Genomic DNA, 113,391 nt, shown 5'->3' with positions numbered 1-113,391 from the left:
GGCCTGGCCGACGACGTGCACCTGCAGCGCCTGCAGCAGCTCGCGCGGCGCGTCCAGCAGCGAGGGCGAGTCGTGGTTGCCGGCGATGACCACGGCATGGCGGCAGCGCGCGGCGGCCACGCGGTGCAAAAAGCGGTAGTACAGCGCCTGGGTGGCGTTGCTGGGCGTGCCGGTGTCGAACACGTCGCCGGCCACCAGCAGCACGTCGATGGCTTCGCGCTCGACGGTGCCGGCCAGCCAGTCCAGCCAGGCGGCAAATTCCTCGTGGCGCCGCCGCCCGAACAGGTTGCGGCCCAGGTGCCAGTCCGAGGTGTGCAGCAGCTTCATGGCCGCGGGCCGAAGGCGCTGGGGCAGGGCGGCTCAGCCCTGGGCATGGGGGGCGGCAGAGGCGGGCGCGCGCAGGCGCTCGAACTCGCGGTGCTCGTAGGCGATGTAGGCCTCCATCATGCTGCGGTAGATGGCTTCGATCAGATCGGGCTGGCCGCCTTCGGCCAGTGCGCGTTCGCGCACACGCGCGACGATGAAGGCGATGCGATCTTCATCGCGCACCTGCTCCTGCGTGGCCTTGATGCGCGCGGCCTGGGTCATGTAGCCGCCGCGCTCGACCAGCAGCGGCACGAGGATGTCGTCCAGCGCGTCGATGCGCGCGCGCACCTGGGCCATGTCGGTGCAGTGGGCGGTGCGCTCGATGGCCGGGCGCGCGTCGGCGGCTGCGGGGCCGGGGGCCGGGCAGGGGCTGTTCATGTGTCAAATCCTTCTTCTACCAGTTCGGCCGCGCGCAGCAGGGCGCGGGCCTTGTGTTCGGTTTCGCGCCATTCCATCTCGGGCACGGAGTCGGCCACGACCCCGGCGGCGGCCTGCACATACAGGGTCTGGTTCTTGACCAGGCCGGTGCGGATGGCGATGGCCACATCCATGTCGCCAGCGTAGCTGAGGTAGCCGCAGGCGCCGCCGTACAGGCCGCGCTTGACGGGCTCGAGCTGGTCGATCAACTCCATGGCATGCACCTTGGGCGCGCCAGTGAGGGTGCCGGCCGGAAAGCAGGCCTTGAGCACGTCGATCGGCCCCAGGCCGGGCCGCAGCCGCCCCTCGACATTGCTGACGATGTGCATGACGTGGCTGTAGCGTTCGACCACGAAGGCCTCGGTCACCTGCACGCTGCCGACTTCGGCAATGCGGCCGATGTCGTTGCGCGCCAGGTCGATGAGCATGACGTGTTCGGCGCGCTCCTTGGGGTCGGCCACCAGCTCTTGCTCGGCGGCCTTGTCCAGCTCTGGCGTGGCGCCGCGCGGGCGCGTGCCCGCCAGCGGACGGATGGTGATTTTCTGCCCGTCCTCGCAGCGCTCCTTGCGCACCAGGATCTCCGGGCTGGCGCCCACCACGTGCAGGCCATCGTCGGCCTGGCCCGGCGGCGCATCCGTGGCGGCGCTGCCGAAGTGGTAGTAGTACATGTAGGGGCTGGGGTTGAGCGAGCGCAGCGCGCGGTACAGCGCCAGCGGGCTTTGCGTGTAGGGCTGCTCGATGCGCTGGCCGATCTGCACCTGCATGAACTCGCCTGCGGCGATCATCTCCTTGGCGCGCGCCACGGCGGCCAAATAATCGTCCTTGGCAAAGCGCCGCAGCGGCGCATGGCTGGCGCAGGGCGCCAAGGGCGGTGCGGTCACGCTGCACGCCAGCAGCTCGCGCAGCTGGCGCAGGCGACGCTTGGCGCGGCTGTAGGCCTCGGGCTGGGCTGGGTCGGCCCAGACCAGCAGATACAGCCGGCCCGAGAGGTTGTCGATCACCGCCACCTCCTCGGTGTGCAGCAGCAGGATGTCTGGCAGTTGCAGGTCATCGGGCGGGCAGCTGGCTTGCAGCTTGCGCTCGATGTGGCGCACCGTGTCATAACCGAAATAACCGGCCAGGCCGCCGGAAAAGCGCGGCATGCCCGGGCGCAGCGCCACTTTGAAGCGCGCCTGGTAGCGGGCGATGAAATCCAGCGGGTTGCCGTGGTCGGTCTCGACCACCTGGCCATCGGTGATGACCTCGGTGCGCGCCTGCGCGCCAAAGCCGCTGGCGCGCAACACCGTGCGCGCGGGCAGGCCAATGAAGCTGTAGCGGCCAAAGCGCTCGCCGCCGACCACCGATTCGAGCAAGAAGCTGTTGCGCCCGCCATCTTGCGCGTGGGCCAGCTTCAGATACAGCGACAGCGGCGTTTCCAGGTCGGCAAAGGCCTGCGCCATCAGCGGGATGCGGTTGTAGCCCTCGCGGGCCAGGCTTTGGAATTCCAGTTCGGTGATCACGGACGCGGGCTCCTTGTGGGCGGGCGGCGGGCGATGGGGGTATCAGGGGGCGAAGTAGTGTAGTGGCAAAGCGCGGCTCCAGGCTGGCGCAGTCCTGGCTGCGCCGTTTGGCGTGATTTGGGTAATCCCTTAAGACTAAAGTCGTCTGGCGGCCCCAGGGGGTAGGCCGCTAAATTGGTGCTTGCCCGAATGCTGCGCCGGCACTGTGTGTCTGGGATCCAGGGCGGCGCTGTTTGGCGGCATTCGGTCTGACAACGATGAGATTGGAGACTGCCATGAGTGCCTTGCACAGCCACGCTGCGGACCCGATGGTCCAACGCATCGAGAACAACCCCAACTACCAGCTGCTGCGCCGCAAGCGCAATGGCTTTGGCTGGACGCTGACGATTCTGATGTTGCTGGTCTATTACGGCTACATCGGCCTGATTGCGTTCGACAAGTCTTTCCTGGCCAAGCCCCTGGGCACGGGGGTGACGACGGTGGGCATTCCCATCGGCCTGGGGGTGATCGTGTTCACGATTGTGATCACGGGCATTTACGTGTACCGCGCCAATACAGAGTTCGATGCGCTCACCCGCAAGGTTCTGGAGGAGGCGCGCCAATGAATGCACTGGGTTTTAGCTTGACAGCTGCGCAGGCCCGCCAGGCCGCGCTGGGTGTGGTGCTGGCTGCGGCCTCTGCAGCGGCCTGGGCCGCTGGCGGCGATCTGGGCGAGCTGCAAAAGCAGTCCACCAACTGGACGGCGATCGTCATGTTCGGCTTGTTTGTTGCAGGCACGCTGTGGATCACCAAGTGGGCGGCGGCGCGCACCAAATCGGCGGCCGATTTCTACACCGCAGGCGGCGGCATCACGGGCTTTCAGAATGGCCTGGCGATTGCGGGCGATTACATGTCGGCCGCTTCCTTTCTGGGCATTTCGGCGGCGGTGATGGCCAATGGCTATGACGGGCTGATTTACTCCATCGGCTTTTTGGTGGGCTGGCCGGTCATTACCTTTTTGATGGCCGAGAAGCTGCGCAACCTGGGCAAGTTCACCTTTGCCGATGTGGCGGGCTATCGCTTCCAGCAGGGGCCGATCCGCGCCTTTGCCGCCAGCGGCACGCTGGTGGTGGTGGCCTTCTACCTGATTGCGCAAATGGTGGGCGCGGGCCAGCTCATCAAGCTGCTGTTCGGGCTGGATTACATCTACGCCGTCATCATCGTGGGCATTTTGATGATGGTGTACGTGCTGTTTGGCGGCATGACGGCCACGACCTGGGTGCAAATCATCAAGGCCTGCCTGCTGCTGGCGGGCGCGAGCTTCATGGCCTTCATGGTGATGCAGGCTTATGGCTTCAGCTTTGAAAACCTGTTCAAGGCCTCGGTCGAGGTCAAGGGCTCGAACTCCATCATGGGGCCGGGCAATTTCATCAAGGATCCGATCTCGGCCATCAGCTTCGGCATGGCACTGATGTTCGGCACCGCGGGCCTGCCGCACGTGCTGATGCGCTTTTTCACCGTGCCCAACGCCAAGGAGGCGCGCAAGAGCGTGTTCTGGGCCACAACCTGGATTGGCTACTTCTACATCCTGACCTTCATCATCGGCTTTGGCGCCATCGTGCTGGTCAGTGCCAATCCGCAGTTCCTCGATGCCAAGGGCGGCCTGATCGGCGGCAGCAACATGGCGGCGGTGCACCTGGCCAATGCCGTGGGCGGCAACGTGTTCCTGGGCTTTATCTCGGCCGTGGCCTTTGCCACCATCCTGGCCGTGGTGGCGGGGTTGACGCTCTCGGGCGCTTCGGCGGTCTCGCACGATTTGTATGCCACGGTGTTCAAGCAGGGCAAGGCCGACAGCGCGGCGGAACTCAAGGTCTCGCGCATCACCACCTTGGTGCTGGGCGTGGTGGCGGTGCTGCTGGGCATCGTGTTCGAGAAGCAAAACATCGCCTTCATGGTTTCGCTGGCCTTTGCGGTGGCGGCCTCGGCCAATTTCCCGGTGCTGTTTCTCTCCATCCTGTGGAAGGACATGACCACGCGCGGCGCGGTGCTCGGCGGCTTCTTGGGGCTGATCTCCTCGGTGGTGTTGACGGTGCTCTCCCCCTCGGTGTGGGAGGCTGTGCTGGGTAACGCCAAAGGCTCCGCGCCCTTCCCCTATGCTTCACCTGCGTTGTTCTCGATGACGCTGGCCTTCATCGGCATCTGGCTGTTCTCCATCACGGACAAGAGCCGCAATGCCCAGGCTGAGCGCGCCGCCTTCCCGGCGCAGCAGGTGCGCTCGGAAACGGGTCTGGGGGCTGCCAAGGCTGCCTCGCACTGAGGCCGCAATGAGATGAAAAGCGCTGGGCCTTGCCAGCGCACGCAGTCCGGCGTGGGCCAGCAGCCCCGCCGGACTGTGGCATGTGATTTTTTAATGATGTCAACGATTGAGAGAGGTATTGCCATGAGTCCACAAGACCTGTACCCCGTCAACCCGGCCCTGGCGGGCCCGGGCACCATCACCGCTGAGAAATACCAGCAGATGTATGACGAATCCGTCAACGACCCTGCGGCTTTTTGGGGCAGGATGGCCAAGCGCCTGACCTGGTTCAAGGAGCCCACCGTCATCAAGGACACCAGCTTCGACCCGAATCACTTCCACACCCGCTGGTTTGCCGATGGCGAGCTCAACGTCAGCGTCAACTGCCTGGACCGCCACCTGGCCGAGCGCGGCGACAAGGTCGCCATCATCTGGGAGCCTGACAGCCCCGACACCCCAGCGCAGAAAATCACCTACCGCCAGCTCTACGAGCGCGTGTGCAAGCTGGGCAACGCGCTGCGCAAGCTGGGCGTGCAAAAGGGCGACCGCGTCACCATCTACCTGCCCATGGTGCCCGATGCCGCCGTGGCCCTGCTGGCCTGTGCGCGCATTGGCGCCATCCACAACGTGGTGTTCGGCGGCTTCTCGCCCGGCTCCGTGGCCGACCGCGTGCGCGACAGCAGCGCCAAAGTCATCATTACCGCCGATGAGGGCCTGCGCGCCGGGCGCAAGGTGCCGCTCAAGGCCAACGTGGATGCCGCCTTGCAGCAAGAAGGCACGGATACGGTGGAAAAAGTCATCGTGCTCCAGCACACCGGCGGCGACGTGACCATGCAGGCCGGACGCGACCTCTGGCTGCACGAGATCACCGCCAGCGAGAGCGCCGAGTGCGAGCCCGAGCGCATGAACGCCGAAGACCCGCTGTTCATCCTCTACACCTCCGGCTCCACCGGCAAGCCCAAGGGCGTGGTGCACTCCACCGGCGGCTACCTGGTGCATGCCAGCCTCAGCCACGAGGCCGTCTTCGACCTGCGCGAGGACGACATCTACTGGTGCACCGCCGATGTGGGCTGGGTCACCGGCCACAGCTACATCGTCTATGGCCCGCTGGCCAACGGCGCCACCTCGCTGATTTTCGAGGGCGTGCCCAGCTACCCGGACGGCTCGCGCTTCTGGCAAGTGGTGGACAAGCACCAGGTCACCATCTTCTACACCGCGCCCACGGCCATCCGCGCCCTGATGCGCGACGGCGACGAGCTGGTGAAGAAAACCTCGCGCCAAAGCCTGCGCCTGCTGGGCTCCGTGGGCGAGCCGATCAACCCCGAAGCCTGGCGCTGGTACCACGACGTGGTCGGCAACGGCAAGCTGCCCATCGTCGATACCTGGTGGCAGACCGAGACCGGCGGCTTCATGATCGCGCCGCTGCCCGGCGCCACCGCCCTCAAGCCTGGCTCGGCCACCAAGCCCTTCTTTGGCGTGCAGCCCGCGTTGGTCGATGCCGAAGGCCAGTTCATCGAAGGCGAGGGCGAGGGCAACCTGGTCATCCTCGACTCCTGGCCCGGCCAGGCGCGCACCGTGTTCGGCGACCACCAGCGCTTCATCGACACCTACTTCAAGGCCTACCCCGGCATGTACTTCACCGGCGACGGCTGCCGCCGCGATGCCGATGGCTACTACTGGATCACCGGCCGGGTGGACGACGTCATCAACGTCAGCGGCCACCGCATCGGCACCGCCGAGCTGGAAAGCGCCCTGGTGCTGCACGACAAGGTGGCCGAAGCCGCCGCCGTGGGCTACCCGCACGACCTCAAGGGCCAGGGCATTTACGTCTACGTCACCCTGGTGGCGGGTGTGGAGGGCACGGACGAGCTGAAAAAAGAGCTCATCGCCCACGTGCGCAAGGTCATCGGCCCCATCGCCACGCCCGACCACCTGCAATGGGCGCCTGCCCTGCCCAAGACGCGCTCGGGCAAGATCATGCGCCGCATCCTGCGCAAGATCGCCGAAAACGCGCCCGAGCAACTGGGCGACACCAGCACGTTGGCCGATCCGTCGGTGGTCGATTCCCTGGTCAGCCAGCGCCTCAATACCTGATGGGCCATCGCTGCTGCGCCAGGGCGCGGGCAAGTGACTACAATTTCACCGCTTGTGCGGCAGGCGGCCTGCCTGCCGCAGCCTTCCATTGCTGAGGAAAGGAGAGTCCACCATGCCCAGCACGATGCAAAAAGTCCGCGCCGCGACATTGGCCGCTCTGACGGTGGCCGCAGGCGCTGCTGCGGCCGAAACCATGAAGGGCCGCGTCGATGCCATTGATCCGGGTGCGCAAACCATCCAGCTCAATGGCATTACCTTTCAAACCACTCAGGCTACGCAGTACCAGGGCGTGGCGGGGCTGGGTCAGCTCAAGCCAGGCGATCGGATCACGATCGAGTTCTCGCGCGATGGGGCCCAGTACGTGGTGCAGGCCGTCTCCAAGTGAAGCACGCAGCGCGCCGGGTATGGCGTGCGCAGCAGTACCCAATCCAAAAAGGGGGTGACATGAAATCCATCTTGAACAAAACCCATCTGGCCGTACTGGCCAGCGTCGCGCTGGCGGCCTGCGCCACCAGCTCGTTTGCGGAAACGCTCAAAGGGCGCATTGACGTGGCCAACCAGAGCAACAAGACATTGGTGGTGGCAGGCATCACCTTCCAAACCAATGCCGAGACCGATTACAGCGAAGAGCTGCAGGCCTTCGCCAATCTGAAGCAGGGCCAAAAAGTCAGCGTCGAGTTCGACCGCTCGGGCAGCAACGTCTATACCGCCAAGCGCATCACGCTGGAGGAATGAGCCCTGCTTCTTCTTCGGGCTGGGCTGAGCCGTGCGCCGTGCGGCTTGGCGCCTTGAAACCGCCATCTGGCATGTGCCTGGTGGCGGTTTTTTTCATGTCCTGAGAATGGCCTGCTCCAGGGGCTTTGGCGCGGGCACAGTCAAACCTCTGTAGAATCTTGCGGTTTTACCGCGAGCAAGGCGGGCCTTGCCTTGGGGGCTTTTCCCTGGGCGGCGGCGAAACACCGTGCGCGGGTGGCGAAATTGGTAGACGCACCAGGTTTAGGTCCTGACGCCAGTTGATGGTGTGGGGGTTCGAGTCCCCCCCCGCGCACCACCGATGGATTGCAGCATTGGCAAGCTGCAGACATCCACGAAATCCTGTTGTGCAGGCAAGGCAATGCGATTGCGCCCGGCCGCCTGCACCTGTATCCCCTTATAGGACGATTCCCATGGCTGTGAATGTTGAAGTACTGGAGAAACTCGAGCGCAAGATCGTGCTGAACGTGCCTGTCAGCACCATCGAGCAAGAGGTGCAGGCGCGCCTCAAGCGTCTGGCGCGTTCCGTCAAGATGGACGGCTTCCGCCCCGGCAAGGTGCCGCTGTCCGTGGTGGCGCAGCGCTACGGCGGCTCCGTGCAGTACGAAGTGCTCAACGACAAGGTCAGCGAGGCCTTCAACCAGGCCGCCAACGAGGCCCAGCTGCGTGTTGCTGGCCAGCCGCGCATCACGGAAAAGGAAGGCGCAGCCGAAGGCTTCATTGACTTCGAAGCAGTGTTTGAAGTCTTCCCCGATGTGAAGATTGATGGCCTGGGTGATCTGGAGATCGAACGCGTCAACGTGGAAGTGGATGAAGCGGCCATTGAGCGCACTTTGGACATCCTGCGCAAGCAGCGCCGCACCTTCGCCCAGCGCGGCAAGGACGATGCCGTGCAGGACGGCGATCGCGTTACCGTCGACTTCGAGGGCAAAATCGATGGCGACCCCTTCCCCGGCGGCAAGGCCGAAGGCTTTGCCTTCATGGTGGGCGAAGGCCAGATGCTCAAGGAGTTTGAGGACGCCGTGCGTGGCATGAAGGTCGGCGAGAGCAAGACCTTCCCGCTGGCCTTCCCGGCCGACTACCACGGCGCCGATGTGGCCGGCAAGACGGCCGATTTCCTCGTCACCGTACACAAGGTCGAGGCCGCCAACCTGCCCGAGGTGACCGATGAATTCGCCAAGTCTCTGGGCGTTGAGGCTGCCACCGTGGCCGCCCTGCAGGACGACATCCGCAAAAACCTGGAGCGCGAAGTCAAATTCCGCGTGCGTGCCCGCAACAAGCAGGCCGTGCTCGATGCCCTGTTGACCAAGGCCGAATTGGATCTGCCCAACGCCAGCGTGCAAAACGAAATTGCCCGTCTGGAGCAGGGCGCGCGTGAGGAGCTGCGCATGCGCGGCATCAAGGATGTTGGCCAATCGCCGATCCCCGCCGAGATCTTCCGCCCGCAGGCCGAGCGCCGCGTGCGTCTGGGCCTGGTGGTGGCCGAGCTGGTGCGCGCCAACGACCTGCAGGCCAAGCCAGAACAGCTGCGCGCCCACATTGAGGAGCTGGCCGCCAGCTATGAAAAGCCCGAGGAAGTGGTCAAGTGGTACTACGCCGATCGCCAGCGCCTGGCCGACGTCGAGGCCGTGGTGATTGAGAACAACGTCACTGACTACGTGCTGCAACAGGCCAAGACGGTGGACAAGACCATTGGCTTTGACGAGCTGATGAACCCCAGCCAGCCCGAGCCGGCTGCCGAGCAGGGTGAGGCCGAAAAGGCCTGAGGAGCCTATTGCCATGCCGCCCCTGCCGGGCGTGCACGCCAGCGCCGCCATGGCGTTGGCGCCATTCATCCCAAGGGCTTGTGTCTTGCCGCACAGGCCCTTATCTATTGGGGCAACAGCCGTCGTGGGCCTCAGGCCTATGCTGGCCATTGGCGCATGGGCCATCGTGTACCATGCCCGCTGATTGCACTGCCTGCGCCAGGCGCGCATGCTGTGCACAAGCCCTTTTTTCCAGGAGCCACCATGACCCTTTTCGAATCCAGCCGCGAACCCAGCCGCAATCTGGGGCTGATCCCCACCGTGATCGAACAATCGGGCCGGGGCGAGCGTGCCTTTGACATCTACTCGCGCCTGCTCAAGGAGCGCGTGGTCTTTCTTGTCGGTGAAGTCAACGACCAGACCGCCAACCTGGTGGTGGCGCAGCTGCTGTTTCTGGAAAGCGAGAACCCGGACAAGGACATCTCGCTGTACATCAACAGCCCGGGCGGCAGCGTCACGGCCGGCATGTCGATCTACGACACCATGCAGTTCATCAAGCCTGACGTTTCCACCATGTGCCTGGGCTTTGCCGCCAGCATGGGCGCCTTCTTGCTGGCCGCTGGCGCCAAGGGCAAGCGCTACTCGCTGCCCAACAGCAAGGTCATGATCCACCAGGTGCTCGGCGGCGCGCGCGGCCAGGCTACCGACATCGAGATCCACGCCCGCGACATCCTGCGCACCAAGGAGCAGATGAACCGCATCCTGGCCGAGCGCACTGGCCAGCCCTACGAGAAAATCCAGCGCGACACCGAGCGCGACTACTTCATGACCGCCGACGAGGCCAAGGACTACGGCCTGGTCGATAGCGTCGTCGAAAAGCGCGGCGGCTGAACAGGCTCTTGGCGCCTCTGCATGGCGCACGCCTGCCCAGGCTGCGCCGACCGCCCTTTCCCCTCATTCAAAGGCACTGCGCGAATGGCTGACAAACACCGCGCCAATGGCGAAAAAACCCTGTACTGCTCCTTTTGTGGCAAGAACCAACACGAGGTCAAGCAGCTGATTGCCGGGCTCAATGGCTTCATCTGCGATGAATGCCTGGCCATGTGCAATGAATTGGTTCACAGCGAAGCCAGTGAAGCGGGTGCCAGTGCCGATGGCGCCGAGGCCCGCCCGGATCTGCCCACGCCCGCACAGATCAAGGCCAACCTGGATCAGTACGTCATCGGCCAGGACAAGGCCAAGCAGGCCCTGGCCGTGGCAGTCTATAACCACTACAAGCGCCTGTGGCACCGCGACCAGCAAGGCGCTGGCGCGGCCGACGATGGGGTTGAGCTCTCCAAGAGCAACATCCTGCTCATCGGCCCGACCGGCTCGGGCAAGACCCTGCTGGCGCAGACCCTGGCCAAGATGCTCAACGTGCCCTTCGTCATGGCAGATGCCACCACGCTGACCGAGGCCGGCTACGTTGGCGAAGACGTGGAAAACATCATCCAGAAGCTGCTGCAAAGCTGCGACTATAAGGTCGAGCAGGCCCAGCGCGGCATCGTCTACATCGACGAGATCGACAAGATCAGCCGCAAGGCCGACAACCCCTCGATCACGCGCGATGTCTCTGGCGAGGGGGTGCAGCAGGCCCTGCTCAAGCTCATTGAAGGCACCATGGCCAGCATTCCGCCACAAGGCGGGCGCAAGCACCCCAACCAGGACTTTCTGCAGGTTGATACCTCCAACATCCTGTTCATTTGCGGCGGCGCCTTTGCCGGGCTGGAAAAAGTCATCGAGAACCGCACCGAGGCCTCGGGCATCGGCTTTGGCGCGGCGGTGCAGTCCAAGGCCGGCCGCAGCGTCAGCGAGCTGTTTGCCGAGATCGAGCCTGAAGACCTCATCAAGTACGGCATCATCCCCGAGCTGATCGGTCGCCTGCCAGTGGTCACTGCGCTGGCCGAACTCGACGAGGCCGCGCTGGTGCAAATCCTCACCGAGCCGCGCAATGCGTTGGTCAAGCAGTACGCCAAGCTGCTGGGTATGGAAAACGTCGAGCTGGAAATCCGCCCCGAAGCCTTGCAGGCCATCGCCCGCAAGGCCATTGCGCGCAAGACCGGTGCGCGCGGCCTGCGCTCCATCCTGGAGCAGGCGCTGCTGACCACGATGTACGAACTGCCGTCGATGCACGATGTGCAGAAAGTTGTCGTCGAGGAGGCCACCATTACCGAAGGCGCGCCGCCGCTGTTGATCTACCGTGAGGAGGCCAAGCAGGCCTGAGCCTGCCCGCGCAAGGCCCGCGCTCTCTGCGCGGGCCTTGCAACTCGTGTAGAATGCATCGTTTCTGGCGCGGTAGCAAAGTGGTTATGCACCGGATTGCAAATCCGTTTACCCCGGTTCGATTCCGGGCCGCGCCTCCAGACATTTCAAGCCCTTGCTGCATGGCCTGCCGCAAGGGCTTTTTGCTGCATCCTCTGGATGTTTGATGCGGCGCGTCGCTGGGCGCTGCTACAGCGTATGCGTGCGATCCCCGGTGGCAAAGCCTTGCGGCTCCCAGAATGGGCCTTTGCCCAGCATCATCACCTTGAACAGCTCGCCCATTTCGTGCTCGTGCAGCAGCTTGGCGGCCATGGCGCGCTCAGGCAGGCTGGCCGCGTCCAGCAGCGCTTGGATGCCGCAGTTGATCAAAAAGCGCGCCTGCGAGGTGTAGCCCAGCACTTCCAGGCCGGCTTCCTGTGCGGCCACGGCAATGCCGGTGAAGTTGACGTGGCTGGTGATGTCCTTCTGGCCTACGTCGTGCAGAGGCTGGTCGTCCATGCGGTGCTGGAAGTGGCAGGCCAGCGTGCCGCTGCGGCGCTGCGGGTGGTAGTACTCGCGCTCGCCAAAGCCGTAATCGATCCACAGCATGGCGCCCTTGCGCAGGCGCTCGGCGCAGGTGCGTACAAAGGCTTCGGCCCAGGGGTGGATTTCGGTCAGGTAGTCGCAGGCATCGCCCGGCCCCTGCAGCGGCAGCGCATCGCCTGGCCAGGCCTGGGCGGCCAGCTCGCTGGCGCTGGGCTCGCAGGGCGGGCGCAGCGCGCTGGGGCGGTCGGCCCAGGTGAAGGCGCCGGCGGGATCGAGCGCCACGCCCCGCTCGTGCCACTGGCCCTGCTTGCAGGCCAACAGCTTCACGGGCATGGCGTCCAGCACCTCGTTGCCCAGCAGTACGCCTTCGAGGGTTTGCGGCAGCTCGTCCAGCCATTGCACCTGCGCGCCAAATGCCGCCAGGGTTTGAGCCTGGCGCGCGCGCAGCGCGCCGGAGACGTCGATGATGCAGTAGCGCCGCAGCGGCGCGCCCATGGCCTGCAGCGTGCCCAGCACCTCGCGCGCCAGGCTGCCGTGGCCTGCGCCGAACTCGTACACCGTGTCGGTGCCGCTCACGTGCAGCGCTTGCGCCAACTGCACGGCCACGCAGCGGCCGAACAGCGGCGAGAGCTCCGGCGCGGTGACGAAATCGCTGCCTTCGCCAGCCCCAACGGATGTGGCGGTGGCAGGCATGGCCCCGATCTTGCGCCGCGCATTGCTGTAATAGCCCAGGCCAGGCTCGTACAAGGCCATTTGCATGAAGGCATCAAAGCCCAGCCAGCCCTGCTGGGCGGCGATGGCCTGGCGCAGTTTGGCCGACAAGGGGCCGGTTACACTCGGCGCGTTTGCGTGTGTTTCATCGTCCATGCCGCGATTGTCGCAGCCCTTCATGCCCCCCAACCCCAGCCCTGCCACCGCTTTGCCCGCCGGCCACGCCAGGCCCACCGTGCTGGTCACCGGGGCCGGCTTGCGCCTGGGGGCGGCCATCGCCGTGCATCTGGCGCAGCAGGGCTGGAATGTGGCCGTGCACTACCGCCACTCCAGCGCCGCCGCGCAGGCCACGGTGCAGGCTTGCCGCGCCGCCGGTGCCGACAGCCATGCGCTGGCCGCCGACTTTGACGACGAGGCGCAAACCCGCGCGCTGCTGCCTGCAGCGTTGGCGCGCTTTGGCCGCGTCGATGCCATCGTCAACAGTGCCTCGCGCTTCGAATTTGACGATGCCAGCGACTTCAGCTACGCCAGCCTGGAGCGGCATCTGCGCAGCAACACGGCCGCGCCCATTGTGCTGGCGCAGGCCCTGCAGGCCCACCTGCAGGCGCGCGCCGCGGCTGTTGCTACCGCCGATGGCGATGATGCGGCGGCTGCGGCCAAGCCGCAGGGCGTGGTCGTGAACCTGCTGGACCAGAAGCTCTGGAACCAGAACCCAGACTTTCTCAGCTACACCCTCTCCAAGGCGGCGCTGGAAGCGGCCGGCACCATGTTGGCGTTGGCTTTGGCTCCTTGGGTGCGTGTCGTCGGCGTTGCGCCGGGGCTGACGCTGACCAGCGAATTCCTCGACGCCAGCAGTTTTGCGCGCCTGCACCAACTCAGCCCGCTGGGGCGCTCGTCCACCCCTGAGGATGTGGCCGCCGCCGTGCACTTCGCATTGAGCAACGCCTCGCTGACCGGCACCACGCTGCTGGTCGATGGCGGCCAGCACCTGATGCGCTTTGAGCGCGACTTCTCCATGATGGCCGCGCCCGGCACGCCGCCAAAGCCGCGTTGACCAAGAGCGCATCGCTCACTGCGTGGCGGCCTCCAGCGCGCGTTGCTGCTGCTCCATGGCCGCATCCAGCGTCTTTTGATACTGCTGCCGGACTTGCTCGCCGTAGGCCTCTGGCGTCGTGGCCCTGGTGATGGGCGGCTTTGTCCCTTCTGGTAAGGCCACGCCTCCGCCCGATTGGGGCAGGGCAGGGCGTGCGGTCTGCAGCTGCTGTTTGACCACCAGGCCCGTGATGAGCAGGGCCAACAACAGCCCGGCAAATCCCAACCAACGCATCCTTGTTCTCTCCCTATTGCGTCTGTGCGCATGCGTGCGCCACCACAGTGTGGCGCTTGCGCCATTGTGCCGTCTGGGCTGAATACGCGGGACGTGCCATGGGTCGTCTCGGCACATAGCCCTATCATCGCTGCCATGCCCGCCAGCCCGCCACCACAGCAAACAGCCCTGTTCGACGCCCTGCCCTTGCCCGCAGAGCCTGCCGCCCAAGATGCCCAGCAAGCCCGCCAGGCCAGTGACCAGGCAGGCCCTTTGGCCGAGGACGAGCACACGCACACGCACACGCACACGCACACGCAGCGCAAGGCCGTGCCAGCCCGGGGTACGCTGCTGGGGCGCAGCCGTACAGCAGCGGTGCGCGCCGCGCCTGCCGATGCCCGCATACAGGCACTGGCTGCAGCCTTGCCGCCCCGCTTGCGCATGGGCACCTCTTCCTGGCACTTTCCCGGTTGGGCCGGGCTGGTGTGGGAAGGCGACTACGCTGAAAGCCAGCTCTCCCGGCAGGGGCTGATCGCCTATGCTGCCCACCCACTGCTGCGCAGCGTCAGCCTGGATCGGGCCTTCTACCGCCCACTGAGCGCCCAGCAATACGCGCACTATGCGGCGCAAGTGCCCCATGACTTTCGCTTCGTCGTCAAGGCCCCGAGCTTGGTTTGCGATGCGCTGGTGCGCGCTGAAGACGGCCGCGGCCGCGCGCCCAACCCGCTGTTTCTCAGCCCGGAGCTGGCGCTGCGTGAATTCATCCAGCCCGCATTGCAAGGCCTGGGCCACAAAGTGGGCGCGTTGGTCTTCCAGATCAGCCCCTTGCCCCGCGCACAGCTGGCCGAGCTGCCCGCATTGATCGAACGCATTGGCGCCTTGCTGGCGGCCATGCCGCCGCTGGCGCCCGCGGCGCCCGATGGCGTCCTCGCGCTCGAAGTGCGTGACGCCGCCTTTCTGGCCCCTGGCCATGCGCCGCAATTGGCCCAGGCCTTGCGCACGGCGCGCCAGGCCCGCGGCAACCCCATCACCTACTGCCTGGGCTTGCACGCCAAAATGCCACCCATTGAAGAGCAGTTGCCGCTGTTGCGCGCCCTGTGGCCAGGCCCATTGGTGTGCCGCTGGAACCTGCACCGCCGCCACGGCGCCTACGGCTACGAAAGCGCCAAGGCCGAATACGCACCATTCAACCGCCTGCAAGACCCCGACCCCGAAACCCGCGCGCACCTGGCCCGCGTCATCAACGGCACCTGCGGCGCAGGCCAAAACGCTTACGTGACCATCAACAACAAGGCTGAAGGCTCGGCGCCGTTGTCGGTTCTGGAGCTGGCGGCGCAGCTGCTGGTATAGATGAAAGGAATTGTGATTTTTGAAGCAGTAATCCAGCTGTACCTTATCCTTGGATCAAACCCATCAGCCAGAGGAGGTGAAACATAGCGAAGAAAGCGATTTGCCAATATTGCAAATTAGCACTGAGGGAACTCGCATTGCTGCACGCCGCAAGCAGCATTAATTTTTTGCGTGTACCGTCCAGCCATCGCCTGGAGGCCCTGAAAGGTGAGCGCAGGGGAGTAGTGCAGCATTCGCATCAACGATTAGTGGCGCATCTGCTTCAAGTGGAATGAAGCCACCAACAACGCAGACGATGTAGAGATCGTCAGTGACCGCTGAAAGGGAACAATGACCCAATTCACATGGCCCCACCCCGGCGAGATTCTGAACGGGGAGTTTTTGGCGCCCATGGGCATTAGCCAATACGCCCTGGCCAAGGCCATCGGCGTGCCGCCGCGTCGGATCAACGAGATCGTGCATGGCAAACGCTCCATCTCCGCAGACACCGCCCTGCGCCTGGCCGCGTTCTTCAACACTGATGCGCGAAGCTGGGTCAACCTTCAGTCTGAATATGACCTGCGCACCGCTAAAGAAAATGCCGCAGACGAGCTGGCAAAAATTCAGCCCTTTCAATGCACGGCGGCCTGATCAGCCACGCCAAACGAGAATAATCGCCGATATAATCTCAGGCGGAATCTATTTTTTTGACGCAGTAATGGCTATTACCTGATTTTCTTTTGAGTTGTGCGCACATGTCAGAGCACAAATCCCAGTGATCTAAAATCAAGGCTCCGCCGCAGTGGAACCACAAGGCGTTCCGGTCAGAGCACAAATCCCAGTGATCTAAAATACGGCGCAGCGGCGCTGGAGGTCAAACGCGGTTCCGGTCAGAGCACAAATCCCAGTGATCTAAAATCAGGCGTACCTGTGCCCGATGTACCGGGGGGTTCCGGTCAGAGCACAAATCCCAGTGATCTAAAATCCCCAGAAACCCCCGTTCCGCACCCGCGTCGTTCCGGTCAGAGCACAAATCCCAGTGATCTAAAATACCATCCAATCCGCGCCCTGCGCGTGCCATGTTCCGGTCAGAGCACAAATCCCAGTGATCTAAAATGGACGATATATGCGGCACGCGCCTATTCGAGTTCCGGTCAGAGCACAAATCCCAGTGATCTAAAATGAAATCAGGTTCTGTTGGACTGTCGTATCGGTTCCGGTCAGAGCACAAATCCCAGTGATCTAAAATGTGAGCAGTTCTTCCTGTACGAAGCCGACGGTTCCGGTCAGAGCACAAATCCCAGTGATCTAAAATCAAATGATTTTCAGTCTGTCCTGCACGGCAGTTCCGGTCAGAGCACAAATCCCAGTGATCTAAAATGGTGCAGCCGGGCGATCTGCACATGCTCAGGTTCCGGTCAGAGCACAAATCCCAGTGATCTAAAATGGCTGTGCGCTTCAGCAGTTCAGCGCCGATGTTCCGGTCAGAGCACAAATCCCAGTGATCTAAAATTCCCTTTCTGGGCCATGTACGCTTTTCCTGGTTCCGGTCAGAGCACAAATCCCAGTGATCTAAAATGCAGGTGATGCAGGTGATGCAGGTGATGCAGGTGATGCAGGTGATGCAGGTGATGCAGGTGATGCAGGTGATGCACCAATGTTACGTTCCGGTCAGAGCACAAATCCCAGTGATCTAAAATAATCAGGATCTCAAGCTCGCCCAGCGCGGCGTTCCGGTCAGAGCACAAATCCCAGTGATCTAAAATCGCGGCACCAGCCTTGTAGTAATACATGGTGTTCCGGTCAGAGCACAAATCCCAGTGATCTAAAATAAGCTTGCTTATTTGTCTGCCGCCTAGGCGGTTCCGGTCAGAGCACAAATCCCAGTGATCTAAAATTTACGAACAGACATAGTAGTCACTCCAGGCGTTCCGGTCAGAGCACAAATCCCAGTGATCTAAAATCACCGGACTAACACGGCCAGCATCTGGGGCGTTCCGGTCAGAGCACAAATCCCAGTGATCTAAAATGAGTGTGGTTTGCTTCCAAACCTGGCTGGTGTTCCGGTCAGAGCACAAATCCCAGTGATCTAAAATGCAAGCGCCTTGTAAGTTGTTTCGCCCAGAGTTCCGGTCAGAGCACAAATCCCAGTGATCTAAAATTTGAACTTCATCATAGATAATCACAGAGCCGTTCCGGTCAGAGCACAAATCCCAGTGATCTAAAATTCCGACTACCCTCGTGAGACGGCTTCTGTTGTTCCGGTCAGAGCACAAATCCCAGTGATCTAAAATGACAATTCATAGCTCACCATACCGAGCGCAGTTCCGGTCAGAGCACAAATCCCAGTGATCTAAAATGCCCATGCTAACATACTCAATCCCGCTCATGTTCCGGTCAGAGCACAAATCCCAGTGATCTAAAATGACAGGTAGATTGTTATTGACTTTGGGAAAGTTCCGGTCAGAGCACAAATCCCAGTGATCTAAAATGCCTGCTTCTTTGCTGCCGATGTAGAGGCTGTTCCGGTCAGAGCACAAATCCCAGTGATCTAAAATCCCATGCTCACACACTCAATCCCGCGCATGTTCCGGTCAGAGCACAAATCCCAGTGATCTAAAATTTGTGGTTGGCATTGTCCGAGTAGAATTCGGTTCCGGTCAGAGCACAAATCCCAGTGATCTAAAATTGTCAGGCCTTCTTCCCCTAGGCAGCCTGGGTTCCGGTCAGAGCACAAATCCCAGTGATCTAAAATTTTGATGGGGTACTTGCATTTGCCTGGTGAGTTCCGGTCAGAGCACAAATCCCAGTGATCTAAAATGTGGCGGGCGATGAATGCACGTACCCATGCGTTCCGGTCAGAGCACAAATCCCAGTGATCTAAAATCTTTCTGCTATCGGCGAGCAGCCTTCACGTGTTCCGGTCAGAGCACAAATCCCAGTGATCTAAAATCGCAGCCATTTCCAGATGGCCGCGGCAATAGTTCCGGTCAGAGCACAAATCCCAGTGATCTAAAATAGATCGAAACGGCCATTGTAGTAAACCGCAGTTCCGGTCAGAGCACAAATCCCAGTGATCTAAAATCCCTCTGCAGTAACTCCTTGTTCTACAAGGAGTTTTCTGCTTTTGGGGGGGATGAGAACCATGCTTCAAGCTAGAAAAGAGTGAACTGCTCGGGTGCTTTCAACGGCGGCTGCTTGGCTCTTCCGTGAAAGGTCAGGATCCGCTCGTACTGCTTGTCGGTGAACTGCAGCACGTGGACTTTACCGCCTGAAGGCAGCACAGCTTCGACTCTTTTGGCGTAAGTTTCCAATTGAGTCTGACTGGTGCAAAAGCGCAGATAGACGCTGAGCTGGCTCATCTCGAAGCCCATGTCGAGCAGCGATTTGCGGAAGTCGGTGGCAGCCTTGCGCTCGGCTTTGGTCAGCACGGGCAGGTCGAACATCACCAGCATCCACATCAGTCGGTATCCTGAAAGCATGGCATTGCGTCATTCCTGGTCCAGACCTTTGGCCAGAGCGAGCGGCAAGCCTGGCAGCGGCAGTTCCAACTTGTCGCGTTCGCCCAGATACACCTGGGCCAGCGAGACGGCCAGTTTCTGCATGCAGACCATCACCGGGGTGACGCCGGCACGGCTTTGCATGTCGTCGTAAAGCGTGTGCACCAAGGCGCGTTTGGCTGCGGGCGTGACCTGTTCTTCACCGGCGCGCTGCAATTGCCAGACTTTCAGGTCGATGACTGGGCGGAAGGGTTCCATCAGGTCATCCACCAGTCGCATGGCATTGCCATCATTGCTGTGGTGCAGGCCGATGCTGGGATGCAGGCCGGCGGCCACCACGGCGCGGGCGGTGGCCGAGCGCAGGATGGTGTAGCCGTAGTTGAGCAGGGCGTTGAGGCCGCCGGCGTTTTGGTCGCGACGGAAGTCCTTGCCGAACAGCAAGCCCCAGTAGCGCCGCGCGCCTTGGCCTTCGACGTTTTCCGGATCACCGCTTTTGACCTTGCGCACCAATGCAGTCAAGGGTGCAGTGGGTGCGCCTGCGGCCTCCAGTGCGGCGGCTTGTTGTTCCAGTTTGGATTTGACGATGGCCGCCCACAGCCGCTTGTGCGTGGGCAGGCTGGCGGCGATTTGCGCTTCGATGCGCTTGGCCTGTACGTGATGGCCGTCCAGCGTCAGCAGCATGCCCACGGCATTGTGGTTGGCCGCGCACAGCACGAAGGGCGCGCCGCGCTCGGCCAGGGCCACCAGGAGGTTGTTGGTGTAGCTGATGCCGTGGGCATTGGCGATGACGGCGGCGATGTCGTCCAGTGGCACCTGCCCCAGTTCTTTGCGCTCGCCTGCAGTGTCGCGCACCACCATGAAGCCGCGGTTGACGAATAGGTGCCGCCGGTCGTCTGCGATTTCGACAATGCGGCCAATCATGTCACGCCCCTTGCTCAGCCCTTGAAGCCGGGGTCGCGCAACTCGCCGATGGGCGAGATGGTGACGCGGCGGGCTTTGGCCTGCTGGAAAGATCCAGCCATTTTCGAGACATAGGAGAACGGATTGTTCTTGTCCCGGTTTCTGGCATCCACATTGGCTTCGTGCAGTGGCGCCATGAATACTTGCCCATTACTGCCGATCTTCACCACACGCATTGTTTCCTCTCGCCCATCCAGTTCCAGGCGCACGCAATCATCAATCATCAAGCGCATGATTAAGGCTTTCCCGTTCTGCGCCAGTCCAGGATGCCGCAAGCGCGCCACCCCATGTTTGCGCACGATTTGATAGGCGCGGAAAGTCGAGATCACTTCGCCCTCCCATTTGCCTTTGTCATTGCACGTGATTTCGATGCAGTAGTTGCTGCCGCCGACATAGCCTTTGTAGGGCAAAGGCTGGCCTTCGGCGTCCAGGCCGTGGCGCTCGGGCTGGGTTGGCTCGCTGATGCGGATCAGGTTGCTGACTTCGCGCCCTTGGCTGCCATCGGCCTTGCGCCGCTGCTTGATGCGCCCATCCTTGCTGATGCCGTAGGAAGTTTCTTCCATCATGCCGCCCTCATGCCCATGGTCGGGGCGGTGGCTGACCCAGATGTTTTTCACGGCGCGTGCCGCGTGTTCGCGATACGTAGGCCAAGGAGGCTCGAAGTCCTGAGCCAACTTGTGGCGCCCCTGCATCTTGGGCAGTTCGCTGGCGTTGGCAAAGCGTTGCAAGAGTGCTTGGTCGGTAACGCCGATCACGCAGGCGTCCACAGCATGGTGGCGATGGTCGTCGCGGTTCTTTTTGCCATCGAGCCCCAGTACGTCATTCAAGCCCAGATGCCGACGCAGCATGCCCGTGAGCTGCCCCGGAATCACCCGCACTCCGCCAGGGCAGATCAGTTTGAGATATTCCTTGGCCACGCGTGAGAGGTACCGCGTGTCATTCAGCGCGCGTGCCAGAAAGCCTTTGTCCTCGCCCAGCCAACGTTCGTAGCCATCCTCGGCAAAACGGTAGCGCTTGGCGCGGGGCATGCGTTCGGCGCGTTGCAGCATGCCTTCGTATGACCAACCCTGCGCCTCGAAGTCCTGCCGCGCCTGCCAGGGCGTGCGGTTGCGCTTGATGCGGTTGGCCTGGCGCATTGCCACGGTCTTGTTGTTCAGGCTGTCGTCCAGGGTTTGTGAAAACGGCAGGATGTGTTCGATCTCCACCTCGTCACTGAGCAACATGGCTGCGCTGATTTGCACGCCGCTGTAGGGGCAGCGGCGGTCAGTAGGCGTAAAGCTCAGCTCTTCCCAGAGGATCCATTTCTGGATGTCGGCGTCTTTGACACGTTCCGGGGAAATTTCTCTACCCTGCTGGCCGAAGGCATCTGAAATTTCCTTGCGAATTCTTTGCCTGCGCTCCTGGTTTTCATTCTGGCGTTTTTGAGTTTCCAGCTTCTGCTCGCGGCTTTGTTTCAAGTCACGTGCCAGCTCTACCACGATTTCGGTGGGGTGGCCATAGCGGCGAATCAGGTCATTGACCACGCGCCGCAGCTGGTTCAGGCCGATGTGCACCGTGGGGTTGGCGATCTTGCCGTAGCGCTTTTCTTCCGGGTCTTGGGGCTTGCCACTGCCAAAGGCCACATGACGTTGCAGGGCTCGACCGTAATAGGGCAGTTGCTTGAAAGTCAGCACAGCCTTGATCTCGCCTGTGGATGCGATGACGCGCTCGCCAATTTGCGTCACCTCGTCATCATCATGCTCAAAGCCAAAGCCCAGATCGCTGTGATGTGCAAAACCCGCAGCTTGCACGGCCCTGTCGTAGGTGATGACCTCGGCCCGTAGCGCGGGCACGATGCGCGCCAGTGCCTTGCGACACAGGCTGCCGTAGCCTTCAGGCAAGCCGGTGTTGGCAATGGCCGTGGCGCGTGCCTCATCCACGCCGGTGTTTTCGATCAGCCATTGCACCAGTTCGGCTTCGCTTTCTTCCGTGACCAAGCGCAGCACGATGTCGTCCTGCAAGGCTTCGTCAAATTCGCGCCACGCAGCGCCGAACAGTTCCTTTTTCGACAGTGCCGCCGTGGTGGCATTGCCCTTGAGTTCACGGCGCTTGGCATCTTCCAAATTGAATTGCACGGCATCACCCAAGTCGAGTGTTCTGCGCATGGCCTGGAATGTGACTTTTCCCCTGTCCTCCAGCAAGGCCACGATGGCATCGCGCTGATCCAGCCTCAATGCTTCTTCACGCAGGTCCGGGTGCAGGATTCGCAGGTGATTCACCTCTTGCAGGATGCGAAAGCGCTGCGTACTGGGCAGGGCCAGCGGGGCGCGCTCTTCTTCCGGCAGCAAAGTGCAGCGCCCCGGCTTGACCGGGCGCAACGGGCGTTGATGCAGCAGGGTGTCGCGCAGTTCGGCCCGTGCTTGCTCGTTGAACAGTACGGGGTTGAAGGCCGCCTGCACGGCCCACAGCGCATCGAACTCATCGGCCACCATCTGGCGGTCGATATAGAGGTCGTAGCTTTTGTCGATCTTGCCCTTGCCTGTCTCGGTGGCGATGCGTGTTTCCCGGTAGCGGGCACGCGTGCCTTGGCCGGCTTGCAGGCGTTGCCACAACCATTCGCCTACCGTGCGGGCGTTTTCGTTTTGCAGTTGCTGGCGCAGTTGGCTGATGGCGGTTTTGAGGGCGCCGCTGTCGTTGTCTTTCTTGTCGGTCTTGCGGTTGCTCTTGAAGCCCCGGCGCTGGTTGATGTGGAACAGCGCGCGGGCGAACTCACCCGGCGTCAGCGCGCGCTGCAAGCCCTCGGCGCGCAACTGGTAGGGATTGAGCGCCTCCAATGCCTTGCGTGCGGCTTCGTCCTGTGGGAAGAAGCCATGCGCAATCAGCTTGTCCAGCATGCGCGCCTTGCGCTTGAGCAGGCGGTCGCGACGGCGGCGCATGGAGCGGGCGGTACGGCGAGTCACGGCCAGAGAGGAGCCATCCTTTGGGTTTCGGCCATCGCTGAAGATGCGCACGCCGGCCTTGATGATGGCAGTAGGCTCGTTTTCGGCATTCAAGCGCAGAATGGCCCATCCCAGCGAGGTGGATCCCAGATCCAAAGCCAGTCGGTAACGAATGATGTTTCTTTTTCTTGACACGAAACCAGCCCCTTTCCACACATTCATGCATTGATGGATGCTGTGCGGCATCCATGTTTGTCATCAGGGGCGGCTCGAAGGCCCTCTCTACTTGCTGTAGCCCCTCTTTGCTGTTTTATGACCTCAGGTTAAGTGCCTCTCAGAAGCCCTTCGCAGGCTATCCGCGAGACACTGTTTGCGCGCAATTTAACATTTTGTGGCTTGTGTGCGTGGAGTTCTTGAATTGGGGATTACGCCACCAGTGCATTGCCAGTGTTGGGGTGCGTGACCAAATAATTGCGCATGGATATGTAGAGGCAGAGCGGATGGGGTTACAATTGCCGCCACTAGTTCACTGGGATTTGTGCTCTGGCCGCTAACAAGCTGATGCTTTTGTAGCTAGATGCAAAAAATGGAAAGCCGGGCATGCCCGGCTTTAGGCTTTTCTGGCCCCAAGATTTGCCAATACCCGACGTGGTTGTCCCTGGCTGGCGGTTGTTGGCAGCCCAATTGTGAACAGAGCCTGCGCCGTGCGGTCTGGCTGTATTGCAGCTCAGAACCTGTTCAAAGCCTCGGCGCGAGTGAGCAAGAAGCGGTTTGGGATGGGATACAAGCAGCAAAACGAAGTCCTACCCCAGTGGCCCGGCGAGGCATTTGCAATGCCAGACCACCGCACCAATCGGCTTGATTGCCTGTCGTACAGAGACTTTGCACAGGCGCTCAAGTTTCGCGGCGGTGTTTTTGCAGGGTTTGGCGCATGTCTGCCAGGCTGATGTGGGTTTGGGCGGCCACGGGCATGGTGGGGGCGGCCTTGATGGCGTGGCCGTAGACGATTTCAAATGTCAGCCCGATGCGGCCTTGCGCGTCGGCCAGGCTGTGCAGGGCTTGGTGCCATTGCGCCAGCCATTGGCGCCCGCGCAGTGCGGCAAAGCGTTGTGGGTGCAGGTTGCGGCCCAGTTCGCGCAGCTCTTGCAGCAGGCGCTCGGTGCTGGTGTATTGCAGCTCGATGCATTCCATGTCCATGACGGGCTCGGTAAAGCCGTTGGCCACCAGCATGTCGCCCAGGTCGTGCATGTCGGTGAATTGCTGCGCAGGTGGTGGCCAGCCCAGTTGCTGGTACAGGCTGCGCAGTTGCCGCAGGGTGTCGGGCCCAAGGCAGGAGAACAGCACCATGCCATCGGGCTTGAGCCATTGCGCCCAGCGGCGCAGTACGGCGGGGGGCTGGGCTTGCTGGTGCAGGGCCATGTTGGCCCAGAGCATGTCCAGGCTTTGCGGCGCAGGCTCTTGCAGGTGCACGGCGGCGCGGCCGGCCCAGCGGGCCCAGCGCGGTGTGCGCCAGCGTTGGGCTGCCACGCGTTGCTGCTCGGGCTGTTGCTGCACGATCCAGCAGCTGCTTTTGGGGTAGCGCTGCACGATCAGGTCGTGGGTTTGCATGCCGCCACGCACGGGTTCCCAGTCACACCAGGTCTGTGGTGCGCGAGCCATCCAGGCCAGGCGCTCTTGCATGCGCCTGCCGACTTCTTCGTGCAGCCAGGGGCTGGCTGCCGGCGCGTGGGCTTGCCAGCGCGCCAGTGCGGTGGGGTCCAGGGTGGGGGGCGTGTCGGTGGGCGGCATGTGGTCGGTGGGCGGTGCAGCCAGCGCGCGAGTATAGGTGGTGCGGGCTGCCATGGCATGATGGGGCGCGATAGCAGGCCGTGCCTGGGCTTGCCAGCGCGGGTGGTCCAGGCAGGGTTGCCAATGTCCAGGAGCCTGCCATGCCTTTGCATTTGTTGCGTTTTGACTTGCTGGCCGCCCGTTGTCTGCCGGCGCAGTGCCCGCTGTGCCGGCGCTGGCCGGTGTGGCATGGGCCGGCGGGCCTGTGCGCCGATTGCCTGGCGCGCCATGGGCTGCAGGCGCCGCGTTGCACGCGCTGTGCCTTGCCATTTTCGGCCCCTGTGGATGGGGGGCGGGAACACGACGAAGGGTGGGGTGATGAGGCGCAGAGCAGGGCGCTGCCTTGGTCTGCCCTGGTCTGCGGCGCTTGTATGGTGCGGCCCGGCCCGTTGCAGCATTGCGTGGCGGCGGTGGACTACGCCTACCCTTGGCAGCAGCTCATTGCCCAGTTCAAGTACTACGCTGCGCCGGCCTGGGCGCATGGCTTTTCGCAGCTGCTGCTGCGGCAGCCGGGCAGTGCGGCATTGCTGCATGGCGCCGATGCCATCGTGGCCGTGCCGCTGGCTGCGGCGCGCTTGCGCCAGCGCGGCTACAACCAGGCCTGGGAGCTGGCGCGCGCACTGGCTGCGCAAACGGGGCAGGCGCACAAGCTGCGCCAGGATGTGGTGCTGCGCCACGGCATGCAGGCGCAGCAGGCTGGCATGGGGCGGCAGGCGCGCTGGCGCAATCTGCGCCGGGCCTTTGCAGTGCAGCAGCCCGGCCCGTGCTTGCAAGGGCAGCACGTGCTGCTGGTCGATGACGTGATGACCACGGGCGCTACGTTGTGGGCGCTGGCCCGGGTGCTACAGCGTGATGCGGGTGTGGCGGCGGTCTCCGCCATGGTGTTTGCCCGCACGCCATTGCCCGCCGGGCAGGGCGCGTGAGCAGGTGCCGCGCTCGCCTGGGCGGCGGACAGAAAGCTGGATTTATTGGCCGCCGGGCTTGGCGCGCAGTTCCGACTCCGGCATCTCGATCTTGACTTCCAGCACTTCCAGGTTGTCTTGCCGGTCGAGGTTGACCTTGATGTCGTTGGGGTGGATCTGGATGTATTTGGAGATCACCTGCACCAGGTCTTTTTGCAGGTCGTTGAGGAAGTCCGGCTTGCTGGTGGTGCGGTCGCTGCGTTCGTGCGCGAGGATGATTTGCAGGCGCTCCTTGGCCACGGAGGCGGTTTTTTTCTTCCCGCCAAAGAGCATGTCGATCAAGGCCATGGCTTACCTCCCGCCGAAGATGCGCTTGAGAAAACCGCCTTTCTGGGCATCGACAAAGCGCAGCGGCCGCTGCTCACCGAGGAAGCGGGCGATCACGTCCTGATAAGCCTCGGCCACGTCCGAGCCCTTCATGTGCACGGCAGGCAGGCCCTGGTTGGAGGCCTGCAGCACGGTCTCGGATTCGGGGATGACGCCGATGAGCGGGATGCGCAGGATTTCCTGGATGTCGGTCAGCGACAGCATCTGACCGCCCTCCACACGATTGGGGTTGTAGCGCGTGATGAGCAAATGCTCCTTGACGGGCTCCTTGCCATCAATGGCGCGCTTGGTCTTGGACGAGAGCATGCCCAGGATGCGGTCGGAGTCGCGCACCGAGGAGACTTCCGGGTTGGTCACGACCAGGGCCTCATCGGCAAACTTCATCGCCAGCAGCGCGCCGCTTTCAATGCCGGCGGGCGAGTCGCAGATGATGTACTCGAAACCCATGCCGGCCAGGTCATTGAGCACTTTTTCCACGCCTTCCTCGGTCAGCGCGTCCTTGTCGCGCGTTTGCGAGGCGGCCAGGATGTAGAGGTTTTCCAGCTGCTTGTCCTTGATCAGCGCTTGATTCAGGTTGGCCTCGCCCTGGATGACGTTGATCAGGTCGTAGACCACGCGGCGCTCGGCGCCCATGATCAGGTCCAGATTGCGCAGCCCCACGTCGAAATCGATCACTGCCGTTTTGTGCCCGCGCATGGCCAGGCCCGATGAGAAGCTGGCACTGGTGGTGGTTTTACCGACCCCGCCTTTTCCGGAAGTGACGACGATGATTTTGGCCATGGAATGCATCCTGTGAAAGTTACGGTTCTGGTCGCACCCGGCCCGGTGGCTGCGGGGCGGAGCGGGTCAAAGTGTGCGTATTCTGCCTTGGTGTGCGTGGCGCTTGGCGCCTGTCATGAGCTGGCGGTGTTTCAGAGTGTCATTGCTCAGCCTTTGCCCAGCGGCTCGATGAGCAGGCGCTCGCCATCGAGGCGCACCTGCGCCGGGCGGCCGGCGACTTCTGGCGGCAAGTCGTTTTCCGCCGTGCGGTAAATGCCGGCTACCGAAACCAGCTGCGCCTCCAGGCACAGGGTCAGGATGCGGGCATTGGGGTTGCCGCGCGCACCGGCGATGGCGCGGCCGCGCAGCGGCGCATACACGTGCACATGGCCGTCGGCGATCACCTCGGCGCCGAAGTTCACGGCCGTCATGACGATCAGATCCGCGCCTCGGGCATAGACCTGCTGGCCCGAGCGCAAGGGTTTGTCGATCAGCACCGTCTCGCTGGCGGGCGCCTCGCGCACCACCTCCACCTCACGCACCACTTCGCGGATTTCCACCGAGGGCGGCGCGGGCTCGGGGGCGGCGCGCTGCGGCGGGGCGTCGGGCGCTACGGACAGGCCGGCGGCGCGCGCAAACTCGATCTGCACCGCGTTGCCGCCCCGCACCGCCACGGGCGTGGTCTTGAGGCTGCGCAATGTGCCCATCAGCCCGCGGAAGTCGATGGCGCCAGGGTCGTCGCGCACGGCGCTCAGATCGATGATGACGGCGTCGTTGTCGAAGAAATCCGGCTCGTCGGCAAAGCGCTCGGCCAGCGCCTTGCGGATGGCGTAGGTGTCCGTGGACTTGAGCAGCAACGCCACCACGGGCAGCGTGGCGCTCTTGAGTTCAAAAGGCACCTTGGCGCCGGCAGGCGCTGGGGCGGGGTTTTGGCTGGGCATCGGTGTCCATCCAGAAAGAGAAGGGGCTGAGCGCCTGCTCACAATCCCTGCACAGCGGGCAATCCAGCGGATTCGGGCGGTCTACGGCGCCCGTAAAAACTTGCTGCCCAACCCGACCTGGGGCGAGCGCTGTGTGCGGCAATTTTGAAGACAGGCTCTGACAAAGCCTGCGAGTTTAACTGCTTAACTGCCAGGCCCGACAGGGCGGCAGCCGCGCCCGGCGGCCTGCCTGGCAGGCGCTTTGCGGGCGCCGCCCAGGCGCTGGGCGCGGCTTTTATAATCAGCGGTTTTTTCTGCAGACAGGCCATGGGCTGACCATGGGCCTTTTTCTGGATTTTTCATCGCGCTGTTGTATGCCGATCTACGCCTACCTGTGCGGCCAATGCGGCTTTCGCAAAGATGTGTTGCAAAAGCTCTCTGATGCGCCGCTGACGCTGTGCCCGCACTGCGGCGCCCAGGCCTTTGCCAAGCAGCTGTCTGCGCCGAGCTTTCAGCTCAAGGGCACGGGCTGGTACGCCACGGATTTCAAAAACAGCGGCAAGCCGCCCAGCCCAGCGCCCAGCAGCGGCGATGCCGCGCCCGCAGCCGCCTCGACCGATGCCGGCAGCGGTGGCGGCAGCCCGGCCGCGCCAGCCGCACCGGCTGCCGCCTGAGTGGCGCTTTCTTTTTCTTGCACCAGAACAACCCCGGCTGAAACCAGCCAGAAACGGACATTTTTTATGGCAATGCGCACCGAATACTGCGGCCTGGTCACCGAAGCCCTGACTGGCCAGACTGTGACCCTGTGCGGCTGGGTCAACCGCCGCCGCGACCATGGCGGCGTGATCTTCATCGACCTGCGCGACCGCGAAGGCTATGTGCAGGTGGTGTGCGATCCCGATCGCCCCGAGATGTTCGCCGCCGCCGAAACGGTGCGCAATGAGTTCTGCCTGCAAATCACCGGCCTGGTGCGCGCGCGCCCCGAAGGCACGAGCAACGACAACCTCAAAAGCGGCCGGGTCGAAGTGCTGTGCCATGAGCTCAAAGTGCTCAACCCCTCGGTCACGCCGCCGTTCCAGATGGACGACGACAGCCTGTCCGAAACCACGCGCCTGACGCACCGCGTGATGGACCTGCGCCGCCCCTACATGCAGAAGAACCTGATGCTGCGCTACCGCGTCAGCATGGCGGTGCGCCAGTTCCTGGATGCGCACGGCTTCATCGACATCGAAACGCCCATGCTGGGCAAGAGCACGCCCGAAGGCGCGCGCGACTACCTCGTGCCCAGCCGCGTGCACGACGGCCAGTTCTACGCCCTGCCGCAATCGCCCCAGCTCTACAAGCAAATGCTGATGGTGGCCGGTTACGACCGCTACTACCAGATCACCAAGTGCTTCCGCGACGAGGACTTGCGCGCCGACCGCCAGCCCGAGTTCACGCAGATCGATATCGAAACATCCTTCCTCACCGAGCAGGACATCCGCGAGCTGTTCCAGCGCATGATTTGCGAGGTGTTTGCCAAGACCATGGACGTGGATCTGGGCGAATTCCCTGTCATGACCTTTGCCGAGGCCATGCGCCTGTACGGCTCGGACAAGCCCGATCTGCGCGTCAAGCTGGCCTTTACCGACCTCAAGGACGTGATGGCCGATGTGGAGTTCAAAGTCTTCTCCGGTCCGGCCACCATGCCCGGCGGGCGCGTTGTGGCGCTGCGCGTGCCCGGCGGCGGCGCCATGCCGCGCAGCGAGATCGACGCCTACACCGAGTTCGTCAAGATCTACGGCGCCAAGGGCCTGGCCTGGATCAAGGTCAACGACATCGCCAAGGGCCGCGACGGCCTGCAATCGCCCATCGTCAAGAACCTGCACGACAAGGCCATTGCCGAGCTGCTGGCGCGCACCGGCGCGCAGGATGGGGACTTGATCTTCTTCGGCGCGGACAAGGAAAAAATCGTCAACGACGCCATGGGCGCGCTGCGCGTGAAGATTGGCCACAGCGAATTCGGCAAGGCCAATGGCCTGTTCGAAGACCGCTGGGCACCGCTGTGGGTGGTGGACTTCCCCATGTTCGAGTACGACGAGGAAGACAAGCGCTGGGTGGCCATGCACCACCCCTTCACCAGCCCCAAGGACGGCCACGAGGAATTGCTCGCCACCGACCCCGGCCAGTGCGTGGCCAAGGCCTACGACATGGTGCTCAACGGCTGGGAGCTGGGCGGCGGCTCGGTGCGTATCCACCGCGCCGACGTGCAAAGCAAGGTGTTCAGCGCCCTTAACATCGGTGAGGAAGAAGCGCGCGCCAAGTTCGGCTACCTGCTTGATGCGCTGCAATACGGCGCGCCGCCGCACGGCGGCCTGGCCTTTGGCCTGGATCGCCTCATCACCCTGATGACGCGCGCCGAATCCATCCGCGATGTGATCGCCTTCCCCAAGACCCAGCGCGCCCAGGACTTGCTCACCCAGGCCCCCTCCGCGGTGGACGAAAAGCAATTGCGCGAGCTGCACATTCGCCTGCGCAACCCGCAGCCGCAGTGATGCGGCCCGCGCCCGCAGCCACGGCCCAACGCTGAACCGCACCGCCTGTTTGCCATGCATTGCGAGCCAGACAGCAAACCGCCACGCCTGATTGGCCTGAGCGGCGGCATTGGCAGTGGCAAAAGCACGGTGGCGGCTTTGTGGCAGGAGCTGTTTCGCGTGCCCGTGGCCGATGCCGACGGTATTTCGCGCCAGCTGACGCAGCCCGGCGGCGCGGCTGTGGCCGCCATCGCGCAGCACTTCGGTACTGAATACGTCAGCGCAGACGGCGCTATGGACAGGGCCAGGATGCGCCAGCGCGTGTTTGCCGATGCGCAGGCCAAAAAGGCGCTGGAAGCCATTTTGCATCCCTTGATTTTTCAGGCCTTGCAGGATTTGGTGCAGCAAGCGCAGGCGCGCCGGCAGACGGCCATCGTGCTGGACATCCCCTTGTTGGTGGAATCCGCGCACTGGCGCCCGCGGCTGGACGCAGTGGTCATCGTCGATTGCAGCGCCGAGCTGCAACTGCAGCGCGTCATGCAGCGCTCGCAATTGCCGGCGCAAGAAGTGCAGCGCATCCTTGGCCAGCAGGCGCCGCGCCGCACCAAGCTGGCCGCGGCCGATCTGGTGATTGCCAATGGCGACATCACCCTGGCGCAACTGCGCGCGCAGGCCCAGCGCGCTGGAGCCTTGCTGCAGCTTGAGCAGCGCCGGTAGCGCGCGCTTTTCTCTTCAAAAATCAGGAACACATGCAGGCCACATCACAGGCACTGGTAGCGGGCGGCGGCATTGCGGGCCTGAGTGCGGCCATCGTGCTGGCCGAACAAGGCTTTGCCACCACATTGATCGAGCAAACCCCCCAGTTCGTTGAAGTGGGCGCGGGCCTGCAAATCGGCCCGAATGCCTGGCGCTGCCTGCGCGCTTGGGGGTTGGAGCGGGATGTATTGGCCGTCTCCAGCCTGCCCCATGCCATGGTTGCCAAAAACCTGCATACAGGCGCCGTTCTGGGCACGCTGCCGCTGGGTTTGAGCTCGGAGCAGCGCTATGGCGCCCCCTATGCCACTGTGCTGCGGGCCGATTTGCTCAATTGCCTGGCGCAGCGCGCCAGGCAGACCGAGCGCCTGACGCTGCGCATGGCCGGCCAGGTACAGGCCATTGACAGCCACTGCGCTGGGCAGGCTGTTTCCCTGCGCATGGCGGGCGCCGATGGTGTGACGCAGCAGCTTCAAGGTGAGCTGCTGTTGATCGCCGATGGCGCTGGCGGCCGATTGCGCCAGCAAACAAATGTGGAGGCAGCACAAGAGCCGCTGTCTCGCTCAGGCTACACCGCCTATCGCGGCATCATCCGTCAATCTGCGCTGCCGCATTGCCTGAGAAGCCAGCAGGTCAGCGCCTGGCTGGGCAAGTACCTGCATGCGGTGACTTATCCCTTGCGGGGCAACGACTGGCTCAATGTGGTCTTGATTGCCAACGACACGGCGTTGGCGCACAGCACGAGGCGCGGCAGTGCAGATATCCAGGCGGTGCTGGGCAGCATTGAGCGGCATGGCCCGTTGGCCAAAGATCTGAAAGATACGATTCTGGCCATCGAGGCCCACGGCATGAACACGCTGGGCTATCGCTGGACGGAATGGCCGCTGCGCATCCGCCGGCCCGTGCCGTCACCCCGGGCCCTGGCATCGGGCCGCATGGCCTTGCTGGGCGATGCGGCCCATCCCATGGTGCCGTTCCTGGCCCAGGGCGCAGCCATGGCGATCGAAGATGCCCAGCAGCTGGGGCAATGCCTGCAAGGGCTGCAGGCCGACGCGCCGGCCCAGGCCATCCCTGCAGCGTTGGCCCAATGGGCCCGGCTGCGAGCCGGGCGCGTGGCCAAGGTGCAAAAACAGGCGTTGCGCAATGGCCGGATCTTCCATGCGCAAGGCTTGGTGCGCCATGGGCGCGATGCCGCCCTCAGGCTGATGGGCGCTTATCTGATGGACAAGCCCTGGCTGTTCGCCGGCGGGCCCGTGCCCAAATCAGAGAAGGCTTGAGCAGGCGCTCAACTCAGCACCACGCTGGAGAGACGGCGGCGGTAGCTGGCCACGGTGGGGTCCTCGGGCGGGATCTGTCCTTCGGCCACGGCCGGCTTGGGCGGCTCGATCAAATCCAGGATGGCCACATAGGTCTTGCGAGCCAGACCGTCGTTCCATTGGCGATCGCGCATCAGGATTTCCAGCAGCTCATCCATGGCGGCCGTCCATTGGTTGTGCGCCAACAGGATTTGTGCGCGCTGGTGGCGGGCCTCGAAGTTGCGCTTGTCAGCGGCAATGGTCGCGTCCAGTTCCTTGAGTCGGGCATTGGCGTCGCCTGCGCGGTGCGCGGCGTCGAGGGCGTCCATCCAGGTCTTGAGCGCGCCATAGCGCTGTGAAGTCCCGGCCTGCGCAATGACGGGCGCAAAGGCCACCTTGGCTTCGTCTTCCAGGCCCATTTCCAGCAGCAGCTTGACGTAATCGAAGCGTGCGGCCTCGTCCTCGGGCTTGTCCTGCACGGCCTGCTGCAGCTTGTCCAGGCGGGTTTGCAGGTCTTCCTCCACGGCCGGCTCGGCCGCCAGCGCCGCGCCCTCGTCCTCGATGGCCGGAGCGCCTTCGGGCAGATGCTTGTCCAGGAAGGCGCGCACCTGCGCCTCGGGCAGAGCGCCCATGAAGCCATCGACCGGCTGGCCTTGCACCATCAACACGCAGGTGGGAATGCTGCGCACACCGAACATGCCGGCGAGCTGCTGCTCTTGATCGGAGTCGATCTTGGCCAGCTTGAAGCGGCCATGGTAGGCCGTCTCCAGTTTCTCCAGCACTGGCCCCAGCGAGCGACAAGGACCGCACCAAGGGGCCCAGAAGTCCACCAGCACGGGCGTGTGCATGGAGGCCTCGATGACCTCGGCCTCAAAGTTTTCGATCGTGACGTCCATCATGCAAACCTCGTTCGATTCAGAATCAGCGCGCGAGTGTAAGGGATGCCCCTAGAGCGTGTTATGCACTTTTCGGCCATTCCCGCCAATAGGGCCTGTGCTCAAAAATCCTCGCGCTGTGTTCATCCCCAGATAGGGGCGGCCCGCTGAGTTACAACACGTGGCAATCGCATGGGCGATTGGTTGCGTTTTGCGCTTTGCAGCCCGTCCCGACCTGGGGATGAGCGCGATTCGCGGTGAGTTTGAGGACACGCTCTAGAATCGCGCGTTTTGTTTCATGGACACGACGGCATGACGCAGGCGCACATCCAGGTGGGCGTGGTCATGGGCTCCAGCAGCGACTGGGAGACCATGCAGCACGCAGTTTCGATTCTTCAGGAGTTCTCCATCGCGCACGAGGCGCGGGTGGTTTCGGCGCATCGCATGCCCGATGACATGTTCGCCTACGCCGAGGCGGCCGAGCAGCGCGGCCTGCAGGCCATCATCGCCGGCGCGGGCGGCGCAGCGCACCTGCCCGGGATGTTGGCGGCCAAAACCATCGTGCCCGTGCTGGGCGTGCCCGTGGCCAGCCGCCATCTGCAGGGGGTGGATTCGCTGCACAGCATTGTGCAAATGCCCAAGGGCGTGCCGGTGGCCACCTTTGCCATTGGCGCTGCGGGCGCGGCCAATGCGGCGCTGTTTGCCGTGGCCATGCTGGCGCGGCACAATCGGTCGCTGGCCCAGCAGCTGCAGCAGTGGCGCGCGGCCCAGACCGAGCTGGCGCGCGGCATGGCATTGCCGCCTGCCACTGCCTGATATCCCTTGAGGCGGCAGCGCTGGTTCAAATCAATCCCCCAGGCCCTAGCGGCCAGCAGCCACACCGAATCGATCAACCTCACCAAAGAAGGCCTCTTTCATGCATGAGCCGCTGTCCATCCAGCCGCCGCTGTACGAACCCATTGCGCCCGGCGCCACCCTGGGGGTGATGGGCGCCGGCCAGCTGGGGCGCATGTTTGTGCATGCGGCCCAGGCCATGGGCTATGCCACGGTGGTGCTCGATCCGCAGCCGGGCAGCTCGGCCGGGCAGGCCAGTGAGCGGCAAATCGTCTGCGCCTATGACGATCCGCGCGGCCTGGCCGATCTGGCCAAGTCGGCGGCAGCCATCAGCACCGAATTCGAAAACGTACCGGCGCATGCTCTGACCGCCTTGGCCAAGCTCAACCGCGTCGTGCCGCCGCCCGTGGCCGTGGCCATCGCCCAGGATCGGGCGGCCGAGAAAATCCACTTCCAGCACCATGGCGTGCCGGTGGCGCCGTTTGCCGTGATCGATTCGCCGCAATCGCTGATTGCGGCTGCGCCCACGCTGTTTCCGGGCATTCTGAAAACGGCCCGCCTGGGCTACGACGGCAAAGGCCAGGTGGCCGTGGCCCATGCGCAGGAGCTGGAGGCCGCCTGGCATGCGCTGGGCCGCGTGCCTTGCGTGCTGGAAAAGCGCCTGGAGCTCGATTACGAATGCTCGGTGATCCTGGCGCGCGGCTTCGACGGGGCCATGGTGCATCTGCCCGTGCAGCGCAACATCCATCACAACGGCATTCTGGCCACCACGTTGGTGCTGCCGGGCACTATCGACGCTGTCGTGCAGGACAAGGCCTTGCAGGCGGCCCAGGCCATTGCCGTGGCCACCGAATACGTGGGCGTGCTGTGCGTGGAGTTCTTTGTGCTCAAGGACGGCAGCGTCGTTGCCAATGAAATGGCGCCACGGCCGCACAACAGTGGGCACTACAGCATCGACGCCTGCGACGTGTCGCAGTTCGAGCTGCAGGTGCGCACCATGGCCGGCTTGCCGCTGACCATGCCGCAGCAGCACAGCCCGGCCATCATGCTCAATCTGCTGGGCGATCTGTGGTTTCCGGCTGGCGAGGATGAGCCCGTCACGCCCGATTGGCCTGCCATTCTGGGCCTGCCTGGCGTGCACCTGCACCTGTACGGCAAGTCGCAGCCGCGCCCTGGGCGCAAGATGGGCCATGTCACCATCACCGCGCGCGGTACGGAAGCCGCCCTGCAGACTGCCGCTGAAGTGGCCGCAGCGCTGGGCCTGCCTAGTGATTTCGGCAGCCAGGCGCGCGCGCCCAGCCGCCACCCCTTTCTTGCCGCGCGCAGCGCCTGAGCGCCGCCGCCCCCGCCTGCCATGATCCTGCCGCCCAGCGAATCCGCCATCGCCCAAGCCATTGCTGCGTTGCAGCAAGGCCAGTTGCTGGGGCTGCCGACCGAGACGGTGTATGGCCTGGCTGCCGATGCCTGCCAGGATCAGGCCGTGCAGCAGATTTTCTTGCGCAAAGGCCGGCCGGCGCAGCACCCGCTGATCGTGCATGTGGCCGATGCGGCTGCTGCCGAATACTTTGCCGCAGCCGTCCCGGACTTCGCCCGCGCGCTGATGGCCGCTTTCTGGCCCGGCCCGCTGACGCTGATCCTGCCGCGGCGCCCGGGCGTGGCCGAGCGCGCCGCGGGCGGCCATGCCACGATCGGGCTGCGCTGTCCGGCCCATCCGGTGGCGCGCCAAGTGCTGCAACAAGGGCTGCAGGCCGACCCACCGATCCGTGGCCTGGCCGCGCCCAGCGCCAACCGCTTTGGGCGCGTCAGCCCGACCCAGGCTGAGCACGTCATCGAGGAGCTGGCCGGCAGCGGCCAGGGCGATTTGCTGGTGCTCGATGGCGGCGCCTGCGAAATCGGCATCGAATCCACCATCGTCGATTGCAGCCGTGGCCAGCCCGTGCTGCTGCGCCCCGGTCACGTACAGGCGCAGGACATCGCCCGCGTCACTGGCCTGCCCGTGGGCCGCAGCGGCGCAGCGCGTGATGCCCAAGATGACGGCGCGCCGCAGGCGCCAGGCACGCTCAGCGCCCACTATGCCCCCAATGCCACGGTGCGGCTGATGGATGCCAGCGCCATCCAGACGGCGCTGGGCATTCTGGGCGCGCAAGGCAAGCACATTGCCGTGTATGCGCGCACGCCCATGCACAGCCCATCGCGTGACATCGTGCTGCGGCGCATGCCGGCCACGCCGCAGGCCACCGCACAGGAGCTGTTCCAGGTGCTGCGCAGCTTTGATGTCCAGGGCGTGAAGCTCATTTGGATCGAGACCGTGCCCGATGAGCCGGCCTGGGATGGTGTGCGCGACCGGATCGAGCGCGCGGCGGCCAGCGCCAGCGGATAAACTAGCGCGCTGTTGTGCCTTCGTTCTTGGCTCCGTTGCGACGGTTTTGGAAAAGCGGCGGCCGCCCGAAAGCAATGCGTGCGATGCGTTTGGCAATGCTGCGCTTTGTGCTTGGCAGGCGGGTGTGCTTTTCAGATCTGTGTTGTTGCGGGTCGAGAAAAATGGGCACAGGCTTTCGCCCGCCGGCCCATGCATGCCCGGGCCTGTGGGCCACCAGCGCTGCCCATGGCGATGCGCACGGTGCCTGCCCCATAGTGCCCGGCCGCGACGCTGGCCCAACGCAACCGGAGAACACCACCATGGCATACCAATGGCGCCGCTGCATCGCTCCGCTGGCAGCAGGCATTACCGCCGTCGCTTTGAGCGCCTGCGGCTCAAGCAGCACCGTCGAGTCGGCGCTCACCCCCAGCCGCATCATTGCGTTTGGCGATGGCCACAGCGACCTGGGCCAGAGAGGCTCGAGCTACACCGTCAATGGCACGGGGGGCATTTCGAACTGGAGCGAGCAGGTTGCACGCGACTACGGCTTGAGCCTGAAGCCTTCGGCGCAAGGCGGCCTGTCCTTTGCGCAAGGCAATGCGCGCGTCAGCGCCAAACCCGACGCCGCTGGCGAGGCCAGCACGCCGACGCTGGCCGAGCAGATTGACGCTTTCTTGGCCGCCCAGCAGTTTGGCCAGACCGATCTCGTGCTGGTCAGCGGCGGCACGGCCGACATCATCGTGCAGGCTCGTGCGGCGCTGGCGGGCCAGATCACGCGCGAGGCCGCGGGCCAGCAAGTGCGCCGCGCAGGCCAAGCCCTGACCGAGCAAGTGCAGCGCTTGCTGGCCAACGGGGCGCAGCATGTGGCCATCATCGGCAGTTACGACCTGGGCACCTCGGTGTGGGCGCGCAACCTGCAGGAGCAGGCGTTTCTGCGCGATCTGACGCGCCAGTTCAACGAGGGCTTCAAGGTCTCCATGCATGCGCAGGGTTTTGGCAATCGCGCGCTGTATGTGGATTTTGAGTACTACCTCAACAACATCACGACGGGCCCGCAGTATTTCGGCATCGAGCACATTGACCGTCCGGTGTGCACCTCGGTCGATGCCGGCGCCGGCATCGGCATTGGCGCAGGCCAGGTCAACTCCGCGCTGTGCAACAGCACGACGCTGGTCTCGCCCCAGGTCGAGCGTTATGGCTTTGCCGACGCCATTTACCTGACCCCCACGGTGCACCAGCAGTTTGGCAGCTGGGCTTACGGGCGTATCCGCGAGCGCTGGTGAGCGCGCTTGGGCGCGCAGGCCATGGCAACAAGGCCGGATGCCGATGAAAAAAGCCTGGGCGGCCGACAAGGCGCCCAGGCTTTTTGCCTAGAGCGTGTGATGCACTTTTATTTGAGCCAGCCCTTGCGGCGGAAGTACAGCATGGGCAGCGCGGCGCTGGCGATCATCAGCCCCAGCGCGAAGGGGTAGCCGTACTTCCAGCTCAGCTCGGGCATGAACTGGAAGTTCATGCCGTAGATGCTGGCAATCAGTGTGGGCGGCAGCAGGGCTACGCTGGCCACTGAGAACAGCTTGATGATCTTGTTCTGGTTGATGTTGATAAAGCCGACGGTGGCATCCATCAGGAAGTTGATCTTGTCGAACAGAAAGGCCGTGTGGTTGTCCAGCGATTCGATGTCGCGCAGGATCTGGCGCGCATCCTCGAACTGCTCTGCGCTGAGGATTTTGCTGCGCATGAGAAAGCTCACGGCGCGGCGCGTGTCCATCATGTTGCGGCGGATCTTGCCGTTCAAGTCCTCGTGGCGGGCGATGCTGCCCAGCACCTCGCCGGCCTGCTCGTCGTTGACCTCGCCCGAGAGGATGCGCTGGCTGGCCGCATCCAGCTCGTCGTAAATCCACTCCAGCGAATCGGCCGAATACTCCGCATCGGTGTCGAACAGGCTCAGCAGCACCTCTTTGCAGTCCTCGATCAGGCCGGGGATGCGCCGCGCGCGCAGACGAAAGAGGCGAAACACCGGCACGTCGTCCTCGCGGATGGAGAACAGCACGTTGTGGCTGCGCAGCTCGCGGTTCTGCAGATTCATGATGAAGGCCACGCGCACGTAGCGCGGCGAGTCGTCATCGATGAGAAAGTCGCTGCGAATGTGCAGCTCGCCGTTGTCTTCCTCGTAAAAGCGCGCCGATTCCTCGATGTCGTCATCCACCGCATCGTCCGGGATGTGCAATGAGAAATGCTGCTTGATCCAGAGCTTTTCTTCCTGCGTGGGCGATTCCATGTCCACCCAGACGGGCTGGAGCTGGGTCAGGTCATGCAGGGTTTCGATGTCCTTTTGCACCAGGCGGCCATTGACCAGGACGAAGACATTGAGCATCGGGGCGCTCCATTGCGGCGTGACGGGTTGCGGGAAAGGGGCGAAGAGGGGCTGGGGCGGCTTTCAGCGCCTGCCACCATGGCCCCCGGGCAATTTCCCGGACAGGCACGGCCTGGGCGCTGAAAGCTAGCGACTCGGGTCGGCTTCCATCGAGGACTCCAATTCAATGGCGCTACAAAACGGCATGGGTTTGCGACACATGCCATGGCAAAGGGTGTTGCGCTGCAACAGGCAATTATGGCACTGGAGGCAGGCCCCTTAGCTCGGCTCCTGTGTCTGCAGCAGTTGCATGGCGCCTTGCAGATCGCGCCAGGCATCGCGCTTGGCGTGGGCGGCGCGCAGCAGGTAGGCAGGGCTGTAGCTGACCACCAATGCCGTGCCGCCGAACTGGTGTTGGGTTTTGCGCAGCGCCCCCAGCGGCAGTGATTCGCCCAGCAGGTGCTGGGCGCTGTCGCGGCCCAGGGCCAGGATGAGGGCCGGGCGCTGCTGCGCCAGCCAGGCCTGAAGGGACCAGTCTTGCCCCTGCCGGGGCTGGTCGTCTGCAGGGCGCTGCGCCCAGCTGCACCACAGCCCTGGGCTGTGCGCCAGGCCCATGGCGCGCACCATGTTGTGTAGCAGCAGTAGCGCGGCGTCGTGCTCAGGCCCTAGTGGGCGCAAATCGTCCACGACCAGCAGGCAGTTGCTGGCATGGACGGCTTGGTGGCTTTCGGGCGGGAACAGTGGCGCAGCAGGCGTCAGCACTGTGGTGCTTAGGGGGCTGGCAGAGGCCGTGGCCGGAGGCCGGGCTTGGGGCGCTGCGGTAGCCCGCGCAAGAGGGGGACGGCCTGGGCGAGTGGGGCCGGACAGTGCGCCGTGAGGGGCATTACCCGGCGCCGTGGGTCGATTGCGCGCGGCCATGGTCGGTTCAGCAGCGGCCGCAGGCATGTCGCTGGGCCTGTGCGGAACGGCATTTGCCGGGGGGCGATCTGTTGTAGGCGCATGCGGTGCCGGCCCGAGCCACCATGGATCGGCCCCCATGGCCTGCAGCATGGCGTGGCGTCGGGCATCCAGCCAGGGGGGGCTGGCGCTGTCGGAGCGGCTGAGCATGGCCTAGAGCAAAGGAAAAGGAGCAATGGGGCAGGGCGGCTGAAGCTGGCGGTGATTGTAAGAGCCTGTTCGAAGGCTCTGCATGGCAGGCAATGAAGCGGATTGGGGGTGGTTTGCAGCGCCCGCAAAGCCTATCTCAAACCACTTCTTGCTCGCTCCGGCCTAGCCTTTGAGCAGGCCCCAAGTCTTGGCGAAGCGCTGCTCAATCGCATCCAGCCGCAGCGGCGGGCGCAATGGCCAAGGACTTGCACATCACGATGGCGTGCTCGCGCTGCTGGCCGTCGAGCGGGTAATAGTGCTTGCGCACGGCGATGGTCTGGTAGCCGGCCGCCACATAAACGTCCTGGGCGCGGGCATTGCTTTGTCGCACTTCCAGCCACAGCTGGGTGGCCTGCTGTTTCAGCGCCCAGAATTCCAGCGCCTGCAGCAGCAATTGGCCCAGTCCCATGCCGCGGCAGGCTGGGGCAACGGTGATGTTGAGCAGGTGGGCCTCGTCCACCCCAGGCATGGCCACCAGATAGCCCAGCAGGCGCTGCTCTTGCCACAGGCAAGGCATGAAAAAACCTGCAGTGATGGAGTCTGCGAAGTTGCCTCGGCTCCAGGGATGGCTGTGACTGGCCTCTTCGATGGGCAGTACGGCATCCAGATCGTCTAGGGCCATGGCGCGCCAGTGGCAGTCGGCCACTGGCGAGGGGGTGGTCATGGGGTCTGTGGCGGCAGAGGGCATTACGGTTTGCGCTCCAGTACCAAGAGCGGATCCAGGCGCACGTCGAACCAGTTCATGCCCCAGTGCAGATGCGGCCCGGTGGCGCGCCCGGTGGCGCCGACGGCGGCGATGATCTGCCCTTGTTCGACGCGCTGGCCGACCTGCACGTCGATACGCGAGAGGTGCAGGAAATTGGAGCTGATGCCAAAGCCATGGTCGATGAGCAGCGTGCCGCCAGTCAGAAACAGATTGGGGTTGGCAAAGGTGACAATACCGCCAGCGGGCGCTTTGACCGGTGTGCCGGTGGGGGCGGCGATGTCCATGCCCGAGTGACCGCTGCCACTGGGAATGCCGTTGTAGACGCGCGCATTGCCGAAGCGCCCGCTGATGCGCCCCTTGACGGGCCAGATGAAGGGCTGGGCAAAGTCAGCGCGGTCGTCGTCACGTTGGCGCGCGGCAGTGACCTGGGCCTGCTCGCGTTTGATGCGCTCGGCAAGCTCCCCCTTTGGGCTGGCCGTTTTGGGCGGCACGCCCTTGACGTATTCAGTGGGCCAGTCGCGCGGCGTGACCTGGACCGTGGCCGTCAGCTGGCGGCCGTCGGGCGTTCGCACCTGCACAATCGCTGGGCCTGGCTCATTGCGGCCCACGCCGAATACGACCGTGCCATAGCCGGTCGTACGCAACACCCGGCCCCGGTATTGCACATGGCTGTCAACTGGCACGCGCCCAATCACCATGGAGCCTTGCTGAACGCTGGCGGGAAAGCGCAGCACCCCTGTGCCTGTGGCTGTGGAAGGCGTTTGCGCCAGCGCTGCGCCGCCCAATAGTGGCACTGCAAGCAGCCAGGCAGTGAGCCAGCGGCGCGGGCGTGGCGGGGCGGCGACAGCGTAGCGCTGCAAGCGAGGAATCAATGAGGGGATGTGGCGCAGGAGCAGCATATGAAAGGTAGGCGTATGGGTGACGGTCGGCAACACGCTCTAGTGTAGGCAGGTCCTCTGGACTGTATGCGCTGTCTTGATTGTGGCTGCTTGGCGGTGATGGCTTCTTTACTGGCCCATGGGCCGATCAAGCGCACAACATGCGTTCATCAGTCTGATGAACAGATGGGCAAACCTGCTGAAAAACAACAGGATAGGAATAGTTAACGTTTACTGGGGATTACCCTGGAATAAACGTAACCACTTGTACAGAAATCCGATACACTGCACAAGCTAATGTGCTTGTTGCTGCCGCATTTTCACTTTCAAACCCCACACCGTGTCGCTGACAAATGGCCACTGAAGATCTCACCAAAAAAGCCACTGCCGAACTGGTCGTGCCCAGCGTTGCCAGGGCATTTCTGGTTGCCAAGCAGCTGACGCAGGAGCAGGTGGATGCCACGCTGCAGCGGGCTCGCAACGAAGGGCGGGACTTTCTCAGCGCATTGGTCGAAGGCAATGTCCTGTCCGCTACACAGGCGGCCAAAACCATTTCGGATGTTTTTGCCGTGCCCTACATCGACCTGGGAGCTGTCGATGCCATGCGTTTGCCAGCCGATCTGTTGGATTTGAAGCTATGCCTGTCCTACAAAGTGGTTGTGCTGGGCAAGCGCCAGAACCGGCTGATCGTCGCCAGCGCCGACCCCAGCAATCGCGATACGGCGGAGAAGCTGAAGTTTGCCACCCAGGCCTCCATCGAGTGGCTGGTGGCGGCGCACGACAAGGTCGCAGCCTTGCTCGATGAGCTGGCCAAGGCCAATGCCCTCGATGGGCAGTCTTCGGATTTCCAGTTCGATGAGCTCGATGGCATCGTAGAGGAGGTGTCAGATGATGACGCTGGCGATGCCTCCAGCGATGCCGATGATGCGCCGGTGGTGCGGTTTTTGCAGAAAATGATCATTGATGCCTACCGTCTGGGGGCTTCAGACTTGCATTTCGAGCCGTATGAATTCAATTATCGTGTGCGTTTTCGCATTGACGGTGAGTTGCGTGAATATGCTGCACCGCCTGTTTCCATCAAGGAGCGCCTGGCATCTCGAATTAAAGTGATCTCCCGATTGGATATCGCCGAGAAACGCATCCCGCAGGATGGTCGCACCAAAATGCGCATTGGCGGAAAATCCATCGATTTTCGTGTCAGTACTTTGCCTACATTGTTTGGCGAGAAAATCGTCATTCGTATTCTGGATTCCAGTAATGCAAAAATTGGTATTGATGCGCTGGGCTACGAACCGATTGAGAAGGAGCGTCTGCTCACGGCCATTGAGCGTCCATATGGCATGGTGCTGGTGACTGGGCCAACGGGCTCGGGTAAAACGGTGTCCTTGTACACCTGTCTGAATCTGTTGAACAAACCAGGGGTGAATATTTCCACGGCTGAGGACCCCTCGGAAATCAACCTGCCGGGCGTGAATCAGGTCAACGTCAATGAAAAGGCTGGCTTGACGTTTGCTGCAGCCCTGAAATCGTTTTTGCGCCAGGATCCCGACATCATCATGGTGGGTGAGATCCGTGATCTGGAAACGGCGGACATCGCCATCAAGGCCGCCCAAACTGGGCATTTGGTTTTGTCCACGCTGCACACCAACGATGCCCCGACCACATTGACTCGCTTGCGCAACATGGGGATTGCTCCTTTCAATATTGCTTCCAGCGTGATTCTGATCACTGCGCAGCGCCTGGCGCGTCGTCTTTGTAATCAGTGCAAGGAAGAGACCGATATCCCAGTGGATGCTTTGATCGATGCGGGCTTTAATTACGATGATCTGGATGGCTCCTGGGTCCCTTATAAGCCAGTGGGTTGCTCGGCGTGCAACAACGGCTACAAAGGTCGAGTGGGTATTTATCAGGTGATGCCCATCAGTGAGGAAATCCAGCGCATTATCCTCAATGATGGTTCCGCAATCGAAATTCAGGAGCAGGCTGAAAAAGAAGGCGTGCGCACACTTCGCCAGTCAGGGCTGCAAAAAGTCAAGCTGGGCGTGACTTCCTTGGAAGAAGTGCTGGCTGTGACCAACGAATAATTCTCTGCATAACAACGAGGGCTAGAAATCATGGCAACCACTACTGCGGCAGCAAGCAAGGGAAAAACCAAAAACGCTACCAAGACATTTCTTTATGAATGGGAGGGCAAGGATCGCAATGCCCGCTTGGTGCGCGGGGAGATGACGGCCGCAGGTGAGAACCAGGTGAGAGCCACCTTGCGTCGTCAAGGGATTTTTGCGACCAAGATCAAGAAGCGCCGCATGAAATCCGGCAAGAAGATCAAGGGCCGTGATATTGCTGTTTTCACACGTCAATTGGCTACCATGATGCGCGCTGGCGTGCCGCTGCTGCAGTCCTTCGATATTGTGGCGAGAGGCAACCCCAATCCCAATGTCACTCGTCTGCTCAACAACATCAAGGCTGATGTGGAAAGTGGTAGCCCGCTGAGTGCGGCATTCAGAAAATATCCTCTTTATTTTGATAATCTCTACTGCAACTTGGTGGAGGCAGGTGAGGCAGCAGGTATTCTCGAAGATCTGCTCGATCGTTTGGCTACCTACATGGAAAAGATGGAGGCGGTCAAATCCAAGGTGAAATCAGCGCTGATGTACCCTATAGCAGTGCTGGTGGTCGCAGCAGTGGTGTTGACGGTGATCATGATTTGGGTGATTCCGGCTTTCAAGGAAGTTTTCACCAATTTTGGTGCCGATTTGCCGGCTCCAACCCTGATTGTGATGGCTATCAGTGATTTTGTTGTGCAATGGTTTTGGTTGATTGCCATCGTAATTGGGGCGGGAAGCTATTTCGCCTATCAGGCCTGGCGCCGCAATGAGAAAGTGCAGATATTCGTCGATCGCACTTTGCTGAAGCTGCCCATCTTTGGTGAACTGGTGAACATGTCCAGTATTGCGCGCTGGACTCGCACACTGTCGACCATGTTTGCGGCTGGGGTGCCTCTGGTGGAATCGCTGGATGCCGTGGGGGGCGCATCGGGTAATTATGTGTATCGCAAGGCTACGGAAGATATCCAGAAAGAAGTGGCGACGGGCACTAGCCTGACAGCGGCCATGACGAACGCCAATGTGTTCCCGTCCATGGTGCTGCAAATGACGGCCATTGGCGAGGAGTCGGGCTCGCTGGATCATATGCTGTCCAAGGCGGCCGATTATTACGAGGCCGAGGTGGACACCAAGGTGGAGGGCCTGTCCTCTTTGATGGAACCCATCATCATCGTGGTGCTGGGTACCTTGATTGGCGGCATTGTGGTGGCCATGTATTTGCCAATCTTCAAGCTGGGGCAGGTGGTTTGATGGCTTTGGATGCTTGGGCGGCGGCACTGATTTTTGCCCTGCTGGGTTTGCTCATCGGCAGTTTTCTCAATGTGGTGGTGTACCGACTGCCTGTCATGCTGCAGCGTGCCTGGCGGCATGACAGCGTGGCTTTTCTGCGCGAGCAGGGAATTGAGTTGCCCGATGATGCTGCTGGGGAGACGACGCCATTCAATCTGGTGACGCCGCGTTCGCGTTGCCGGGCTTGCGGACACCCTGTTTCTGCACTGGAAAATGTTCCGGTGCTGAGCTATTTAGTGCTGCGCGGGCGTTGCAAGGCATGCCAGACACCGATTGGTCTGCGTTATCCACTGGTAGAGCTGGCGACGGCGGCTGCGTTTGCATTTTGTGGCCATCAATGGGGCATGAGCTGGACGGCTGCGGCCTGGGCGTTTTTCTGTGCAGTCTTGATTGCGCTGATCCTGATCGACTGGGACACAACCTTACTGCCAGACACCCTGACGCTGCCATTGTTGTGGGCGGGATTGATGGCATCTTGGGTGGGGCTGATTGCCGTGCCGCTGCGTCAATCGGTGCTTGGGGCGGCAGTGGGGTATTTGTCGCTTTGGTCGGTCGCCATGTTGTTTAAGCTGGTGACCAAGAAAGAGGGGATGGGCCACGGCGACTTCAAGCTGCTGGCTGCCATGGGTGCTTGGCTGGGGGCTGGAGCGGTGTTGCCCATTGTGCTGGCCTCGTCCTTGTTGGGCGCTGTGGTGGGCTTGGTGCTCAAAGCGCGTCAAGGCCTGCGTGAAGGTGGCTATATCCCTTATGGCCCTTTCTTGGGGGGCGCAGGCCTGCTGATTTTGGTATGCACGCCAGAGCGTGTGAATGGCTGGCTGAACCGGCTGCTGGGTTTCTAAAAGGCTTTTTGCAGGGATATGGCCTGAAAAAAGATGGCTTTGGGTGCGTCTTTGCACCCAAAGCCATCGTTTTTTGGTCTGTGCTGGTACAGCTTGAGTGACTGCTCTGTGAATGCAGTGCACTGGCCGACTGTCGAAGCAAGCTGACCCTGTTGCAGGGGGCAAGCCTTGGCAACGTCATAGGGCGCTCTGGCTTGACCCCTTGTCCGCTGATGTCACTGGGCCGTGATACTTGCTGATTTGACGATGTCGGCCCAGGCGGCGTAATCGTTTTGTACCCGTTGGGCAAAAGCAGCGGGGGCGCTGAAATCGGCTTTGGCCCCTTGCTGGAGAGCGCTTTGCGCAAACGTGGGTTCGGACACTACCTGTTCGATGCTGGCGACCAGCTTGTCGATCACGGGCTGTGGCGTGCCCGCTGGCGCGAATACCCCAAACCATGAGGAGGCGTTCACGCCTGGGTAGCCTGCTTCTGCCGTGGTCGGCGCATTGGGCAGGCTGGGCAGGCGCTCACTGCCGGTCACGGCCAGTACCCGCAGGCGGCCCGATTGCACATGCGGCACGAAAGGAGGTGCTGTACCAAAGGTCAGATCCACCTGGCCGCCCAGCAGGTCCTGCAAGGCCGGGCCCGTGCCCTTGTAAGGCACATGCACCATCTGGATGCCGGCCTGTTGCTCCAACTGCATGCCGGTGACGTGTTGCAATGAGCCATTGCCAGAGGATGCGTAGTTGAGCTTGCCTGGGTTGGCCTTGGCATAGGCAATGAGCTCCTGCAGGCTCTTGACCGGCAGATCAGCGCGCACCACGACGATTTGCGGCGCTGCCAGCACGCTGGCCACGGGGATGAAGTCGCTTTGTTGCCATTGCGGCGCTGCGGTCACGTGCGGGGTGATGACGTGAAAGCCCGAATACTGCATCAACAGTGTGTAACCATCGGCCGCAGCGCGGCGCACCAGATTGGCAGCAATGGCGCCACTGCCACCAGCCTTGTTGTCGACCACCACGGATTGCCCCAACACTTGGCCCAGTGGCTGGGCCAGCATGCGGCCGGCCAGATCAGTGGTGCCGCCGGGGGATGCGGGCACCACCAGCGTGATGGGTTGACGGCTTGGATAGTCCTGCGCCCAGACTTGGCCCAGCGTGGCCAGGCCCAGCGCAGCGCCGGCCAGCAGCCAGCGGCTGGCAGCTGTTGTTGTGGAAGAGATCATGCGGTGTCTCCTTGCATAGTGTGAACAGGCCCTAGAAAAGTCGGGGCCAGAGCGATGATGCCTTGCCAGGGCGTGCGCTGCGGCATGGCTGGCCGCGTCGGCGGCGGTGTTTATTGCACGATGCCCTTTTCCCGCAGCGCGGTGCACTGCTGGGGCGTTAGGCCCAGTTCGCGCAGCACGGCGTCGGTGTCGTCGCCCAGCTTTGGCGCGCTGTGGCGGATGCCGCCGGGCGTGGCTGAGAGTTTGGGCACGATACCGGGCACTGTCAGCGTGTAGCCATCGCGCGTGGTCTGCTCCAGCAGCATGTCGCGCGCTCGGTAGTGCGGGTCCTCGGCAATGTCGCGGGCGGTGTAGACCTTGCCGGCTGGCACCTGGGCGGCCTCCAGCGCCTGCAGGACTTCGGCCACGCTGCGCATCGTTGTCCAGGCGCCGATGGCCTCGTCGATCTCGGCCACGCGCGCTACGCGCCCGGCGTTGTGCGCCAGTGCGGCATCCTCGCTCAGATCGCTGCGGCCGATGGCCTGCATCAGGCGTTTGAAGATGCTGTCGCCATTGCCGGCCACCAGCACCCAGCCATCGCGGCAGGGGTAGGCATTTGATGGCGCAATGCCGGGCAGTGCGCTGCCGGCGGCTTCGCGTACAGCGCCGAACACGCTGTACTCGGGGATCAGGCTTTCCATGCAGTTGAACACGGCTTCGTGCAGCGCCACGTCAATGACTTGGCCTGGGCCGCCATGGACCTTGTGGTGGTAGAGCGCCAGCAGAACGCCAATGGTGCCGTGCAGCGCGGCCAGCGTATCGCCGATGGAGATGCCGCAGCGCACCGGCACGCGACCGGGCTCGCCCGTGAGCTGGCGCAGCCCGCCCATGGATTCGCCGATCACGCCAAAGCCAGGTCGGTCGCGGTAAGGCCCGCTTTGCCCATAGCCGGAGATGCGCAAAATTACCAGCCCAGGGTTGAGTGCGTGCAACTGCTCGGGCGCCATGCCCCAGCCCTCCAGCGTGCCTGGACGGAAGTTCTCGATCAGCACATCGGCTTCGGCAATCAGGCGGCGGGCGATGTCCTGCCCCTCGGGTTGGCGCAGATCCAGCGCCAGCGAACGCTTGTTGCGCGACTGCACCTGCCACCAGACGGATGTGCCGTCCTTGATCAAGCGCCAATTGCGCAAGGGGTCGCCACTGCCGGGGGGCTCGATCTTGATGACCTCTGCGCCAAAATCGCCCAGCGTCTTGCCGCAAAATGGCCCGGCGATGAGCTGGCCCATTTCAACGACGCGCACGCCGCGCAAAACGGCTGGCGTGTCGGCGCTCTCGCTTTGCTTGCTTGTTCGCATGGTGTTGTTCTCTTTCGATGCCTGTGGGCCACTGCCGCATGTCATCACTGCTTTGTAGCCGGGGCAGGCCGTGCAAAGCGGCGCATTATCAAACATCTGTCAGGCACCCTGGCGGGCCTGTGTGCCTGCCGCGCTGCCATCGCCAATGGCCATGGCAGGCATGCCCTGCCGCGCATGGGCGTGCCTTGCATAAGGGCCTGCATGTGGGGCCAGCCCCTCTGAGCGGCCTGCCCATTGCCCCAGTGTGCTGGCGCATACAATGGCGGGTTTTGGGCAGAGTGGCTGTGGCAGCTGTGGCTTGCACACCTGGGCGATCGGAGTGCGAGGAGTGCGGGCGCTGTGCCGTGCGACGGCCTGTGCAGGCACTCCATGGCTGCGGAGTCGGCCCCGCCTGCTGCCTCCTTCCAGAGCTGCAGTGCACATGACGCGCCGATTCGGGCCGCCTTTTTCTTGCACTGTCGATGTGCGCGGCTTGCATTTTCTGCTGCGGCCCTGCATGTGGCTTGTCTGTCCAAGGCGCGTCGGGCCTGCCCCTGGCACAGCGGGGCGTAGGTATTGGCGCCCGCAGGTTTGTTTTTTGGCTGTTTTTTGGAGTTTGTTGCCATGATTTCTGTTGCTTTCGCTCAAACGGCCCCTGCGGTGGCTCCTGCCGCAGGCGGTCAGTCTCTGCTGTCGGGCATCCTGCCTTTGGTGCTGATGTTCGTGGTGCTGTACTTCATCATGATTCGCCCGCAGATGAAGCGCCAGAAAGAGCACCGCGCGATGATCGACGCGCTGGCCAAGGGCGATGAGGTGACTACCGCTGGGGGCATCGTCGGTCGCGTCAGCCGCCTGAGCGATCAATGGATTCACCTGGAGGTGGCCCAGGGCGTGGAAATCCAAGTGCAGCGCTCTGCCGTGGGTCAGGTGCTGCCCAAGGGCACCTGGGACAAGAACGCCGCATAAGAACCTGTTCACGATCTGCGGCGCAATTGGGCAATGAGGCGGTTTTTGGATGGGCTGCAAGGCGCCATCCTCATATGTGCTGATGCTGGGCTTCAGTGAATCGGCGAGGTTTTGCGGGTGTACAGACCGCGCCCAACCGCCCCATTGCGCACCGTGCAGAGATTGTGACCAGCCTCTTGGAGCCGACACACTGCGCGCTAGGCGATGGGTGCATGTTTGGCGCCCTGCAGCGTCTGTGACTTGGATATAGGACGATCATGAACCGCTATCCCTTATGGAAATACGCAATCATGGCGATTGCGTTGGTCGTTGGGCTGCTCTACACACTGCCCAACATTTTTGGTGAGGACTACGCCGTCCAGGTCGCTTCGTTGCGTGATGACATGCCCGTTGACGATGCGCTGCAGGCGCGCGTGCTCAACGTGCTGCAAAAGCACCAGATTGAGCCCAAGAGCATGGAGCGCGACGCCCAATCGCTGCGCGTGCGCCTGCATACGCAGGATGCGCAAGTGCCGGCGCGCGATGCCATTGCCGCGGCCCTGGTGCCCGATGAGAACCAGCCGGCCTATTCGGTGGCGTTGAACCTGCTCTCGCGCACGCCGGCCTGGCTGCAGGCGATCAATGCCAAGCCGATGTACTTGGGCCTGGATTTGCGCGGCGGGGTGCACTTCACGCTGCAGGTGGACATGGACGGGGCGCTGGTGCAGCGCAGCGAGGCCTTGCTCAGCGGTCTGCGCACGGCCTTGCGTGAGCGCAACATCCGCCATGGCGGCCTGCGTCGCGATGGCCAGGCCATCGACATCACGCTGCGCAATCCGCAGGATGGCGAGTTGATCCGCAATATCGTGGCCGACCATTTCCGTGATCTGATGCCCGATGCCGTGGCCTCCAGCGATACCAAGCTGCGCCTGGTGTTCGCACCCGAGGCCGTCAAGCACATCCAGGAGCAGGCCCTCAAGCAGAACATCACCACGCTGCACAACCGCGTCAACGAGCTGGGCGTGGCCGAACCGGTGATTCAGCAGGAAGGCAGCAGCCGCATCGTGGTGCAGCTGCCGGGCGTGCAGGACGTGGCCCAGGCCAAGCGCATGATTGGCCGCACGGCCACGCTGCAGGTGCGCATGGTGGACGAGTCCACCGAAGGCCGCGCGGCCGAAAGCGGCTCTGGGCCGGTGCCGTTTGGCTCTGAGGTTTTCAACGATGCCCAGGGTCAGCGCGTCATCGTGCAGCGCCAGGTCGTGCTCACCGGCGAGAACCTCATCGATGCCCAGCCGGGCTTTGACACCCAGCGCGGCAATATGCCAGTGGTCAATCTGGAGTTCGACGGGCCGGGAGCGCGCATCTTCCGCGATGTCTCGCGCGAGAACGTGGGCAAGCGCATGGCCATCATCCTGTTCGAGCGCGGCCGGGGCACGGTCGTGACCGCGCCGGTGATCCGCCAGGAAATCGCAGGCGGGCGCGTGCAGATCTCCGGCTCCATGACCACACGCGAGGCCAACGAGGTGGCCGTGCTGCTGCGTTCGGGTGCGTTGGCGGCGCCAATGGAGATCATCGAGGAATACACCATCGGCCCCAGCCTGGGGCAGGAGAACATCGAGCGCGGCCAGAAAAGCGTGCTGTGGGGCATGCTGCTGATCGTGGCCTTCATGTGTGCCTACTACATGATGTTTGGCGTGTTCTCGTCATTGTCTCTGGCGGTCAACATCCTGTTGCTGCTGGCCGTGCTGTCCATGCTGCAAGCCACCTTGACGCTGCCGGGCATTGCCGCGATGGCCCTGGCACTGGGCGTGGCGATTGATTCGAATGTGCTGATCAATGAGCGTATCCGTGAGGAGCTGCGCGCCGGCGCCTCGCCGCAGGCGGCCATCCATGCCGGCTATGAGCGCGCCTGGGCGACGATTTTGGACTCCAACGTCACCACGCTGATTGCGGGCTTTGCGTTGCTGGCCTTCGGCCATGGCCCAGTGCGCGGCTTTGCCGTGGTGCACTGCATCGGCGTGCTCACCAGCATGTTCTCGGCGGTGTTCTTCTCGCGCGGTCTGGTCAACCTCTGGTATGGCCGGCGCAAGCGCCTGAAGTCCATCTCTATCGGCCAGGTCTGGCGACCCGAGGCGGATGCCTCTGCAGTGCCTGCCGCTAGTGCAGGCGCGGTGGCGCTGGCGTCGTCGGCCCCCAAGCAACCTGAACAGCGCGTCTGAGGGAGAGCGCAGCATGGAATTCTTCAAGATCAAACGGGACATCCCCTTCATGCGGCACGTGTTGGTGTTCAACGTCGTGTCCATCGTGCTGTTCGTGCTTTCGGTGTTTTTCCTGTTCACCAAGGGCTTGAACCTGTCCGTCGAGTTCACCGGCGGTACCGTAATGCAGGTGCAATATCCGCAGGCGGCCGACCTGGAGCAGGTGCGCTCCCGCGTGGGCGGCATGGGCTACAGCGATGTGCAGGTGCAGAACATTGGCACGGCGCGCGATGTGTTGATTCGCCTGCCGGTGCTGCCTGGCGCCAGCGCCGATCAGCAAAGCGCGCAAGTGCTGGCGGAGCTGCAAAAGACCGAACCAGGCGTGCAATTGCTGCGCAACGAATTCGTTGGCCCACAAATCGGCGACGAGCTCACCGAAAAGGGCCTGCTGGCGCTGCTGTTCGTGGCGCTGGGCATCACCATTTACCTGGCGCTGCGCTTTGAGTGGAAGTTCGGCCTGGCTGCCATCATTGCCAACCTGCATGACGTGGTGATCATCCTGGGCTTCTTCTCGTTTTTCCAGTGGGAGTTCTCGCTGGCTGTGTTGGCGGGCGTGCTGGCCGTCTTTGGCTATTCCGTCAACGAGGTGGTGGTGATCTTCGACCGGGTGCGAGAGATGTTCCGCAAACATCGCAAGATGACGACACAGCAGGTGCTGGACCACGCCATCACCAGCACCATGAGCCGCACGGTCATCACCCACGCCTCTACTGAGGCCATGGTGCTGTGCATGCTGTTCTTTGGCGGCCCCAGTCTGCATTACTTTGCGCTGGCCCTGACCATTGGCATCGTGTTTGGCGTGTACTCGTCGATCTTCGTTGGCTCTGGCTTGGTGCTGTGGATGGGCGTCAAGCGTGAAGATTTGATCAAGCCGGGCAAGAGTAGCGCCAATCCCAACGACCCCAATGCCGGCGCCGTGGTGTAAAGTCGCCACCACCCGTCTTGCCCCGCCAGGGATTTGTCCAAGATTTTTGGCTTTTTAGTGGCGGCAGTGAGTGGGGCGGGATTGCATGTACAGGGCAGTCGCAGCTGTCTTTGAACTTCCTGAGGGATCGTGGCATGGATACCCCCAATCCGAACGACTCCGAAACCCTGGCCAAAATGGCCAGGCAGCACTTCCTGCAAAGCCTGTGCACCAGCATTCCTGAGCTGGACCGGCTGGTGGTGCAGCGCTTCGAAGCCTTCAGCGACAGCGATTTCCGCGATCTGAACGCGCCCTCCGTGCCCATTCAGACCTGGTATCAGGACTATGTGCTGCAGCGGCGCAGCTGGGCGCAGGGCTTGTTGGACATCTGGCGCACGGCCTTTGCTGATCCCATACCAGTGAAAAAGCGCCGCTCACTGGAAGGCCTGGCCGACATTGATGATTTGCAGCTCATCAGCGACGACGCCATCGAAGGCTTGATTGCCTCTTCGCGCATGAGCATGCAGGTGGCCGAAAAGGTGGATCCAGGCTTTACTGAATTGCGCAAGCGCCTGCTGCAGCTGGAGTACCAGCGCCTGGATCCCAACGACCCGGTGCAGCCAACACAGGTGGCCGAGAACCTGGTTGATGCTTGGCGCCGTGCTGGCCTGCCCCAGGCCTGCTTCACCTGGGTCATGGAGGGCATCACAAAGGAATGGGCAGATCTGCTGCTGAAAGCCTATCAAGCGAGTAATGCATTTCTGGAAGAGAGAGGCATCAGCCCAAAGCCAACCTCTGCTCCTGCCCCCTTGCGGGATTCGGCCGCACTCAGAGGTCAGGAGCCTGTTGCCCCCCAACTCGCAGCCACTCCGACGCCAGTGGTCATGCCCATGGCGCCGGGCGCTGTCATGGTCAGTGCACCAGCCTCGCCGCACATGGTGCCTTCAGGGGCTATGGCGTATGCGCCAGGGATGGGCGCAGGCGGTATCGTGACCCAGGTTGTGGCGGGCGGCCAAGCCTTAGCTGCTGGCTCGGCCGTGGTTGCTGGCGAGGCAGCGCCAACGGCGGAGTTCTTGGCGCCGCAGATCCTCGTGCCCGGCGCTCCGCTGCCTGCGGGGCCGATGTTGCAAGCGCCGCAGGCGCGCTTTGGCCAACCGGCACTGCAGCAAGTGCAGGCTTTGCAGCACGATGTGCTCACGCGCATGGCCTACGTCGTTGGGGATGCGGTGCAGGCTTCACCTGGCGTGACGGCCAATGGCGATGTGCCGGAGACCCAACCGACCGTGTTGACGCCCCGGCTGATGCAAGTTATGCAGGTGCAGCAGGCCCAGGTCGTCGAGCAGCTCAAGGACGTGCAAGCACAGACTGCATTCCAGCAGTCCTCGCCTGAGGCCAGCGCCCAAGTGGCACAGTTGGCGCTGCAGCAGTCTCAGGTCATCAAGGAAGGGGCTGAGCAGCCCAACGAGAAAGCCACCATCGAGCTGGTGGCCTTGATGTTCCAGAGTGTGCTGTCCGAAGATCGCGTGCCATCGGCCGTGCGCGTACTGTTTGCCCGCTTGCAAGTGCCGGTGTTGCGCATCGCGCTGGCCGATCCGAGCTTTTTTACCGACATGGACCACACCGTGCGGCGGCTCATCGACCGCATGGGCAGTGCGGCCATGGGGTTTGACGGCGCTAACTTTCAGGGCAGTGCGTTGGAACAGGAGCTGCGCCGCATCGTGCAGACCATTGAGCAGTACCCGGACATGGGCGTGAAAGTGTTTCAGCTGGCTTTGACCGAGTTCGAGCGCTTTCTGCAGAAATTCCTCTCCGAGAACCAACTGGCTGGCAAGGCCATGTCCGTGGCGCAGCAGGTGGAGGAGAAGGAAACGCTGCTGGTCAAGTTCACCATTGAGCTGCGCAAGATGCTGCAGGACCTGCCCATCCGAGAGGAAGTGCGCAGCTTTCTCTTCAAGACCTGGGCCGAGGTGCTGGCTGTTTGCGCCGTGCGCGAAGGCGTCAAAGGTCAGGAAACCCTGCGCTTCAAGCGCGCGGCAGCCTTGCTGATGTGGGCCTGCAGTGCCAAATCCAGCAGAACCGAGCGCCGGCGCGTGGCACAGGCTCTGCCGGCGTTGCTGCAGCGACTGCGCCATGGCTTGACCTTGGTGGGGGTAGTGGATATGGCGCAGCAGGCCATGATTCAGCAAATCAATGCTTGGGTTCAAGAGGCCTTTCTTGCCCGCTCCAAGGCCATCCCTGCCGATCAGCTCAAGCAGGTATCGGCACGTCTGGAAAATCTGGAGAATTTCATTGGCCATGACGAGGTGGACGACATCCCCCTCAGCCGCGAGAACGTCGAGTTGATGCTGGGCGTGGAGTTGGCTGGCCTGATCGTGCTGGAGGAGCCGGCGCAGCGGCGAGCATTGAGTCCAGAAGTGCTCGAATGGGCGCGCACGCGCACAGTGGGTGAATACTTCGAACTGATGACACAGCGCACGCCGGATACAGACCCTGTGGCCGTGCGTATGCAATACGTCTGGCACAGCAAGCAAAGGCATCTGCATGTACTCCTGGCAGCCGATGGCCGAAGCTGTCTGCTGAAGCTTTGCACACTGGCTGCATATTTTGATGCGGGCCTTTTGGTGCCCATCGATCATGAAGGCCTGATGCTGCGCGCCACCCGCATTGCCTTGACGCAATACCAGCCGCCAGAAGATCTGCTGACGGTGCACTCCCCCCTGCCGCCCAAGGCTTTGCCGCAAGCGGCGGCTGCAACTGGGCTCAACGCATCAGGAAACCAGGACAGTCTTCTGGGCGCGCTGGAGGTGGATCTGAACACCCACTTCAGCGATGGTGGCGCACCAGGCGCCACGCGCGTGGTACCACTGGGCGGGCCCGTCATGGGCAGGGGCAAAACGCTCTAAGACCTGTTCAAGTTCGCGGTGCGAGTACACACAACAAAGCGGCTTGGGGTGGCCTGATAGAGGTGTAGAACACAGCAGGCGACGGGCCTGGCGAGGCTTGATGGGCGACGCAGGCTGTTCTCAAACAACTCCTACTGTATAGATGCGTTCATCAGATGAAAGCCCTAGTGGAATGTCAATTAATCGCAAAATAATTTAAAAAAAATGCAAACTACGGCCTCGCCACACTCCGTGGCTCCGCAGGTTGTGACGTACGCAGCCTGCAGGGACAGGGTGCCGGTGCCGTGGTTGGGCGCGTCAGCGAAGGACTGCATTGGTTTGCAGATCTTGTTGCAGGGGGCGATGGTTGCGGCTCTGGCGTATCAGGAAGTGGGATGCTTGCACACAGTGTGATGCAGGCATCCAGAGTCAGTCCGAGAGCCTATGCAGAGATTGCTGGCAGGCTCCGGTGAAAGGATGCGCTGTCATGTTGTACCTGGGAATTGATGCGGCCGATGCAGGCCTGGACTGTTGCGCCGTACAGCATTTGCCTGACCAAGCCGAGCAACATCCCAAAGCGGTGAGTGGCCAAGTGCGCGGGGCTGATCACTTGCTGGGCTGGTTGCGACAAAACTGGCCTGCCATGGCTTTCAGCAAAATGCATGTGACCCTGTCGGGTGAAGCCAGAGCCAATGAGGCTTTGGAGTTGGCTTTGCGTGTCGTGGGTGTGCGTGTGGCGCGTGTCGATCAACAAAAGGCCCGTTTGTTTGCTCGAACGGTGCTGGGCATCCGTTGCCAAAGAGAGCGCATCGATAGCCATGTGCTGGCGTTGTATGGCCTGCACACACAGGCTTGGCGGGCGGCCCTGAGCATGCCTGCATCTGCCCCGCTCGCAGCTTGATGCGCAGAGCCCATGTCAAGGGCTATAGATAAAAAAGCAGCTGCGCGATTGGGCGCGGCTGCTTTTAAGCGCCTGTCCTCAAAATTCTCGCGTCGCACATCCCGCCAGGGGTGAACGCATTTGCGGCGAATTTGAGGACAGTCTCTAGATAAGAACGCCGCAAGGGGGCGTTATTGCGCTTTGGCGGCCTCGATCTGAATGACGATCTTCACTTCCTTGGCGGCGCCGTGTTGGATGGCGTAATCCATGCCCCAGCGGGAGCGGTCGATGGTCAGCTCAAAGTCTCCGCCGCAGGTTTCGCGGCCTTGCAGCATGCGGTTGGCATAGCAGTTGAATTTTTCCGCCTCGATGGTCACGGGATGCGTCTGGCCCAGCAGGGTGAGCTGACCATGGATTTCGTCGATTTTCCCGTCTTCGAAGACGAAGCGTTCACTGACGAAACGCGCTGTGGCGAATTTCTCGGCGTTGAAAATGTCGGCCGATTGCAGGTGCTTGTCAAAGCCAGGAGTGCCTGTGCTGATGGAGCTCATGTCGACGCTGATGTCGGCCTGGCCGGTCTTGGCGTCGCGATCAAATTCGATGCTGCCTTGCACTTTGTCGAAGCGACCGCGATTGGTGGAGGTGCCGTTGTGGTCGATCTCAAAAGTCACGAAGGTGTGGCTGGGGTCGATGGTGTAGCTGGCAGCCTGAGCCGGCGCTGTCACGGACAGCATGGCCGCAGCACTGGCTGCTGCAAGTGTGATGAAACGCATAGGAATCTCCTCTGTTGGGGGTAAAAAAACAGTAATGTAGGGGCTGCTGGTAATCGGTGCTGCCGTGGTGTTTTCAGGCAAAACGCAGCAACTGGGCTTTGCCTCAGAACGCCACTTCGCCAAGGGGCGATGCCAACACTTGCCCGTATGTGCATAGGCCGCCTGCGGCTGCAGGCTTGATGCTTATTGGGCAGAGGCCAGGCCTTGGATGGCCAGCTGAAATTGCACGCGAACGGGATTGGCGACTAGGGAGGTGTCGCTCCATTCCCCTGAGCCGACTTGATAGGGCAGACGCTCGATGGTGAAGTTGCCCCGGGCCACGGAATGGCCGTTGGCTGCCTCCAGGCGCACTGGCACTTGCACAGGGTGGCTGACGTTTTTGATGGTCAGCGTGCCATTGGCTTGGTATTCGTTCTTTCCGGTCGACTGCAGTTGATTGAGTACGAAGCTGGCTTTGGGGAATGCGGCGGTGTTGAACCAGGCGGGCTTGCGCATCTCTTCATCGGTTTGGGCATTGCCCAGCGTGGCGCTGCCGGTGTCCACATCAAGGCGCAGGCGGCTTGCGGGCAAGTCGTCGAGCTTGAGTGCGATGTCGCCTTCAAAGGCTTTGAAATGCCCGGTCACGGGCACTCCCAATTGCTCGAAAGTGAATTCGATGCGGCTGTGTTGGGCCAGCAGGCTTTGCTGCGCCCAGGCGGCAGGCGCGAGGCTGCAGCCCAGTGCCACGGCGGCCAGTGCAAGGGTTTTGGTCATATGGTGAACTCCTGTGGAAAAGACGTTGTATTGGAAATGTCGTGTCTTGCGGCAGGCTGCAGTGACCTGCGCCACACGGCCATTTTCAGGAAGAGGCTTTGCCCGGCCACATGCGCCTTAGCAGGCCATCTCGGTCAATGAATTGGTGCTTGAGGGCTGCCAGGATGTGAAGGCTGGCCAGGCCGATCAGTGCAAACGCCGACCATTGATGCCATGGCTTGATGCGCTGCGCCAACTGCGGGTCTGCTGCAATCCAGTCGGGCAGCGGCAGTTGGCCGAACAACACGATGGGAAAGCCCGCCGCAGAGCTATAGGCCCAGCCCAGCAAGGGCACGGCAAAAAACAGCACATAAAGGGAGTGGTGCACAGCATGGTGGGCGAACTGCTGCCAGCCAGGCATGTGGCGCAGCATGGCGGGCGGCAACGCTGGAGGGCGTCGCAGCAAGCGCACCAGCAAGCGCAAGGCCGCCAGCAAAAGAATCACTATGCCGGCCCATTTGTGCCAATTGATGAGTTTGAGCTTCTGTGGCGAGAAGGGCAGTTGGACCATGTACAGCCCAAGGCCAAATACAGCAATGATGGACACTGCCATCAACCAGTGCAGCCATATGGCGGGGCGGGAATATCGTGTGGGATCAGGGGGCATGGTGGGGGAGAGAGTGCGCGTTGGGGCAACGCAGTCGCAGTGTTTGTAATAAAGCCTGTCAGAGAGCAGCTCTGGGACGGCGGTTGATTCGGTAGATTGAGCAAAGTTCCGACCTTGTTGTGATGGCAGGGCCGTGTCCAGCGTTGCTAAGAACTTATACACAATCTCGGCGGGGCGACTTGCGGCGGCTTGGGCGGAATACAAAAAGTTGCAAAGGCCCGCCGGACTTGATGGCCGGTGGGCCTTTGCAAGGCTGCAGGTTGCTCCCAAAGCTTCTGGGTGACTCAGCAGAGAGTTTGAACAGGCCCTAAACGCTCTCAAGCATCATGTTTGTGTTCAGCGGCTCCTGCTGTGGGCGGGTCGTTCGGCTTGCGCGCCAGCAGGGTAGCAAAGCGCATGGCAATGGGCTGGCCGTTGGCATCGGTCTTGTGCAGATGACCCAAGTCTTCGTTGTACTTGAGCAGCTGCCAGCCGGCGTAGTGGGCGCGCAGCTCACCAGCGCGAAAGGTGAAGGGAAATGGCTGTGTGCAGGGATAGTCGGCGCTGTCCATGGCGCAGACGATGAGGTGGTAACCCCCTGGGGCCGTGGCAGCCTGCATCTGAGCCAGTAGCGCAGGCACGGCCTGTGGCTGCAGGAACATCAGCACCACGGTGCAGAGCACGAGGTCGTACTGGCCAGCGCGGTCGATCAGCGATTGGCTGGCGGCCTGGTTCAGATCGATATGTTGCCATTGCAATTGAGCCTGCAGGCCTTCTTCGCGGGCCAGCGCGGCCAGTTGCTGCAGCGCCTCGGCGTCGTGGTCCAGCGCCTGCACCTGCAGGCCTTGTAAGGCCAGGTACAGGCTGTTGCGCCCCCGGCCGCAGCCCACATCCAGGGCGCGCGCCTGCGCGGGCAATTGCAGCTGCCCAAAGGCTTCGATCAGCTCCGAATGGGTGCGGGTGAGCCGGTGCTTCTTGGCGAAATAGTCCTCGCGCGTGCAGAGAAAGCGCAGTTGGCAGCGCACATCGGCGCTGGCTGCGACGATGCGGTGCCATTGCTGTGGCGCAATCAGCGGCGGCTGCTGTTGTGGCGTGAATGTGAAGCTCTGCAGCTCCTCGCCGCTGGCGCTGGTCAGGGCAAAGTCCAGTGAGCCTTGCAGCACTTGCAGCTGCGCCCAGGTGCCCTCCTTGGTGTTGTGGTTGCGCATGAAGCCCGTGGGAATGGTGCTGTGTGTCCATTCAGGCATGGTTTTGTAGACGATCAGGTCTGGTGTCATGGCATGAGGCACAAGGGCGGCGGCACTCGTGTCTGGGTGTGGCAGAGAGGTATGGGAGATGCGCGCAGGGCTTGAGGTCTCTTGGAAGCCTGCGTGCATGCATGGACAGGCTCTCAGGCTCGCTGCTTGCGCCCACCCCGCCAGGCTGAAAAGCCCAGCGCAATGAGGAAGAAGATTCCCAGCAAAAGCACGATGGTAGGCGCAGGGGCGCTGTCGAGCAAGAAGCTCAGGTACACGCCCAGCAGCGCGGCCGTAACGGCGATGACGCAGGCCAGCAGCAACATGCGGCCAAAGGTGCGCACCAACAGCAAGGCAGTGGCGCCTGGCGCGATCAGCAGCGCAATGGCCAGCACCAGCCCCACGGCTTTGAGGCTGGCCACCACCGCCAGCGAGACGGCCATCAGCAGGCTGTAGTGCAGCAGCGTGCAACGCAGACCCATGGTGTGCGCCTGAACTGGATCGAAGGCATGCAGCAGCAGGTCGCGCCATTTCAGTGCCATCCAAGCGCTGATGCCCAGGGCAATAGCGGCCGCCTGCCACAGGTCGGCAGGCAGTACGCCCAGCGGGTCGCCAAACAGGATGTGCTCCAGGTGCACGTTGCTGCGCACCCAGCCGTGCAGCAGCAGCCCCAGCGCGAACAGGCCGGAGAACACCACACCCATGACCGTGTCCTGCTTGATGCGGCTGTTGCGGTGTACGTAGCCCGTGGCGGCGGCGCAGAACAGCCCGGCGGCAAAAGCGCCGGCGGCCAGCGGCAGGCCCAGCAGGTAGGCCAAGACCACGCCTGGAAACACGGCATGGGCAATGGCATCGCCCAGCAGCGCCCAGCCCTTGACGACCAGCAGACAGGACAGCAGCGCCGTGGGCACGGCGACGATGGTCGCAATCAGCAGTGCCTGGCGCATGAAGTCGAACTGCAGCGGCTGCAGTAACTGCTCCAAAGTCATGGCTGCCCCCCTTGTAGCGCATTGGGCGGCGGATGCTGCCTGCGTTGCCGGGCGGCCAGCAGGCTGTGCTTGGGCGCAAAGACGAAGGCGAGCAAGAACAGGCTCGTTTGCAGCAGCACGATGACGGCGCCGGTAGCGCCGTCGAGGAAGTAGCTGGCATAGGCCCCGGCCAGGCTGCTGCCAGCGCCCAGCGCCACGGCGATGGCGATGACGCGGCCGAAGCGGTCGCTGAGCAGGTAGGCCGTGGCGCCGGGGGTGACGATCAGCGCGATCACCAGCAGCGCCCCTACGGCCTGCATGGCGGCCACACTGCTGGCGGCCAGCAGCGCGAAGAACAGCAGCTTGAGCGGCCCCGGGCGCAGGCCCACGCTGCGCGCATGGCCCTCGTCGAAGAACAGCAGCATCCAGTCCTTCCACTTGAGCAGCAGCACCAGCAGCGTGACGCAGCCGATGAGCAGAATCTGCACGGTATCGCCCCAGGTGATGGCCAGCACATTGCCCAGCGCAATGCTTTGCAGATCCACGCGGCTGGGCCAGAGCGAGATCATGAACAGCCCCAGGCCGAAGAACAGTGTGAAGACCAGGCCGATGACCACGTCCTCCTTGAGGGCTGTGCGCTGGCGCAGCAGCACCATGGCGCCAGCGGCCAGCGCGCCGGAAAAGAACGCCCCCAGTGAAAAAGGCAGGCCCAGCAGATAGGCGCCGGCCACGCCGGGCACGATGGCGTGCGAAAGCGCGTCGCCGATCAGCGACCAGCCCTTGAGCATCAGAAAGCAGGACAAAAAGGCGCAGACCGCACCGATCAGCGTCGTGACCAGCATGGCGTTTCGCATATAGGCGTAGCCAAAGGGCTCGAGCAGCAGTGGCAGCAGACCGGCAGCGTCGCTCATGGCTGCGGCTCCTGGGCCTTGGCCTGGCTTTCGCCGCCGGGCTGGGGCCTGCCGCGCACGCTGGAGCGGCCGTCGAGCAGCACCAGCGGGCGCTCGTCATCGGTCATGATGCCGACCACGGCGCCTTTGCCGCTGCCGTGCGCCTGCGGCAGATCGAAATGGCGCAACAAGCCGCCAAAGGCGCGCGCCAGGTTGTCATGGGTGAAAACCTCGGCCGTGGGGCCTGAGGCCAGCACCGTGCCTTTGACGAGCACGGTGCGGTCGCAGAACTCGGGCACGCTGCCCAGGTTGTGCGTGGACACCAGCATCACCCGGCCCTCGCGCTGCAGCGTGCGCAGCAGCGCAATGATGGCCTCTTCGGTTTTGACATCCACGCCGGTGAAGGGCTCGTCCAGCAGGATGACGCGCGCCTGTTGGGCCAGTGCCCTAGCCAGGAAGACGCGCTTTTTTTGCCCGCCGGAGAGCTCGCCGATCTGACGCTTGCGCTGTGCCAACAGATCCACGCGCGCAAGTGCCTCATGCACTGCGGCGCGGTCGGCGGAGCTGGGGCGGCGCAAAAAGCCCATGTGGCCGTAGCGGCCCATCATGACCACGTCCTCGACCAGTACCGGGAAGTTCCAATCCAGCTCCTCGCTTTGCGGCACGTAGGCAATGAGGTTGCGGCGCAGCGCCTGCTGCACCGGCATGCCCAGCACCCGCACCTGGCCTTGCGCCGGGCGCAGAAAGCCCATGATGGCCTTGAACAGCGTGGATTTGCCGCTGCCGTTGACGCCCACCAGCGCGGTGATGCTGCCGGTGGGGGTCTCGAAGCTGGCATCGTGCAGTGCTGTGGTGCCGTTGCGGTAGGTGATGCGCAGCCCATGCACGGCAATGCCGCTACCAGGCGCGGCAGCGGCGGCCGGCGCAGCCGCTACAACGGTTGCAACGGTTGCAGTCTCGGCGGCAGGCATGGGCTGGCGTTGCGCGCTCACGGCGTCAGGCCCTTGGCAATGGTTTCACTGGTCACGCGCAGCAGATCCAGGTAAGTGGGCACCGGGCCGTCGGCCTCGGTCAGCGAATCCACGTACAGCACGCCGCCGTAGTGGATGCCGGCCTCGCGCGCCACCTGCTGCGCAGGGGCTGGGGAGATGGTGCTCTCGCTGAAGATGGCAGGGATCTTGTGCTCGCGCACGGCGTCGATGACGCGGCGCACCTGCTGTGGCGTGCCCTGCTGATCGGCGTTGATGGGCCAAAGGTACAGCTCGCGCAGACCGAAATCGCGCGCCAGATAGCTGAACGCGCCTTCGCTGCTGACCAGCCAGCGGCGTTCTTGAGGCAGCTGCTCCAGCGTGCTGCGGATCGGGGCGATGGCCGCCTCGATGCGCTGTTTGTAGGCTTGGGCATTGGCCGTGTAAGTGGCGGCATGGGCCGGGTCGTGCTGCACCAGCGCATCGCGGATGTTGTCCACATAGACCATGGCTGCCGCTGGCGACATCCAGGCGTGCGGGTTGGGCTTGCCAGCGTACGGGCCCTGGGCGATGTCGATCGGCGTCACGCCCTTGGAGACGACGGCGCTGGGCACGCCATCGAGGCGCTGGTAGAAGCGCTCGAACCAGGACTCCAGGTTCAGCCCGTTCCACAGAATCAGCTGCGCGCCTTGGGCCCGCACCAGATCGCCCGGTGTGGGCTGATAACCGTGGATTTCCGCGCCTGGCTTGGTGATGGATTCGACCGTGGCCGCATCGCCAGCGACGTTGCGGGCCATGTCGGCAATGATGGTGAAGGTGGTGACGACCTTGAGCTTCTTGCCTGGCGTTGCCGCCGATTGCGCCAGCGCGACGCTGTTGGCGCACAGGCAGCTCAGCAACAGGGCAGCCAGCAGCCAGGGCATGCGGCGCAGGCGCTGCAACAGGCCATGCAGGCCACGGGGCAAGACAGGGAGAGCAAGGGGTTCAGACATGGGCAGCTCTTGAGAAAGGGGTGGACAAACAAGCGCACAACGGCGCTGTGCATGGCTGGCTTGTGGCTGGCTGTGGCACTGTATAGCCAGTGCTAATCCATTCTAATATAGCTGCCGCTATACCGCTTGAGGCTGCCGCGCGGCATGGGCAGCGGGCACATGCAGAAGCGGCGAGGCAGGACATGGCCTGCCTCGCTTGCGCTCACGCCTTAAGGGTTGCTGCACTCAGGCACGGGCAGGCCCAGGGTTTCGGAGTAGAAGGCTTCGATGTCGGGCTCGAAGTCGTGGATCACCGGGTACCACGGTGTGGGCGCTTCCACGTCCAGCAGTGCGCCACTCTTGGGGCAGTAGTACTCGCGGATAACCTGCCAGCCCTGCGTGGGCGACATGAGCTTGGGGTAGAGCTCATCGAGTTTGTCTTGCGTATCGCGCACGTAGACCACGGCGTGCAGCTTCCAGTTCTCCTTCCAGTCGCAGAACACGTGGCCGGCCTCGGATTTGATGACCCAACGGTTGCTGCCTTTTTCCTGCACGACGTAGAGCTTGGGGCCCAGCGGCAGGATGATTTTGTCGTCCCACTCCACCCGCTCCTGCAGGATGGAGATGTAGGTCTCAAAGCGCTCCGGGTCTTTGGGGGTGGACTGCATCTGGTGCAGGGTGTCGCGGTCGATGGTGCCGTCGATGAGGTCGGCAATTTTGGCGCGTTCGTATGCCATGTTGGTCTCCTGTCTTTTTCCAATTGATGGGGTTGGATGGGCTGCCGCCCCGAATAGGGCAGCAGCGGCCTCTTGCGCATGGGGCGAGGCTTATTCCTCCACGAATTGCACGATGTGCACGTCCGGCAGTTCGGAGATGTCCATGTGGTGTGTGGAGCCGTAGTGCGGGATGCCGATGTCCTCCTCGCGCAGCTGCCAGTCCTTGGGCAGATCCCAGAACTTGCGGAACGACTCCTCAAAGCGCGGGCCGAGCTTGAAGGACGAGGCATACATCTGCTGCACTTGCGTGCCTGCATCCTTGGCGAGGATTTTTTCGCGCTCGGTTTTCATCCACTCGCGCGTGGGCACGGCGCGCGCCAGGCGCTGCTTGAGGATGTCCTTGCGCTTGGCTTGGGTGGCTTTTTCGTCGCAGCTCCAGGTGCCGTCGGCGTTTTCCTTGGCGATCACGCCGTAGATGCTCTCGGCAAAGCGCGGCAGGATGTAGCCGCCTTCCAGATCGGCCACCACCGCCTGCGGGTCACGGTCCAGCGGGTCGCCAAAGCCTGGGCCGCCTTTCATGGTGTTCAGGTACAGGTCGTAGTCCTTGAACATGGCCTCGGTGGTGATGGCTTGCTTGTCGCGCTTGACCTTGGCGCCGGGGATGAGCTTTTCATAGCTGCGCTCGCCCGGATCGATGTCGCCGCCCAGCGGGATGGGCTTGCCATCGGCAATGATTTGCTTGAGGCCGGTGTCATGCGCCTCGAAACGGTAGCCCGATGCGGCCGGAAAGCCCCCCATCAGGCCCCAGTCGCTGCTCATGTTGCCATTGCCCATGAAGAACATCGTCCAGTCCTTGGCATTCCAGACCAGGCGCAGGCTCTCCCAGCCGCAGCCGCCGCGGTACTTGCCGGAACCACCCGATGAAGCCTTGATCTGGCGGCCCAGATAGACCAGCGGCTCGGCCAGCTCCCAGATCTCCATGTCGCCCATATCGCCTTCCGGGTTCCAGATGGCGGCGGCGTGGCTCAGGCCATCGGCGTAGGCCGAGGCGCCAATGCCGTTGGCCGCGCACTCGAAGCTGTTGACGGCGTGGATTTCGTTGTACTGGTTGAAGCCCCCGCCCTGCAGCCAGTTGGAGGTGTTGGCGTTGCCGGCGTTGACTTCTTCCAGGTAGCCACGGCTGAAGTACGAACGCGACAGGCCGCGCCACAGCGAGGTCCAGGTCGAGACCAGGAAGTGCCAGGCATACGAAAACGCCACGCGCCGGTCGTCAGGGTTCATCCAGGTGCCCTTGGGCAGACGGAACTCGGTGCCGTAGGCCGCTCCGTCGTTGATCATCTCTGACGGAATCAGCGTCTGCGTCATCATCACCCAGATGCCTGAGGTGAAGCTGACCTGATGGGCGTTGTAGGTGTGCCAGCCCCAGCGGCTGGAGCCTTCGAAGTCCAGCCGCCAAGTGCCATCGGCGCGGATGGTCATCTCCGAGGGCGAGTGCATGATGGTGTCTACCTTGGCGAAGTCCGAGGGCACGCGCACATCCTCGTGGTTGTAGGGCACGTCCACGAAGCCGACCTGGCGATAGGTGCCGGGCACCGTCATGGCCTTGATGCGGTTTTGCAGGCTGATGCGGCCGTGCTCGACCGCCTCGTAGGCAAACTTCCAGTAGTTCTCGATGCCTTCCTGTTCGATCACTTCCTCGACCAGCTTGCGGATCATGTGGCAGCCGGCCACGCGGGTGCGCTCATCCAGCATCCAGTAGCGCGTGGTGCGCACCATCCGCTGGCTCTCGTGCAGCCAATCGCGGAACAGCTCGTCGTTGGCGCCGATCTTGCGGCAGGTGATCGAATAGCCGTCACCGAAGCGCTGCACCTGGCCGGTGGACATCGAGCCGGGTCCCACCGAACCCGTGTCGATCACGTGCGTCACACCGCCAACCCAACCCACCAGCTCGCCCTCCCAGAAGATGGGCACGATCGTGTGGATGTCGCAGGGGTGGACGTTGCCGATCAGCGAATCGTTGTTGCAGAAGATGTCCTTGTCCTGGATGCCTGGGTTGGACTCCCAGTCGTTCTCGATCATGTACTTGATGGCCGCGCCCATGGTGCCCACGTGGATGATGATGCCCGTGGAGGTCAGCAGCGAATCGCCAGCGGCGTTGTAGAGCGTAAAGCACAGCTCGCCTTCCTGCTCCACGATGGGCGAAGCCGCAATCTTCTTGGCCGTCTCGCGCGCATCGACCACGCCAGCGCGCAGGCGCGAGAACAGCTTGTTGTAGAGGATGGGCTCCTTGTCGCGCAGGCTCATTTGCTCCAGCCCGGCGTAATGGCCGGTCTTGCGGGTGGCGGCCATGATGCGGTCGCGGTGCTGTTTGAGGGTTTCGCCGCCGCGCACGATGCCGCGCATCGCTTCATTGGGTTTGATCTTTGTCATGGTGAAAACTCCTTGTCGAATGCGGTCCAGATGCGGGTTCAGACTTCCTTGAGGTGGAACAGGCGGTGGCCGTCCAGCCAGGTCTCGAAGCCATCGGGCACCACGAAGGTGGTGGCGTCGGACTCGATCACCGCCGGGCCGGTGATGCGGTTGCCGGGCTTGAGCGATTCCATCTTGTAGAGCTGCGCATCCACCCACTTCTTCTTGCGATAGAACTTGCGCGTGCCCAGGTAGGCGCTCTTCTCGGGAATCTCGCTGCCCAGCTCCTCCTTGGGGATGCGCGGCTTGGGAATGGGCACGGTGCCGCGCATGATGGCGCCGGTGACCGAGTAGCCCAGCTCGGGCGAGCGCGCCGACTCCGAATACACGCGGCCATAGGTGTCGTTGAAGGCTTCCTCCAGCGCCAGCCAATCGTTCTCGGTGGCGGCCTTCTTGATGGGCGACTCGATCTCCAGGTCGTTGAGCTGGCCGCGGTACTGCATGCGGTAGCCGGGCGTGAGCTCGACCTGATCGGGCGTGTAGCCGTTGAGCTTGAACTCTTCGAGCACGCGCTCGGTCAGCTCGGCCCAGGCATCCTGCAAGGTCTTGGCCGCTGCAATGCGTTCGGCCTCGCTGGCGTCGGTGGCCAGGTTGATGTCCAGGCTCTTGTCGTAGCGGTACTCGAAATCGGCCGCCGCGCAGCCAAAGGCCGAGAAGCCAGCCGCCCAGGCCGGCACGATCACGTCCTCGAAGCCCAGCCCCTCGGTGTAGCCATAGGTGTGCACCGGGCCTGCGCCGCCGTAGGAGAAGCACACGAAGCTGCCCGGGTTGTAGCCCTTGCCCGAAATCATCGAGCGCAGGTAATCGCGCAGCTCCGCGTCGAGCAGCTCGATCACGCCGGCGGCCGCGTCCTCCACGCTCAGGCCCAGCGGGTCGGCCAGCTGCTTCTTGATGGCGTCATAGGCGCGCTGCTTGTCCAGCTTCAGCGCCCCGCCCAGGAAGTTGTCCGGGTTCAGATAGCCCAGCACCATGTGGCAGTCCGACACGGTGATGGTGTCGATGCCGCTGTCGGCCCAGCACACGCCCACTCGGTAGCCGGCCGAATCGGGCCCCAGCTTGATGGCCTTGGTGTAGGGGTCGATGCGGATGAAGCTGCCCGCGCCCGCGCCCACCGAGTCCATGGCCACCAGCGGCAGCGACAGCACCAGGCGCGCCATGTCCGGGTCGTTCTTGATGGTCATCTCGCCTTGCGTGATCAGCGCCACGTCGAACGAGGTGCCGCCAATGTCCGAGCAGGCGATGTTCTTGTAGCCCAGCACCTCGCCCAGGTACTTGGCGCCAATCACGCCGCCGATCGGGCCAGAGACGATGGTGCGCGCCAGCTCCTTGGCCTTCCAGGAAATCGTGCCGCCGTGCGTGGCCATGACGCGGAAATCGAACTTCGAGCCCTTGTCCTTGAAGGCGGTGGTGATCTTGTTGAGCGTCTGGCGCGAAGGCTCGGCCGCGAACGCCTCCAGGATGGTGGTGTTGGTGCGGTGCGACTCCTTGCGCACCGGGTAGTAGTCGGTGGAGGCGAACACCGGAATGTTCTTGCCGCTTTTCTTCACCTCCTCCTGCACGATGTCGCGCACGCGCCGCTCGTGCGCGGGGTTCTTGTACGAGTGCAGCAGGCTGATGACGATGCCCTGCACCTCCTGCTCGATCAGCTCCTTGGCGGCCTTGCGGGCGCTGTCTTCATCGAGCGGGATCACCACCGTGCCGAACATGTCCACGCGCTCGACCACGCCGCGCGTCAGGCGCCGGGGCACCAGCGGCTCGTCGTAGTAGTGCGTGTTCAGGTGCAGCCTGTCCTCATAGGCAAATCCCAGGTAGGCCTGCACGGCGCGGCCCATGCGGTGAAAGTCCTCACACCCCGCATTGACGATCAGCCCGGTCTTCAGCCCCTTGCGCTGCACCACGCGGTTGAGCATGGCCGTGCCCGAGTACACGCCTGTCTGCAACTGCGGCAGCGCATTCTCCAGCTGCATGCCCCACAGCCCCAGCGCGTCGATGCTGGACTCGATCAGCCCGCGCGCCTCGTTGTCCGGCGTGCTCTGGGCCTTGCCCACGACGAACTCGCCCTTGCTGTCGACGAAAAAGGTATCGGTCATGGTGCCGCCGGCGTCGATGCCCAGCACCTGCACCTGCCGTGATGGATTGGCGGTTTTGCTCATGTTGTCTCCTGATAGCGAAGTGGTGGAGCGCACCAGGCCCGGGCCTGGCGCCACCTGCCGCAGCCAGACAGGCCGCTGGCAGATCGTTGGCCGTTGGCGCGGCCCTCCTTGCGGAACGCGCGGCGCCTGCGGCTGCGGTTGAACCTGCAAGCGCTGTGCCACCCGCTGCGCGGCTCAGGGAAAGTCCCAGGCCCTCCCAATGGCGGGCAGGGCGCGCAGATTGGCCCGAGGCGTGGCTGGGGATGTCTTGCTGTACGGATTTCGCCAGACAGCTGTCCGGTTTCCGAACACTTTCGTCAGCCGGGCCGGCGTCGGCCGACAGGTGAAAACCCCATTGCCCGCGCGCAGCCCGCTGGGCAGACTGATGGGCCAAGAGAGGCAAAGGCGGCCGCGGCAGGCCGCCAAAAAAGCCAGACACGGTGAGGGCGCACGCAGGCCATGCATCCGCTACAGCGGCCTGTGCGCTCAGCTTCCAGCGCCAAAGCCGTGTTCTGAGCGGGAGAACCCTATGCACAACCCCCAGACCAGCGTGCGCTCGGCGTGGGAAGACTTCATGAGCGATGGCCCCATCAGCACGGCAGTGCGCCCCGTGGTGCTGGCGTCGTGGAAGCGTTCGCGCGCACAGCAGGCTCCAGTGCAATCGGCCCGCACCCAGGTACTGGATCTGCAGGCCAGGCGCGCGCTTTCATTGCAAAGTGCGGAACTGCTGCGCGTGGCCGACCCGGTGCTCAAGCAAGCGCAGAAATGGCTGGCCAGCAGCCAGTCCATGCTCATCCTCTCTGACATGCAAGGGGCAGTGTTGCGCGCCACCGGTGACAGCCGAACCTTGCTGCAGGGGCAGGAGATCGGCCTGCAACAAGGCGGCTGCTGGCGTGAGCGCGACATCGGCACCAATGCCATCGGCACGGCGCTGGCCGTCAATGCGCCAGTGCGCATCCATGCCTTTGAGCACTTCTGCCAGCACGTGCAGCCTTGGAGTTGCGCCGCAGCGCCAGTGCGCGACCCCGATGGCGGGCGTTTGCTGGGCGTGGTCGATATCTCCAGCGCAGCCAGCTTCGCCAATGAGAACAGCCTGGCTTATGCCACCGTGCTGGCGCAGCAAATCCATGGCCAATTGCGCCAGCTGCGCCAAGAGCAGCACCAGTGCATCCTGCAGCACCTGCTTGATCAACTGATGCATTGGCAGGGCCGTACCATCGTCGCGTTTGATCATCTGGGCCAGCTCATCCACAGCAATGCGCCGCATGCACTGCGCGACACGCCCATGCAAGCGCAGCTGGCCGCCGATGCCCAGGGGCGGCTGGCGCTTTTGGCGCGTACCCCGCCTGCGCAATGGCTGTTGGCATTGCACACACTCTGGCCCGAGGCGCATTGGCACATCGTGCACAGCGGGCATGAGCCCATTGGCGTCTGGGCTGCGCTGCCCCAGCGCCTGCGCCGCATTCAGCCGCCGGGCTTGCAGGAAGCTGCCGCGCCAGAGGCAGAGTCCGCCGCCGGCGCTGTTGCATTGCAGCCCAGCGTCGCAGCCCCCGCTGTGCGCTGCGCCCCAGCAAGCTGGCAGCGCCCGCCAGCCTTCGATGCCCTGGTGGGCCACAGTGCAGCGCTGCGCCGCGCCATTGAGCAGGCCGTGCAAATCGCCCAGGCCGGCCTGCCGGTGCTGATCGAAGGCGAGACAGGCGCCGGCAAAGAGCTGTTCGCCCAGGCCATCCACGCTGCCAGCCGGGGCGAGCAATCGCCCTTCGTGCCCGTCAACTGTGGCGGCTTGCCGCAGGAGCTGATCGGCAGCGAAATCTTTGGCTACGAGCGCGGCGCCTTCACCGGCGCTGCGCCCACGGGCCGCGCTGGCAAACTCGAAGCGGCCCATGGCGGCACGCTGTGCCTGGACGAAATCGGCGAAATGCCACTGAACCTGCAGCCCTACTTGCTGCGCGTGTTGGAAGACCGTCAGGTTTGGCGCATTGGCAGTCACAGCGGCCGCGCCGTGGACGTGCAACTCATTGCCATGACCAACCGCGACTTGGAGACGCAAATCCAGGCTGGACACTTCCGCCAGGATCTGTTCTACCGCATTGCCGTCACGCGCCTGCGCATTCCGCCTTTGCGCGAACGCGCCGAGGACATCCCCGCGTTGGTAGCCCATTTCGCACAGCGCTGCGCTGAAAAAACTGGGCGCACACTGCCACAGTTCACGCCTGTGGCCCTGCAGCAGCTACAGACTTGGAGCTGGCCCGGCAACATCCGCCAGCTGCGCAACACGGTGGAAAACCTGCTGCTTTGCAGCCCGCAGCAGGGCTGCAGCGGCTGGATCGACGCCGCCGATTTGCGCTGTGAGCCGGGGCTGGCGTCAGCCTGGCCCGCTCGTGCGGACGCGCAGGGCCAGGCCATACTCGGCGCACCCCATGGCGGCCCGGCCGCTGCGCCGCCAGACGATCTGCAAACTCTGGAGATACAGACCATGCAGCGCGTCATCGCCCAATGCCAAGGCAATCTCTCGGCTGCAGCGCGCCAGCTGGGCATTGCGCGCTCCACGCTCTACAGCCGCTTGCGCAAACTGCGCTGATCAGCCTGCATCAGCACCACGAAAATAATCGTGCCTTTCTAAAACAAATACTTGCACAACAAACTGAATTGCGATTCTAGAAATACAATCGGTGTCCGAACGTATCTAAGAGCCTGTTCAAAATCTTTGCACGGCGGTCAAGAGAGCGGATTTGGGCAGCTCTGCTGCGCCCGCAAAGCCTCGCCATAGCCCCAGCTATGGCTGCGTTTTGCGCCTTGCAGCCCACCCCAAACCGCTTTTTGCCCACTCGCGCCGAGATTTTGAACAGGCTCTAAGGCACTGCACAACGTGCAGTGCCATCTGTTTGCAACTTGCATTTTTATGAGGAGAGCAGCCATGCCTTTTGCCGAAACATCAGAACCTACAGGGCAGCGGCCCATGCACTGGCACTGGGGCGCTGCCCTGGCCTTGCTGGGCGTGGCGGGCGCTGTGCAGGCACAAACGCCGCCGCTGAGCATTGATGAAACCTTTCGCAATGCAACAGCGCCCGACTGGAACCTGCTGGGGCCTGTTGGAGGCAATGCGTCCGACCCCGCCGTGCTGACGGCCGCACCTGGCGGCATAGATGCGCCAGGCGAAGGCTGGTTGCGCCTGACCAAGGCGGCGCAGGCGCAAGCAGGAACGGCGTTGTACAAACAAGCATTCAGCTCCAGCAAAGGCGTGGATGTGAGCTTCCAGTACGCCACCTGGGGCACGAACAGTGGTGTTGGCGGGGACGGCTTCACCTTCTACCTGATCGACGGCGCAGAGGCTGACCCGGTGGTCGGCGCTCGCGGCGGCAGCCTGGGCTATTCCTGGGGAAATTACGGGGCAGGGGTCAAAAGCGGTTACGTCGGCATTGGCTTTGACGAATACGGCAACTTCTCCCATCCCACATATGGTGTTTGTGAGGTGGGGCCGAATGTGACGGCATGTGAGCGCCTGCAGCATCGGGTTGCTGTGCGCGGCTCCGGGCACCTGAAGGGCTTTGCGCCTGGCGATGCGCAGGACCAAACCACCGGCTTCAAGCTGCTGCACAACAAGATGCCGACGATGCCGCCGCCCGATACGACGATCTTCACGGGCAACCGCGATGGCGCCAAAAACGTGCGCATCGTCATCACGCCAGCCCCAGAGGTCAAGCTGACGGTCATCCTCGAAGGGCAGACCATCGTCGATCAGTTGCCGCTGACCCAAGCCAATGGCAACCCCGTCGATGGCATGGCTGCTTTGCCAGCCACCTTCAAAATGGGCTTTAGCTCCAGCACCGGCGGGGCCATCAACCACCATGAAATCCGCAACCTGACGGTGCGCCAGGCGCAGCTGGAGGCAACGCCCGACAGCTACAGCACGCCCCACGGGCAAGCCCTGAACGTGGCTGCCGACGCCCCCAATGCCCTGGGCGCCAACGACTTGGGCATCATGCCTGGGGCCGTGTACTCGCTGCAGGGCCAGGCAACCGGTGGCACTGCCACCGTCAATGCCGATGGCAGCTTCCGCTTTGAGCCTGCGGCCGATTTTGTTGGCGAAGCCAGCTTCACCTACCAGGTCTGCAACCAGCCAGCCACCAACCCGGCCAACTGCAAGACGGCCTTGGCTACCGTCATCGTGGGCCCCAATGCACAGCCGGACGAAGCCACAACCACAATGGGCCAGCCAGCCAACGGCAACCTGAAGGACAACGACACAGTGCCAGCTGGCGCGACCTACAAGCTCAGGATTGTCCCGCACGCGGCGCAGGGCATAGCCACGGTCAATGCCGATGGCACCTACACCTTCACGCCGGCGGCAGGCTTCTCTGGCAATGCCAGCTTCACCTACGAAGTGTGCTCTGGCCCTGGCGGCACAGCGCCCTGTGCGGAGGCCACAGTGAACGTCAAGGTCAATCCCAAGGCGACAGCCGACAGCTACAGCACGACGCTGAACACCGCGCTGCCCGCCGATGCATCGCGCAACCTGGGCGCCAACGACGACAAGCCGAACAACGCCAAGTTTTCGTTGGTGTCCGGCAGCGCCACGAATGGCACGGCCACGGTCGAGCCGGATGGCACATTCAGCTTTACGCCTGCGCAGGGATTCGTCGGTGATGCCACCTTCAGCTACAAGGTCTGCAACGAGGCAGGCACGCATTGCAGCGAAGACACGACTGTGACGGTGAAAGTTGGCGCTACAGCACCACAAGTGGCGGACGACAGTGCCACAACCACGGTGGGTCAGCCAGCCAACGGCAACCTGAAGGACAACGACACAGTGCCAGCTGGCGCGACCTACAAGCTCAAGACCGCCCCGAATGCGGCGCAGGGCACGGCCACGGTCAATGCCGATGGCACCTACACCTTCACGCCGGCGGCAGGTTTCTCTGGCGATGCCAGCTTCACCTACGAAGTGTGCTCTGGCCCTGGCGGCACAGCGCCCTGTGCGCAGGCCACGGTGACCATCAAGGTCAATCCCAAGGCCACTGCCGACAGCTACAGCACGGCGCCGAACGCCGAGCTGCCCGCCGATGCATCGCGCAACCTGGGCGCCAACGACGATAAGCCGAACAACGCCAAGTTCTCGCTGGTGCCCGGCAGCGCCACGAACGGCACGGCCACCGTCAACCCGGATGGCACTTTCAGCTTCAAGCCGGATCAGGACTTCGTCGGTGATGCCACCTTCAGCTACAAGGTCTGCAACGAGGCGGGCACGCATTGCAGTGCAGACACGACCGTGACCATCAAGGTGTCAAGCGCCCCTGTCGCCCAGGCCGACGAGTTCACGGTGGCTCCGGGGCAGCCCATCCAGGGCGATGTCAAAGGCAATGATGTTGTTCCGGCCGGCGCTGTGTTCTCGCTGGTGCCCGGCACGCCCGTGCCTGACCCTGCAACCCAGGGCACACTGGTCTTCAACAACGATGGCACCTTCACCTTCACGCCGGTGCAAGGCTTCACAGGCACGGTGGACTTCGAGTACCAGATGTGCGCCGGCCCAGGCGGCACCGCCCCCTGCGTGCGCGCCTCGGTGCGCTTGAATGTGCAGGCCATTGTGTTGCCTTCGACTGTGCCTGTGCCGGCACTCAACCTCTGGTCGCTGCTGGGCCTGAGCGCACTGCTGGGTGTGTTTGGCCTGCGCCGCCGCCAGCGCCAGTGATGGCGATGCAAGCCTGATCGGCGGCCGCGCCCTTGGTGGCGCGGCTCCGTCCAGACATGAAAAAACCCGCCGGATTTTGCCGGCGGGTTTTTTTCATGCCTGCGTTGGCAGGCCCTGGAGAAGTTCAGTGCTGATGGCCGTGCGCGCCGTGTGCATGGCGGTGCTGAATTTCCTCTGGCGTGGCGGGGCGGATGGCCAGAATGCGCACCACGAAGCGCACGTGCTGGCCGGCCAGCGGGTGGTTGCCGTCGAGCTGCACCTGCTGGCCCTTGATCTTTGCCACGCGCAGCAGCTGTGGCGCGCCATCGGGGCCGGGGCGCTGGACTTGGCCGCCGACTTTGGTGCCTGGCGGCAGCTCGGATTTGTCGATGGTGAGCACCAGGCTTTCGTCGCGCTGGCCAAAGCCGTCGTCAGGCGGCAGGTCGATGGTGGTGGCATGGCCTACGCTCTGGCCTTGCAGGGCGGCCTCGATCTTGGGCAGCAAATTGTCGTAGCCGCCGTGCAGATAGGCGACTTCCTCGGCCTTGGTCTGCATGGGGCGGCCTTTGGCGTCGTCGATGCGGTAGCGGATGGTGACCACAGTGTCGGCCTCGACGCGGGGGGTATTGGTTGGGTTCGTCATGGTGCTGGTGGGTTGAAAGGGTTGGAAAGACAGAAGGATCGATTGTCGGGCCATTGATTGTGGCGCTGCCCCGCTGCCCGTTCAACGAGGGTGAGCAGGTTCAGCGGTAAGCCTCGCAGTCGGGCGCTGGCGTTTGCAGAAGCTGGCGGGCATAGGCATGGCCGGCGTAGTTGGCGGCGGCGATGATGCCGGGGGCCAGGCAGTCGCCGATGCGCTCGACGCTGGCAATGCCGTGTTCGGCCCAGCTGTGGCTGGCCGCTTGCAGGGCCTGCCACAGGCCGTGGTTGGGCAGGCGGGCGGTGACGGGCACCAGGCAGGCGCAGGCGATGGGTTGCAGGCGGCCGCTGTAGACGCAGGCCAGTTCGAGCCGATCGCCCTGCCAGCCGGCCAGCTGGTGCAGCAAGGTGATGTGCACGCCCAGCTCCAGCAGGCGGCGGTGGATGCGCGGCTGCTCCAGCGTGTGTTCGCTCCAGGGCGCGACGATGGGCGCGGGGGTGACGAAGTGCACCTGCAGCCCGGCGCGCGCCAGCAGCTCGGCCAGCACGCTGGCCATGTAGTAGCGGTCGTCGTCGAACACGACCACGGGGCCTTGGGCTGGCGCGCCCTGGGCGTGGTTGGCGGCCAGGGCGGCATGCACGGCGGCCGCGCCCTGTTCGAGCAGGGCATCGACGCCGACCACGCGCGCGGCGTTGGCGCCGCCCAGAAAGGGCAGGGGCTGTCGGTGCACGCGGCCCACGCCGTCGCAGCGCCAGTGCGCGCCAGTGGCGATGGCGACGTGGGTCATGCCAAAGGCGAGCACGTCCTGCGCGCTCAGCGGGCTGTCCAGGTACATCTGCACGTTGCTGGCCTGGCGCAGCTGGCCCAGGCGCCAGTCGCGCACGCGCGCCCAGGTGGCCAGGCCCGGCAGGCGCGCCTCCAGGCTGACGCGCCCGCCCCATTGCCGCGCGGCATCGGCGATGGTGACTTCGGCGCCGCGCTGGGCCAGGGCGCGCGCGGCTTCCAGGCCGGCCGGGCCGCCGCCGACGATGAGCACCGAGGCCGGGCGCGGCAGCGGGGCGATGATTTCCGGGTGCCAGCCTTTGCGCGCTTCTTCGCCGATGGTGGGGTTTTGCGTGCAGCGCATGGGCACGACGGTGTTGTCACCTGCAGTGCAGATGTTGCAGCCGATGCATTCGCGGATCTCGTCGATGCGGCCTTGCTCGATTTTTTGCGGCAGGAAGGGGTCGGCAATGGAGGGGCGGGCTGCGCCCACCAGGTCGAAGATGCCGCTGCGGATGGCGCGCACCATGGCATCGGGCGAGGTGTAGCGGCCCACGCCGACCACGGGCTTGCGCGTGAGGGATTTGACGAAGGCGGTGTAGGGCTCTTGAAAGCCTTCTTGCGCAAAGCGCGCGGTCTGGCTGTCGTTGGCCCAGTTGGAGAGGTTCACGTCCCACAGGTCGGGCTCGTCGGCCAGGGCGGTGATGACGTCGCGGCCTTCACCGTCGTGGGTCAGGCCGTCCTGGCCCAGCAGCTCCTCGACGGCAAAGCGCACGGCCACGGCGCAGGCATCGCCCACGGCCTCGCGGGTGTCGGCCAGCACTTCGCGGAACAGGCGCAGGCGATTTTCGAAACTGCCGCCGTATTCGTCGCTGCGCTGGTTGTAGCGCTTGAGCAAGAAGTGCTGCAGCAGCGTCATGTCGTGCCCGGCATAGACGTAGACGATGTCGAAGCCGGCGCGCTTGGCGCGCAGCGCGGCGTCGCGGTGCCATTGGCGGAAGGCGCGGATGTCGCTCTTGTCCATGGCGTGCGCCTGCACCGGGTCTTCGGTGTCCACCAGCATGTCGGCCGGGCCGTAAGGGGCGATGCGGCTGAGGCGGTTGGCGGTGTGGATGCCGTTGTGCGCCAACTGGATGGCCGCCAGGCTGCCGTGGACGTGGATGGCCTCGGTCAGCGCCTGCAGGCGGTCGATGTCGCGCTCGTCCCACAGGCGCTGCTGGTTGGAGGGGGAGATGTCCGAGGAGGGGTGGATCTCGGTCTCCTGCGTGCTCACAACGCCCCAGCCGCCCTCGGCCTTGATCTGGCGCAGGCGTTGCTCGGCCGCAGGGTAGCGGTGCCCCATGCCGCTGCAATGGGGCACCTGGTAGAAGCGGTTGCGGGTGGTGACGGGGCCGATGCGTACAGGTTCAAAAAGAATGTCGTAGCGGGGGTCTCGCATGGGGCAGAGGGTGCGCTGTGGGTGTGTTCTTGATGCTCTGGGGATGCCTCAGGCCACGGGCTGCAGCCTGCGCTCCAGGCGCCTCAGCAGCAATACCAGCACCAGCGTGAGCAGCAGGTAGATGCCCGCCAGCAGCAGCAGCGGCTCGTAGGTCAGCAGCGTGTTCTGGCGCACCATGTTGATGACGCCATAGGCATCGACCACGGTGATGGTGGCCACCAGCGGGGTGGACTTGAGCTGCAGCACGGTCTCGCCGGCCAGCGTGGGCAGGCTGCGCTGGATGGCGCGCGGCAGCCAGATGCGGCGCCAGACCTGCCAGCGCGTCATGCCGCAGGCCCAGCCGGCCTCCAGCTCGCCCCGGGGCACGCCGACAAAGGCGCCGCGCATGACCTCACCCACGTAGGCGGCGAAGGAGACGGTCAGTGCAAACAGCCCATAGGGCCAGGCCTGGCGCAGATAGGGCCACAGCGCCGAGCTGCGGATTTCCGGGATGAGCGGAAACAGCGAGCCCAGGCCGTAATAAACCAGCCACAGCTGCAGCAGCAGCGGCGTGCCGCGGATCACGGTGCAAAAGCTGCGCGCGGGCAGGCGCAGCCACCAGGGGCCGGCCGCCTGGGCAATGCCCAGCGGCAGTGCAAAGGCAAAGCCCAGCACCACGCTGCCGACCAGCATGGCCAGGCTTACGCCCACGCCGGCCAGCAGCGCCCGGGCGTACTGCGGCACCCAGGCCCATTGGCCTTGCCAGGCAATGGCCGCCAACGCCAGCAAGGCCAGGGCGGCCAGCACGCGCCGATGCGGTTGCCAGAAGGCGGCGGCCTGGCGCTGGGCGCTGTGTGCCATGTGTTCAACCACGTGCGGCCTCCGGGCGCTGGCCACGGCGCGCGCGGCGCTCCAGCGCGGCAAAGAGCTGGTTGGACAGCAAGGTGATGGCCAGGTAGAGCAGCCCGGCGGCGCAGAAGAACAGCAGGTAGGCCTTGGTCGTGCCGGCGGCCTGGCGCGTGGCCAGGGTCAGCTCGGTGAAGCCGGCCACGGCCAGCAGGGCCGTGTCCTTGGTGGCGATCAGCCACAGATTGGCCAGGCCGGGGATGGCAAAGGGCAGCATGCCCGGCAAGGTAATGCGCCACAGCGCCTGGCGCGCACTCATGCCAAAGGCCTGCGCGGCGTCGTGCTCGCCGGGCGCGATGGCCTGAATGGCGCCGCGGATGACCTCGGTGGCGTAGGCGCCCTGCACAATGGCAATGACGGCAATGCCAGCGACCAGGCCGCTGGCCTGCACGCGCCCCATGCCCATCAGCGCCAGCGCGCGGTTGAGCAGATCGGTGCCCAGGTAGTAGAGGATCAGGATGAGGATCAGCTCGGGCATGCCGCGCACGATGGTGGTGTACGCCTCAGCCAGATCGCGCGCCAGCGGCCCGCCGCGCAGCTTGGCCATGGCCCCGCCCACGCCCAGCAGCAAGCCCAGCGCATAGCCGCCGCCGGCAACGATGAGCGAATTGAGCAGGCCCTGCAGCAGCACCTTGCCCCAGCCGGGCGGGGCATAGGCCAGCAGCTGCCAGTCAACGCCGGGCAGGAGCGCAGAGAGAAAATCCATCGCCGTGCGCCAGGTGGCTACAGGTGGCTCATGGGCTCAATGCGGCTTACTGGCCGTAGACGTCGTAGCTGAAGTATTTCTGGGCGATGCGCTGGTATTCGCCGCTGTCGCGCAGCGACTGGATGGCGGCGTTGAGCTGCTCGCGCAGCGCATCCTGGCCCTTGCGCAGGCCAATGCCCACGCCCTGGCCGAGCACGCCGGGGTCGGGCGCGGGGTTGCCGCGCGCCTCGCAGCAGGCCTTGCCGCCGTCGCTCTTGAGGAAGGTTTGCATGGCGTCGGTGTCGGCCATGGTGGCGTCCACGCGGCCGGAGACCAGGTCGCTGTTGGCCTCGTCCTGGTTCTGATAGACCTTGACGGTGGCGCCAGCGGGTGCGAAGTGCTTTTGCGCGTAGGCGGCATGGATGGTGGCCACCTGCACGCCAATGGTCTTGCCTTTGAAGCTGGCCGGGCTCTTGTCCACCGGCACCTCCTTGGCCGAGACGATCAGCGGCGGCACGTCGTAGTACTTGTTGGAGAAGTCGATCTGCTTGCGGCGCTCCTCGGTGATGGACATCGAGGCCATGACCATGTCGATGTGGCCGCCGTTGAGCGAGGGGATGAGCCCGTCCCAGGCCACGGCCGTCACCTCGCAATCGAGCTTGGCGGCCTTGCACACGGCCTGGGCCAGATCGACCTCGAAGCCTTGCCACTGGCCCGAGGGCGAGGGGTAGTACATCGGCGGGTAGGGCTCGGCGGCCACGGCCACTTTCAAGGTCTTGGCCGCGGCGGCGCCAGGCAGGGCAAAGGCCAGTGCGCAGGCCAGCGAGGTCAGCAAGGGCTTCATCGGTGTTTCCTCCTCGTCGTGCGTGGGTCGGTGCGCAGGCCGCACGCCTGCCATGCGGCAGGTTCTTCTTTGCACAGGTTCTGACGTTGGGGCCCGCGCGCGTCTGGCGCAGTGTAGCCAGTTTCAACTGCGGCCGGCAGTCAGTAGAAACAGCGGGTAGTCACGCCCGTTACGGTGTGTCAGGCGGTGGATTTCTTCGAGCTGCACCTGCTCGAAACCGGCCTGCCGGGTCAGGGCTTGCAGGGCCTGGGGATCGAAGCCCAGGTGGTGCACGCCCTTGGCGGCGTTGTCGCCGTGGAAGCTGCCGTCCTCGGCGTACAGGTCCACCAGCGCGATGCGCCCGCCAGGCCGCAGCGCCTGGGCGCAGCCCTGCAGCAGCGCGGCGGTGTCGGGCACGTGGTGCAAGGCCATGCAGCTGACGATGGCGTCGTAGTGGCCGGCCGGCCGGCCCTGCAGGCCGGCTTGCTGCACGGTGTCGATGTTGCTCACATTTTTTTCACGCAGCACGGCCAGCATGTTGGCCGAATGGTCCACGGCGGTGACCTGCGCCACGTGCGGCGCAATCGCCGTGGCCAGCAGGCCGGTGCCGGCGCCGAAGTCCAGCACCCGCTCGTGCGGCGCAAAGGGCACTTGCTGCAGCAGGCGCTGCGCGACGGTGGCCAGCTGCTGGGACATGGGGCGTTGATCCCAATCACGCGCGCTGGCGTCGAAGTGGCTGCTGCTGTCGGGTGGGTGGCGTGGCGCGTTCATGCGGTGCCTGTGCGGTGTGGGGATGCTGGGCCGGGACGCAGATAGCGCTGCAGGTAGCGCCCGGTGTGGCTGGCCGGGTTGGCGGCGATTTGCTCGGGCGTGCCGGTGGCCACGACCTGGCCGCCGCCCTTGCCGCCCTCCGGGCCCATGTCGATGATCCAGTCGGCGGTCTTGATGACGTCCAGGTTGTGCTCGATGACCACGATGGTGTTGCCCGCATCGCGCAGCTGCTGCAGCACCTTGACCAGCAGCGCGATGTCGGCAAAGTGCAGCCCGGTGGTGGGCTCGTCCAGGATGTAGAGCGTGCGGCCGGTGTCGCGCTTGGACAGCTCCAGCGCCAGCTTGACGCGCTGGGCCTCGCCGCCCGAGAGCGTGGTGGCGCTCTGGCCCAGGCGGATGTAGGACAGGCCCACGTCCATCAGCGTCTGCAGCTTGCGCGCGATGGCTGGCACGTCCTGGAAGAAGGCCAGCGCGTCCTCGACCGTCATGTCCAGGATGTCGGCGATGTTGCGGCCCTTCCAGAGCACCTCCAGGGTTTCGCGGTTGTAGCGCCGGCCGTGGCAGACGTCGCAGGGCACGTACACGTCGGGCAGGAAGTGCATCTCCACCTTCACCACGCCATCGCCCTGGCAGGCCTCGCAGCGCCCGCCGGCCACGTTGAAGGAAAAGCGCCCCGGGCCGTAGCCGCGCTCCTTGGCGGTGGGCACCTCGGCCAACAGCTCGCGCACCGGCGTCATCAGCCCGGTGTAGGTGGCTGGGTTGCTGCGCGGCGTGCGGCCAATGGGTGCCTGATCGACGTTGATGACCTTGTCCAGCAGCTCCAGGCCCAGCAGATCCTCGTGCGCAGCCGGTTCGGTGTGGGCCCGGTGCAGGCGCTGGGCCACGGCGGCGTGCAGCGTGTCGTTGACCAGCGTGCTCTTGCCCGAGCCGGAGACGCCGGTGACGCAGGTCAGCAGGCCGATGGGGAAATCCACCGAGACCTGGCGCAGGTTGTTGCCGCACGCACCGACGATGCGCAGCGCCTGCCAGGCGCTGGCATTCGCGTTGGCGTTTGTGGCTGCGTTGGCGTTGGCCCCATCGCCGCCAGTGGGCGCGCCCGCCAGGGCCGGCGCATCGCCCTGGCCCTGCTGGCGCGTCCGCGCGCGGGGGAAGCCCTGGGCCGCATCCCCCGCCGGGGCGCTGGCGGCCGCGGCCTGGGTGGCTGCATCAAGGGGGCGGGGTGGCGTGCGCTGCGCCGGCACTTCGATGCGCAGCCGCCCGCTGAGGTATTGGCCAGTCAGCGAGTGGGGGTGTGCGGCGATCTCCTCGAAGCGGCCCTGGGCCACGACCTGGCCGCCGTGCACGCCGGCGCCCGGCCCCAGGTCGATGATCTGATCGGCCGCGCGCATCATGTCCTCGTCGTGCTCGACCACGATGACGCTGTTGCCGATGTCGCGCAGGTGCTGCAGCGTGGCGATCAGCCGGTCGTTGTCGCGCTGGTGCAGGCCAATGCTGGGCTCGTCGAGCACATACATCACGCCCGTCAGGCCCGAGCCGATCTGGCTGGCCAGGCGGATGCGTTGGGCCTCGCCGCCGCTGAGCGTGTCGGCACTGCGCTCCAGGCTCAGGTAGTTCAGGCCCACGTCGTTGAGAAAGCGCAGCCGCAGCGCAATCTCGCGCACCACCTTGGCGGCAATCTCGGCCTTGGCGCCCTGCAGCTGCAATTGCTCAAACCATTGCTGCGCATCGGCCAGGGTGTCGCGCCCGATGTGGTGGATGGGGCGCGCCTGCGCGCCCTCGCCCAGCATCACGTGCAGCGCCTCGCGCCGCAGCCGCGCGCCGCCGCATTGCGCGCACAGCTGCGTGGTGCGGTATTTGGCCAGCTCATCGCGCACCACGGTCGAATCGGTCTCGCGCCAGCGCCGCTCGATGTTGCGCAGCACGCCTTCGAAGGGGTGGCGGCGCAGCACCGGCTTGCCCTTGCCAGGGCCACTCTCGGCGATGTGGGTGAACTCGATCTCCTCCTGGCCCGAGCCGTACAGCACGATCTCGCGCAGGCGCTGTGGCAGCTGCTCGAACGGCGTGTTGTCGGCATCGAAGCCGTAGTGCGCGCCCAGGCTCTTGAGCAGGCCGAAGTAGTAGCCGTTGCGCCTGTCCCAGCCCTTGATGGCGCCCGCGCCCAGGCTCAGCGTCGGGAAGGCGACGATGCGCGCCGGGTCGAACAGCTCCTGCTGGCCCAGGCCATCGCAGGCCGGGCAGGCGCCCATGGGCGAGTTGAAGGAAAACAGCCTCGGCTCCAGCTCGGCCAGGGTGTAGTCGCACTGCGGGCAGGCAAACTTGGCGCTGAAGCCGTGCTCTGCGCCGCTGTCCATCTCCAGCGCGATGACGCGGCCGCTGGCGTTGGCGCCACCCAGGGCCAGCGCGGCCTCGAAGCTCTCGGCCAGGCGCTGGCGCATATCCGGGCGCACCTTCAGGCGATCGACCACCACGTCGATGTCGTGGCGGTCGTTTTTCTTCAGCTCGGGCAGCTCCTCGTCGGTGACGACCTGCCCATCGACGCGAAAGCGCACATAGCCGCGCGCCTGCATGGCCTCGAACAAATCGCTGAACTCGCCCTTGCGGCTGCGCGCCACCGGCGCCAGGATCATCAGCCGCGTGCCCTCAGGCAGGGCCAGCACGCCATCGACCATCTGGCTGATGGTCTGCGAAGCCAGCGCCACGCCGTGCTCCGGGCAATGCGGCGTGCCCGCGCGGGCGTACAGCAGGCGCAGATAGTCGTTGATCTCGGTGACCGTGCCGACGGTGGAGCGCGGGTTGTGGCTGGTGGCCTTTTGCTCGATGCTGATGGCCGGCGACAAGCCCTCGATCAAATCCACGTCCGGCTTGTCCAGCCGGCCCAGGAACTGGCGCGCATAGGCCGAGAGGCTCTCCACATAGCGCCGCTGGCCTTCGGCATACAAGGTATCGAAGGCCAGCGAGGACTTGCCCGAGCCGGACATGCCGGTGATCACCACCAGCTGATGGCGCGCAATGTCCAGATCGATGTTCTTCAGATTGTGCGTGCGCGCACCACGAATGCTAATGACCCCTGCGCCAAGCCGCTGGCCCAGGTAGGCGCCCTGCGCGGCGCTGGCCGCATGGCCGTCATCGTGCGCCGCAGCAGGTGCAGCAGCCGCAGCGGGGGAAGGATCGGGGCGAGTGGGCTTCATCCAGGCCAGGGGCAAAAAAAATGCAACCCGCGATCATAGCAAGCTGCGGCTGGCCGCCCATGGCGGCGCGCAGCGCTTAGCCTGCCAGGCGCGCCAGATCGGCCACGCGGTTCATGGCCTGGTGCAGCATCTTGAGCAGGCCCAGGCGGTTCAGGCGCAGGTCCATTTGCTCGGCGTTGACCATGACGCCGTCGAAGAAGGCGTCCACCGGCGCGCGCAGCTGGGCCAGGGTTTGCAGGCTGGCGGTGTAGTCGCCAGCCTGGAACTGGCTGTCGGCCTGGGGCAGCACCTGGTTCATGGCGGCGAACAGGGCTTGCTCGGCAGGCTCTTGCAGCAGCACGTCGCTAACGTGTGCGTCCACCGCGCCTTCGGCCTCGGCTTTCTTGAGGATGTTGCCGATGCGCTTGTTGGCCGCAGCCAGCGCGGGGGCCTCGGGCAGCCTGGCGAAGGCGCGCACGGCCGCCAGGGCCTTGGGCATTTCGCCCCACATGGGGCGCGCGGCGATGACGGCATCGGCCTCTTGCACGCTGGCGCCCAGCTCGCGCAAATAGCCGGCGATGCGTTCGTAGATGAAGGCCAGCAGCTGCTCGTTGCTCTTGGCGGCATCGGGCAGCAGGGGGCCGAAGGCCTGGGCGGCGCTGGCCACGGTGGCGGGCAGGTCCAGCGGCAGGCGTTTTTCGACCAGCATGCGGATCACGCCCAGCGCGTGGCGGCGCAGGGCAAAGGGGTCTTTGTCGCCGGTGGGCAGGTTGCCGATGCCGAACATGCCGACCAGGGTTTCCAGCTTGTCGGCCAGGGCGACGACGGTGCCCACGTCGCCGCGCGGCAGTTCGTCGCCGGCGAAGCGGGGTTTGTAGTGGTCTTCAATGGCGAAGGCGATGTCTTCGCTCAAGCCGTCGTGGCGGGCGTAGTAGCCGCCCATGATGCCTTGCAGCTCGGGGAATTCGCCCACCATGTCGGTGAGCAGGTCGGCCTTGGCCAGCATGGCGGCCTGGTCGGCAGCGGCGGCCAGAGCGGGGCCGCCCAAATGCGGGCCCAGTTGTTCACCCAAGGTTTTGGCGATGGCGCGCACGCGCTGCACGCGCTCGCCCTGGGTGCCCAATTTGTTGTGGTAGACGACTTTGGCCAGGCCCTCGACGCGGCTTTCCAGCGTCTTTTTGCGGTCGGTGTCGAAGAAGAATTTGGCATCGGCCAGGCGCGGGCGCACCACGCGCTCGTTGCCGCCGGTGACGGCGCTGGCGTCTTCGGGGCGGATGTTGCTGACCACGAGGAACTGGTGCGTCAGGCGCCCGCCCTCGTCCAGCAGCGGAAAGTATTTCTGGTTGGCCTTCATGGTCAGGATCAGGCATTCCTGCGGCACGTCCAGAAATTCTTTTTCAAACTGGCAGGTGAGCACGTGGGGGCGCTCGACCAATGCGGTCACTTCGTCGAGCAGGGCCTCGTCGTCGATGGGCTTTAGGCCCGCGCCTGCTTTCTGGGCGGCGGCCGCAAGCTGCGCGGCGATGTCGGCGCGGCGCTCGTCAAAGCTGGCGATGACGGCGCCCTGGGAACGCAAGGCTTGGGCGTAGCTGTCGGCGTCGGGCAGTTCGATGGGGTCTTGCTGCGCCTCGAAGCGGTGGCCGTGGGTGGCGCGGCCGGCGGCCAGGCCCAGCGCGGTGACGGGCACGACGGCGCTGCCGTGCAGGGCCACCAGACCGTGCGCGGGGCGCACGAATTGCACGCTGTCCCAGCCGGGCAGGGCGGTGCCGCTGTGCAGCTGGTAGGTCATGACCTTGGGGATGGGCAGTTTGGCAATGGCCTCGTGCAGCGCCTTTTGCAAGGCCACGTCCAGCGTGGCGCCGGTGGCCACGCTGTCGAAGAACAGGGCTTCGGCCTTGCCGTCCATGGCGCGCTGCAACTGCGTCACGGCCTCGGGCCCTGCGCCGATGGCTTGCAGTTTCTTCAGCAGCGCGGGCGTGGGCTGGCCATTCGCATCCAGCCCCACACTGACGGGCATGAGCTTGGTGCGCAGCGGCTTGTCGGCCGCCTTGGCCGCCACGTGCGTGATGTGCGCGGCCAGGCGGCGCGGGCTGGCGTAGGGGGTGACCTGCGAATCGGCCGCCGTCAGGCCCAGGGCCTGGAGCTGCTCAAACAGCTGGCCGGCAAAGGCCTCGCCCAGCTTTTTCAGCGCCTTGGGCGGCAGTTCTTCGACAAAGAGTTCGACGAGGAGGTTGTGTGCGGTCATGAAGAAAAAGGGGGACGGATGTTCAGAAGGCAATGGGCGACAGGCCCAGCTTGCGGGCGGCTTTGTGCATGTCGGCGTCCAGCGTGGCCAGCGCCTGGCAGCTGCTGCGCGCGGCCACGGCCAGGTGCAGGGCGTCGGGGGCGCGAAGGCGGGCGCGGGCGTCGGCGCACAGGCCGGCGGCGGTGTCGAAGTCGGCGGGGGTGATGTCCTCGCTGGGGATGTTGGCCAGCAGGGCGCGCCCTTCCTCCCAGGCGTGCCGCGCCTTGGCCGGGCTGAGCTGGCGTATGCGCTGCTTGACGGCCAGCGCGCTGGCCAGCTCGGTGTGCACCCAGGGCGAGACCAGCAGCTCAGGCCACTGGCGGCCGCCCAGCCATTGCAGGACGCGCTCGGACTCGGGCTCCTTGCACAGCAGCGCCATGAGGATGCTGGTGTCCAGGTACACCCGCTGCGGCGGCGTCATATCTCTTCATCCCGCATCTGGCGCACCACGGACGTGCCCATGGGCATCTTGCGGTGCGAGGCGCGCAGCTGCTCCACCCATTCGGCAGGGGTTTTGCGCCGCGCGGCCGGTGCGGCTACGGGCTTGATGAGAAGCCCGCCCGTGGGCAGGCCGGTGATTTCCACCTTGGCGTTCTTGTCGCCACCCAGATAGGCAAGCAGCTCGGCCGGGATGCGCAGGCCGGTGCTGTTGCCCCATTTGCTCAGCTGGGTTTGCATGGCGTGGCTGGTTGGCATGGCAGGCTCCCTGATGGTTTATACGTGGCGGTCAATTGTATATACGTCAGAGGCCCTTGCCCAGCACGTGCTGGTAATGCAGCACGGTGGGGAAGGGGTCGTAGAAGTGGTGGAGCAAGGCCTTCCACTGCTGGTATTGGGGAGAGCCGCAAAAGCCTTCGGTGTGGTCTTGCAGGCTGCGCCAGCGCACGAGCAGGGCATATTGGTGATCGTGCTCCAGGCAGCGTTGCAGTTCATGCCCCAGGTAGCCGGGCATGCCGGCAATGATGGTCTGCGCCTGGGCAAAGGCAGCCTCGAAGGCGGCGGCCTGGCCAGGGCGCACCTGGAGCATGGCGATTTCGAGCACGCCGTCTTGCGCCGGGGGCATCATGCAGCTTTGATCTCGATCTGCTCCACCCACTCGCGCGGCGCCAGCGGAAAGCCCAAGCGCGCGCGGCTGTCGTAATAGCTTTGCGCCACGGCGCGCGCCAGGTTGCGGATGCGGCCGATATAGGCGGCGCGCTCGGTCACGGAAATGGCCCCGCGCGCGTCCAGCAGGTTGAAGGTGTGGGCGGCCTTGAGCACCTGCTCATACGCGGGCAGCGCCAGCTGCTCGGCCATCAGGTGCTGGGCCTGTTTTTCATGCGCGGCGAAGGCGGTGAACAGGAAGTCGGCGTCGCTGTGCTCGAAGTTGTAGGTGGACTGCTCCACCTCGTTCTGGTGGTAGACGTCACCGTAGGTCAGGCGCGTGCCGTCAGGCTGCTCGGTCCAGACCAGGTTGTAGACGTTGTCCACCCCTTGCAGGTACATGGCCAGGCGCTCCAGGCCGTAGGTGATCTCGCCGGTGGCGGGCTTGCAGTCGATACCGCCGACTTGCTGGAAGTAGGTGAATTGCGTCACCTCCATGCCGTTGAGCCAGACTTCCCAGCCCAGGCCCCAGGCGCCCAGCGTGGGGTTCTCCCAGTCGTCCTCGACGAAGCGGATGTCGTTCTTCTTCAGATCAAAGCCCAGCGCCTGCAGGCTGCCCAGGTACAGGTCGAGGATGTTGGCCGGCGCGGGCTTGAGCACCACCTGGTACTGGTAGTAGTGCTGCAGGCGGTTGGGGTTGTCGCCGTAGCGCCCGTCCTTGGGGCGGCGGCTGGGCTGCACGTAGGCGGCCTTCCACGGCTCGGGGCCGATGGCGCGCAGGAAGGTGGCGGTGTGGCTGGTGCCCGCGCCCACTTCCATGTCGTAGGGCTGCAGGAGGGCGCAGCCCTGGTCGGCCCAGTACTGTTGGAGCTTGAGAATGATTTGCTGGAAGGTGAGCATGGCGGGGGCGAAAAAGCTGGATATGCAGGCTGCTTTGGCCTTGGTGACAGGGCAGGCCTCGTGTGCGGCTGCATGCGGTGTCTGCCAGCCTGGGCGCGGTGCCGAGCCTGGGCAATGGCATCGGTGAGCATGAGCAGTCTGGGCCTTGCCAGTGGCCAGGGAAACGCGCGATTTTACGCTCTGGCACTATCCGTGAAATCAACGGAGCACTCCTGCGCAAGGCGGCTGGCAGGTATGGCGCGCATGCCAAGCCAGATGCCCCCTGGGCAAGGTCATGGGTTGGAATGCGGCAAAATAGCGCCTTTTTCCGCCGACCTTACCCGCTTGCCTTGATCCGGCCGCGCTGCCGGGTGCCTGGGCACTTCAAGCCGCTTTCTGCATGTGCATGTAAGTGCCGATGGAACAGAGTTTCCCTAAAGCTGCCTTCTGCCAAATCCCGAGAGTCAAACGCGCATCTGCAGCTTGTGCAGTCGGTAAACGCCTTCGCGGAGATTCTGAACTGGCGCTGGCTGGTGAGCTTGTGGCGGGAGGGCGGGCGCTGCATCGCTGGGTTGCGCGCTGCCATCGTTGCGCACCTGGCGCTGCGGCATGAGAAATGCCATGGATACCGACATCGCCTTGTACGACTGGAGCCCCTTGCTGCATTTGCTGCTGGTAGGGGCTGCTGTGGCCGCCCTGCCTTTGCTGTGGGTGTGGCGGCGCCACCGTGCGCGCGGCACGCGCGGCGTCATGTATGCGCTGACGCTGATGACGTTGGTGCTGACTTTTGACTTGGTGATGTTTGGCGCCTTCACCCGCTTGACCGACTCTGGCCTGGGCTGCCCGGATTGGCCCGGTTGCTACGGTCATGCCAGTCCGGTAGGGGCGCAAGAGCAGATCAGCGCGGCGCAGCAGGCGCAGCCCGATGGGCCAGTGACGCACAAAAAGGCCTGGATCGAGATGGTGCACCGCTACCTGGCTACTGGCGTAGGGGCCTTGATCGTGGTGCTGACGGCGCTGGCCTGGCGATATTGGTTGCGCTGGGGCCGACAGGGCGAGGCCGACCCGGTGGCGCAGGCGCTGGCCGATGACCCGGATGCCATCGACGCCGCAGGCGCGCCGCAGGCGCTGCGCAAGCCGGTGCACCCCATCTGGCCCACGCTGACGCTGCTCTGGGTGTGCCTGCAAGGGGCGTTTGGCGCCTGGACGGTGACGATGAAGCTCTTGCCAGCCATCGTGACATTGCATTTGCTGGGGGGCATGGTGTTGCTGGCATTGCTGGGCCTACAAGCGGCCTGGTGGCAGCATCGTGTCACAGGCCGGCGGCCTGTCGCGGTGCGGCCTGGGTACATGTTGCTGGCGTCGCTGGTGTTCGTGGCGTTGTTCGTGCAGATTGCGCTGGGCGGTTGGGTCAGCACCAACTACGCAGTGCTGGCTTGCAGCACCTTCCCCGATTGCAACGGCGCTTGGTGGCCGCAAATGGATTTGCGCCAGGGCTTCACCATCTGGCGCGAGCTGGGTCATCAGGGCGATGGCGGGCTCATCACGTTTGAGGCATTGGTGGGCATCCACTACGTGCATCGTTTGTTTGCGTTGGCGCTGCTGATGTTGGGGGGCTGGTTGGTGGCAGTGCTGTGGCGCCACAGCGCGCCATTGCGCCGGCTGGCCCAGTGGCTGCTGGTGCTGCTGGTGCTGCAGCTGCTGACGGGGCTTTCCAACGTGGTGCTGGATTGGCCCTTGCTGGTGGCGGTTTTGCACACTGGTGGGGCCGGGGCGTTGGTCGTGGTGCTGACGCGGGTGCTGGCCAGCATGAGGATGGCCAAGGTATGCGGGACAACGCCGTTTTTCACTGAATCCAACCTGGCTCGCCAGGTCGATACGCGCCGCAATAAAAGGGGGCAGGCATGAATGAGGCCGCTTTGCCGCTGCCGCAGCGTTCGCGCTGGTCGCAATTTTGGGTGTTGACCAAGCCACGCGTGGTGCAACTGATCGTATTTTGTGCCCTGATCGGCATGTTGCTGGCCATCCCCGCCGTGCCTGACGGGCCGCAGATGATGCGCATCGTGCTGGCCGGCCTGGGGATTTGGATGGTGGCCTCGGCCGCTGCGGCCTTCAACTGCCTGGTGGAAAAAACCATCGACGCGCGCATGAAGCGCACCGCCTGGCGGCCCACGGCGCGTGGCGAGCTGCCCGACTGGCAGGCGCTGGTGTTTTCCGCGCTGCTGTGCACGGCAGGCAGCGCGCTGCTGTGGGTGACGGTGAATACCTTGACGATGTGGCTGACGCTGGCGACTTTCGTCGGCTATGCGGTGATCTACACCGTCGTGCTCAAGCCCATGACGCCGCAGAACATCGTCATCGGCGGTGCATCCGGCGCCATGCCGCCAGTGCTGGGCTGGGCGGCAATGCGCGGTGAGGTCGGGGCTGAGGCCTTGGTGCTGTTTCTCATCATCTTTTTGTGGACGCCGCCGCATTTCTGGGCCTTGTCGCTGTATCGGATTGAGGACTACCGCCAATCGGGCCTGCCGATGATGCCCATCGTGCACGGCCCGCGCCATACGGCCATGCAGGCCTTTTTCTACACGCTGGTGCTGTTTGCCGCCTGCATGCTGCCCGTGGCATTGGGCATGAGCGGGCTGTTCTATGCCATGGTCGCGGCCGTGCTCTGCGCGGTGTTCTGCGTCTACGGCTGGTATTTGTGGCGCGATTATTCGGATGCGCTGGCGCGGCGCATGTTCCGCTGGTCCTTGTGGCATTTGAGCGGCGTGTTTGCCTCATTGCTCATCGACCATTACCTGAGAATTGGAGGTCTTCTATGACGGCGTGCAAGCCTGTGCGTGCATTGCGCTCGCGGCTGCTTGCGGCAGCGCTGGTCGGCGCGGCCCTGCTGGGGCTGGCTGGCTGTACCGGCAGCGAGCCAGCGGCCAAGTTCCACACTCTGGACATCAGCGGCGTGGACTATGCCAAGGGCTTTTCCATGCCCGATGCGCATGGCCAGCAGCGCAGCCTGGCCGACTTCGCCGGCAAGGTGGTGTTCGTCTATTTCGGCTTTGCGCAATGCCCGGACATTTGCCCTACAACCATGCTGGAGATGGCCGAGGTCAAGAAACTGCTGGGTGAGGATGGCGACAAGCTGCAAATCGTCTTCGTCACTGTAGACCCCGAGCGTGACACCCCTGAGGTCATGCGCGCCTACATGGAAAGCTTCGACCCGCAGGCGGTGGCGCTGGTCGGCAGCGCCGAGCAAGTGGCTGCCATGGCGCGCGACTTCAAGGTCTTCTACGAGAAAAAGCCCGGCAGCACGCCCGATACCTACACCATCGACCACTCGGCCTCCGGCTACATGTACGACCCACAGGGCCGGCTGCGCCTTTACGTGCGCTATGGCACCCCGGTGGATCAGATCGCCGCCGACGTGCGCCAACTGCTGCAAGGGCGTTGAGCACAAGGCCTGCACGCATCCAGCGCGCCTCTACAACAGCTTTCAGCTGCGCAATGAGCGCTGCGCTGCGAACATCCATCCAGCATCAACGGCGCCTGCCCGCTGTGGCAGGCGCGGCGGCTTCAGCCTGAAATCTGGATGTCCTGCTCGCGGATGATGTCGCCCAGTGCCTGGGTGTCGGCGGCGATGCGTTGGCGCAGCGCGGCGACGCTGGTGTCTTGAACCACCCAGCCCTGGGCCAGCAGTTTTTGCTGCACCTCGGGCAGGGCCAGCGCCTTGCCTACGGCCTCGCGCAGCTGCGCCTGAATGGCTTCGGGCATGTGCGCTGGTGCGGCCACGGCATTCCAGACCTCCAGATCCAGCCCTTGCACGCCCAGCTCCTGCAGGCTGGGCAAGTCGCCGGTGAGCGGGCTGCGCGCGGCGCTGGTGATGCCAATCAGCGCCACCGTGCCGGCCTTTTGCTGCGCCAGCGCCGTGGCCGGCGGCAGCAGCGCCATTTGAATCTCGCCACTGACGATGGCCTGCAGCGCCTGCGGATTGCCCTGGTAGGGCACATGCACTGGGGCAATGCCGGTGCGGCTCTTGAGCAGCTCCATGCCCAAATGGGCCACCGTGCCAATACCGGGCGAGCCGTAGTTCCATTGGCTGCCTGCCTCGCGCGCCTTGGCCAGGAATTGCGCCGGGCTCAAATCCTTGGCCAGTGCGGCATTCACCGTCAGTACGTAGGGGGCCGTGCCAATCAGCGCGATGGGGGCCAAATCCTTGTGTGGATCGAAGCCCAGCTTGGGGTTGAGCAGGCGGGCAATGGTCATGTTGCCATTGATGAGCACGCCAATGGTGTGTTCATCGCGGGCGCGCGCCAGCGCTGCCGTGGCCACATTGCCCCCTGCGCCGGGGCGGTTTTCCACCACCAGCGGTTGTCGATTGGCCAGGAACTGGCCCAGGTGCTCGGCCAACAGGCGCGCAGTCAAATCTGGCGAGGTGCCACCAGGAAAGCCGACCATCAGCGTCACCGGGCGGCTGGGCCAAGATGCGTGATCGGCGGCACTGGCCAGTGGCCAGTGCAGGCCTGGCAGGGCCGCCAGGCCCAGGGCGCTGCTGCGCAGCAGTTGGCGACGGGAGAGGGGAAGGCGGGAGTCGTTCATGGGTGGACGATAAAAAATCATGAAGGCCGCAACGACGCGGACGGGATGAATCGGCCTTGGCGGGGAAACAGCCGCTTGCAGTTGTGCCCAGTCGCGATTGGCGCGCGGGGCAATGGGTGGTGCCCCCGGCGGGGGTTGCCCAAGGCTGCGTGGATGTCACAGCGCATTATCGGCCAAGCGCTGGCGCTTGAAGCGCGCCGCCCTGCGCTGAGCTCTGTGGGTGGAATGCCGAGTTGGACGAGTGCAAAAGAAAAGGCGCAACCCGCCAACGGGTCGCGCCTTCAAAGAACGTTGATTCGATCGAGTTGGTGAACAGCCCTTCAACAGGCGTCACTTTTTCTCTTCATCGTCCTTATCGTCATCTTTGTCGTCGTCCTTGTCATCGGCGCCGGAGTTCTTCACGCTCTCCAAGGCGCTTTTGCAGAAGGCGCTGCGCTGGTCGGCGCCCACGGCGTTGATTTGGTCGTCGATGATTTTCATGGCCTGCTCGGAGTAGGAGCCATCCTTCTTCATCGTTTCGGCCATGTGGTTCTTGTATTCGGTGCAGGCCGCATCGGCAGCAAATGCAGGGGCAAAGGCACCGGCCATCAGCGTGCAAATCAGCAGTTTTTTCATTCCTGAAACTCCTCTTGGATGGGAAAGCAGAAACGGCGACGCGCCGTTTCAGGGGTGCCCATCGTAGTGCCGCCGGGTGGTTGCAACTGATAGGGAAATGTAAGTTCGGTTGGCGCCTGCAGCAGTGACGTGCGGGCGCTCAAACGAGGACTCAATGCGCGGCGGCACTGGCTGTCATGGCCTTTTTCATCTTCTTCATTGCGGCCACTTCGATCTGGCGGATGCGTTCGGCGCTGACGCCGTACTCATCGGCCAGCTCATGCAAGGTCATGCCGCCGGAGCCGTCGTCGTTGACGTTCAGCCAGCGCTCCTGAACGATGCGGCGGCTGCGCTCGTCCAGGGTTTGCAGCGCCATCTGGATGCCATCGGTGGCCAGGCTGTCGCGCTCGCGCGCCTCCAGCACGGCCGTGGGCTCTTGCGAGTAGTCGCTCAGGTAGGCGATCGGGGCGATGCCGAGGCTGTCCTCATCGTGCGGCGTTGGGTCCAGCAGCACATCGCCGCCGCCCAGGCGCGTTTCCATCTCGATGACTTCTTCGCGCTTGACGTTGAGCTGGCTGGCCACTTGGTCGATCTCACGTTCGGTCAGGCTGGCGCGGTAGATCTCGCCATCGCTCAGGGCCTGGTTGGCCTTGAGCTCCTGCTTGAGCGAGCGCAGGTTGAAGAACAGCTTGCGCTGGGCCTTGGTCGTGGCGACCTTGACCATGCGCCAATTCTTGAGGATGTATTCGTGGATCTCGGCCTTGATCCAGTGCAGCGCGTAGCTGACCAGGCGCACGCCCTGGTCGGGGTCGAAGCGTTTGACGGCCTTCATCAGGCCGATGTTGCCTTCCTGGATCAGATCGCCTTGGGGCAGCCCATAGCCCTGGTACTGGCGCGAGACGGCCACGACGACCCTCAGATGGGACATCACCAGCCGACCGGCAGCCTCCACGTCGTTGTGCTGGCGCAGGCGCTGCGCGTACAGGCGCTCTTCCTCGGGGGTGAGCATCGGCATGCGATTGACGGCAGAAATGTACGTATCCAGATTCCCCAGCGCAGGCAAAACGGCAGGCCATTGGGTGGCGCTCGTGGTGCTCGGCATCAGTGTGGTGGTGCGGGCAGTGCTCATGGGGCGGGGTGTTCCTTTCGGTGTGCTGCAAAGATCAGGGTCTTTGCAAAGATTGGCGGCTATGTTAGCACTCGTTCAGAGAGAGTGCTAAAGCGAAAGTTCAATGGCCCTATGGGTTTTTTTGAGCGACGCCCTGCAGTCGTCCAGATGGGCAGGCGCCGGATTGGCGTTGGGGATCACAGCGGGTAACGCTGGGCCCACAGGGCCGTCCAGTGGGCCAGGGCATCGCTGACGCTGGCACGCCCGGAGCTGCCAACATTCGGCGGCAGGCCCAACACTTGGGCGGCCAGGCGCAGTGTGGGTAAAGGAGCGTTGGCGTCGATGCTGGGGGCATGGTTGCCCTTGGAGAGCTTTTCGCCCCGCGCATCCCGCGCCAGCGGCACGTGCAGGTAGCTGGGGCGCGGGTAGCCCAAGGCCCGCTGCAGCAGGATCTGCCGCGCCGTGTTGTCGGCCAGATCCTCGCCGCGCACGATGTGCGTGATGCCTTGCAGGCCGTCGTCCACCACGCAGCCCATCTGGTAACTCCACATGCCATCGCCGCGCAGCAGGGCAAAGTCGCCCACGGCCTGGGCTACGTCCTGCTGCTGTGGCCCCAGCCGCCGGTCTTGCCAGTGCACCAGGGCGCTGCACAGCCCACCATGGGCCGCCGGGTCGTCGGCTTGCACCAGGAAGCGCCAGGTGCGCACTGGCTCGCTGTGGGCCGAGCGGTGGCGGCAGGTGCCGGGGTAGACCAGAGTTTGGAAGCGCTGTCGGTCTCCGCCCAGCGCCTGTTGGGCGGCGGCAATGTCCTTGCGCGTACAGCTGCATGGATAGGCGCGCCCATGGAGCTGCAAGGTCTGCAGGGCCTGCTCGTAATGCCGCTGGCGTTGGGATTGCCACTGCACGGGCGCATCGGGCACCAGGCCCAGGTCATGCAGCTGCTGCAAAATGGTTTGCGCTGCCTGGGCCGAGCAGCGCTGGGTATCGAGGTCTTCGATGCGCACCAGCCATTGCGCGCTCAGGCCTTGCGCACTGGCGGCGCGGGCGTCCAGCCAGCTGGCCAGTGCCGCCACCACTGAGCCCAGGTGCATGGGCCCGGTGGGCGAAGGGGCAAAACGGCCAACGTAGCGCCGAGCTGTCGTGGATGTCACAGCAGTGGCAGGCCAAGGCAGGGCAGTGGCCAGGTGAGCAAGAGCATGAAAGCAGAGTCGCAAAGGTGGCAGGCAGGCATGGGCCGATGATACGCAATCCCTGCAACAATGCGCCCATGAGCACCACGGTCCCCGCCCCATCCTCCAGTGCTGCGCTGCAGCGTCATATCCCCTTGCAAGGGGCGAGCAACTTCCGCGATTTGGGTGGCTATACCACCAGCGATGGCCGGCGAGTACGCTGGCGTCGGCTGTTTCGTTCCGATCGCCTCTCCAGCCTGAGCCAGGAGGATGTGCGCACCCTGCAGGCTTTAGGGGTGCGGCACAGTATTGATTTTCGTGGCGATGCCGAGCGTTTGCGCAACGACTATGAGATTGAGCAGCTCACGCGCATTGCCATTCCCATAGAGCCGCAGGTGGTGCAAAGCCTGCAAGGCCTGCTGGCGCAGGGCGCGGCGCTGGATGGGCCTTCGGCCCACCACTTGATGGAGCAGACCTATGCGGCCTTCGTCGAGCACAATGCGCCGCAGTTTCGCGCCTTTTTCGATGCCTTGCTTCAGCACGAGGGCCCCTTCGTGTTCCATTGCACTGCGGGCAAGGACCGTACCGGCTTTGCTGCGGCCTTGCTGCTCGAAGCCCTGGGCGTGGCGCGCGAGGCCATCATGGACGACTATTTGCTGACCAATGCGCTATACCAGCCGCCGGCCTACAAACCTTCGGGTTCGTTGCCCGAGAGCGTGCTGCAGGTGCTCTGGCGCGTGACGCCCAATTTTCTGCAGGCAGCGCAGCGTCAGATCGAGGCAGAGCACGGCAGCGTCGCTCAGTATCTGCGCGAGGTGCTGGGCCTGGGGCCGGATGCGCTGGCGCAGCTCAAGGCGCTTTATCTGGAGCCGTGATGCTTTTGGGCGTGGCCTGGTGCGAGCACAGGCGACAGGCACAAAAAAGCCAGCGCGTGCGCTGGCTTTTTTGCTGGGTAAGCCCGGTGTAGCCGCCAATGATGGCTTTACTTGAGCTTGACTTCCTTGTATTCCACGTGCTTGCGGGCCTTGGGATCAAACTTCATGAACGAGAGCTTGTCCGGCGTGGTCTTCTTGTTCTTGGTCGTGGTGTAGAAGTGGCCTGTGCCCGCTGTGGATTCGAGCTTGATCTTGTCGCGACCGCCTTTGGATGCCATGGTGTTACTCCTTCAATGATTAGGCTTGACCGCGGGCGCGCAGGTCAGCCAGTACGGATTCGATGCCATTCTTGTCGATCAGGCGCAGCGCGGCGCTGGAGACGCGCAGACGCACCCAGCGGTTCTCGCTCTCGACCCAGAAGCGCTTGTACTGCAGATTGGGCAGAAAGCGGCGCTTGGTTTTGTTATTGGCGTGGGAGACGTTGTTACCCACTTGCGGGCGCTTGCCCGTGACTTCACATACGCGTGCCATTGCATGTTCCTTGTATTTGCGGCAGGGCTGCCTGGGCGGCGGCCTCTTTGCCTCACCTCGCCAGATATCAGGGTGGCGGTATCCCCCGCGCTTGGCGCAGTTCAAGGCCCAAAATTGGGCCAGGGCGCGCCGCGCGCATGCGGCAAAACGCGCGATTATAGCGCGGCCCGCACACAGGCGCTCACTGCAGCACCAGCAGCAGCGGCTGATGGTCCGAGGCGCGGGTGTCGCCATCGACTTGCAGCTGGCGCACGCGCGGGGCCAGTGATTGGCTGACGAAGGCGAAATCACAGGCCACGGGTTCGGGGCCGTAGCTGCGATCGAACAGGCGGAAGGTGGGCGCATGCGGCTGGCTGCCATGCACCAGCGGCCAGGCGTCGCACAGCGGGTTGTCCAAGGGCGCTGCGCCTGAAGGCGCTTCAGTGGCAGTGATGGCGGCGTATTCGGGCGAGCCGGGTTCTAGGTTGAAGTCGCCGCACAGGATGGCATGCGGCGTGTGCGTCTTGGCCTGGAAGGGGCCGCCGCTGTCGTCGGCCAGCGGCGCTGCGGCGGCCAGCGCGCAGGCCTGCTGGTGCAGTGCGTGCAGCGCCTGCGCCTGGGCCATGCGCTGGCGCGCCGAGTAGTACTCCAGATGCGTGGTCATGACGCGCACGGCACCCAGTGCCGGGCTGAGCAGCGTCAGCTCGGTGCACAGGCGCGGCATGCTGCGCAGGCCGGCATCGGCTGGCCAGGGCAGGCGGTGGTGCACTACTTGCGCCACCGGCAGGCGCGTGGCAATCAGGTTGCCAAAGCGCTGGCGCTGGCCTTCGGGGCCGAATTCGTCCACGGCAGCGCCGAAGAACAGCTGGTAGCCCGGCAGCAGCGCGGCCAGCTCGGCGGGCTGGTCGCCTGGGGCGCCTTGCAGGCGCGGGTAGCCCTGGGCGATTTCCTGCAGGCACAGCACGTCAAAGCCCTGCGCGCCGGCCAGGGCCTGCGCCCCGGCCACGATGCGCTGCGCGCTGACCTGCCCATCCAGCCCACAGCACCATTGGGTGTTCCAAGTAACCAGTCGCATGCGGGGCAAATCCTATTTCTTCTGTGTCATTTGATGCCGGCGCGCATGAAGCTTTGCACGAACTGGCGCTGAAACAGCAAAAAGGCCACCAGCAGAGGCGCACAGCTGAGCAATGTGGCGGCGGTGATGATCGACCAGTCCACCCCCTGATCGACCGAGGAGAAGACCTGCAAGCCCACGGTCAGCGGGCGGGCATTGGGGCTGTTGGTGATGATCAGCGGCCAGAGGAAGTTGTTCCAGTGAAAGCTCACCGACACCAGCGCAAAGGCGGTATAGACCGGTTTGGCCAGCGGCACGTAGACGCGCCACAGGGTTTGCATGGCATTGGCGCCTTCGACGCGCGCGGCCTCGTCCAGCTCCTTGGGGATGCCCATGAAGGTCTGGCGCAGCAAGAAGATGGCAAAGGCTGAGGCGAAATAGGGCAGGCCGATGGCCAAAAGCGTGTCCATCAGGCCCAGGCGCACCATGGTTTCGTAGTTTTCGACCAGCAGGATGTCGGGCATGATCATCAGCTGCACCAGCACCAACGCGAAGGCCAGGTTGCGACCCGGGAAGCGGTAGCGCGCAAAGGCATAGGCCGCCAGCGTGGCCAGCACCAGTTGCGCGGCCAGGATCATGGCCACCAGCAGCGTGGTGTTGAGCAAATAGCGCGCAAAGGGCGCTGCCGCCCAGGCGCGGCGGAAGTTCTCCAGCGTCAGCGGCGCCAGCAGCTCGAAACGGGTGGCGTATTCGATGGGGTGAAAGGCCGTCCAGACGGCATAGGCCAGTGGCAGGATCCACAGCAGCGCCAGCAGCCAGGCGGCCACAGTGTCCAGCCAGCTGGGTTCGTTGAAGGCCAAGTGGTGTGTGGCAGGCGTACTCATTGGTAGTGCACCTTTTTGTCGAGCACGAAGAATTGCAGCAGTGCGATACCGGCCAGCACGGCCACCAGCACCACGGTGATGGCTGCGGCGTAGGCCGTGTCCCAGAAGCTGAAGCCGACTTCGTAGAGGTAGTACAGCAGCAGCGTGGAGGCGTTGTTGGGCCCGCCGCGTGTGAGCACGAACAGGTGATCGACCATGCGGAAAGCGTTGATAAAGGCGTTGATCAGCACGAACAGCGTGGTGGGCATGAGCAGCGGCCATTGCACGCGGCGGAAAAAGGTCCAGCGTGATGCGCCTTCGATGGCGGCGGCCTCGCGCAGGCTGGGGTTGAGCGTTTGCAGCGCGGCCAGGTAGAAGATCATGAAGAAGCCAGCCTCCTTCCAGATCGCCACCGCGGTGACGGCGCCCAGCGCCGTGTTGGGGCTGCCCAACCAGTTGTGCGATGGCAGGCCCAGTGCGCCGGTGATTTGTTCGAGCAGCCCGTACTGCGGTGTGTAGAAGAACAGCCAGATGTTGGCCACGGCAATCATGGGCAGCACCGTGGGTGTGAAGTAGGCCATGCGCAAAAAGGCGCGGCCCGCGATGCGCTCGTTGACCCACAGCGCCATCAACAGCGCCAGCGCGATGGAGCAGGGGATGGTGGCGGCGGCAAACCACAGGTTGTTGCGCACGGCCGTCCAGAACACCGGGTCGTCGAGCATGACCTGGTAGTTCTCCGCCCCGACCCAGACAGCGGCACGCGCGCCCTTGGGGGTGGAGTACAGGCTGTCAATCAGCGTTTGTACGGCCGGGTAGTGGGTGAATGCCACCAGCAGCGCCAGCGCAGGCAGCAGCAGCAACCAGGCGTGGATGGCCTGACGGCTGGAAAAAGGAGCGCGGTGGTGCGCGGCAGGAGAGGTCATGGGGCAAGGCCTTGCAAAGAGCGCCCCCGCGTTGCGCAGCGGCAGGCGCTGGCGGGCGAAGGCGCTTGGGGTGTGGCGTGCGCGGAAAGGGCGCGCGCCTGTGCTGGTGGTTACTGGTAGCCGCGCAGCAGGCGGGTGGCTTCGCGCTGGGCGTCCTTCATGGCCTGCTCGGGCGTCTTGGTGCCCGTCAGGGCTGCCTGCAGGCCGTCGTTGAGGGCCTTGGTCACGCGCTGGTTGTCGTGTGTGGAGAACTCGGCCACGGCGTGCGGCAGTTGGTCGCGCGCCACCAGGGCGGGCGGGAAGTCGGCCGTGTATTGCTTGAGCTGTGGCGTGTCGTAGGCGGCGGCGCTGGTGGCCACATAGCCCGTGTCAATGCTCCACTGCGCGGCGCGCTCGGGCTGGGTCATCCAGTGGATGAATTGGAAGGCGGCCTTTTGCTGCTCAGGCGTGGACTTCTTGAACAGATAGAAATTGCCACCGCCTGTGGGCGAGCCCTTGCGCGCATTGCCTGGGATCATGGCCACGCCAAATTCGAACGGGGCATTGTTGCGGATGTTGGTCAGGTTGCCGGTGGTGGTGTAGATGATGGCGGCTTTCTGCTCAAAAAAGTCCTTGGGAGTGGTGCCCCACTCGACCACGCCCTGCGGATGCACGCCGCTTTTGCCCAGATCCACCCAGTATTGCAGCGCCTCGATCACCTTGGGGTCGTCAAAGCGCACCTGGTTGCCTGTGTCGTTGGCCAGGATCACGCCATTGGTGGTCGAGAGTGTCTGGAACAGCCAGTACGGAAAGCCGCTGGATGGGATTTGCACGCCGTATTGGGTGACTTTGCCGGAGGCGTCCTTCTTCGTCAGCTTGGCGGCCATGTCCTTGAGCTCGGCCCAGGTGGTGGGCGGCTGCTCAGGGTCCAGCCCAGCTTCCTTGAAGGCCTGCTTGTTCCAGTACATCACCACGGTAGAGCGCTGGAAGGGCACGCCCCAGGTCTTGCCGCCGGTTTGGCTGTTGAGCATGAAGGCCGGATAAAAGCCCTTGAGCCATTGCTGTTCGGCCTCGCTCTTGGCGAAGTCGTCAAAGGGCACGATGGCGTCCTCGTCGATCAGCGTGAACATATCGGTGGACAGCAGCACCGAAGTCACCGGCGGCGTGCCCGACTTGTGCGCGGTCAGCGCCTTGACGATGGTTTCTTGGTAAGTACCAGCATAAATCGGCTTGACCAGGATGCCGGGGTGCTCTTTCATGAAGTCGGCGGCATAGCCGTCGATGATCTTGGTGATGGGCCCGCCCACGGCCACGGGGAAGTAGAACGGCACTTCAACCTGAGCCTGTGCTTGCGCAGCGCCGCCGCCGAGCAGCGCGCCGGCCAGGGCCGCCGCCACAAAGGCCGCGCTGCGGCGCAAAAAGGTCTTTCTCAGCATGAATCGATCTCCTTGGTCAGATGAAAAGGGGAAAGCGCAGACAGGGCGCGCGCCGCTGCAGGGCTACAGGCGCAGGCCGTGCTCGTCAAAAGCGTGTGCATCCTCGGGCGCCCAGGCCAGGCCCACGGTGGCGCCCGGTTCGGCAGGCAAACGGCCATCGGCGCGCACTAACAGGTTTTGGCTGCCAACGGCGCAGGCCAGCACCAGATCAGCCCCGAGGTATTCGGTGTTGGCAATGCTTGCGGCCACAGTACCAGGCGTACCGGCCGGGTGGGCTGTGACGGCTTCGGGGCGCACGCCCAAATGGGTGGCAGTGGCAGGCAGTGTGGTGAGTACATCGCTGCCGGCAATGCGGCCCTGCTCCAGCGCCAGCAAGTTCATCGGCGGGGTGCCAATGAAACGTGCCGCAAAGGTACTGGCCGGGCGGGCATACAGCTCGCGCGCGCTGGCTGCTTGTTCGATGCGGCCGCCGTTGAGCAGCACCACCTGGTCGGCCATGCTCATGGCCTCGGCCTGGTCGTGCGTGACGTAGATCACCGTCAGCCCCAGCTGGCGCTGCAGTTCGCGCAGTTCGCGGCGCATGTCTTGGCGCAGCTGCGCATCCAGATTCGAGAGCGGCTCGTCCATCAGGCACACCTTGGCCTGCGCCACCAGCGCCCGGCCCAGGGCCACGCGCTGCTGCTGCCCGCCAGAGAGCTGGCCGGGCCGGCGCTCCAGCAAATGGCTCAGACCCAGCAAGGCTGCGGTCTCCTGCAGGCGGCGCTGGCGCTCGGCGGCAGGCAGCTTGCGCACTTGCAGGCCGAAGGTGATGTTGTCGGCCACCGTCAGGTGCGGAAACAGCGCGTAGTTCTGGAACACCATGGCAATGCCGCGCTGCGAGGGCGGCAAATGGGTCACGTCGCGCCCGTCGATATAAACGCTGCCGCTGCTGGCCGTCTCCAGCCCGGCGATGATGCGCAGCGTGGTCGATTTGCCGCAGCCCGAGGGGCCGAGGAAGACGCAGAAGCTGCCCGAGTCGATTTGCAGGTTGATGTCCAAGAGCGCATGCGTTGCGCCCCAGTGCTTGTTGATGTTGTTGAGCGCGATGGATGCCACGGGGCGAAATGTAAAAAAGATTTTTGACAAAAAGATGACGCAGGCCGCGTGCGTTCAAAGCGGTTGCCAGGGTCTTTCGAGGAAGTTGCGCAGCATGGCGTGGCCGTGTTCGGTGAGGATGGACTCGGGGTGGAACTGCACCCCTTCGATGGACAGCGTGCGGTGGCGCACGCCCATGATTTCGCCGTCCTCGGTCCAGGCGGAGATTTCCAGCGCGTCGGGCAGGCTGCTGCGCTCGATGGCCAGCGAGTGGTAGCGGTTAACGGTGAATTGCTGCGGAAGGCCTGCGAACACGCCGCGCTCGTCGGTGGTGATGACGCTGGTCTTGCCGTGCATGAGCTGCTGCGCGCGCACGATCTGGCCGCCAAAGGCTGCGCCAATGCTCTGGTGGCCCAGGCACACGCCCAGAATCGGCAGCTGGCCTGCGAAATGCTGGATGGCCGCTACGGAAATGCCCGCCTGTGCGGGTGATGAAGGGCCAGGTGAAATCACCAACCGCTGCGGTGCCCAGGCCTCGATGCCGGCCAGCTCGATCTCATCGTTGCGAAAAACGCCCACCTCGGCACCGAGCTCACCAAAGTACTGCACGATGTTGTAGGTGAAGCTGTCGTAGTTGTCGATCATCAAAACCCGGGTCATGGGCAAGGGCCTTTGCAAGAGGGGGGACGGCGTGAGGCAACACGGCGTGCTGCGGCGCCGATTGTGCCGCAGGCTGCGTTGGCCATGGCCGCAGGCGATGACCGGGCTGTCACGGCGGCGGCCAGGGCAGGGCAGGGCAGGGCAGGGCAAGGGCCATGGTGGGAGGTGGTTCAGGGCCTGTCCTGGCGTGGGCCGGGCTCGGCGCGGTTGAGCAGGGCGTACAGCGCAATGGCACCGAAGGTGGCGGTGCCGATGCCGGCCATGGCGAAGCTGCCAAAGTGCAGCGTGAAATCGCCCGTGCCCAGGATCAGCGTGATGGCCGCCACCAGCAGGTTTTTGTTCTGGGAGAAGTCCACGCGGTTGTCGACCCAGATCTTGGCTCCGGCGATGGCGATCAGGCCGAACACTACGATGGAGACGCCGCCCATGACCGGAACCGGAATGGCGCGGATCACCTCGCCAAACTTGGGCGAAAAGCCCAGCAGAATGGCTGCAGCGGCGGCCACGAGGAAGATGGCCGTGGAGTAGATGCGCGTGGCGGCCATGACGCCGATGTTCTCGGCATAGGTGGTCACGCCGGTGCCGCCCACGCTGCCGCTGACCATGGTGGCCACGCCATCGCCGATGAAGGCCCGGCCCATGTACTGGTCGATGTTGCGCCCGGTCATGGCGGTGACGGCCTTGATGTGGCCCAGGTTTTCGGCCACCAGGATGATGGCCACCGGGGCGATCAGCAGCATGGCCTTGCTGTCGAAAATAGGGGCAGTCAGGCTGGGCAGGCCGAACCAGGCGGCATTGGCAATGCCGCTGAAATCCACTGGCTTGCCCAGGCCCAGGCCGTTGGTCAGGGCGATGTAGCACAGGCTGGCGATGATCAGCCCGACCAGAATCAGCAGGCGTTGCAGCATGCCGCGCGTGAACACGGCCACCAGGGCCACGCAAACGAAGGTCAGGGCCTGCATCCAGCTCTCGAAGTTGTTGCTGGCCATGTTCTTGATCGGAATGGCCGCCAGGTTCAGGCCGATGACGGCCACGATGGCGCCAGTGACGACCGGTGGCATCAGGCGCTCGATCCAGCCTGTGCCGATGGCGTGCACGACCGCACCAATGAGCGTGTAGATCAGGCCGCACATGACAATGCCGCCCAGCGCCAGGCCAATGTTGGCGTTGGCCCCACTGCCGGGATAGCCCGTAGCGGCCACAACCACGGCGATGAAGGCAAAGCTCGAACCCAGGTAGCTGGGCACTTTGCCGCCGGTGATCAGAAAGAAGATCAGCGTGCCGATGCCGCTCATGAGCACGGCGATGTTGGGGTCGAAGCCCATGAGGATCGGCGCCAGAATGGTTGAGCCGAACATGGCGATGACGTGTTGCAGGCCCATGATGCCGGTTTGCGGCCAGGGCAGGCGCTCATCTGGGGCAATGACGCCGCCGTTGTCCAATGCTTTTGGGGACTTTTCGATCCAGTGAAACATGCAGGCCTCTTTTTGGGTGCTGGCAGTCGATGGCCGCACAGCCTGCGCAAGTGGCTGTTGAGATTGAATATTGCGGCGGTGTTTCCGGTCAAAAACCCGCAACTGCCGCGTTGAAAACGCTTGCAAGGTATCCAGGCCTTGCGTGCGTTTTCGCCTTGCATTTGCGACTTTTGCCTCGAAAAACCGCTTCGCAAGCCCAATCTCAACAACCCCTAGCCTTTGGCGCAGTTGCAGGACAAGCGGCCAAACAAAAAGGGTTACAGCCCGATTGTGCTGTAACCCTCTGGAAATTTTGGTGGGTCGTGCAGGATTCGAACCTGCGACCAACGGATTAAAAGTCCGCTGCTCTACCAGCTGAGCTAACGACCCGCCTCATTGCATGCCAGATACACAGCGGTGCTTACTGCCTTTGGTATCGTCTTCAGCATCTGAAGAAGCATGCGATGCGAAAGCCGCGATTCTAGCATGAGTTTTTTGACGGTTTGGCTTGTTGTGTGCAGTTTTTATTTTTTTCTGTCTGAACCAGTGCATTCATGATCCAGCCGGCGGCCACAGCGCCGAAGGTGGCGGTGACGGCCATGGAGGAGCCGTAGCCGGCGCAGTTGAGCGAGCCTTCCTGCTGCAGGCCGCAGCTGGCGTCGGCGCGGCGCACGGGTTCGCGGCTGAAGACGCAGGGCACCTGCATACGCTGGCCGGCGCCGGCAAAGCCGTGGCGCTTGCGCAGCTGCTGGCGCAGGCGAGCCAGCAGCGGGTCGTGAGTCAGTCGGCCCAGATCGTCGATTTCCACCTGCTGGGCCTGCACGCGCCCGCCCGCTGCGCCCACGATGATGAAGGGCAGCTGGCGCTGGCGCATGTGGCAGGCCACGGCGGCCTTGGCGCCGATCTGGTCGCAGGCGTCGATGGCCGCATCCAGGTCGCCTGAGCCCAGTAGCTGGCGGACGTTGTCGGCGCTGAGAAAGTCCTCGACGCCATGCACCTGGCAGGCTGGATTGATCTGCGCGATGCGCGCCTGCATGGCCAGCACCTTGGGCTGGCCGATGGTCTCGGTCAGGGCGTGCACCTGGCGGTTGATGTTGGATTCGGCCACGTTGTCCAGGTCGATCAGCGTGAGCTGGCCCACACCGCTGCGCGCCAGGGCTTCGGCGGCCCAGGAGCCCACACCGCCAATGCCCACGATGGCGACGTGGGTGCCGGCCAGGCGCGCAGCGCCATCCAAACCATACAAGCGTTGCATGCCGCCAAAGCGGCGTGCCATGTCAGGCTGGGGGCTGGTCAGGTTGACGGGTGTGGGAGAGGCTGTGGGCACGGGCGACGGGGCGGAAAAAACAACGCGCGGCAGTGCCGCGCGCGAGAAAGGAAAACAGCTGCTTAACGCAGGCGCGCCAGGCGCTCCTTGGCATCGCTGGCAGCGTTGGAGTCCGGGTAGGTGGCCACCAGGTTTTGCAGCGTCTTGCGTGCGGCGGCGACGTTCTTGAGCTCGATCTGCGAATTGGCGATGGCCAACGCGGCATCGGGCGCTCGCTCATGCTGCGGCGCTTGCCTGAGCATGGCGTTGAAGGTGTCGATGGCGCGCTGGTATTCGCGTGTGGCATACAGCGAATTGCCCAGCCAGAACTGCGCCGATGGCAGGTAGCCGCTGCCGGGGTACTGGCCAATGAATTGGCTGAAAGCATCGCGTGCGTTGGCGTACTGGCCCTTGCGCAGCAAGTCCAGCGCGGCCTCGAAAGCCTGTTGCTCGGCCGGCTGAGCCTGGAAGCTGCCGCCGTCGATCTGCACCGGGCGCGGCTCGAACTGCTTGAGCCGCGCCTGGGCTTGTTGCAGGCTTTGGCCCAATTCTTCATTCTGGCCGCGCAGATGGGCGATTTCATTGCGCAGCGTGCTGATCTGGCCCTGCAGCTCCAGCAGGCTGGAGCGCAGTTGCTGGATCTCCGAGCTGGTGTTCTGATCCACCAACTGCAGTTGTTCGACCCGGCTGCGCAAATCCAGAATGGCCCGCCGGGCGTCGCCGTCCTCGAACAGGGCATGGGCGGCGCTGGGCAGCAGCAGAGCTGCTGCGCCAGCCAGACTGGCGCAGCGCGCTGCGGCGGCGCCCCAGCGCCGCGCGCGCGCTGGGGCGCTGGCGCTGTGGTCAGCGCTCGGGAATGGGAGCACGGGTCGTCCTTGGGTCATGGCAGGCTCACTTGTTGTAGCGAATCTCTACGCGGCGGTTTTCAGCGTGGGCTTCCTCGCTGTGGCCCATGGCCTTGGGCTTTTCCTTGCCGTAGCTGACGGCCTCGACGCGGGCCGTGGGTACGCCCAGCACGCCCAGGGTCTGCAGCACGGCCTCAGCACGGCGCTGGCCCAGCGCCAGGTTGTATTCGCGACCGCCGCGTTCATCGGTGTGGCCTTCCAGGGCCACGCTCATGCCGCCCTGGGCGCGCAGGAAGTCGGCATGGGCCTGCAGGGTCGATTGGTATTCGGGCTTGACGGTGTAGCTGTCGAAATCGAAGTAGATGACGTGCGAGACGTTGACCGGGCCTTCGCCGGGCACCGAGGAGACGGGGATGTCGAGCCCTTCGATGCGGCTTTGGCTGCCTTGGTTGGGGTCGTACTGGCCGCTGGTGGTGGGCACGCCCGTGCCGGCGTTGGCCTGGTCATCCAGCTTGGTTTTGGAACTGCAGCCTGCCAGGGCGATGGCCGCTGCCAGTGCGCCGTAGGAAAGGTTTTTTTTGATTGTCAGCATGGTTTCACTCCTCAAGAAAGCGCTTGTGCGCCGAAAGTTTGCATCGTTCAGGGGCGCTGGCAGCTCGCTGCCAAGCGTGTGGTTGTTTTCAGCGTTGGGCGCAATGTCAGCGCAGCAGTGGCCCCCAGGCCGGTTCGCGGATCTCGCCGCCCTTGGCAGCCAGGCGCACCTTGACGCTGCCGTCGACTGTGCAGGTCATCAGTGCGCTGGCGCCGCCTTGGCGGGTGGCGTACAGCAGCAGCTCGCTGTTGGGGGAGAAGCTGGGACTTTCGTCGGCATTGGTGTCGGTGACGGCTTGCACGCCGCCGCTGGCCAGGTCCATGACGTGCAGGCGGTAGCCGCCGCCGGTGCGCGAGACGAAGGCCAGGTATTTGCCATCGGGGCTGATCGAGGGCGAGATGTTGTAGCTGCCGCTGAAGGTCACGCGTTGGGCCGCTCCGCCGCGGCTGCCCACGCGGTAGATCTGGGGCGAGCCGCCGCGGTCGCTGACGAAGTAAATGAACTGCCCGTCAGAGGAGAAATCCGGTTCGGTATCGATGCCGGCGCTTTGCATGATGCGGCTGGGCTCGCCGCCGCTGGCGCTGATGGTGTAGAGCTGCGAGCCGCCATCGCGCGTGAGCGTCACGGCCAGCCGGCTGCCATCGGGCGACCAGGTGGGGGCGCTGTTGGAGCCGCGGAAGTTGGCCAGCAGGCGCCGGCGGCCGCTGGCCACATCGTGCGTGTAAACGACCGGCTTGCGCGACTCGAACGACACATAGGCCAGCTGCCGGCCGTCGGGCGACCAGGCCGGCGAGATGATGGGCTCGGGGCTGGTCAGGGCCGCCTGGGCGTTTTCGCCGTCGGAGTCGGCCACCCACAGCGAGTAGCGCCCGGCTTTGGTGACGTAGGCAATGCGGGTCGAGAAAATGCCGGGCTTGCCGGTGATCTTCTCGTAGATGAAGTCGGCGATGCGGTGCGCTGCCAGGCGCAGGTCGGCAGGGGGCACGACGTAGCTTTGCCCGCCCAGGTCTTCGCCGCGCACCACGTCCCATAGGCGAAAGCGCACATCGAAGCGGCCATCGGCCTGACGGTTGACGCTGCCGGCGCTGAGCCAGCCAGCGGCGCGCTCGCGCCAGGCGTTCATGTCAGGGCGAGAGAGCTCGTCGAGTGCTTGGCCGGAGGCATCAATGCTGCGGAAAAAACCGCTGCGCTCCAGGTCAGCGCGCACGATTTCGGCCACGCGCTGCGGCGCCTGCGCTTCGCCTCGGAAGCTGGCGATGGCAATGGGGTATTGGCGGTTGCGACCGCTGATGTCTACCCGCGGCCCTTGCTGGGCCAGCAATTGTGGGGCGACACCAGTGGCCAGCAGTGCAGCCAGGGCCTGGCGGCGCGATGCACCTGCGCCTGCCATGGGCTGCAGCAGCTGGCCTGTAGGCCCTGGCAAATCAAACTTCTTCATGCTGTTTCCGTTTCGACACTGACGCTGCGAGGACTGGCCAAATTCTGGCTGTGGTTTCAAGGGAAAGTCTGCGGGCATTGCAGCGCCTGCTTGCCGCTGGGTTCGTGCAGAGCATTCCTGGGCAGCCCCCACTGAAGGTAAAAGCAGGGCGATTGTGCCGCAAAGCCACTGCGCACGGGCCTTTCCCGAATAGGGCTGCGCGGATTTTGCCGAGCCAGCATGCCTTGGTACGGTCGTGCCCGCAGGTGGGGCGCTGCTGCACGGCCCGTAAAATCGCTGCCCTATGCGTTCTTCCCCTTCTGCGGCTCCGCCGCCTGCCGCTCCGGACTCGTCTACAGCAACTGCTGATGCAGCCTTGCCGCCGCTGTGGCAGCGGCTCAAGCGCCTGACTCCGTACTTTGCCAAACACCGCTGGGCCTGGGCCCTGGCGGTGCTGGCATCGGCCGTTGCCGCCATCACCGAGCCACTGATGGCGCAGGAAATGGGGCGGATTTTGGATAAGGGTTTTACAGAAAGTAGCCTTGCGCTGTGGTGGATTCCACTCGTCATGGTGGGCATCTTCCTGATGCGTGGCATGGCCCAGTTCATTGGCCAGTATTCACTGGCGCGCATCACCAACAACGGCATGTTTCGCATTCGCACGCTGCTGTTCGAATGCATCATGCGCGCTGACATGGGGTTGTATCGCGAGCACTCGGCCAGCAAACTGGCCAACACCATCGTCTATGAAACCCAGTTGGGCGCGCAGCAACTGGTGCAGGCGCTGCTGGGGGTGTCGCGCGATGGTTTCACGCTGTTGGCGCTGGTGGGCTTTTTGCTCTACCGCAACTGGCAGCTGACCTGCATTGTGTTTGTCATGGTTCCGGCCATCGCCTGGGTCATGAAGCAGCTCTCGCGCCGGCTCTACAAAGTCACCAAGCTCAGCCAGCAAGCCACCGACGAGCTGGCCTATGTGGTCGAGGAAAACGCCCTGGCGTACCGCATGGTGCGCTTGCACGGCGCGCAGCAGCAGCAGAATCAGCGCTTTGCCGGCCTGAGCCGCAGGCTTGAAGGCCTGGCCGTGAAAAGCACCATCGCCTCTGCGGCCATGACGCCGACCACGCAAATCCTGGCGGCCATTTCGCTGTCCATCGTCATTTGCATTGCCCTGTGGCAAAACCGCAGCGGTCAGGTCAACTGGACGGTGGGCGACTTCACTGCCTTTGCCACGGCCATGCTGTTGCTGGTGGCGCCCATGCGCCGTCTGACTGATGTGGCCAATCCCCTCACGCGCGGCGTGGCGGCGCTCGAGCGCGGCCTGAGCCTGCTGGACCAGGCCCAGCAGGAGCACAGCGGCCAGCACCGCGCCGGGCGCGCCCGCGGCGAGCTGGTGCTGCAGGAGGTGGCCGTGCAGTTCCCGGCCCAGGCGCTGCCGGCGCTCGATGGCGTGAGCCTGCACATTCCGGCCGGGCAGGTCGTGGCGCTGGTTGGGCCCTCGGGGGCGGGCAAGACAACGCTGGTCAATCTGCTGCCGCGTTTCATCGAGCCCACGGCCGGCCGCATCCTGCTCGACGGCCATGCGCTGCCCGATTGGCATCTGGAAGACCTGCGACGCCAATTTGCCGTCGTCAGCCAGGACGTGGTCATGCTGCACGTCAGTCTGGCCGAGAACGTGGCCCTGGGCAGCCAGCCTGATCCGGCGCGCGTGCAGGCCTGCCTGGAAGCGGCCAATCTGGGCGATTTTGTCGCCAGCCTGCCGCAGGGCATCGACACCATCGTGGGCCACAACGCTTCGCAGCTCTCGGGCGGCCAGCGCCAGCGCCTGGCCATTGCCCGGGCGCTTTACAAAGATGCGCCGGTGCTGATTCTCGATGAGGCCACCTCGGCGCTGGATACCCAGTCCGAGCGCCTGGTGCAGCAGGCCCTGCAGCGGCTGATGCAGGGGCGCACGACGCTGGTCATCGCGCACCGCCTGGCCACCATCGAGCACGCCGACCGCATCGTCGTCATGGAGCAGGGCCGCATCGTCGAGCAAGGCAGCCACGGCCAGCTGCTGGCTGCCGGGGGGCTGTATGCGCGCCTGCATGCCCAGCCCGGGCAGCAGGGCGATGCCGCTGCCGAGCCGCTGACGGGCGCGGCCTGATTGCCGGGCGGCTGTTCAAAGTCTCTCCAGGGAGTGTGATTCAGCGCAGCGCGCCGGTCACAACTGGCGCTCTGGCCACGCGATATGCACAAAAAGGGGTGGCCTGCCTTGCAGTCCACCCCAAACAGTTTGTGCCCATAGGGCTGAGATTGTGAACAAGCGCTCCAGCGCTTTTTACAGCGCGTTCAGCCAGGCCTTGTCGTCCTCGGTCATGCCATTGCGGTCGGTGATGTTCCAGAGGATTTGCTGCACGCGGATCATTTGCGCCGCATCCAACGGGGTGCGGCGGTTGTTCACCGCCTGGCACACGCGCAGCAGTTCTGCGCCCTGGGTGACGCGATCCGGGCTGTAGGGGATGCCTGGCGGCGGGGCGTAGCGGTACAGGTTCAGGCAGTAGGTGCCCAGCAGCACGGTCTGGGTACTGCGCGGCGCCAGTGTGACGACGCGGGTCTGCAGGTTCAGGCCGTCCTGGTAGCTTTGCTGGCTGGAGAGGAATACGAAGCAGGAGGGAATGGTCACCTGCCGGGTTTCGTGGCTGTCATTGGCGAAGGTGATGGACAGCGGCACCAGCGTGTGTGTGCTCAGGTCGTTGTAGTCGCGCTCGCTGGAGATGGGCTGGCCGCGCAGCGTCACGCCTTCGGGCAGCTGCAGGCCGTCGCCGGGCTGCTGCGGGCCTGTGCCAGGCGGATTGGGGCGGGGCGCAGGCAGCATGGGGCCAGTCATGGGCGGCTTGATGATGACCGGCGGCGGGCCGGAGTGGCCCGGCCCAGGCTGCTGGGGCAGGCTGGGCTCATCATTGCCGCCGCCGCAGGCGCTGAACAAGACACTGGCAGCGGCCAGGCAGGCGAGCAGGGAAAGGCGGGGCTGGTGCATGCGGATCTCCTCCCGGGAATGTGTGGATGGGCAGCGCCATGCGCGCTGGCGCAATGAGTGTATCAACATGCAATTGATTTGTGAGCGACCCTGCTCTTCACCCCGAGGTCTGTTGCGCGGGCGCTGCGCCCTGCGGCGGCAGCACCTGGGCCTGCAGGATGCCGCGCAGCGCATTGCACACCAGCACCCGCTTGGCCGCCAGCAGCTCCTGGCGGTGGATGCTGCGCTCCTGGCAATGCCATTCGGGGCTGTTGAGCAGCAGCTGGCGCTGGATGCCGGGCAGCAGGCCGTCGCTGACGGGCGGCGTCAGCCAGGGCGCATCAGGGGCGTCGTCCAGTTGCACGAAGACGTTGCTGCGCGCGCCCTCGGTCAGCAGGCCTTGTTCGTTGAAGAACAGGCAGTCGAACGCGCCCTGGGCCATGGCCTGGCGCAGCGCAGCGTCGTAATCCTGGCGCAGCGTGGTCTTGTGCTGGCGCAGCCAGGCCGGCACGCCGCTGGGCTGGGGGCTGAGCAGCAGGCCCACGGGTTGGGCCAGCTGGGCCTCGGGCCCGGCCAGCACGGTGTGTTCGATGTCCAGCTGTCCGCCCTGGCGCAGCGTCAGGCGCAGCCGCCAGGGGCCGGGCGCGGCGCTGGAGCGCTGCTGTGCGATGTAGGCCTGCAAGCGCGCCTGCCAGCCAGGCACATCGCTGGCAAAGCCCAGGGCCTGAGCGCTGCGCTGCAGACGCTCGCAGTGCAGCGCCCAGTGCTGGGGCAGGTTGGCATGTGTGGGCAGCAGCATGGTCTCGAACAGGGCCAGGCCGGCCATGTCTTGCACGGCAAAGCCGGCCTTGAGCTGGCACTCCTGCCACTCCTGTGTGGCTTGGCTGTCCCAGACGATGCCCGCGCCCACGTGCAGCCGGGCATGGTGGCTGGGCAGGGCCGGGCCTGTGCTGGCCGGGCCTTGCAGTTGCAGGGTGCGGATGGGGATGGACAGGCAGAAGTCCAGCGTGGGTGCGCCGCTGGCGTCTGCGTTGGCGTTGGCGTCGGCAGCGGAGGCGGCATGGGCCGGGCGCTCGACCCAGCCCAACGCGCCGGTGTACAAGCCGCGCGGCGTGGGCGGGCTGGTGCGCTCCAGCTCGTCGATGTACTGCATGGCCTTGCGCTTGGGCGCGCCGGTGATGGAGCCGCAGGGGAAGCTGGCGCGCAGCACCTGCGCCAAGCCCATGCCGGGGCGCAGCTGGGCGCTGATGGTGCTGGTCATGCCCAGCACGCGGCCATTGCGCTGCACCTCGAACAGCGCTGGCACCTGCACGCTGCCGGTCTGGGCGATGCGGCCCAGATCGTTGCGCAGCAGGTCCACGATCATGATGTTTTCGGCGCGGCTCTTGGCGTCCTGGCTCAGCCGCTGGGCGGCGGCCTGCAGCTGTGCGGGATCGTCGCCTGCGGGGGCTGCCGCTGTGCCCTTCATGGGCTGCGCCTGGATGCGGCCGCCCTGGCAGCGCAGGAACAGCTCGGGCGAGAGCGACAGCACCCATTGCTCTGGCGCCTGGGCCTCATCAGTGGCGGGCAGGTGCAGCAAGGCGCCATAGCGCGAGGGCTGGCGCGCGCGCAGCCGCTGGTACAAGGCCAGCGGCTGCCCCCAGCTGCGCCCGTGCAGCGCAAAGGTGAAGTTGATCTGGTAGGTGTCGCCGCAGGCAATGGCCTGGTGGATGCGGGCGATGCGCTGCGCGAAGGCCTGGGAATCCAGGCTGGCGTGCCAGGCCAGCAGGCCGGCGGCGGGCTCGTCGGGCGCTCCGGGTGTGCCGGGCGCCTGGGCGCTGACCTGGCCGGTGCGCTGGGCGTGGCTGCGGCATTGGGCCGCCAGCCAGGCATCGACCTGCTGCTTGTCCAGCCGCTGCATGTGGTCAAACAGCTCGGCGCGCAGGCAGGGCGTTGGCGCGCCCTCGGGCGGTGTATGTGGCAGGCCCTGCAACTGCAGGCCCCATTCGTAGTCGGCCAGTACGATGGCGTGCAGGCCGGCAGCCAGGGCCTGCTGCAGCTGCTGCTCCCAAGCATCGAGTGTGGCGGCATCGGTGCAGATCAGGCGGCTGTGCCAGTGTTGGTAGAGGCGGCTGCTGGGTTGGCCGGGGTGGGCCTGGCAATCGTCCAGCAGCGCAAAGGCAGCGTGGCTCATGGCTGCGGCAGTAGGCTTTGCAGCGTAGGCCAGATGGTCTGCAGGATCAGCGGCTGCGCGGCGGCGTTGGGGTGGATGCGGTCGGCCTGAAAGTATTTTTCCAGGTCGGCTGGCTCGGCAATGGCCTGCAGCATGAAGGGCACCAGCGGCACGGCATGGGCCTTGCCCAGCTCGTGGAACATCGTCGCCAGCTCCTGGCTGTAGCGCGCGCCGTAATTGGGCGGCACCTGGATGCCCACCAGCAGCGCGCGCGCCTGGGCCTGGCGCGCGGCATCGAGCATGGCCGTCAGGTTCTCGCGCGTGCTCTGCAGCGGCAGGCCGCGCAGCGCATCGTTGCCGCCCAGGGCGATGATCAGGTATTGCGG

Annotated in this window: 97 protein-coding genes, 3 tRNA genes and 1 CRISPR repeat array (2 of these 101 cut by a window edge); of the genes, 37 read left to right on the top strand and 63 right to left on the bottom strand. The window is 64.2% G+C overall.

From position 1 onward, the window contains the following. The 3 genes in view from CK620_RS09080 to CK620_RS09070 are tightly spaced (at most 33 nt apart) and all read right to left on the bottom strand, a layout consistent with a single transcriptional unit that may run on beyond the window. On the bottom strand, window positions 1-327 hold the start of the coding sequence (locus CK620_RS09080) for an exonuclease SbcCD subunit D C-terminal domain-containing protein (RefSeq protein WP_095550032.1). The gene continues 1,005 nt to the left of window position 1, outside the view; 327 of the gene's 1,332 nt are visible here — the first part of the coding sequence; the start codon lies at window positions 325-327; its stop codon lies beyond the left edge, outside the window. 33 nt (window positions 328-360) lie between these two features. Further along, on the bottom strand, window positions 361-744 hold the full coding sequence (locus CK620_RS09075) for a chorismate mutase (RefSeq protein ID WP_095550031.1): 384 nt from the start codon (window positions 742-744) through the stop codon (window positions 361-363). After that, window positions 741-2,282, bottom strand: coding sequence for an anthranilate synthase component I family protein (locus CK620_RS09070; protein WP_095550030.1), 1,542 nt, complete (start codon window positions 2,280-2,282; stop codon window positions 741-743). Before CK620_RS09070 ends, CK620_RS09075 begins: the two co-directional genes overlap by 4 nt. A gap of 275 nt (window positions 2,283-2,557) precedes the next feature. On the opposite strand from CK620_RS09070, the gene CK620_RS09065 reads away from it, so the two are divergent. The 10 genes from CK620_RS09065 to CK620_RS09020 all read left to right on the top strand — a co-directional run bounded on the left by CK620_RS09065 (window position 2,558) and on the right by CK620_RS09020 (window position 11,551). Continuing rightward, entirely contained in the window at window positions 2,558-2,887 is a 330-nt protein-coding gene (locus CK620_RS09065) for a DUF485 domain-containing protein (protein WP_095542948.1), read from the top strand. Then, entirely contained in the window at window positions 2,884-4,578 is a 1,695-nt protein-coding gene (locus CK620_RS09060) for a cation acetate symporter (RefSeq protein ID WP_095550029.1), read from the top strand. The genes CK620_RS09065 and CK620_RS09060 overlap by 4 nt, the downstream gene beginning before the upstream one ends. 96 nt (window positions 4,579-4,674) lie before the next feature. After that, complete coding sequence (gene acs, locus CK620_RS09055; protein ID WP_420894219.1) at window positions 4,675-6,651, top strand: acetate--CoA ligase; 1,977 nt, start codon at window positions 4,675-4,677, stop codon at window positions 6,649-6,651. A gap of 112 nt (window positions 6,652-6,763) precedes the next feature. Then, the gene (locus tag CK620_RS09050; RefSeq protein ID WP_095542945.1) at window positions 6,764-7,036 is read left to right on the top strand and encodes a DUF5666 domain-containing protein; all 273 of its coding nucleotides are present in this window, start codon (window positions 6,764-6,766) and stop codon (window positions 7,034-7,036) included. A gap of 59 nt (window positions 7,037-7,095) precedes the next feature. After that, entirely contained in the window at window positions 7,096-7,386 is a 291-nt protein-coding gene (locus CK620_RS09045) for a DUF5666 domain-containing protein (RefSeq protein ID WP_095539843.1), read from the top strand. A gap of 228 nt (window positions 7,387-7,614) precedes the next feature. After that, window positions 7,615-7,702: transfer RNA gene (locus CK620_RS09040), tRNA-Leu, on the top strand. Between the two features lie 115 nt (window positions 7,703-7,817). Further along, complete coding sequence (gene tig / locus CK620_RS09035) at window positions 7,818-9,170, top strand: trigger factor (protein WP_095550027.1); 1,353 nt, start codon at window positions 7,818-7,820, stop codon at window positions 9,168-9,170. Between the two features lie 243 nt (window positions 9,171-9,413). Next, window positions 9,414-10,040 carry an ATP-dependent Clp endopeptidase proteolytic subunit ClpP gene (clpP, locus tag CK620_RS09030; protein WP_095542943.1) on the top strand — a complete coding sequence of 209 codons (627 nt, stop codon included), beginning with the start codon at window positions 9,414-9,416 and terminating at the stop codon, window positions 10,038-10,040. 84 nt (window positions 10,041-10,124) lie between these two features. Continuing rightward, the gene (gene clpX, locus CK620_RS09025; RefSeq protein ID WP_095550026.1) at window positions 10,125-11,411 is read left to right on the top strand and encodes an ATP-dependent Clp protease ATP-binding subunit ClpX; all 1,287 of its coding nucleotides are present in this window, start codon (window positions 10,125-10,127) and stop codon (window positions 11,409-11,411) included. Window positions 11,412-11,477: 66 nt separating this feature from the next. Then, a tRNA-Cys gene (locus tag CK620_RS09020) sits at window positions 11,478-11,551 on the top strand. 88 nt (window positions 11,552-11,639) lie between these two features. Here the strand turns inward: CK620_RS09020 and CK620_RS09015 are convergent. Further along, entirely contained in the window at window positions 11,640-12,842 is a 1,203-nt protein-coding gene (locus tag CK620_RS09015) for a class I SAM-dependent methyltransferase (protein WP_095550025.1), read from the bottom strand. Between the two features lie 22 nt (window positions 12,843-12,864). Here CK620_RS09015 and CK620_RS09010 point away from each other — a divergent pair, with 22 nt between their 5' ends. Then, window positions 12,865-13,740 (top strand): SDR family oxidoreductase, encoded by an 876-nt coding sequence (locus CK620_RS09010; protein WP_095550125.1) that lies wholly within the window; start codon window positions 12,865-12,867, stop codon window positions 13,738-13,740. A gap of 15 nt (window positions 13,741-13,755) precedes the next feature. On the opposite strand, the gene CK620_RS09005 is transcribed toward CK620_RS09010, so the two are convergent. Continuing rightward, entirely contained in the window at window positions 13,756-14,013 is a 258-nt protein-coding gene (locus CK620_RS09005; RefSeq protein ID WP_143326021.1) for a hypothetical protein, read from the bottom strand. Between the two features lie 135 nt (window positions 14,014-14,148). On the opposite strand from CK620_RS09005, the gene CK620_RS09000 reads away from it, so the two are divergent. Then, on the top strand, window positions 14,149-15,342 hold the full coding sequence (locus CK620_RS09000) for a DUF72 domain-containing protein (RefSeq protein ID WP_095550023.1): 1,194 nt from the start codon (window positions 14,149-14,151) through the stop codon (window positions 15,340-15,342). A gap of 330 nt (window positions 15,343-15,672) precedes the next feature. Beyond that, a complete protein-coding gene (locus tag CK620_RS08990; RefSeq protein ID WP_095550022.1) occupies window positions 15,673-15,972 on the top strand; it encodes a HigA family addiction module antitoxin in 300 nt (99 codons plus the stop codon). Window positions 15,973-16,072: 100 nt separating this feature from the next. Beyond that, window positions 16,073-18,406: a CRISPR direct-repeat array (repeat unit 36 nt; unit sequence GTTCCGGTCAGAGCACAAATCCCAGTGATCTAAAAT). Window positions 18,407-18,476: 70 nt separating this feature from the next. Here the strand turns inward: CK620_RS08990 and cas2 are convergent. The 4 genes from cas2 to CK620_RS08970 all read right to left on the bottom strand — a co-directional run bounded on the left by cas2 (window position 18,477) and on the right by CK620_RS08970 (window position 24,487). Then, a complete protein-coding gene (cas2, locus tag CK620_RS08985) occupies window positions 18,477-18,803 on the bottom strand; it encodes a CRISPR-associated endonuclease Cas2 (RefSeq protein ID WP_179290611.1) in 327 nt (108 codons plus the stop codon). A 9-nt stretch (window positions 18,804-18,812) separates the two neighbouring features. Then, window positions 18,813-19,742, bottom strand: coding sequence for a type II CRISPR-associated endonuclease Cas1 (gene cas1 / locus CK620_RS08980; RefSeq protein WP_095550020.1), 930 nt, complete (start codon window positions 19,740-19,742; stop codon window positions 18,813-18,815). A gap of 14 nt (window positions 19,743-19,756) precedes the next feature. Further along, the gene (cas9, locus tag CK620_RS08975; protein WP_238946079.1) at window positions 19,757-22,894 is read right to left on the bottom strand and encodes a type II CRISPR RNA-guided endonuclease Cas9; all 3,138 of its coding nucleotides are present in this window, start codon (window positions 22,892-22,894) and stop codon (window positions 19,757-19,759) included. Between the two features lie 699 nt (window positions 22,895-23,593). Beyond that, entirely contained in the window at window positions 23,594-24,487 is an 894-nt protein-coding gene (locus tag CK620_RS08970; protein WP_095550124.1) for a methyltransferase domain-containing protein, read from the bottom strand. 140 nt (window positions 24,488-24,627) lie between these two features. Here CK620_RS08970 and CK620_RS08965 point away from each other — a divergent pair, with 140 nt between their 5' ends. Next, window positions 24,628-25,449, top strand: a complete 822-nt coding sequence (locus CK620_RS08965) for a ComF family protein (protein WP_143326019.1) — start codon at window positions 24,628-24,630, stop codon at window positions 25,447-25,449. Window positions 25,450-25,491: 42 nt separating this feature from the next. Here CK620_RS08965 and minE read toward each other — a convergent pair whose 3' ends face one another. From minE to minC, 3 genes are all read right to left on the bottom strand, one after another. Next, a complete protein-coding gene (gene minE, locus CK620_RS08960) occupies window positions 25,492-25,776 on the bottom strand; it encodes a cell division topological specificity factor MinE (RefSeq protein ID WP_095539828.1) in 285 nt (94 codons plus the stop codon). Window positions 25,777-25,779: 3 nt separating this feature from the next. After that, window positions 25,780-26,595 carry a septum site-determining protein MinD gene (gene minD / locus CK620_RS08955; protein WP_095550123.1) on the bottom strand — a complete coding sequence of 272 codons (816 nt, stop codon included), beginning with the start codon at window positions 26,593-26,595 and terminating at the stop codon, window positions 25,780-25,782. Window positions 26,596-26,741: 146 nt separating this feature from the next. Further along, window positions 26,742-27,515 carry a septum site-determining protein MinC gene (minC, locus tag CK620_RS08950; protein ID WP_095539827.1) on the bottom strand — a complete coding sequence of 258 codons (774 nt, stop codon included), beginning with the start codon at window positions 27,513-27,515 and terminating at the stop codon, window positions 26,742-26,744. A 353-nt stretch (window positions 27,516-27,868) separates the two neighbouring features. On the opposite strand from minC, the gene CK620_RS08945 reads away from it, so the two are divergent. The 4 genes from CK620_RS08945 to CK620_RS08930 all read left to right on the top strand — a co-directional run bounded on the left by CK620_RS08945 (window position 27,869) and on the right by CK620_RS08930 (window position 32,037). Further along, on the top strand, window positions 27,869-28,168 hold the full coding sequence (locus CK620_RS08945; protein WP_095550017.1) for an FmdB family zinc ribbon protein: 300 nt from the start codon (window positions 27,869-27,871) through the stop codon (window positions 28,166-28,168). 66 nt (window positions 28,169-28,234) lie between these two features. After that, window positions 28,235-30,028, top strand: a complete 1,794-nt coding sequence (gene aspS, locus CK620_RS08940) for an aspartate--tRNA ligase (RefSeq protein ID WP_095550016.1) — start codon at window positions 28,235-28,237, stop codon at window positions 30,026-30,028. Window positions 30,029-30,082: 54 nt separating this feature from the next. Continuing rightward, window positions 30,083-30,724, top strand: coding sequence for a dephospho-CoA kinase (coaE, locus tag CK620_RS08935; RefSeq protein WP_095550015.1), 642 nt, complete (start codon window positions 30,083-30,085; stop codon window positions 30,722-30,724). A 32-nt stretch (window positions 30,725-30,756) separates the two neighbouring features. Continuing rightward, the gene (locus tag CK620_RS08930) at window positions 30,757-32,037 is read left to right on the top strand and encodes an FAD-dependent monooxygenase (RefSeq protein ID WP_095550014.1); all 1,281 of its coding nucleotides are present in this window, start codon (window positions 30,757-30,759) and stop codon (window positions 32,035-32,037) included. A gap of 8 nt (window positions 32,038-32,045) precedes the next feature. Here CK620_RS08930 and trxA read toward each other — a convergent pair whose 3' ends face one another. Next, entirely contained in the window at window positions 32,046-32,954 is a 909-nt protein-coding gene (trxA, locus tag CK620_RS08925; protein WP_095550013.1) for a thioredoxin, read from the bottom strand. A gap of 288 nt (window positions 32,955-33,242) precedes the next feature. Between trxA and purE the strand changes: the two genes are divergently transcribed. From purE to CK620_RS08905, 4 genes are all read left to right on the top strand, one after another. Next, window positions 33,243-33,746 (top strand): 5-(carboxyamino)imidazole ribonucleotide mutase, encoded by a 504-nt coding sequence (gene purE / locus CK620_RS08920; RefSeq protein ID WP_095542932.1) that lies wholly within the window; start codon window positions 33,243-33,245, stop codon window positions 33,744-33,746. Between the two features lie 100 nt (window positions 33,747-33,846). Beyond that, window positions 33,847-35,097, top strand: a complete 1,251-nt coding sequence (locus CK620_RS08915; protein ID WP_095550012.1) for a 5-(carboxyamino)imidazole ribonucleotide synthase — start codon at window positions 33,847-33,849, stop codon at window positions 35,095-35,097. Window positions 35,098-35,118: 21 nt separating this feature from the next. Beyond that, window positions 35,119-36,144, top strand: coding sequence for an L-threonylcarbamoyladenylate synthase (locus CK620_RS08910; protein ID WP_095550011.1), 1,026 nt, complete (start codon window positions 35,119-35,121; stop codon window positions 36,142-36,144). 299 nt (window positions 36,145-36,443) lie between these two features. Beyond that, window positions 36,444-37,406: an SGNH/GDSL hydrolase family protein gene (locus CK620_RS08905; RefSeq protein WP_095550122.1), complete on the top strand. Its 963-nt coding sequence runs from the start codon at window positions 36,444-36,446 to the stop codon at window positions 37,404-37,406. A 107-nt stretch (window positions 37,407-37,513) separates the two neighbouring features. Here CK620_RS08905 and corA read toward each other — a convergent pair whose 3' ends face one another. The 4 genes from corA to CK620_RS08885 form a co-directional block, all read right to left on the bottom strand. After that, window positions 37,514-38,497: a magnesium/cobalt transporter CorA gene (corA, locus tag CK620_RS08900; RefSeq protein ID WP_095550010.1), complete on the bottom strand. Its 984-nt coding sequence runs from the start codon at window positions 38,495-38,497 to the stop codon at window positions 37,514-37,516. 258 nt (window positions 38,498-38,755) lie between these two features. Continuing rightward, on the bottom strand, window positions 38,756-39,238 hold the full coding sequence (locus CK620_RS14075; RefSeq protein WP_179290610.1) for a uracil-DNA glycosylase family protein: 483 nt from the start codon (window positions 39,236-39,238) through the stop codon (window positions 38,756-38,758). A gap of 547 nt (window positions 39,239-39,785) precedes the next feature. Then, window positions 39,786-40,310 (bottom strand): ribosomal protein S18-alanine N-acetyltransferase, encoded by a 525-nt coding sequence (rimI, locus tag CK620_RS08890; RefSeq protein WP_238946078.1) that lies wholly within the window; start codon window positions 40,308-40,310, stop codon window positions 39,786-39,788. Further along, the gene (locus CK620_RS08885) at window positions 40,310-41,227 is read right to left on the bottom strand and encodes a peptidoglycan DD-metalloendopeptidase family protein (RefSeq protein ID WP_095550008.1); all 918 of its coding nucleotides are present in this window, start codon (window positions 41,225-41,227) and stop codon (window positions 40,310-40,312) included. The genes rimI and CK620_RS08885 overlap by 1 nt, the downstream gene beginning before the upstream one ends. 332 nt (window positions 41,228-41,559) lie before the next feature. Here CK620_RS08885 and pilB point away from each other — a divergent pair, with 332 nt between their 5' ends. Genes pilB through CK620_RS08870 form a run of 3 tightly spaced genes read left to right on the top strand, consistent with a single transcriptional unit; the run spans window position 41,560 to window position 45,440 of the window. Then, window positions 41,560-43,290, top strand: a complete 1,731-nt coding sequence (gene pilB / locus CK620_RS08880) for a type IV-A pilus assembly ATPase PilB (protein WP_095550007.1) — start codon at window positions 41,560-41,562, stop codon at window positions 43,288-43,290. Between the two features lie 30 nt (window positions 43,291-43,320). Beyond that, window positions 43,321-44,562 carry a type II secretion system F family protein gene (locus CK620_RS08875; RefSeq protein ID WP_095550006.1) on the top strand — a complete coding sequence of 414 codons (1,242 nt, stop codon included), beginning with the start codon at window positions 43,321-43,323 and terminating at the stop codon, window positions 44,560-44,562. Continuing rightward, complete coding sequence (locus CK620_RS08870; RefSeq protein WP_095550005.1) at window positions 44,562-45,440, top strand: prepilin peptidase; 879 nt, start codon at window positions 44,562-44,564, stop codon at window positions 45,438-45,440. The genes CK620_RS08875 and CK620_RS08870 overlap by 1 nt, the downstream gene beginning before the upstream one ends. A gap of 215 nt (window positions 45,441-45,655) precedes the next feature. Here CK620_RS08870 and CK620_RS08865 read toward each other — a convergent pair whose 3' ends face one another. Both CK620_RS08865 and CK620_RS08860 read right to left on the bottom strand, forming a co-directional pair. Beyond that, window positions 45,656-46,645 (bottom strand): Bug family tripartite tricarboxylate transporter substrate binding protein, encoded by a 990-nt coding sequence (locus tag CK620_RS08865; protein WP_095550004.1) that lies wholly within the window; start codon window positions 46,643-46,645, stop codon window positions 45,656-45,658. 110 nt (window positions 46,646-46,755) lie between these two features. Next, on the bottom strand, window positions 46,756-47,979 hold the full coding sequence (locus CK620_RS08860; RefSeq protein WP_095550120.1) for a CaiB/BaiF CoA transferase family protein: 1,224 nt from the start codon (window positions 47,977-47,979) through the stop codon (window positions 46,756-46,758). A gap of 603 nt (window positions 47,980-48,582) precedes the next feature. On the opposite strand from CK620_RS08860, the gene yajC reads away from it, so the two are divergent. From yajC to CK620_RS08830, 5 genes are all read left to right on the top strand, one after another. Further along, window positions 48,583-48,924 carry a preprotein translocase subunit YajC gene (gene yajC, locus CK620_RS08855; RefSeq protein ID WP_095539810.1) on the top strand — a complete coding sequence of 114 codons (342 nt, stop codon included), beginning with the start codon at window positions 48,583-48,585 and terminating at the stop codon, window positions 48,922-48,924. Between the two features lie 257 nt (window positions 48,925-49,181). After that, on the top strand, window positions 49,182-51,122 hold the full coding sequence (gene secD / locus CK620_RS08850; protein WP_095550003.1) for a protein translocase subunit SecD: 1,941 nt from the start codon (window positions 49,182-49,184) through the stop codon (window positions 51,120-51,122). Window positions 51,123-51,135: 13 nt separating this feature from the next. After that, window positions 51,136-52,086, top strand: a complete 951-nt coding sequence (gene secF, locus CK620_RS08845) for a protein translocase subunit SecF (protein ID WP_095550002.1) — start codon at window positions 51,136-51,138, stop codon at window positions 52,084-52,086. Window positions 52,087-52,220: 134 nt separating this feature from the next. Continuing rightward, on the top strand, window positions 52,221-54,968 hold the full coding sequence (locus tag CK620_RS08840) for a DUF1631 family protein (protein WP_095550001.1): 2,748 nt from the start codon (window positions 52,221-52,223) through the stop codon (window positions 54,966-54,968). 466 nt (window positions 54,969-55,434) lie between these two features. Then, window positions 55,435-55,848 (top strand): hypothetical protein, encoded by a 414-nt coding sequence (locus tag CK620_RS08830; protein ID WP_095542918.1) that lies wholly within the window; start codon window positions 55,435-55,437, stop codon window positions 55,846-55,848. A gap of 170 nt (window positions 55,849-56,018) precedes the next feature. On the opposite strand, the gene CK620_RS08825 is transcribed toward CK620_RS08830, so the two are convergent. The 11 genes from CK620_RS08825 to CK620_RS08775 form a co-directional block, all read right to left on the bottom strand. After that, a complete protein-coding gene (locus CK620_RS08825; protein WP_095542917.1) occupies window positions 56,019-56,600 on the bottom strand; it encodes a YceI family protein in 582 nt (193 codons plus the stop codon). Between the two features lie 183 nt (window positions 56,601-56,783). Beyond that, window positions 56,784-57,353 (bottom strand): YceI family protein, encoded by a 570-nt coding sequence (locus tag CK620_RS08820; RefSeq protein WP_095550000.1) that lies wholly within the window; start codon window positions 57,351-57,353, stop codon window positions 56,784-56,786. An 85-nt stretch (window positions 57,354-57,438) separates the two neighbouring features. Continuing rightward, complete coding sequence (locus tag CK620_RS08815; RefSeq protein ID WP_095549999.1) at window positions 57,439-57,999, bottom strand: cytochrome b; 561 nt, start codon at window positions 57,997-57,999, stop codon at window positions 57,439-57,441. Between the two features lie 317 nt (window positions 58,000-58,316). Then, window positions 58,317-59,255, bottom strand: a complete 939-nt coding sequence (tehB, locus tag CK620_RS08810; protein WP_095549998.1) for an SAM-dependent methyltransferase TehB — start codon at window positions 59,253-59,255, stop codon at window positions 58,317-58,319. 113 nt (window positions 59,256-59,368) lie between these two features. Further along, complete coding sequence (locus tag CK620_RS08805) at window positions 59,369-60,202, bottom strand: metal ABC transporter permease (RefSeq protein ID WP_095549997.1); 834 nt, start codon at window positions 60,200-60,202, stop codon at window positions 59,369-59,371. Beyond that, window positions 60,199-61,092: a metal ABC transporter permease gene (locus tag CK620_RS08800; protein WP_275250706.1), complete on the bottom strand. Its 894-nt coding sequence runs from the start codon at window positions 61,090-61,092 to the stop codon at window positions 60,199-60,201. The genes CK620_RS08805 and CK620_RS08800 overlap by 4 nt, the downstream gene beginning before the upstream one ends. Beyond that, window positions 61,089-62,063 carry a manganese/iron ABC transporter ATP-binding protein gene (locus CK620_RS08795; protein WP_238946077.1) on the bottom strand — a complete coding sequence of 325 codons (975 nt, stop codon included), beginning with the start codon at window positions 62,061-62,063 and terminating at the stop codon, window positions 61,089-61,091. The genes CK620_RS08800 and CK620_RS08795 overlap by 4 nt, the downstream gene beginning before the upstream one ends. Next, window positions 62,060-63,031, bottom strand: a complete 972-nt coding sequence (locus CK620_RS08790) for a metal ABC transporter substrate-binding protein (RefSeq protein WP_179290609.1) — start codon at window positions 63,029-63,031, stop codon at window positions 62,060-62,062. The genes CK620_RS08795 and CK620_RS08790 overlap by 4 nt, the downstream gene beginning before the upstream one ends. A gap of 209 nt (window positions 63,032-63,240) precedes the next feature. After that, on the bottom strand, window positions 63,241-63,747 hold the full coding sequence (locus CK620_RS08785) for an acetone carboxylase subunit gamma (protein WP_095549996.1): 507 nt from the start codon (window positions 63,745-63,747) through the stop codon (window positions 63,241-63,243). A 90-nt stretch (window positions 63,748-63,837) separates the two neighbouring features. Continuing rightward, window positions 63,838-66,156 (bottom strand): hydantoinase B/oxoprolinase family protein, encoded by a 2,319-nt coding sequence (locus CK620_RS08780; RefSeq protein WP_095542911.1) that lies wholly within the window; start codon window positions 66,154-66,156, stop codon window positions 63,838-63,840. Window positions 66,157-66,194: 38 nt separating this feature from the next. Further along, window positions 66,195-68,348 (bottom strand): hydantoinase/oxoprolinase family protein, encoded by a 2,154-nt coding sequence (locus tag CK620_RS08775; RefSeq protein ID WP_095549995.1) that lies wholly within the window; start codon window positions 68,346-68,348, stop codon window positions 66,195-66,197. A gap of 508 nt (window positions 68,349-68,856) precedes the next feature. On the opposite strand from CK620_RS08775, the gene CK620_RS08770 reads away from it, so the two are divergent. Together CK620_RS08770 and CK620_RS08765 are read left to right on the top strand one after the other, a co-directional pair. Continuing rightward, on the top strand, window positions 68,857-70,908 hold the full coding sequence (locus tag CK620_RS08770) for a sigma-54-dependent Fis family transcriptional regulator (protein ID WP_179290608.1): 2,052 nt from the start codon (window positions 68,857-68,859) through the stop codon (window positions 70,906-70,908). Between the two features lie 336 nt (window positions 70,909-71,244). Beyond that, window positions 71,245-74,016 carry an IPTL-CTERM sorting domain-containing protein gene (locus tag CK620_RS08765; RefSeq protein WP_179290607.1) on the top strand — a complete coding sequence of 924 codons (2,772 nt, stop codon included), beginning with the start codon at window positions 71,245-71,247 and terminating at the stop codon, window positions 74,014-74,016. 124 nt (window positions 74,017-74,140) lie between these two features. Here the strand turns inward: CK620_RS08765 and CK620_RS08760 are convergent, their stop codons facing one another. From CK620_RS08760 to glyQ, 12 genes are all read right to left on the bottom strand, one after another. Continuing rightward, window positions 74,141-74,638, bottom strand: coding sequence for an FKBP-type peptidyl-prolyl cis-trans isomerase (locus CK620_RS08760; RefSeq protein WP_095542908.1), 498 nt, complete (start codon window positions 74,636-74,638; stop codon window positions 74,141-74,143). 100 nt (window positions 74,639-74,738) lie between these two features. Then, window positions 74,739-76,835, bottom strand: a complete 2,097-nt coding sequence (locus CK620_RS08755) for an oxidoreductase (RefSeq protein WP_095549992.1) — start codon at window positions 76,833-76,835, stop codon at window positions 74,739-74,741. Between the two features lie 48 nt (window positions 76,836-76,883). Beyond that, window positions 76,884-77,675 carry an ABC transporter permease gene (locus CK620_RS08750; protein WP_095550116.1) on the bottom strand — a complete coding sequence of 264 codons (792 nt, stop codon included), beginning with the start codon at window positions 77,673-77,675 and terminating at the stop codon, window positions 76,884-76,886. 4 nt (window positions 77,676-77,679) lie between these two features. Next, a complete protein-coding gene (locus tag CK620_RS08745) occupies window positions 77,680-78,426 on the bottom strand; it encodes an ABC transporter permease (RefSeq protein ID WP_095549991.1) in 747 nt (248 codons plus the stop codon). 46 nt (window positions 78,427-78,472) lie between these two features. Then, window positions 78,473-79,249: a transporter substrate-binding domain-containing protein gene (locus CK620_RS08740; protein WP_095549990.1), complete on the bottom strand. Its 777-nt coding sequence runs from the start codon at window positions 79,247-79,249 to the stop codon at window positions 78,473-78,475. Window positions 79,250-79,372: 123 nt separating this feature from the next. Continuing rightward, window positions 79,373-79,999, bottom strand: coding sequence for a class I SAM-dependent DNA methyltransferase (locus CK620_RS08735; protein WP_095549989.1), 627 nt, complete (start codon window positions 79,997-79,999; stop codon window positions 79,373-79,375). Beyond that, on the bottom strand, window positions 79,996-83,187 hold the full coding sequence (gene uvrA, locus CK620_RS08730) for an excinuclease ABC subunit UvrA (protein WP_095549988.1): 3,192 nt from the start codon (window positions 83,185-83,187) through the stop codon (window positions 79,996-79,998). Before uvrA ends, CK620_RS08735 begins: the two co-directional genes overlap by 4 nt. A gap of 76 nt (window positions 83,188-83,263) precedes the next feature. After that, window positions 83,264-85,411, bottom strand: a complete 2,148-nt coding sequence (gene glyS / locus CK620_RS08725) for a glycine--tRNA ligase subunit beta (RefSeq protein WP_095549987.1) — start codon at window positions 85,409-85,411, stop codon at window positions 83,264-83,266. A gap of 22 nt (window positions 85,412-85,433) precedes the next feature. After that, a complete protein-coding gene (locus CK620_RS08720; protein ID WP_095549986.1) occupies window positions 85,434-85,871 on the bottom strand; it encodes a type II toxin-antitoxin system VapC family toxin in 438 nt (145 codons plus the stop codon). Further along, window positions 85,868-86,146 carry an AbrB/MazE/SpoVT family DNA-binding domain-containing protein gene (locus tag CK620_RS08715; protein ID WP_095549985.1) on the bottom strand — a complete coding sequence of 93 codons (279 nt, stop codon included), beginning with the start codon at window positions 86,144-86,146 and terminating at the stop codon, window positions 85,868-85,870. The genes CK620_RS08720 and CK620_RS08715 overlap by 4 nt, the downstream gene beginning before the upstream one ends. A 46-nt stretch (window positions 86,147-86,192) precedes the next feature. Continuing rightward, entirely contained in the window at window positions 86,193-86,513 is a 321-nt protein-coding gene (locus CK620_RS08710) for an antibiotic biosynthesis monooxygenase family protein (RefSeq protein ID WP_095549984.1), read from the bottom strand. Beyond that, on the bottom strand, window positions 86,513-87,433 hold the full coding sequence (gene glyQ / locus CK620_RS08705; protein ID WP_095543314.1) for a glycine--tRNA ligase subunit alpha: 921 nt from the start codon (window positions 87,431-87,433) through the stop codon (window positions 86,513-86,515). Before glyQ ends, CK620_RS08710 begins: the two co-directional genes overlap by 1 nt. Window positions 87,434-88,033: 600 nt before the next feature. Here glyQ and CK620_RS08700 point away from each other — a divergent pair. The 3 genes from CK620_RS08700 to CK620_RS08690 are packed head-to-tail and all read left to right on the top strand — an operon-like array spanning window position 88,034 to window position 90,854. Next, window positions 88,034-89,320, top strand: a complete 1,287-nt coding sequence (locus CK620_RS08700; protein ID WP_095549983.1) for a COX15/CtaA family protein — start codon at window positions 88,034-88,036, stop codon at window positions 89,318-89,320. Further along, complete coding sequence (gene cyoE, locus CK620_RS08695; protein ID WP_095549982.1) at window positions 89,317-90,231, top strand: heme o synthase; 915 nt, start codon at window positions 89,317-89,319, stop codon at window positions 90,229-90,231. Before CK620_RS08700 ends, cyoE begins: the two co-directional genes overlap by 4 nt. After that, window positions 90,228-90,854 carry an SCO family protein gene (locus CK620_RS08690; protein ID WP_095549981.1) on the top strand — a complete coding sequence of 209 codons (627 nt, stop codon included), beginning with the start codon at window positions 90,228-90,230 and terminating at the stop codon, window positions 90,852-90,854. Before cyoE ends, CK620_RS08690 begins: the two co-directional genes overlap by 4 nt. A 122-nt stretch (window positions 90,855-90,976) precedes the next feature. On the opposite strand, the gene CK620_RS08685 is transcribed toward CK620_RS08690, so the two are convergent. The 4 genes from CK620_RS08685 to gluQRS all read right to left on the bottom strand — a co-directional run bounded on the left by CK620_RS08685 (window position 90,977) and on the right by gluQRS (window position 94,852). Next, complete coding sequence (locus CK620_RS08685; protein WP_095549980.1) at window positions 90,977-91,999, bottom strand: Bug family tripartite tricarboxylate transporter substrate binding protein; 1,023 nt, start codon at window positions 91,997-91,999, stop codon at window positions 90,977-90,979. Between the two features lie 330 nt (window positions 92,000-92,329). After that, window positions 92,330-92,614, bottom strand: a complete 285-nt coding sequence (locus CK620_RS08680; RefSeq protein ID WP_095549979.1) for a cell surface protein — start codon at window positions 92,612-92,614, stop codon at window positions 92,330-92,332. 151 nt (window positions 92,615-92,765) lie between these two features. Then, window positions 92,766-93,722, bottom strand: coding sequence for an RNA polymerase sigma factor RpoH (gene rpoH, locus CK620_RS08675; protein ID WP_095549978.1), 957 nt, complete (start codon window positions 93,720-93,722; stop codon window positions 92,766-92,768). A gap of 176 nt (window positions 93,723-93,898) precedes the next feature. Then, window positions 93,899-94,852 (bottom strand): tRNA glutamyl-Q(34) synthetase GluQRS, encoded by a 954-nt coding sequence (gluQRS, locus tag CK620_RS08670; protein ID WP_275250705.1) that lies wholly within the window; start codon window positions 94,850-94,852, stop codon window positions 93,899-93,901. Between the two features lie 116 nt (window positions 94,853-94,968). Between gluQRS and CK620_RS08665 the strand changes: the two genes are divergently transcribed. After that, the gene (locus CK620_RS08665; RefSeq protein WP_095549976.1) at window positions 94,969-95,745 is read left to right on the top strand and encodes a tyrosine-protein phosphatase; all 777 of its coding nucleotides are present in this window, start codon (window positions 94,969-94,971) and stop codon (window positions 95,743-95,745) included. A 107-nt stretch (window positions 95,746-95,852) separates the two neighbouring features. Here CK620_RS08665 and rpmG read toward each other — a convergent pair whose 3' ends face one another. The 14 genes from rpmG to tolB all read right to left on the bottom strand — a co-directional run bounded on the left by rpmG (window position 95,853) and on the right by tolB (window position 107,831). Next, complete coding sequence (gene rpmG / locus CK620_RS08660) at window positions 95,853-96,023, bottom strand: 50S ribosomal protein L33 (protein WP_095539778.1); 171 nt, start codon at window positions 96,021-96,023, stop codon at window positions 95,853-95,855. Between the two features lie 19 nt (window positions 96,024-96,042). Continuing rightward, window positions 96,043-96,276, bottom strand: coding sequence for a 50S ribosomal protein L28 (gene rpmB, locus CK620_RS08655; RefSeq protein WP_095539777.1), 234 nt, complete (start codon window positions 96,274-96,276; stop codon window positions 96,043-96,045). 181 nt (window positions 96,277-96,457) lie between these two features. Continuing rightward, entirely contained in the window at window positions 96,458-97,330 is an 873-nt protein-coding gene (locus CK620_RS08650) for an endonuclease/exonuclease/phosphatase family protein (RefSeq protein WP_095549975.1), read from the bottom strand. A gap of 26 nt (window positions 97,331-97,356) precedes the next feature. Further along, the gene (locus CK620_RS08645; protein ID WP_095539775.1) at window positions 97,357-98,193 is read right to left on the bottom strand and encodes a carbohydrate ABC transporter permease; all 837 of its coding nucleotides are present in this window, start codon (window positions 98,191-98,193) and stop codon (window positions 97,357-97,359) included. Next, the gene (locus CK620_RS08640; RefSeq protein ID WP_095549974.1) at window positions 98,190-99,095 is read right to left on the bottom strand and encodes a carbohydrate ABC transporter permease; all 906 of its coding nucleotides are present in this window, start codon (window positions 99,093-99,095) and stop codon (window positions 98,190-98,192) included. Before CK620_RS08640 ends, CK620_RS08645 begins: the two co-directional genes overlap by 4 nt. A 110-nt stretch (window positions 99,096-99,205) precedes the next feature. After that, on the bottom strand, window positions 99,206-100,510 hold the full coding sequence (locus CK620_RS08635) for an ABC transporter substrate-binding protein (protein ID WP_095543304.1): 1,305 nt from the start codon (window positions 100,508-100,510) through the stop codon (window positions 99,206-99,208). 63 nt (window positions 100,511-100,573) lie between these two features. Further along, on the bottom strand, window positions 100,574-101,605 hold the full coding sequence (locus tag CK620_RS08630; RefSeq protein WP_095550115.1) for an ABC transporter ATP-binding protein: 1,032 nt from the start codon (window positions 101,603-101,605) through the stop codon (window positions 100,574-100,576). 54 nt (window positions 101,606-101,659) lie between these two features. Further along, the gene (locus CK620_RS08625) at window positions 101,660-102,244 is read right to left on the bottom strand and encodes an anthranilate synthase component II (protein WP_095549973.1); all 585 of its coding nucleotides are present in this window, start codon (window positions 102,242-102,244) and stop codon (window positions 101,660-101,662) included. Window positions 102,245-102,414: 170 nt separating this feature from the next. After that, window positions 102,415-103,719 (bottom strand): solute carrier family 23 protein, encoded by a 1,305-nt coding sequence (locus tag CK620_RS08620; RefSeq protein WP_095551508.1) that lies wholly within the window; start codon window positions 103,717-103,719, stop codon window positions 102,415-102,417. A gap of 293 nt (window positions 103,720-104,012) precedes the next feature. Then, window positions 104,013-104,088 (bottom strand) — tRNA-Lys (locus tag CK620_RS08615). A 91-nt stretch (window positions 104,089-104,179) separates the two neighbouring features. Next, window positions 104,180-104,974, bottom strand: coding sequence for a tRNA threonylcarbamoyladenosine dehydratase (locus tag CK620_RS08610; RefSeq protein WP_095550114.1), 795 nt, complete (start codon window positions 104,972-104,974; stop codon window positions 104,180-104,182). A 113-nt stretch (window positions 104,975-105,087) separates the two neighbouring features. Next, window positions 105,088-105,888 (bottom strand): tol-pal system protein YbgF, encoded by an 801-nt coding sequence (gene ybgF, locus CK620_RS08605; RefSeq protein WP_095549971.1) that lies wholly within the window; start codon window positions 105,886-105,888, stop codon window positions 105,088-105,090. 7 nt (window positions 105,889-105,895) lie between these two features. Continuing rightward, window positions 105,896-106,441: a peptidoglycan-associated lipoprotein Pal gene (pal, locus tag CK620_RS08600; protein WP_095549970.1), complete on the bottom strand. Its 546-nt coding sequence runs from the start codon at window positions 106,439-106,441 to the stop codon at window positions 105,896-105,898. A 106-nt stretch (window positions 106,442-106,547) separates the two neighbouring features. After that, window positions 106,548-107,831: a Tol-Pal system beta propeller repeat protein TolB gene (tolB, locus tag CK620_RS08595; RefSeq protein WP_095550113.1), complete on the bottom strand. Its 1,284-nt coding sequence runs from the start codon at window positions 107,829-107,831 to the stop codon at window positions 106,548-106,550. A gap of 331 nt (window positions 107,832-108,162) precedes the next feature. Here tolB and msbA point away from each other — a divergent pair, with 331 nt between their 5' ends. Beyond that, on the top strand, window positions 108,163-110,001 hold the full coding sequence (gene msbA / locus CK620_RS08590) for a lipid A export permease/ATP-binding protein MsbA (RefSeq protein WP_095549969.1): 1,839 nt from the start codon (window positions 108,163-108,165) through the stop codon (window positions 109,999-110,001). Window positions 110,002-110,175: 174 nt separating this feature from the next. Here msbA and CK620_RS08585 read toward each other — a convergent pair whose 3' ends face one another. The 3 genes from CK620_RS08585 to CK620_RS08575 all read right to left on the bottom strand — a co-directional run. Beyond that, complete coding sequence (locus CK620_RS08585) at window positions 110,176-110,874, bottom strand: hypothetical protein (protein WP_095549968.1); 699 nt, start codon at window positions 110,872-110,874, stop codon at window positions 110,176-110,178. A 97-nt stretch (window positions 110,875-110,971) separates the two neighbouring features. Beyond that, entirely contained in the window at window positions 110,972-113,026 is a 2,055-nt protein-coding gene (locus CK620_RS08580) for a bifunctional chorismate-binding protein/class IV aminotransferase (protein ID WP_095549967.1), read from the bottom strand. Further along, a protein-coding gene (locus tag CK620_RS08575) for an arylesterase (RefSeq protein WP_095550112.1) crosses the window boundary here: on the bottom strand, window positions 113,023-113,391 show its 3' portion. Its footprint extends 282 nt past the window's final position; 369 of the gene's 651 nt are visible here — the last part of the coding sequence; its start codon lies off the right edge, out of view; its stop codon occupies window positions 113,023-113,025. The genes CK620_RS08580 and CK620_RS08575 overlap by 4 nt, the downstream gene beginning before the upstream one ends.

It is taken from the genome of Vandammella animalimorsus (assembly GCF_002285285.1).
GTDB classification, from domain to species: Bacteria; Pseudomonadota; Gammaproteobacteria; order Burkholderiales; family Burkholderiaceae_C; genus Lampropedia; species Lampropedia animalimorsus.
Note: the sequence above shows the minus strand (reverse complement) of the source record. Positions and strands in the feature narration are given on the sequence as shown.

What these genes read in the sequence shown, in the direction of transcription:
- CK620_RS09015 (WP_095550025.1), bottom strand. Translation starts at nt 12,842, where the DNA reads ATGGACGATGAAACACACGCAAACGCGCCGAGTGTAACCGGCCCCTTG.
- uvrA (WP_095549988.1), bottom strand. Translation starts at nt 83,187, where the DNA reads ATGAAGCCCACTCGCCCCGATCCTTCCCCCGCTGCGGCTGCTGCACCT.
- CK620_RS09045 (WP_095539843.1), top strand. Translation starts at nt 7,096, where the DNA reads ATGAAATCCATCTTGAACAAAACCCATCTGGCCGTACTGGCCAGCGTC.
- CK620_RS08805 (WP_095549997.1), bottom strand. Translation starts at nt 60,202, where the DNA reads ATGACTTTGGAGCAGTTACTGCAGCCGCTGCAGTTCGACTTCATGCGC.
- CK620_RS08685 (WP_095549980.1), bottom strand. Translation starts at nt 91,999, where the DNA reads ATGAACGACTCCCGCCTTCCCCTCTCCCGTCGCCAACTGCTGCGCAGC.
- CK620_RS09005 (WP_143326021.1), bottom strand. Translation starts at nt 14,013, where the DNA reads ATGCGTTGGTTGGGATTTGCCGGGCTGTTGTTGGCCCTGCTCATCACG.
- minE (WP_095539828.1), bottom strand. Translation starts at nt 25,776, where the DNA reads ATGGCCTTGATCGACATGCTCTTTGGCGGGAAGAAAAAAACCGCCTCC.
- secD (WP_095550003.1), top strand. Translation starts at nt 49,182, where the DNA reads ATGAACCGCTATCCCTTATGGAAATACGCAATCATGGCGATTGCGTTG.
- rimI (WP_238946078.1), bottom strand. Translation starts at nt 40,310, where the DNA reads ATGCCCTCTGCCGCCACAGACCCCATGACCACCCCCTCGCCAGTGGCC.
- CK620_RS08740 (WP_095549990.1), bottom strand. Translation starts at nt 79,249, where the DNA reads ATGAAGCCCTTGCTGACCTCGCTGGCCTGCGCACTGGCCTTTGCCCTG.
- tehB (WP_095549998.1), bottom strand. Translation starts at nt 59,255, where the DNA reads ATGACACCAGACCTGATCGTCTACAAAACCATGCCTGAATGGACACAC.
- rpmG (WP_095539778.1), bottom strand. Translation starts at nt 96,023, where the DNA reads ATGGCATCCAAAGGCGGTCGCGACAAGATCAAGCTCGAATCCACAGCG.
- CK620_RS08790 (WP_179290609.1), bottom strand. Translation starts at nt 63,031, where the DNA reads ATGTCTGAACCCCTTGCTCTCCCTGTCTTGCCCCGTGGCCTGCATGGC.
- CK620_RS08965 (WP_143326019.1), top strand. Translation starts at nt 24,628, where the DNA reads ATGCCTTTGCATTTGTTGCGTTTTGACTTGCTGGCCGCCCGTTGTCTG.
- CK620_RS08765 (WP_179290607.1), top strand. Translation starts at nt 71,245, where the DNA reads ATGCCTTTTGCCGAAACATCAGAACCTACAGGGCAGCGGCCCATGCAC.
- CK620_RS08665 (WP_095549976.1), top strand. Translation starts at nt 94,969, where the DNA reads ATGAGCACCACGGTCCCCGCCCCATCCTCCAGTGCTGCGCTGCAGCGT.
- CK620_RS08770 (WP_179290608.1), top strand. Translation starts at nt 68,857, where the DNA reads ATGCACAACCCCCAGACCAGCGTGCGCTCGGCGTGGGAAGACTTCATG.
- CK620_RS08910 (WP_095550011.1), top strand. Translation starts at nt 35,119, where the DNA reads ATGATCCTGCCGCCCAGCGAATCCGCCATCGCCCAAGCCATTGCTGCG.
- CK620_RS08945 (WP_095550017.1), top strand. Translation starts at nt 27,869, where the DNA reads ATGCCGATCTACGCCTACCTGTGCGGCCAATGCGGCTTTCGCAAAGAT.
- CK620_RS08865 (WP_095550004.1), bottom strand. Translation starts at nt 46,645, where the DNA reads ATGATCTCTTCCACAACAACAGCTGCCAGCCGCTGGCTGCTGGCCGGC.
- aspS (WP_095550016.1), top strand. Translation starts at nt 28,235, where the DNA reads ATGGCAATGCGCACCGAATACTGCGGCCTGGTCACCGAAGCCCTGACT.
- CK620_RS08690 (WP_095549981.1), top strand. Translation starts at nt 90,228, where the DNA reads ATGACGGCGTGCAAGCCTGTGCGTGCATTGCGCTCGCGGCTGCTTGCG.
- pal (WP_095549970.1), bottom strand. Translation starts at nt 106,441, where the DNA reads ATGCTGACAATCAAAAAAAACCTTTCCTACGGCGCACTGGCAGCGGCC.
- tig (WP_095550027.1), top strand. Translation starts at nt 7,818, where the DNA reads ATGGCTGTGAATGTTGAAGTACTGGAGAAACTCGAGCGCAAGATCGTG.
- acs (WP_420894219.1), top strand. Translation starts at nt 4,675, where the DNA reads ATGTCAACGATTGAGAGAGGTATTGCCATGAGTCCACAAGACCTGTAC.
- purE (WP_095542932.1), top strand. Translation starts at nt 33,243, where the DNA reads ATGACGCAGGCGCACATCCAGGTGGGCGTGGTCATGGGCTCCAGCAGC.
- CK620_RS08755 (WP_095549992.1), bottom strand. Translation starts at nt 76,835, where the DNA reads ATGCGAGACCCCCGCTACGACATTCTTTTTGAACCTGTACGCATCGGC.
- CK620_RS09060 (WP_095550029.1), top strand. Translation starts at nt 2,884, where the DNA reads ATGAATGCACTGGGTTTTAGCTTGACAGCTGCGCAGGCCCGCCAGGCC.
- CK620_RS08870 (WP_095550005.1), top strand. Translation starts at nt 44,562, where the DNA reads ATGGCTTTGGATGCTTGGGCGGCGGCACTGATTTTTGCCCTGCTGGGT.
- CK620_RS09000 (WP_095550023.1), top strand. Translation starts at nt 14,149, where the DNA reads ATGCCCGCCAGCCCGCCACCACAGCAAACAGCCCTGTTCGACGCCCTG.
- CK620_RS08610 (WP_095550114.1), bottom strand. Translation starts at nt 104,974, where the DNA reads ATGGCACGCCGCTTTGGCGGCATGCAACGCTTGTATGGTTTGGATGGC.
- CK620_RS08990 (WP_095550022.1), top strand. Translation starts at nt 15,673, where the DNA reads ATGACCCAATTCACATGGCCCCACCCCGGCGAGATTCTGAACGGGGAG.
- CK620_RS08860 (WP_095550120.1), bottom strand. Translation starts at nt 47,979, where the DNA reads ATGCGAACAAGCAAGCAAAGCGAGAGCGCCGACACGCCAGCCGTTTTG.
- CK620_RS08635 (WP_095543304.1), bottom strand. Translation starts at nt 100,510, where the DNA reads ATGCTGAGAAAGACCTTTTTGCGCCGCAGCGCGGCCTTTGTGGCGGCG.
- corA (WP_095550010.1), bottom strand. Translation starts at nt 38,497, where the DNA reads ATGCTCAATGTCTTCGTCCTGGTCAATGGCCGCCTGGTGCAAAAGGAC.
- CK620_RS09065 (WP_095542948.1), top strand. Translation starts at nt 2,558, where the DNA reads ATGAGTGCCTTGCACAGCCACGCTGCGGACCCGATGGTCCAACGCATC.
- minD (WP_095550123.1), bottom strand. Translation starts at nt 26,595, where the DNA reads ATGGCCAAAATCATCGTCGTCACTTCCGGAAAAGGCGGGGTCGGTAAA.
- CK620_RS08775 (WP_095549995.1), bottom strand. Translation starts at nt 68,348, where the DNA reads ATGAGCAAAACCGCCAATCCATCACGGCAGGTGCAGGTGCTGGGCATC.
- CK620_RS08715 (WP_095549985.1), bottom strand. Translation starts at nt 86,146, where the DNA reads ATGCCAACCAGCCACGCCATGCAAACCCAGCTGAGCAAATGGGGCAAC.
- CK620_RS08700 (WP_095549983.1), top strand. Translation starts at nt 88,034, where the DNA reads ATGGATACCGACATCGCCTTGTACGACTGGAGCCCCTTGCTGCATTTG.
- coaE (WP_095550015.1), top strand. Translation starts at nt 30,083, where the DNA reads ATGCATTGCGAGCCAGACAGCAAACCGCCACGCCTGATTGGCCTGAGC.
- clpX (WP_095550026.1), top strand. Translation starts at nt 10,125, where the DNA reads ATGGCTGACAAACACCGCGCCAATGGCGAAAAAACCCTGTACTGCTCC.
- CK620_RS08645 (WP_095539775.1), bottom strand. Translation starts at nt 98,193, where the DNA reads ATGAGTACGCCTGCCACACACCACTTGGCCTTCAACGAACCCAGCTGG.
- CK620_RS08930 (WP_095550014.1), top strand. Translation starts at nt 30,757, where the DNA reads ATGCAGGCCACATCACAGGCACTGGTAGCGGGCGGCGGCATTGCGGGC.
- CK620_RS08840 (WP_095550001.1), top strand. Translation starts at nt 52,221, where the DNA reads ATGGATACCCCCAATCCGAACGACTCCGAAACCCTGGCCAAAATGGCC.
- cyoE (WP_095549982.1), top strand. Translation starts at nt 89,317, where the DNA reads ATGAATGAGGCCGCTTTGCCGCTGCCGCAGCGTTCGCGCTGGTCGCAA.
- CK620_RS08820 (WP_095550000.1), bottom strand. Translation starts at nt 57,353, where the DNA reads ATGACCAAAACCCTTGCACTGGCCGCCGTGGCACTGGGCTGCAGCCTC.
- CK620_RS08780 (WP_095542911.1), bottom strand. Translation starts at nt 66,156, where the DNA reads ATGACAAAGATCAAACCCAATGAAGCGATGCGCGGCATCGTGCGCGGC.
- CK620_RS08825 (WP_095542917.1), bottom strand. Translation starts at nt 56,600, where the DNA reads ATGCGTTTCATCACACTTGCAGCAGCCAGTGCTGCGGCCATGCTGTCC.
- rpoH (WP_095549978.1), bottom strand. Translation starts at nt 93,722, where the DNA reads ATGAGCACTGCCCGCACCACCACACTGATGCCGAGCACCACGAGCGCC.
- CK620_RS08915 (WP_095550012.1), top strand. Translation starts at nt 33,847, where the DNA reads ATGCATGAGCCGCTGTCCATCCAGCCGCCGCTGTACGAACCCATTGCG.
- CK620_RS08745 (WP_095549991.1), bottom strand. Translation starts at nt 78,426, where the DNA reads ATGGATTTTCTCTCTGCGCTCCTGCCCGGCGTTGACTGGCAGCTGCTG.
- cas1 (WP_095550020.1), bottom strand. Translation starts at nt 19,742, where the DNA reads ATGATTGGCCGCATTGTCGAAATCGCAGACGACCGGCGGCACCTATTC.
- CK620_RS08785 (WP_095549996.1), bottom strand. Translation starts at nt 63,747, where the DNA reads ATGGCATACGAACGCGCCAAAATTGCCGACCTCATCGACGGCACCATC.
- CK620_RS08905 (WP_095550122.1), top strand. Translation starts at nt 36,444, where the DNA reads ATGGCATACCAATGGCGCCGCTGCATCGCTCCGCTGGCAGCAGGCATT.
- CK620_RS08760 (WP_095542908.1), bottom strand. Translation starts at nt 74,638, where the DNA reads ATGACGAACCCAACCAATACCCCCCGCGTCGAGGCCGACACTGTGGTC.
- minC (WP_095539827.1), bottom strand. Translation starts at nt 27,515, where the DNA reads ATGCCCAGCCAAAACCCCGCCCCAGCGCCTGCCGGCGCCAAGGTGCCT.
- CK620_RS08750 (WP_095550116.1), bottom strand. Translation starts at nt 77,675, where the DNA reads ATGGCACACAGCGCCCAGCGCCAGGCCGCCGCCTTCTGGCAACCGCAT.
- CK620_RS08585 (WP_095549968.1), bottom strand. Translation starts at nt 110,874, where the DNA reads ATGCACCAGCCCCGCCTTTCCCTGCTCGCCTGCCTGGCCGCTGCCAGT.
- CK620_RS09010 (WP_095550125.1), top strand. Translation starts at nt 12,865, where the DNA reads ATGCCCCCCAACCCCAGCCCTGCCACCGCTTTGCCCGCCGGCCACGCC.
- CK620_RS08815 (WP_095549999.1), bottom strand. Translation starts at nt 57,999, where the DNA reads ATGCCCCCTGATCCCACACGATATTCCCGCCCCGCCATATGGCTGCAC.
- cas2 (WP_179290611.1), bottom strand. Translation starts at nt 18,803, where the DNA reads ATGCTTTCAGGATACCGACTGATGTGGATGCTGGTGATGTTCGACCTG.
- yajC (WP_095539810.1), top strand. Translation starts at nt 48,583, where the DNA reads ATGATTTCTGTTGCTTTCGCTCAAACGGCCCCTGCGGTGGCTCCTGCC.
- CK620_RS08885 (WP_095550008.1), bottom strand. Translation starts at nt 41,227, where the DNA reads ATGCTGCTCCTGCGCCACATCCCCTCATTGATTCCTCGCTTGCAGCGC.
- CK620_RS08580 (WP_095549967.1), bottom strand. Translation starts at nt 113,026, where the DNA reads ATGAGCCACGCTGCCTTTGCGCTGCTGGACGATTGCCAGGCCCACCCC.
- tolB (WP_095550113.1), bottom strand. Translation starts at nt 107,831, where the DNA reads ATGGCAGGCGCAGGTGCATCGCGCCGCCAGGCCCTGGCTGCACTGCTG.
- CK620_RS08800 (WP_275250706.1), bottom strand. Translation starts at nt 61,092, where the DNA reads ATGAGCGACGCTGCCGGTCTGCTGCCACTGCTGCTCGAGCCCTTTGGC.
- glyS (WP_095549987.1), bottom strand. Translation starts at nt 85,411, where the DNA reads ATGACCGCACACAACCTCCTCGTCGAACTCTTTGTCGAAGAACTGCCG.
- CK620_RS08625 (WP_095549973.1), bottom strand. Translation starts at nt 102,244, where the DNA reads ATGACCCGGGTTTTGATGATCGACAACTACGACAGCTTCACCTACAAC.
- CK620_RS08620 (WP_095551508.1), bottom strand. Translation starts at nt 103,719, where the DNA reads ATGTTTCACTGGATCGAAAAGTCCCCAAAAGCATTGGACAACGGCGGC.
- pilB (WP_095550007.1), top strand. Translation starts at nt 41,560, where the DNA reads ATGGCCACTGAAGATCTCACCAAAAAAGCCACTGCCGAACTGGTCGTG.
- CK620_RS08735 (WP_095549989.1), bottom strand. Translation starts at nt 79,999, where the DNA reads ATGAACGCGCCACGCCACCCACCCGACAGCAGCAGCCACTTCGACGCC.
- trxA (WP_095550013.1), bottom strand. Translation starts at nt 32,954, where the DNA reads ATGATGGACGTCACGATCGAAAACTTTGAGGCCGAGGTCATCGAGGCC.
- msbA (WP_095549969.1), top strand. Translation starts at nt 108,163, where the DNA reads ATGCGTTCTTCCCCTTCTGCGGCTCCGCCGCCTGCCGCTCCGGACTCG.
- CK620_RS08830 (WP_095542918.1), top strand. Translation starts at nt 55,435, where the DNA reads ATGTTGTACCTGGGAATTGATGCGGCCGATGCAGGCCTGGACTGTTGC.
- CK620_RS08720 (WP_095549986.1), bottom strand. Translation starts at nt 85,871, where the DNA reads ATGACGCCGCCGCAGCGGGTGTACCTGGACACCAGCATCCTCATGGCG.
- CK620_RS08710 (WP_095549984.1), bottom strand. Translation starts at nt 86,513, where the DNA reads ATGCCCCCGGCGCAAGACGGCGTGCTCGAAATCGCCATGCTCCAGGTG.
- CK620_RS08970 (WP_095550124.1), bottom strand. Translation starts at nt 24,487, where the DNA reads ATGCCGCCCACCGACACGCCCCCCACCCTGGACCCCACCGCACTGGCG.
- CK620_RS08875 (WP_095550006.1), top strand. Translation starts at nt 43,321, where the DNA reads ATGGCAACCACTACTGCGGCAGCAAGCAAGGGAAAAACCAAAAACGCT.
- rpmB (WP_095539777.1), bottom strand. Translation starts at nt 96,276, where the DNA reads ATGGCACGCGTATGTGAAGTCACGGGCAAGCGCCCGCAAGTGGGTAAC.
- CK620_RS09075 (WP_095550031.1), bottom strand. Translation starts at nt 744, where the DNA reads ATGAACAGCCCCTGCCCGGCCCCCGGCCCCGCAGCCGCCGACGCGCGC.
- glyQ (WP_095543314.1), bottom strand. Translation starts at nt 87,433, where the DNA reads ATGCTCACCTTCCAGCAAATCATTCTCAAGCTCCAACAGTACTGGGCC.
- CK620_RS08640 (WP_095549974.1), bottom strand. Translation starts at nt 99,095, where the DNA reads ATGACCTCTCCTGCCGCGCACCACCGCGCTCCTTTTTCCAGCCGTCAG.
- secF (WP_095550002.1), top strand. Translation starts at nt 51,136, where the DNA reads ATGGAATTCTTCAAGATCAAACGGGACATCCCCTTCATGCGGCACGTG.
- CK620_RS08680 (WP_095549979.1), bottom strand. Translation starts at nt 92,614, where the DNA reads ATGAAAAAACTGCTGATTTGCACGCTGATGGCCGGTGCCTTTGCCCCT.
- CK620_RS08650 (WP_095549975.1), bottom strand. Translation starts at nt 97,330, where the DNA reads ATGCGACTGGTTACTTGGAACACCCAATGGTGCTGTGGGCTGGATGGG.
- ybgF (WP_095549971.1), bottom strand. Translation starts at nt 105,888, where the DNA reads ATGACCCAAGGACGACCCGTGCTCCCATTCCCGAGCGCTGACCACAGC.
- CK620_RS09050 (WP_095542945.1), top strand. Translation starts at nt 6,764, where the DNA reads ATGCCCAGCACGATGCAAAAAGTCCGCGCCGCGACATTGGCCGCTCTG.
- clpP (WP_095542943.1), top strand. Translation starts at nt 9,414, where the DNA reads ATGACCCTTTTCGAATCCAGCCGCGAACCCAGCCGCAATCTGGGGCTG.